This is a genomic window from Paraneptunicella aestuarii (genome assembly GCF_019900845.1).
Classification (GTDB): Bacteria; Pseudomonadota; Gammaproteobacteria; order Enterobacterales; family Alteromonadaceae; genus Paraneptunicella; species Paraneptunicella aestuarii.
Window position 1 is genome coordinate 519,042 of the sequence record NZ_CP074570.1, and the last position, 115,343, is coordinate 634,384.

General features: G+C 43.4%; 92 protein-coding genes (2 of these 92 cut by a window edge). 42 read left to right on the forward strand and 50 right to left on the reverse strand.

Going from position 1 to position 115,343, the window contains the following annotated elements:
- The 6 genes from KIH87_RS02195 to KIH87_RS02220 form a co-directional block, all read right to left on the reverse strand.
- Positions 1 to 811, reverse strand: partial view of a serine hydrolase domain-containing protein gene (locus KIH87_RS02195; protein WP_232359908.1) — the 5' portion only. It extends 305 nt beyond the left edge of the window; only the first 811 of its 1,116 coding nucleotides appear in the window; it begins with the start codon at positions 809 to 811; its stop codon lies beyond the left edge, outside the window.
- 193 nt (positions 812 to 1,004) lie between these two features.
- The gene (locus tag KIH87_RS02200; protein WP_232359909.1) at positions 1,005 to 2,075 is read right to left on the reverse strand and encodes an NAD(P)/FAD-dependent oxidoreductase; all 1,071 of its coding nucleotides are present in this window, start codon (positions 2,073 to 2,075) and stop codon (positions 1,005 to 1,007) included.
- A 2-nt stretch (positions 2,076 to 2,077) separates the two neighbouring features.
- Positions 2,078 to 3,892: a LodA/GoxA family CTQ-dependent oxidase gene (locus tag KIH87_RS02205; RefSeq protein ID WP_232359910.1), complete on the reverse strand. Its 1,815-nt coding sequence runs from the start codon at positions 3,890 to 3,892 to the stop codon at positions 2,078 to 2,080.
- Between the two features lie 3 nt (positions 3,893 to 3,895).
- Positions 3,896 to 5,149, reverse strand: a complete 1,254-nt coding sequence (locus KIH87_RS02210; RefSeq protein WP_232359911.1) for a ferritin-like protein — start codon at positions 5,147 to 5,149, stop codon at positions 3,896 to 3,898.
- 551 nt (positions 5,150 to 5,700) lie between these two features.
- Entirely contained in the window at positions 5,701 to 5,919 is a 219-nt protein-coding gene (locus KIH87_RS02215) for a hypothetical protein (RefSeq protein WP_232359912.1), read from the reverse strand.
- 13 nt (positions 5,920 to 5,932) lie between these two features.
- On the reverse strand, positions 5,933 to 6,118 hold the full coding sequence (locus tag KIH87_RS02220) for a hypothetical protein (RefSeq protein WP_232359913.1): 186 nt from the start codon (positions 6,116 to 6,118) through the stop codon (positions 5,933 to 5,935).
- Positions 6,119 to 6,439: 321 nt separating this feature from the next.
- Here KIH87_RS02220 and KIH87_RS02225 point away from each other — a divergent pair, with 321 nt between their 5' ends.
- Complete coding sequence (locus KIH87_RS02225) at positions 6,440 to 8,275, forward strand: hypothetical protein (RefSeq protein ID WP_232359914.1); 1,836 nt, start codon at positions 6,440 to 6,442, stop codon at positions 8,273 to 8,275.
- Positions 8,276 to 8,320: 45 nt separating this feature from the next.
- Here KIH87_RS02225 and KIH87_RS02230 read toward each other — a convergent pair whose 3' ends face one another.
- Complete coding sequence (locus KIH87_RS02230) at positions 8,321 to 10,237, reverse strand: methyl-accepting chemotaxis protein (protein WP_232359915.1); 1,917 nt, start codon at positions 10,235 to 10,237, stop codon at positions 8,321 to 8,323.
- Between the two features lie 433 nt (positions 10,238 to 10,670).
- On the opposite strand from KIH87_RS02230, the gene KIH87_RS02235 reads away from it, so the two are divergent.
- Positions 10,671 to 11,525, forward strand: coding sequence for an FkbM family methyltransferase (locus KIH87_RS02235; protein ID WP_232359916.1), 855 nt, complete (start codon positions 10,671 to 10,673; stop codon positions 11,523 to 11,525).
- 33 nt (positions 11,526 to 11,558) lie between these two features.
- Here the strand turns inward: KIH87_RS02235 and trmL are convergent, their stop codons facing one another.
- On the reverse strand, positions 11,559 to 12,023 hold the full coding sequence (trmL, locus tag KIH87_RS02240) for a tRNA (uridine(34)/cytosine(34)/5-carboxymethylaminomethyluridine(34)-2'-O)-methyltransferase TrmL (protein WP_232359917.1): 465 nt from the start codon (positions 12,021 to 12,023) through the stop codon (positions 11,559 to 11,561).
- Positions 12,024 to 12,177: 154 nt separating this feature from the next.
- Here trmL and KIH87_RS02245 point away from each other — a divergent pair, with 154 nt between their 5' ends.
- Positions 12,178 to 12,615, forward strand: coding sequence for a hypothetical protein (locus tag KIH87_RS02245; protein WP_232359918.1), 438 nt, complete (start codon positions 12,178 to 12,180; stop codon positions 12,613 to 12,615).
- Positions 12,616 to 12,639: 24 nt separating this feature from the next.
- Here the strand turns inward: KIH87_RS02245 and KIH87_RS02250 are convergent, their stop codons facing one another.
- The 3 genes from KIH87_RS02250 to KIH87_RS02260 form a co-directional block, all read right to left on the reverse strand.
- Complete coding sequence (locus tag KIH87_RS02250; RefSeq protein ID WP_232359919.1) at positions 12,640 to 13,614, reverse strand: alpha/beta fold hydrolase; 975 nt, start codon at positions 13,612 to 13,614, stop codon at positions 12,640 to 12,642.
- A 157-nt stretch (positions 13,615 to 13,771) separates the two neighbouring features.
- On the reverse strand, positions 13,772 to 14,821 hold the full coding sequence (locus KIH87_RS02255) for a S66 family peptidase (protein WP_232359920.1): 1,050 nt from the start codon (positions 14,819 to 14,821) through the stop codon (positions 13,772 to 13,774).
- A gap of 3 nt (positions 14,822 to 14,824) precedes the next feature.
- Entirely contained in the window at positions 14,825 to 15,361 is a 537-nt protein-coding gene (locus tag KIH87_RS02260) for a hypothetical protein (protein ID WP_232359921.1), read from the reverse strand.
- Positions 15,362 to 15,530: 169 nt separating this feature from the next.
- Between KIH87_RS02260 and ubiD the strand changes: the two genes are divergently transcribed.
- Together ubiD and fre are read left to right on the forward strand one after the other, a co-directional pair.
- Complete coding sequence (gene ubiD, locus KIH87_RS02265) at positions 15,531 to 16,997, forward strand: 4-hydroxy-3-polyprenylbenzoate decarboxylase (RefSeq protein ID WP_232359922.1); 1,467 nt, start codon at positions 15,531 to 15,533, stop codon at positions 16,995 to 16,997.
- Positions 16,998 to 17,057: 60 nt separating this feature from the next.
- Positions 17,058 to 17,759: an NAD(P)H-flavin reductase gene (fre, locus tag KIH87_RS02270; protein WP_232359923.1), complete on the forward strand. Its 702-nt coding sequence runs from the start codon at positions 17,058 to 17,060 to the stop codon at positions 17,757 to 17,759.
- Positions 17,760 to 17,819: 60 nt separating this feature from the next.
- Here the strand turns inward: fre and KIH87_RS02275 are convergent, their stop codons facing one another.
- On the reverse strand, positions 17,820 to 18,623 hold the full coding sequence (locus tag KIH87_RS02275) for an aminoglycoside 6-adenylyltransferase (RefSeq protein WP_232359924.1): 804 nt from the start codon (positions 18,621 to 18,623) through the stop codon (positions 17,820 to 17,822).
- A gap of 333 nt (positions 18,624 to 18,956) precedes the next feature.
- Between KIH87_RS02275 and KIH87_RS02280 the strand changes: the two genes are divergently transcribed.
- Together KIH87_RS02280 and KIH87_RS02285 are read left to right on the forward strand one after the other, a co-directional pair.
- Complete coding sequence (locus tag KIH87_RS02280; RefSeq protein ID WP_232359925.1) at positions 18,957 to 20,858, forward strand: methyl-accepting chemotaxis protein; 1,902 nt, start codon at positions 18,957 to 18,959, stop codon at positions 20,856 to 20,858.
- Positions 20,859 to 21,050: 192 nt separating this feature from the next.
- Complete coding sequence (locus KIH87_RS02285; RefSeq protein ID WP_232359926.1) at positions 21,051 to 21,515, forward strand: hypothetical protein; 465 nt, start codon at positions 21,051 to 21,053, stop codon at positions 21,513 to 21,515.
- A gap of 140 nt (positions 21,516 to 21,655) precedes the next feature.
- Here the strand turns inward: KIH87_RS02285 and KIH87_RS02290 are convergent, their stop codons facing one another.
- Complete coding sequence (locus tag KIH87_RS02290) at positions 21,656 to 22,567, reverse strand: fatty acid desaturase family protein (protein ID WP_232359927.1); 912 nt, start codon at positions 22,565 to 22,567, stop codon at positions 21,656 to 21,658.
- Positions 22,568 to 23,031: 464 nt separating this feature from the next.
- Between KIH87_RS02290 and KIH87_RS02295 the strand changes: the two genes are divergently transcribed.
- Both KIH87_RS02295 and KIH87_RS02300 read left to right on the forward strand, forming a co-directional pair.
- Positions 23,032 to 25,476 (forward strand): TonB-dependent receptor, encoded by a 2,445-nt coding sequence (locus KIH87_RS02295; protein ID WP_232359928.1) that lies wholly within the window; start codon positions 23,032 to 23,034, stop codon positions 25,474 to 25,476.
- Positions 25,477 to 25,650: 174 nt separating this feature from the next.
- A complete protein-coding gene (locus KIH87_RS02300) occupies positions 25,651 to 27,168 on the forward strand; it encodes a YifB family Mg chelatase-like AAA ATPase (protein ID WP_232359929.1) in 1,518 nt (505 codons plus the stop codon).
- Between the two features lie 29 nt (positions 27,169 to 27,197).
- On the opposite strand, the gene ilvY is transcribed toward KIH87_RS02300, so the two are convergent.
- Positions 27,198 to 28,079 carry an HTH-type transcriptional activator IlvY gene (ilvY, locus tag KIH87_RS02305; protein ID WP_232359930.1) on the reverse strand — a complete coding sequence of 294 codons (882 nt, stop codon included), beginning with the start codon at positions 28,077 to 28,079 and terminating at the stop codon, positions 27,198 to 27,200.
- A gap of 281 nt (positions 28,080 to 28,360) precedes the next feature.
- Between ilvY and ilvC the strand changes: the two genes are divergently transcribed.
- Positions 28,361 to 29,857, forward strand: coding sequence for a ketol-acid reductoisomerase (ilvC, locus tag KIH87_RS02310; RefSeq protein WP_232359931.1), 1,497 nt, complete (start codon positions 28,361 to 28,363; stop codon positions 29,855 to 29,857).
- A 93-nt stretch (positions 29,858 to 29,950) separates the two neighbouring features.
- On the opposite strand, the gene KIH87_RS02315 is transcribed toward ilvC, so the two are convergent.
- A complete protein-coding gene (locus tag KIH87_RS02315) occupies positions 29,951 to 30,829 on the reverse strand; it encodes an ROK family protein (protein ID WP_232359932.1) in 879 nt (292 codons plus the stop codon).
- A 211-nt stretch (positions 30,830 to 31,040) separates the two neighbouring features.
- The gene (locus tag KIH87_RS02320) at positions 31,041 to 32,093 is read right to left on the reverse strand and encodes a LacI family DNA-binding transcriptional regulator (protein WP_232359933.1); all 1,053 of its coding nucleotides are present in this window, start codon (positions 32,091 to 32,093) and stop codon (positions 31,041 to 31,043) included.
- Positions 32,094 to 32,467: 374 nt separating this feature from the next.
- Between KIH87_RS02320 and KIH87_RS02325 the strand changes: the two genes are divergently transcribed.
- The gene (locus KIH87_RS02325) at positions 32,468 to 33,751 is read left to right on the forward strand and encodes an Nramp family divalent metal transporter (protein WP_232359934.1); all 1,284 of its coding nucleotides are present in this window, start codon (positions 32,468 to 32,470) and stop codon (positions 33,749 to 33,751) included.
- 150 nt (positions 33,752 to 33,901) lie between these two features.
- Entirely contained in the window at positions 33,902 to 35,989 is a 2,088-nt protein-coding gene (locus KIH87_RS02330) for a TonB-dependent receptor (protein WP_232359935.1), read from the forward strand.
- 57 nt (positions 35,990 to 36,046) lie between these two features.
- On the opposite strand, the gene KIH87_RS02335 is transcribed toward KIH87_RS02330, so the two are convergent.
- Positions 36,047 to 37,141, reverse strand: coding sequence for a ParB/Srx family N-terminal domain-containing protein (locus tag KIH87_RS02335; RefSeq protein WP_232359936.1), 1,095 nt, complete (start codon positions 37,139 to 37,141; stop codon positions 36,047 to 36,049).
- Between the two features lie 666 nt (positions 37,142 to 37,807).
- Between KIH87_RS02335 and KIH87_RS02340 the strand changes: the two genes are divergently transcribed.
- Positions 37,808 to 38,047 carry a hypothetical protein gene (locus KIH87_RS02340; RefSeq protein WP_232359937.1) on the forward strand — a complete coding sequence of 80 codons (240 nt, stop codon included), beginning with the start codon at positions 37,808 to 37,810 and terminating at the stop codon, positions 38,045 to 38,047.
- A 108-nt stretch (positions 38,048 to 38,155) separates the two neighbouring features.
- On the forward strand, positions 38,156 to 38,500 hold the full coding sequence (locus KIH87_RS02345; protein ID WP_232359938.1) for an MGMT family protein: 345 nt from the start codon (positions 38,156 to 38,158) through the stop codon (positions 38,498 to 38,500).
- 27 nt (positions 38,501 to 38,527) lie between these two features.
- Here the strand turns inward: KIH87_RS02345 and KIH87_RS02350 are convergent, their stop codons facing one another.
- The 3 genes from KIH87_RS02350 to KIH87_RS02360 form a co-directional block, all read right to left on the reverse strand.
- Positions 38,528 to 38,707 (reverse strand): hypothetical protein, encoded by a 180-nt coding sequence (locus KIH87_RS02350; protein ID WP_232359939.1) that lies wholly within the window; start codon positions 38,705 to 38,707, stop codon positions 38,528 to 38,530.
- A 498-nt stretch (positions 38,708 to 39,205) separates the two neighbouring features.
- Positions 39,206 to 39,655 carry an SRPBCC family protein gene (locus tag KIH87_RS02355; RefSeq protein WP_232359940.1) on the reverse strand — a complete coding sequence of 150 codons (450 nt, stop codon included), beginning with the start codon at positions 39,653 to 39,655 and terminating at the stop codon, positions 39,206 to 39,208.
- A 335-nt stretch (positions 39,656 to 39,990) separates the two neighbouring features.
- Positions 39,991 to 40,761 (reverse strand): M48 family metallopeptidase, encoded by a 771-nt coding sequence (locus KIH87_RS02360; protein WP_232359941.1) that lies wholly within the window; start codon positions 40,759 to 40,761, stop codon positions 39,991 to 39,993.
- Positions 40,762 to 40,951: 190 nt separating this feature from the next.
- Here KIH87_RS02360 and KIH87_RS02365 point away from each other — a divergent pair, with 190 nt between their 5' ends.
- Both KIH87_RS02365 and KIH87_RS02370 read left to right on the forward strand, forming a co-directional pair.
- Positions 40,952 to 41,290, forward strand: a complete 339-nt coding sequence (locus KIH87_RS02365) for a PadR family transcriptional regulator (protein WP_232359942.1) — start codon at positions 40,952 to 40,954, stop codon at positions 41,288 to 41,290.
- A gap of 19 nt (positions 41,291 to 41,309) precedes the next feature.
- Entirely contained in the window at positions 41,310 to 41,999 is a 690-nt protein-coding gene (locus KIH87_RS02370; RefSeq protein WP_232359943.1) for a hypothetical protein, read from the forward strand.
- A 122-nt stretch (positions 42,000 to 42,121) separates the two neighbouring features.
- On the opposite strand, the gene KIH87_RS02375 is transcribed toward KIH87_RS02370, so the two are convergent.
- Positions 42,122 to 42,262: a hypothetical protein gene (locus KIH87_RS02375; protein ID WP_232359944.1), complete on the reverse strand. Its 141-nt coding sequence runs from the start codon at positions 42,260 to 42,262 to the stop codon at positions 42,122 to 42,124.
- On the reverse strand, positions 42,249 to 43,838 hold the full coding sequence (locus KIH87_RS02380; RefSeq protein WP_232359945.1) for a hypothetical protein: 1,590 nt from the start codon (positions 43,836 to 43,838) through the stop codon (positions 42,249 to 42,251). Before KIH87_RS02380 ends, KIH87_RS02375 begins: the two co-directional genes overlap by 14 nt.
- A 389-nt stretch (positions 43,839 to 44,227) precedes the next feature.
- Between KIH87_RS02380 and KIH87_RS02385 the strand changes: the two genes are divergently transcribed.
- Positions 44,228 to 47,713: a DEAD/DEAH box helicase gene (locus KIH87_RS02385; protein ID WP_232359946.1), complete on the forward strand. Its 3,486-nt coding sequence runs from the start codon at positions 44,228 to 44,230 to the stop codon at positions 47,711 to 47,713.
- A gap of 590 nt (positions 47,714 to 48,303) precedes the next feature.
- Here the strand turns inward: KIH87_RS02385 and KIH87_RS02390 are convergent.
- The 4 genes from KIH87_RS02390 to KIH87_RS02405 all read right to left on the reverse strand — a co-directional run bounded on the left by KIH87_RS02390 (position 48,304) and on the right by KIH87_RS02405 (position 52,286).
- On the reverse strand, positions 48,304 to 48,885 hold the full coding sequence (locus KIH87_RS02390; RefSeq protein WP_232359947.1) for a hypothetical protein: 582 nt from the start codon (positions 48,883 to 48,885) through the stop codon (positions 48,304 to 48,306).
- A gap of 347 nt (positions 48,886 to 49,232) precedes the next feature.
- Complete coding sequence (locus KIH87_RS02395) at positions 49,233 to 50,567, reverse strand: HipA domain-containing protein (RefSeq protein WP_232359948.1); 1,335 nt, start codon at positions 50,565 to 50,567, stop codon at positions 49,233 to 49,235.
- A 3-nt stretch (positions 50,568 to 50,570) separates the two neighbouring features.
- Positions 50,571 to 50,858 carry a helix-turn-helix domain-containing protein gene (locus tag KIH87_RS02400; RefSeq protein WP_232359949.1) on the reverse strand — a complete coding sequence of 96 codons (288 nt, stop codon included), beginning with the start codon at positions 50,856 to 50,858 and terminating at the stop codon, positions 50,571 to 50,573.
- A 564-nt stretch (positions 50,859 to 51,422) separates the two neighbouring features.
- Positions 51,423 to 52,286, reverse strand: a complete 864-nt coding sequence (locus tag KIH87_RS02405; protein ID WP_232359950.1) for a YicC/YloC family endoribonuclease — start codon at positions 52,284 to 52,286, stop codon at positions 51,423 to 51,425.
- 177 nt (positions 52,287 to 52,463) lie between these two features.
- On the opposite strand from KIH87_RS02405, the gene KIH87_RS02410 reads away from it, so the two are divergent.
- The 6 genes from KIH87_RS02410 to KIH87_RS02435 all read left to right on the forward strand — a co-directional run bounded on the left by KIH87_RS02410 (position 52,464) and on the right by KIH87_RS02435 (position 57,753).
- Positions 52,464 to 54,413 carry an alpha/beta hydrolase family protein gene (locus KIH87_RS02410; protein WP_232359951.1) on the forward strand — a complete coding sequence of 650 codons (1,950 nt, stop codon included), beginning with the start codon at positions 52,464 to 52,466 and terminating at the stop codon, positions 54,411 to 54,413.
- 448 nt (positions 54,414 to 54,861) lie between these two features.
- On the forward strand, positions 54,862 to 55,575 hold the full coding sequence (rph, locus tag KIH87_RS02415) for a ribonuclease PH (protein WP_232359952.1): 714 nt from the start codon (positions 54,862 to 54,864) through the stop codon (positions 55,573 to 55,575).
- Between the two features lie 29 nt (positions 55,576 to 55,604).
- Positions 55,605 to 56,246, forward strand: a complete 642-nt coding sequence (gene pyrE / locus KIH87_RS02420) for an orotate phosphoribosyltransferase (RefSeq protein ID WP_232359953.1) — start codon at positions 55,605 to 55,607, stop codon at positions 56,244 to 56,246.
- A complete protein-coding gene (gene tusA / locus KIH87_RS02425) occupies positions 56,236 to 56,496 on the forward strand; it encodes a sulfurtransferase TusA (protein WP_232359954.1) in 261 nt (86 codons plus the stop codon). The genes pyrE and tusA overlap by 11 nt, the downstream gene beginning before the upstream one ends.
- A 25-nt stretch (positions 56,497 to 56,521) precedes the next feature.
- A complete protein-coding gene (locus tag KIH87_RS02430; protein ID WP_232359955.1) occupies positions 56,522 to 57,121 on the forward strand; it encodes a 2-hydroxychromene-2-carboxylate isomerase in 600 nt (199 codons plus the stop codon).
- Positions 57,122 to 57,279: 158 nt separating this feature from the next.
- The gene (locus KIH87_RS02435; protein WP_232359956.1) at positions 57,280 to 57,753 is read left to right on the forward strand and encodes a hypothetical protein; all 474 of its coding nucleotides are present in this window, start codon (positions 57,280 to 57,282) and stop codon (positions 57,751 to 57,753) included.
- A gap of 28 nt (positions 57,754 to 57,781) precedes the next feature.
- On the opposite strand, the gene KIH87_RS02440 is transcribed toward KIH87_RS02435, so the two are convergent.
- The 4 genes from KIH87_RS02440 to KIH87_RS02455 all read right to left on the reverse strand — a co-directional run bounded on the left by KIH87_RS02440 (position 57,782) and on the right by KIH87_RS02455 (position 62,160).
- Positions 57,782 to 59,038 (reverse strand): mechanosensitive ion channel family protein, encoded by a 1,257-nt coding sequence (locus tag KIH87_RS02440; RefSeq protein WP_232359957.1) that lies wholly within the window; start codon positions 59,036 to 59,038, stop codon positions 57,782 to 57,784.
- A 12-nt stretch (positions 59,039 to 59,050) separates the two neighbouring features.
- Positions 59,051 to 59,938: an acyltransferase gene (locus tag KIH87_RS02445; RefSeq protein WP_232359958.1), complete on the reverse strand. Its 888-nt coding sequence runs from the start codon at positions 59,936 to 59,938 to the stop codon at positions 59,051 to 59,053.
- Positions 59,939 to 59,952: 14 nt separating this feature from the next.
- Entirely contained in the window at positions 59,953 to 60,843 is an 891-nt protein-coding gene (locus KIH87_RS02450) for an acyltransferase (protein WP_232359959.1), read from the reverse strand.
- A gap of 99 nt (positions 60,844 to 60,942) precedes the next feature.
- Complete coding sequence (locus tag KIH87_RS02455; RefSeq protein WP_232359960.1) at positions 60,943 to 62,160, reverse strand: Nramp family divalent metal transporter; 1,218 nt, start codon at positions 62,158 to 62,160, stop codon at positions 60,943 to 60,945.
- Between the two features lie 210 nt (positions 62,161 to 62,370).
- Between KIH87_RS02455 and KIH87_RS02460 the strand changes: the two genes are divergently transcribed.
- From KIH87_RS02460 to KIH87_RS02470, 3 genes are all read left to right on the forward strand, one after another.
- Positions 62,371 to 62,976: a tRNA-(ms[2]io[6]A)-hydroxylase gene (locus KIH87_RS02460; protein WP_232361412.1), complete on the forward strand. Its 606-nt coding sequence runs from the start codon at positions 62,371 to 62,373 to the stop codon at positions 62,974 to 62,976.
- Positions 62,977 to 62,997: 21 nt separating this feature from the next.
- Complete coding sequence (locus KIH87_RS02465; RefSeq protein WP_232359961.1) at positions 62,998 to 64,215, forward strand: hypothetical protein; 1,218 nt, start codon at positions 62,998 to 63,000, stop codon at positions 64,213 to 64,215.
- Positions 64,216 to 64,652: 437 nt separating this feature from the next.
- Entirely contained in the window at positions 64,653 to 67,061 is a 2,409-nt protein-coding gene (locus KIH87_RS02470) for a TonB-dependent receptor plug domain-containing protein (protein ID WP_232359962.1), read from the forward strand.
- A gap of 266 nt (positions 67,062 to 67,327) precedes the next feature.
- Here KIH87_RS02470 and KIH87_RS02475 read toward each other — a convergent pair whose 3' ends face one another.
- The gene (locus tag KIH87_RS02475) at positions 67,328 to 67,855 is read right to left on the reverse strand and encodes a DUF1697 domain-containing protein (protein WP_232359963.1); all 528 of its coding nucleotides are present in this window, start codon (positions 67,853 to 67,855) and stop codon (positions 67,328 to 67,330) included.
- Positions 67,856 to 68,234: 379 nt separating this feature from the next.
- Between KIH87_RS02475 and KIH87_RS02480 the strand changes: the two genes are divergently transcribed.
- From KIH87_RS02480 to KIH87_RS02500, 5 genes are all read left to right on the forward strand, one after another.
- On the forward strand, positions 68,235 to 72,317 hold the full coding sequence (locus KIH87_RS02480) for a TOMM system kinase/cyclase fusion protein (RefSeq protein ID WP_232359964.1): 4,083 nt from the start codon (positions 68,235 to 68,237) through the stop codon (positions 72,315 to 72,317).
- Positions 72,318 to 72,326: 9 nt separating this feature from the next.
- Entirely contained in the window at positions 72,327 to 73,793 is a 1,467-nt protein-coding gene (locus KIH87_RS02485; protein ID WP_232359965.1) for a hypothetical protein, read from the forward strand.
- 16 nt (positions 73,794 to 73,809) lie between these two features.
- The gene (locus KIH87_RS02490) at positions 73,810 to 74,391 is read left to right on the forward strand and encodes a heme-binding beta-barrel domain-containing protein (protein WP_232359966.1); all 582 of its coding nucleotides are present in this window, start codon (positions 73,810 to 73,812) and stop codon (positions 74,389 to 74,391) included.
- Between the two features lie 192 nt (positions 74,392 to 74,583).
- A complete protein-coding gene (locus KIH87_RS02495) occupies positions 74,584 to 75,636 on the forward strand; it encodes a hypothetical protein (protein ID WP_232359967.1) in 1,053 nt (350 codons plus the stop codon).
- Positions 75,637 to 75,854: 218 nt separating this feature from the next.
- A complete protein-coding gene (locus KIH87_RS02500; RefSeq protein WP_232359968.1) occupies positions 75,855 to 76,829 on the forward strand; it encodes an FHA domain-containing protein in 975 nt (324 codons plus the stop codon).
- Positions 76,830 to 76,894: 65 nt separating this feature from the next.
- Here the strand turns inward: KIH87_RS02500 and KIH87_RS02505 are convergent, their stop codons facing one another.
- The 5 genes from KIH87_RS02505 to KIH87_RS02525 all read right to left on the reverse strand — a co-directional run bounded on the left by KIH87_RS02505 (position 76,895) and on the right by KIH87_RS02525 (position 81,460).
- Complete coding sequence (locus KIH87_RS02505) at positions 76,895 to 77,650, reverse strand: class I SAM-dependent methyltransferase (RefSeq protein WP_232359969.1); 756 nt, start codon at positions 77,648 to 77,650, stop codon at positions 76,895 to 76,897.
- A 17-nt stretch (positions 77,651 to 77,667) separates the two neighbouring features.
- Entirely contained in the window at positions 77,668 to 78,522 is an 855-nt protein-coding gene (locus KIH87_RS02510; RefSeq protein WP_232359970.1) for a class I SAM-dependent methyltransferase, read from the reverse strand.
- A 26-nt stretch (positions 78,523 to 78,548) separates the two neighbouring features.
- A complete protein-coding gene (locus KIH87_RS02515; protein ID WP_232359971.1) occupies positions 78,549 to 79,826 on the reverse strand; it encodes a metal-dependent hydrolase family protein in 1,278 nt (425 codons plus the stop codon).
- Positions 79,827 to 80,029: 203 nt separating this feature from the next.
- Complete coding sequence (locus KIH87_RS02520) at positions 80,030 to 80,584, reverse strand: DUF1285 domain-containing protein (RefSeq protein WP_232359972.1); 555 nt, start codon at positions 80,582 to 80,584, stop codon at positions 80,030 to 80,032.
- 30 nt (positions 80,585 to 80,614) lie between these two features.
- The gene (locus KIH87_RS02525; RefSeq protein WP_232359973.1) at positions 80,615 to 81,460 is read right to left on the reverse strand and encodes a DUF3014 domain-containing protein; all 846 of its coding nucleotides are present in this window, start codon (positions 81,458 to 81,460) and stop codon (positions 80,615 to 80,617) included.
- A 254-nt stretch (positions 81,461 to 81,714) separates the two neighbouring features.
- On the opposite strand from KIH87_RS02525, the gene KIH87_RS02530 reads away from it, so the two are divergent.
- Entirely contained in the window at positions 81,715 to 82,932 is a 1,218-nt protein-coding gene (locus tag KIH87_RS02530; RefSeq protein ID WP_232359974.1) for a sterol desaturase family protein, read from the forward strand.
- Between the two features lie 157 nt (positions 82,933 to 83,089).
- On the opposite strand, the gene KIH87_RS02535 is transcribed toward KIH87_RS02530, so the two are convergent.
- The 3 genes from KIH87_RS02535 to KIH87_RS02545 all read right to left on the reverse strand — a co-directional run bounded on the left by KIH87_RS02535 (position 83,090) and on the right by KIH87_RS02545 (position 89,423).
- A complete protein-coding gene (locus KIH87_RS02535) occupies positions 83,090 to 86,026 on the reverse strand; it encodes a TonB-dependent receptor domain-containing protein (RefSeq protein ID WP_232359975.1) in 2,937 nt (978 codons plus the stop codon).
- Positions 86,027 to 86,333: 307 nt separating this feature from the next.
- A complete protein-coding gene (locus tag KIH87_RS02540; protein WP_408635783.1) occupies positions 86,334 to 86,924 on the reverse strand; it encodes a DUF6702 family protein in 591 nt (196 codons plus the stop codon).
- A 57-nt stretch (positions 86,925 to 86,981) separates the two neighbouring features.
- Entirely contained in the window at positions 86,982 to 89,423 is a 2,442-nt protein-coding gene (locus KIH87_RS02545; RefSeq protein WP_232359976.1) for a M1 family metallopeptidase, read from the reverse strand.
- A 473-nt stretch (positions 89,424 to 89,896) separates the two neighbouring features.
- On the opposite strand from KIH87_RS02545, the gene KIH87_RS02550 reads away from it, so the two are divergent.
- The 5 genes from KIH87_RS02550 to KIH87_RS02570 are packed head-to-tail and all read left to right on the forward strand — an operon-like array spanning position 89,897 to position 95,526.
- Positions 89,897 to 90,142, forward strand: coding sequence for an acyl carrier protein (locus tag KIH87_RS02550; protein WP_232359977.1), 246 nt, complete (start codon positions 89,897 to 89,899; stop codon positions 90,140 to 90,142).
- Entirely contained in the window at positions 90,139 to 90,990 is an 852-nt protein-coding gene (locus KIH87_RS02555) for a lysophospholipid acyltransferase family protein (RefSeq protein ID WP_232359978.1), read from the forward strand. Before KIH87_RS02550 ends, KIH87_RS02555 begins: the two co-directional genes overlap by 4 nt.
- Positions 90,990 to 92,732 carry a lipid A export permease/ATP-binding protein MsbA gene (gene msbA, locus KIH87_RS02560; protein ID WP_232359979.1) on the forward strand — a complete coding sequence of 581 codons (1,743 nt, stop codon included), beginning with the start codon at positions 90,990 to 90,992 and terminating at the stop codon, positions 92,730 to 92,732. The genes KIH87_RS02555 and msbA overlap by 1 nt, the downstream gene beginning before the upstream one ends.
- Before the next feature lie 6 nt (positions 92,733 to 92,738).
- Positions 92,739 to 94,301 carry an acyl-CoA ligase (AMP-forming), exosortase A system-associated gene (locus KIH87_RS02565; RefSeq protein WP_232359980.1) on the forward strand — a complete coding sequence of 521 codons (1,563 nt, stop codon included), beginning with the start codon at positions 92,739 to 92,741 and terminating at the stop codon, positions 94,299 to 94,301.
- Positions 94,288 to 95,526: a pyridoxal-dependent decarboxylase, exosortase A system-associated gene (locus KIH87_RS02570; protein ID WP_232359981.1), complete on the forward strand. Its 1,239-nt coding sequence runs from the start codon at positions 94,288 to 94,290 to the stop codon at positions 95,524 to 95,526. Before KIH87_RS02565 ends, KIH87_RS02570 begins: the two co-directional genes overlap by 14 nt.
- On the opposite strand, the gene KIH87_RS02575 is transcribed toward KIH87_RS02570, so the two are convergent.
- From KIH87_RS02575 to KIH87_RS02585, 3 genes are all read right to left on the reverse strand, one after another.
- On the reverse strand, positions 95,523 to 96,539 hold the full coding sequence (locus tag KIH87_RS02575) for a GGDEF domain-containing protein (protein ID WP_232359982.1): 1,017 nt from the start codon (positions 96,537 to 96,539) through the stop codon (positions 95,523 to 95,525). The genes KIH87_RS02570 and KIH87_RS02575 overlap by 4 nt on opposite strands.
- Positions 96,540 to 96,667: 128 nt before the next feature.
- Positions 96,668 to 98,080 carry a siroheme synthase CysG gene (gene cysG / locus KIH87_RS02580; protein WP_232359983.1) on the reverse strand — a complete coding sequence of 471 codons (1,413 nt, stop codon included), beginning with the start codon at positions 98,078 to 98,080 and terminating at the stop codon, positions 96,668 to 96,670.
- Between the two features lie 227 nt (positions 98,081 to 98,307).
- Positions 98,308 to 100,086 (reverse strand): DEAD/DEAH box helicase, encoded by a 1,779-nt coding sequence (locus KIH87_RS02585; RefSeq protein WP_232359984.1) that lies wholly within the window; start codon positions 100,084 to 100,086, stop codon positions 98,308 to 98,310.
- A gap of 562 nt (positions 100,087 to 100,648) precedes the next feature.
- Between KIH87_RS02585 and KIH87_RS02590 the strand changes: the two genes are divergently transcribed.
- Positions 100,649 to 101,440 carry an ion transporter gene (locus tag KIH87_RS02590; protein WP_232359985.1) on the forward strand — a complete coding sequence of 264 codons (792 nt, stop codon included), beginning with the start codon at positions 100,649 to 100,651 and terminating at the stop codon, positions 101,438 to 101,440.
- Between the two features lie 123 nt (positions 101,441 to 101,563).
- Here KIH87_RS02590 and KIH87_RS02595 read toward each other — a convergent pair whose 3' ends face one another.
- Positions 101,564 to 104,206 (reverse strand): DUF5666 domain-containing protein, encoded by a 2,643-nt coding sequence (locus tag KIH87_RS02595; RefSeq protein WP_232359986.1) that lies wholly within the window; start codon positions 104,204 to 104,206, stop codon positions 101,564 to 101,566.
- A 410-nt stretch (positions 104,207 to 104,616) separates the two neighbouring features.
- Entirely contained in the window at positions 104,617 to 106,707 is a 2,091-nt protein-coding gene (gene fusA, locus KIH87_RS02600; protein WP_232359987.1) for an elongation factor G, read from the reverse strand.
- 311 nt (positions 106,708 to 107,018) lie between these two features.
- Between fusA and KIH87_RS02605 the strand changes: the two genes are divergently transcribed.
- Both KIH87_RS02605 and KIH87_RS02610 read left to right on the forward strand, forming a co-directional pair.
- On the forward strand, positions 107,019 to 107,264 hold the full coding sequence (locus KIH87_RS02605; RefSeq protein WP_232359988.1) for a type II toxin-antitoxin system CcdA family antitoxin: 246 nt from the start codon (positions 107,019 to 107,021) through the stop codon (positions 107,262 to 107,264).
- Positions 107,264 to 107,581, forward strand: coding sequence for a CcdB family protein (locus KIH87_RS02610; RefSeq protein WP_232359989.1), 318 nt, complete (start codon positions 107,264 to 107,266; stop codon positions 107,579 to 107,581). Before KIH87_RS02605 ends, KIH87_RS02610 begins: the two co-directional genes overlap by 1 nt.
- Positions 107,582 to 107,632: 51 nt before the next feature.
- On the opposite strand, the gene KIH87_RS02615 is transcribed toward KIH87_RS02610, so the two are convergent.
- The gene (locus KIH87_RS02615) at positions 107,633 to 108,559 is read right to left on the reverse strand and encodes a hypothetical protein (protein ID WP_232359990.1); all 927 of its coding nucleotides are present in this window, start codon (positions 108,557 to 108,559) and stop codon (positions 107,633 to 107,635) included.
- A gap of 113 nt (positions 108,560 to 108,672) precedes the next feature.
- Positions 108,673 to 109,860, reverse strand: coding sequence for an MFS transporter (locus KIH87_RS02620; protein ID WP_232359991.1), 1,188 nt, complete (start codon positions 109,858 to 109,860; stop codon positions 108,673 to 108,675).
- 379 nt (positions 109,861 to 110,239) lie between these two features.
- On the opposite strand from KIH87_RS02620, the gene trhP reads away from it, so the two are divergent.
- Positions 110,240 to 111,643: a prephenate-dependent tRNA uridine(34) hydroxylase TrhP gene (gene trhP, locus KIH87_RS02625; RefSeq protein WP_232359992.1), complete on the forward strand. Its 1,404-nt coding sequence runs from the start codon at positions 110,240 to 110,242 to the stop codon at positions 111,641 to 111,643.
- A gap of 22 nt (positions 111,644 to 111,665) precedes the next feature.
- Here trhP and KIH87_RS02630 read toward each other — a convergent pair whose 3' ends face one another.
- Both KIH87_RS02630 and KIH87_RS02635 read right to left on the reverse strand, forming a co-directional pair.
- Entirely contained in the window at positions 111,666 to 112,523 is an 858-nt protein-coding gene (locus KIH87_RS02630; RefSeq protein ID WP_232359993.1) for a nucleotidyl transferase AbiEii/AbiGii toxin family protein, read from the reverse strand.
- Positions 112,504 to 113,526, reverse strand: coding sequence for a type IV toxin-antitoxin system AbiEi family antitoxin (locus KIH87_RS02635; RefSeq protein WP_232359994.1), 1,023 nt, complete (start codon positions 113,524 to 113,526; stop codon positions 112,504 to 112,506). Before KIH87_RS02635 ends, KIH87_RS02630 begins: the two co-directional genes overlap by 20 nt.
- A gap of 263 nt (positions 113,527 to 113,789) precedes the next feature.
- Here KIH87_RS02635 and KIH87_RS02640 point away from each other — a divergent pair, with 263 nt between their 5' ends.
- On the forward strand, positions 113,790 to 114,035 hold the full coding sequence (locus KIH87_RS02640) for a YfhL family 4Fe-4S dicluster ferredoxin (RefSeq protein ID WP_232359995.1): 246 nt from the start codon (positions 113,790 to 113,792) through the stop codon (positions 114,033 to 114,035).
- Positions 114,036 to 114,209: 174 nt separating this feature from the next.
- Here the strand turns inward: KIH87_RS02640 and KIH87_RS02645 are convergent, their stop codons facing one another.
- Positions 114,210 to 115,031, reverse strand: a complete 822-nt coding sequence (locus KIH87_RS02645) for a mechanosensitive ion channel family protein (RefSeq protein ID WP_232359996.1) — start codon at positions 115,029 to 115,031, stop codon at positions 114,210 to 114,212.
- Between the two features lie 240 nt (positions 115,032 to 115,271).
- Positions 115,272 to 115,343 carry the end of a peroxidase family protein gene (locus KIH87_RS02650; protein WP_232359997.1) on the reverse strand. Its footprint extends 1,668 nt past the window's final position, so the window shows 72 of its 1,740 coding nt (coding positions 1,669–1,740); the start codon falls outside the window, past its right edge — the gene reads right to left on this strand; the stop codon is at positions 115,272 to 115,274.

A 115,343-nucleotide genomic window follows, 5' to 3' on the forward strand; every position in this document is an offset into this window, starting at 1 on the left:
GTTGTTGCCAAATTAGCAGGTCTTGCAGTGTGCCGCCGAGAGCGCCTGCTGCATGGGCGATTCTGTATTCTGCGTAGTATTGGTGCTCTGAGGTAAAGGGAGAAAAGTCTTCTTCATATGAGCGCGCTATGTTGAGCGGATGAAAGGTATCACCCAGGTAGAGCGTATTCTTTAGTTTTAACGGTGCAATGATATTTTCTCGGTAAAAGTCACCAATGCTTTGATTGGAAACTTGTTCAATGATGCGCCCCAAAAATAAGTATCCGGTATTGTTGTATTGGTACTTTTCGTTGGGCTCTGCGTTTTTAGGAAGGCTGTCTACCAGAGCGGAGAATGTTTTCAGGGTTGTGTGGTTAATAAATCCTTTGTCTTCAATATTGTAGATATCACCTATTCCGGAGGTATGGCATAACAAAGTACGAATCGTGATGTCGTTGTTTTCAAAGGTTTTCAGAGGGAAGTGCTTATTTACCGGATCATCAAGACTGATAGCGCCTTTAGTTGCCAGTAATAAAATGCCTGTACTGGTGAATTGCTTGGTGTTGGAACCCAAGGCAATGATGGTATTGGGTGTGAAGGGCGTTTTTGCATCGAGGTTAGAATAGCCATAGCCTTGATTAAATATTTCACCATCTTCTGTTCTGATGGCGATTTGCAATCCTGTAAAGGTTTTGTTTTTAATGTACTCTTCAGCGAGAGTGTTGAGGCCATTTTTTAATCCTTCTATCTCATTGGATAAGGCGTTTTTTGAGGACATAAAAGCGAGAAGTAAAACAGTGAGTCGGAATATGCTGCCGAACAATTTTGTCATGCTTGTGCTGTTCTGGTCGTAAGATCCGGTAAACCTTTTCATTGAGCTTGTTTCCATGTGCAAAAAACGGTTGGTGATCCATTCTAAACTATTACGACAACAGGTGCAGGGCGTTTAACTATTTGGCTAAAAAGCCTTATGCATTCATTGCTGTTTTATTCTGTTTGGTCAGCTATGCTCGGGAGCCATAACATTATCCAAAGGCTTGGCTATAAAAAGATTCTCTGGTTTTAGTGTACTTTTCATAGCTGCTTTGAAGTCTTGTCTGATAGTTGTCGAAGTTTTGTGGCATTGCGGAGTTTACGGTTTCCATTGCATGGTAAATCGCTTTTGCTGCTTCGATACCGTCGCTTAAGGCGGAAATGATGCCGGATGAAGATAAGGGATCCATGCTAAGTGCGGCGTCTCCCACAGCGAGCCAATGGTGTCCGGCAAATTGGGTTAAACGTTGTGTATTGGCAGCAAATGCATGGATTCGTTCTATCCGCTCAGGTTCAATAATCGAGGGCAGCAAGTCGGTTTGCGCCTGATACTGTGCCAGCCAGTTTTGCGGTGTTCTGAGGCGTTGTAATTTGGCGACGTTTTTATCGACCTGATAGCTCAATATGCATGTGTCTTGTGGCAGTGTTGCTGCGTACCACCAGCCATTCTCTGAGGTGGATACCATGGAATGATTGGGCGTTTTAAAAGTGCTTAAGGCGGAGCCTGGTAGGTGAACCGCCAGTGCCAAAAGCTTGTCTAAATGCATTTTTTCAACTTCAAAGAAAGGCGCAAGGGCTGCGGCGCGTCCGGTAGCATCAACGGCAAAATTGGCTTGTAGTTTTAGCGCATTGCCTTTTTCGTCGGTGGCGTGCAAGTGCCATTGGCTGCCTGACCAGGTTAGCGAGTGAATGTGTTGGATGTAGTGTAATTGCGCTCCGGCCTGAACGGCACTTTGTTTTAGGAACTGGTTGAATTCAAAGCGGTTGATATGCCATCCGTTGCCCATGCCATAGCGAAGATAATCGTTGAATTGGGGGGCTTGAGCCCCCCAACGGGCTAGTGTACCAAGGCAGGTACGCAATGACAGTTGTTCAAAGCTGTCAAATAAGCCCAGTTGCTTTAATAAGGTTCGCGCACTGGGCGCGAGAGTTTCGCCAATATGAAATGGCTGCTGTTGTTCTTTTTGAAGCAAGTAAACAGGTTGTACACCTTGTTTAAGTAATGCCAGTGCAGTCGCTACTCCGGCAGGTCCTGCACCCGCAATGATACAACCCTGATTCAAACTTATGCCTCGCCAATAGGGTATTGCGGCACGGGATAAGTACGTGCTACCTGAACAAAACAGCTTTGCCCCTGGATGTCTTTTTCAATGATAAAGCCCATTTGACTCCAGAACTTCACCATGTCGAGATCATCGGCAAATGAAATATAATTATTGCCATTTTGATCATAGGCGCTGCCAATCCAGGGCACTTGTTCAAGTTTGGCTTCAGGATTCAGGTCGCCTTTACGTTGAATCGGGTTCACTGCCTCTCGATAAACGAACTCGGGGCGCTGAGCTGGCCACCACCATACATACCTGTCACCAATAGGTTGAACGGAACATTCGTTAAAATCGGCTTGCCATGGCACAGCCATATAACGAGTGACGTCGCCGGGCTCCATTCCCTTTTCTGGCTGGTAACCCAAACTGAGTGGTGGGGTTATTTCTGCCAGTGGGCGGGCGTGTATGCGAAACGGGCCACTATAAATTTCAACTAAACGCGATACCCAGGTCATTTCAATTCCGGGTGAGAACGCACCGCCAACGCAGTTTTCCAGTACGCCGCGTGTCATGGCATCGCCTTGTGTCACGGTTGGGTATACCCCTATCGGATGAAAGTCGCCTTCCACCCATTTTTGTAGCATGTAGTATTGCGTGTCGGTAAGGCGTAAGTATTTGGATTGTGCTTGATCCAGAGGTTTTATCGCATCATCACCCGCCAGAAACGGCATCATGGTCGCGCCGCTTTTGCCGTTAATCATGGTGTTTTCATCGCCCGGGCCTCTGAGTACATCGACAAAGAACTGGCGATAGCCGCGCAAGTTTTCTCTGTTGTCTCCTGATGTATCACCAAGACGCGAAAGATCGAAGTTGTGCGCTTTGGGAGGTATAGCTGCAACCCAGGGATAGCGTAATCCTCTGCGCAGAATTGGTAAAATATCGGTTTCCCAATATGGAGTGTAGCTCCCTTCGCCTTGTTGCCAGTATCCGTCTTTAAAAATGGTTGGCTCGGCATTCATGTGGCGCACAGTCACATCGTAAATGGTGTCGTACAGCGAGACCAGGTTGGCGATTTGTGGCGCATAAGACGGCGGGCCAACAATGATCCAGGCATTGCCATCGACTTGCTGGCTTGAACCATCATCGAATATGAGTTTTGCGAATATGGGGCCGTCGGAAGTGTCGTCCCACCAGTTGTCATTATTGGCATAGTTGCCAATACTGGGGGTTGGCTCGGAGGAGCCGGAATGACCATGTCCGCCTAGCACTAACAAGTTACCATTACTGTCGGTTCTTAGCTCACCCAGAGTGTCGATGTTAAACGGGTCGAGTCCTTGTGGAGGAAATGTACCGGGGTAGGATTCAGGAATGGTGTCGCGACTAAAAGAAAACCTATTTTCGCCGCCCTGATTACTACCCTGGATGGTGCGTGAACCGGCATCAATAATGTATTGCTTCTGTCTTTCAGTTGGGTCGGTAACCTTGGCATTACGCAAAGGATGATTAGGTGGATACCCTTGCTCCCCGCTATTTGTGGAAAAGGTATACCAACTGGATTTTTTGTTCGCCAGGTGTACGACCCATTCTATTGCGGCAACCACTTTATTGTCATAGGTACTGCCAATGGTGATTTCCTGATCACCATCCAGTAATTTAAAACGTGCAGCTTGACGTTTTAAGCGACCCATACTGTCTCGAAAGCCATGTTCGTCAATGGGCTTGTTGTCTAAATCGGTTGGCAGTGCGCCCTCTTGTTCAGGGCAAATATAAAATTCCTCTGGCGCGTCACCTACACGTGCAACGCCAATGGCGGGATAAATATTAAGCGCTGTCATGGGCTATATCTCCAATGCTAAAGATTGCGCACAATTTTGTATGCGCTCAAGTTGCGAAGGTAATGCAAGTAAACTTTCACCAAGTGAGTATTTACCTTGGGTTTGACTGATAATATTCGTCAATTGCTTGTTAAAATTCGCCAAGGTGGAATTGGGGCGATATTCCCACGTAGGTAAAGCATTGGGGCCGACGTTTTGATTACCTTCCTTCCAAATGGGAACTTGCATGATGGCGCGTGCTAATGCGGGCAACATTTCGTGCATAATGGGTAATGTAAGCTGGAAGTATACTTGCTCGGCTTGATCACCTTTTTCAAAGGATTTCTCAAGGGAACTTAACATCACGGAATAGATGGTGTTAAAAGCCTTGACCATTTCAACGGCAAGAGGGTTGGTATAATTGTCCAAAGAAGCAACGGCAACCGTTGGTCGTACTTCTGGGAAGCTGACTGGATTATCCACTACTTTTTTGAATTTGAAGTAGTGAGACAACTCCAGTGGTGTTCCTAATATCGGGCCATAGGTGCCATCAACTCGCTCACCGTAATGATTGTATGCGCCAAAAGGTTGTTGTGCGACAAGGGGATGTCCGGGATCACTGGCGCCTTCGCCTTGTTCTACAATGGTTTCTATCGCATGTTGTGCGGTGGCGTTGTTGTCAACATAAGTGGGGCGTCCGCCTTGCTTGCCAATGTAGAAGTTTAACCTTTGTTCGCCGCATTCATTCAGTTGGCTAAATGCCTGATCGCCAAGTCCTTCAAAAGCTTGACTGACTGCCTTGTAAAATTGACCAATTGAGCTGTAATTTTCGCCTTCAGCAGGCGCTTGCACCGGAGCTGGATACTCAATTGCCATGAACACTTCTTTGAACAGATTCAATGACGCTGAACGAACAGATAAATACGGTGTGGTTTGAGTATTGGCTGAGGGTAAATAGGTTGGATAGGCAGGTGCATATTCTTCTGTGAATCGCGGTTTGCCACCCGCTGCAATCAGCATGTTGACGGCCTGATTAACATGGAACATCTCTTCTATCATGACCGATTTCAGGTTTTGATAGGCATTGCTACTCGTATCCTGTATGGAATAAAGCGCCGTTCCATAAATTGGAATGGTGGAAAACTCCAGTTTAATCGCTGTTTCTAGCAAGGCTTGTAATTCAGGTAAGGTAGTAACGTTTCGGTGAATGAACTTTCTAAAGTCGAGCTGTGGTGCTTGACGAGAAAAAGCGGCTTCCCTTAGGCTTGTGATGGACATATTCTTTCCCCAGCACGCAAAGTAAACCTTTGCAGTAAGTTGGATGTGTTATTAGCCTGATATGCCCAAGAGCCTACAAACGACAACCTGGTAGCACTCTGCTTATATACTGATTGACTGGCATACATCACCGGGCTAATGGTGTTTGGGTTGAATGAATCTTATGTTGAAGGCTGCTCAACACTACAAATAAAGGCAATAAAGACTACAATAAAGTTATAAGGTATTACAATCTACCTTCATGTGGTAGGATGAGTTGGTAAAATTATTTATTATTTACCTTTTCTTTGTGGTCATAACTTATTGTTATTATTGCTTATTTTTTAGCGTTGCCATCAACTAAAGCATAATAAATAGCAGAGTAAGTGAGCTCGTGGGCAGTTGCCTTGGACTAAGACCTTTAATGGCTTTGCGCCATCCTTGGCGCATTCAATAAGAATTTGAAAATTAAGAGTTCCTGCCGGATTTCGGCATTCTTATCATTAAGTGTGCTTCCGTTTGATGTGACCTAGTGAAGAGTTGATGAATTGCCTTTATGGCTTTTCAGTTCATCACCATTTTAATTCCTTTTTATTCCCTTTGCTTTTGTGCCCTCTTGATGTGTGAGCGAAAGGGCAACCTTTTTCATGTGGTTCACCAATCGCCAAATCAGCATGACAATGAGGGCAAACATCCCTGCTGGATTCTCGTCCTGAACCGTTACATGCCGGGCATGGTTCTGAGCGGTTTTTCATACCTGAGCCACCACAATAAGGGCAGTTGTTTTTCATCTGTTTGTTCTCTTTAGTCTTTCTTGTGTTTTCCTTGACCCATTCTTCCGTCGACGTAGTCATGCCAGTCTTCCTGGGTCATATCTTTTGAATCTTGCTCGGGGGCTGTTTTGCTTTTTTCTTTGTCTTTCACGCTTGTTTTGCAGGGAGCGTGTCTATAAATACCCTCTTCTCTATGACAATGGTTCGCGTCAGTCATGTTGCAATGTCTCCTGAACTTTAGACTTAAATATTATGGTTGAAAATTCCAGACATACTTGGTTTTTTGGGGAGATTTATTAACCATGCAACTGCGCATTGTTCACCTATTTCCAATTGGGTTTCTGATTTGGATTAATCTGGGGATGTGAGTCGGATATTACAAGAAAATGCCATTGTTTTTCCATCTGATATTTCTTACATCCTTCAAATTTCCTTTCCATTCAAATGCTGCATTTCGCCGCATGTTTCGCCGAGTTTCGACGAGCGTTAAATCAGTATCTTCAATAACCCAGCAATTTAGAAATTATCAGGAATTATTGTGAATAGATTTAGAGGTCTTAAACGGGTTCGGATTGTTAAAACTACAAAGAGTCAACCGCCTGTACAACGTTTTGATATTCAGAAAAGTTCTCACCGTGAAGTTATCCGTAACAATAAAGACTTTATGTTCATACTTGAACCGTTCACGGCTGGACAAGTTTTTAAGTACACGCAGATTCCCCTGTTGTATGAGAAGGGGGAGCTTTTACCGCAAGATGAGCAAATCTACAATCAGATAGAAATTAGTGCGGGGCGCTTCAATAACTTGCTTTCCGAGAGTGCTTCTTTGCAGGAATTTATTGAAAAATTGCTTAAAGTTGAAGATGCCAAAGTGTTTGCCAAGAAAATTGAAGAAATTGATTCTGAATTCAGAAAGGCTGGCGAGCAACTATGTGAAGGATTGGAAAATGAGACGGTTAGTGAATTTACATTCTTGAGCAGCATTGAGAATTACATTAATTCTTACTCCAACAATGTTGTGAATCTGGTTGTCTCCACACTAGCCAAGGGAGCACAACATGAACTTCTTGAATTAAAGGTGCTCACCGGTGAATTGGCGCTCCGTGATATCAACCCATTTGAGAGGTTGTCGTTTTGCGGTGGTGGTGGTTCTGGCATGGTAACGTCTGAAGCGTTTCAAATATTAATCAGTAGCGGTGTACTGACAAGAACACTGGCTACCCGAGGTGCTAGTGTTGGTGCCATGCAGGCTTTGGCTACGGCCTTTAACTGTAATGACAGTGTTGGATATATTAAATTAGCTGACACAACCACCATGACCAATAAGATCAATAACAACAGCACTGCTAACGCGAGTGTCTATGAACAATATTGTTCTACTGATTACTCTACTTATCATCAAAGCTCTAACATTCTGGGAGCGATATGGAAGCATGTTCCTTATCTTCCTGCCCAGTTGCACGGCTTTGAGATGTTGGCTCATATCGACTATACCCTGTCAGAGCTTATTCAAGGTCGAAGAGTGACTTTAATGCACAAGCTGAGTGAACTTGAAAGCGGCGATGTGAATACTGCAGAGAAAGAATTCGTTCGTAAACTGATTGAGAAGGTAGAGAGTACAACTAGCTTTTCTGCCCCGGTTATCTTTACATTCAAAGATTTGTCTTACTTTCATAAGGCAATGCCGGAAATGTTTGCCGAGTGCGAAATGACGCTCTGTTATATGGATAGCACAGGGAAAATGAGCGAATTCATGTTGAACGCTAAAAATAGCCCGGATCTTCCTCTAAGTGTCGGGGCGAGGGCGTCTGCGGGCTTTCCTAAAATGTTTAGAGCCTTGTTCATCAACAAAATTTACCTGGAAGGCGTTGACGTTCCTGGTGATGTTCAATATGTCGAGACTCTTGATGGTGGTGCGTTAAACAATGAGCCTTATTGGGATTGCGGGCTTAACCAGCTTATGTTTATGTTTGCCAAGCAGGTGGAGTCTCATGAAAGTATTGCGGAAGCGCTGAGAAAGGACGAAGCGTATAGTCGTTTATATGCAAGCAGCCATTCTTCGGGTCTTTTAAGGCCAGGCGATGAAATACCGCTAACGCCTTTGCAGATGAAAGAAGTGTCTACTGCGGTGATCAATTTGCTGATTAATACGCCGTTAGATCCTTTAGCATCCGTGGGGTTAGGCAATCGATATCGACGTGAAATCAACCAAACCATAGTTATCCCTCATGAGCGATTTGGTGTTCTGGCGGGGTTGATTGGTTATTTCACACCTACGGATCAGGAGCTGGAAATTACTGAGCCCTATGTTGCTTACCAGATTATTCGTCAGGTGAATCAGTCGCTGAAAACCATGAAGGAAAATACAGAGTAACGTAGCACTACGAAAAAAGTATAAGGCCTGCATGGCAGGCCGTTATCAAATTTTGAAGAAGCTAATACGCTCTTGTAAGCGAGTCGCCAATTTTGCTAATTCGTGGCTGGCTTCTTCTACATGAGCTGCATTTTCGTTATTTATTTCAGCAGATTGACGAATATGCAGCAGATTGTTGCTGATCTCGTGTGCAACTGATATTTGCTGTTCTGATGAGTGAGCGACTTCTGAATTGAGCGCTGCAATTCGTTGCACTGAGCTTAAGATTGTATTGAGAGCTTGTTGAGATTGGCTGGCGTTGGTAACACAGCTTTCAGCTGTCTTTTGACTTTCGTCCATCATCAGTACAGCTTGATCCGTACTTTTTGTTGCTCTATCTACAATCAGTTGTATTTCTTGTGTCGATTTCTGTGTTCGTCCTGCGAGGGATCTGACTTCATCAGCTACAACAGCAAATCCTCGACCATGCTGACCTGCTCTAGCGGCTTCAATTGCTGCGTTAAGCGCAAGCAGGTTGATTTGCTCGGCAATACCTTGAATAACATCCAGAACAGCTCCAATTTCTGAACTGACCACCGAAACTACTTCAATGGCCTTTCCTGTGCTTTGCACCTGATTGGCTAGAGTTGTGATTTGTTCGATGGTATTTTCAACCACTTTAGAGCCTTCTTCTGCTTGTATACGTGCATTTGAGGCTGCCTCTGCAGCATTTTCTGTACTACTTGCGACTTCAGAGACATTAGTGCTCATTTTTTCCATGGCTGTGGCAACTTGCTCCGTTTCCCTGGTTTGTTGTTTTACTTGTTGGCTGCTGTTTAGAGCAATTGAAGAAAGGTCTTCAGATGAGGAAGATAGCTGTGTTGATGCCTTAACTATGTCTGAAATAGTGGTTTGTAATCTGTCCAACACTTTATTGAAGCTTTTTGCAATGTCGCCAATTTCGTCCTTTCTGGTTTCATTGAGTCTTATGGAAAGGTCACCATTACCTAATGCTTCAAGCTTTTCCATCATATAGTTAAGCGGAGTGATGACCAGTTTTTGTGACATAAAGTACAGTAATGCGATAAGCAATGTGGCACAGAGCAGGATAAATGCCATCATCTGTGTCAGCTGTTGAAAAATAATGTCTGATACATCCTCTTGTGGGTAAGCGCTGATGATGGAGAAACTCCAGGGAGTGAATTGAGTTCTATAGACTTCCCATCCTTCAAAATTATTGTTTATCAAAGATAAAATTGTTTCATTGTTAACATGGCTGGAATGAGCAACGAGGTTGTTGTTTTTGTCTAATAGAGCAGTAAAACCATTGTTGAGAATGTGTACTGGTGCGAGTGCATTTTTCAATTCCACAAGATCAGCTTCAAATCCTACATACCATATTCCGATAACCTGACCATTGGTATCTATGATCGGCTCGTATCCTGTCAGATAGGGTTTGCCAAGGATATTGACTTCACCATAAAAAGCTTGTCCTTTGGATATGGAACTATAGGCTTTACCTTCCGGGTTTAAACGAGTACCAATAGCGCGTTTTCCATCTCTTTTAATATTGGTCGAGACTCGAATGTAGTCGTTACCGTTTTTCACGAATAACGTTGCTGTTCCACCACTTAGATTTGCATTTTCATCAACCAACTGATAGTTCTCTGTTATTGGCATGTTCCCTAAATAAAGGGATGGAAGTGTTTTGTCTCCAAGAATTGTGGTTCCTTGAATGTGTGGGGAACCAATGTTGCTTCCCGCTCGCTTCAAGAGTTCCATCGCGAGCTTTACTTGCCCTAAAATCAACGAGTCAGTGCTTCTTAATAAGCGTTCTGTATTTTCATTAACAGCCTGAGCAGATTGTTTTGCTTCAGCGTGTTCACTTTGTGCGGTGTTGATGCCTAAAAACAATGCAGATATTAAACTTAACGTTATGATGGCGATACATACTGCCAGTGTGAATTTTTTAGAAATGGACATGTAACATTCGCTCTAAGTTTTTAATACTTAAAAGTAATCAGTTCGTTATAACTCAAATGCTAAAGTCTTACTGCTCTTGAGCAATTCTTACTTATGGATGATGAAGGGGAGGTTTGCCTAAAACCACAAGATGCCTTCCTGATGCAGCACAATATAAAAATGCTTTCAATAGGTCAATAATTTAAGCTTTTCTTTATTTGTGGTTGATGTTTTTTGTTGGCTAATTTAATGGGGTTCACGTAAAGATGAGTTGCTTGGATTGCAATGAAAATGGTGTAAAACAGCAGTGAGCAAAAAGAAGGGGGAGCGAAAGAAGAAAATAATAGAGATTTTAAAATACATGCCGATACTATACCAATGTGTATGGATTTAACTTGCAGGAAAGTTTAACTCGTTGAACCATAGTCAAACTTCCGTCAAGAGGACGTAGAAAATGAGTTTTTATAGCAGTAACAAAGAACAATTTTTTGTTATTTATGATGCCTTTTACCCCTACTTTATTAACGATAAATATGTGCTTATTGACGGTGGAGCCGCAGGCGATTTATCGCAACCATTTAAGGTCGCTGAAGATATTATTACTGGTGTTCGCTTTGAACCGCGAGGCGATGAGCATATTAATACTTCCCCAGATGATATCTATATTGAAGGTGGTTTGTGGAGTGAAGATGGCATTCAAACACTACACGTAGCTAAAGTACCTTTTGCTTCTTCTATTTGTCCTCCTAATATGCCTCTTCTTGAACAGTTTGAAGACAAATATGGCGTTGATGCCAGGGAAACCTTGCGTAAAGTTGAAGTTCCTTGCCGCAGTATTGATTCTTGCGTGTCGAAAGGAGAAATCCCGCTGCCTAATTTTATTAAACTGGATGTGCATTCTGCGGAATTGCCGGCTTTGGAAGGAGCGGTAAATAGCCTGGATAACTGTGTTGGTTTATTGGTGGAATCATGGCATAGCGAAATTCATCTGGGCCAGGGGTTACATCATTCAATTGAGCGTTTTGCTGTGGAACATGGTTTTGAAGTGTTCGATAACACTGGCCTGGTTAGATGGCGACACAAGTACAACGGTGAAATCGAGCCTTCTGATAGACCGCAATATATTGGTTCTGAAATGCTGTTTATTAAAAAGGATGTGCCTGAAGAATTGCTGTTGAAAAAGGCGTTTACTTTGGCTTTATTTAAATTTGGCAATGCGGCAAAAACGGTGCTGGATACATTGGGTACAAGTGAATCCAAAGCCATCATTGACGCTATTACTAAGCAACAACTTCTTAATCGCGCTTAAAGTATGAAGCCGGTTTGGGTTTGAGGGGCGTTTTTACACTGCCCCTTCAAACCCCAATTGACGCCATGATTCGTATACGAACACTGCAACCGAGTTAGACAGGTTCATGCTGCGACTGTCGGGAAGCATCGGTATACGTAAGCGCTGGGCTTCGGGCATACTTTCAATAATATCGTTAGGTAAGCCTCGTGTTTCCGGGCCGAATAATAAGGCATCACCCGGTTGGAACTGGGTGTCGGTAAAATAGGCTTTGCCTTTTGTAGTGCAGGCAAAAATACGTTTGTTTGGGTTCTGCTCAATATAGTCTTGCAAAGACGCATGGCGTTGAACCTGTGCCATTTCGTGGTAATCCAATCCTGCACGTCGTACTTTCTTTTCATCCAAATCAAATCCCAGAGGCTCAATTAAATGTAATGAGTACCCTGTATTGGCACATAAACGAATGATATTGCCGGTATTGGGGGGGATTTCGGGTTGATACAGGATGATATCGAGCATGGATAAAGCCTTGTTTCTTCTGTCAGTAAACGATTGAGGATAGTTAATGTGGGCGCAAGTATACGCTATTTTTATGTATTGGTTGACCTGTCTATAGCTTTAGGGTTTAGCATATTGCCTGTTCATTTTGTATTTGTTGTTGAGAGGGGGGCATATGAGCGCTCAAAACCTGGGATCTGAGTCGATATGGAAATATAAATCGAGCTTGTCTGATGCTGAATTTCAGCAGCAGTTTGAGGATAAAACCCTTAATCCCGATGAATTCGATCATAAAGGTCACTTGCGTATCGCATGGTTATATTTAAGCCAACAGCCTTTATTGCAAGCCACTAACAGTGTGTGTTCTGGCATTAAAGCTTATGCGGAAAGCCTGGGGGCGAAAGACAAGTTTCATTATACGCTGACAGTAGCCACGGTTCGCTTGATCTCTGAACGCATGGATTCTGGAAACTATCGCCATTTTTACGAGTTGCTGAAAAACAACACTGATTTAATTACAGCGCTGAAGCAACTCATCGCGAAGCAATATAGCGAGGAGTTGCTGAATTCGGAACGAGCCAGAAACGAGTATGTTGAGCCAGATCGGATCTAGCTCAATGCCCTTTATTCATGCCTTTTATTCTTCTGCGAAAAAGCTTAGGGCTTTTTGCAATGCAGGATTGCGGTACTCATCTTTTTCCATCAGTAGTTCGTGTCGCGCTTTGTTGATGATCTCAAAACGACATTGAGGAATGCGGTCGCAAACTGGCTTATGGGATTTATTGTCGATGATGGAATCCGCCCCGGCTTGGAGTACCAAGGTTGGGGTTTTGATTTTGTCGGCATTTTCCAGAATATAGTTCATGGCAAACAATGCCTTGCTTAACCAGTGCATTGTTACCCCACCTAATCGAGTTTCTGGGTAATCTTCAAAAACCTGATTATGGATGTCATATCTAGCCTGGCTTTGCGTGATGGGGTTGCCGTCGAAGCCCTGATATTTGTAGTTGCCTTGCCCAATGAAATACCAGGGAGAGGATGACACGATACTATTCAAGCCTAAGCCTGCGCTTATGATGACTTTTGCTACAGGAAGTGGTATTGGCGCTTTGATGCCAAACATCGGGGAACCTAATGTGGCTTTGGCAAAATCATCGGGGTGCGTAATCAGATACAGTGCCCCAATTGCGCTTCCCATGGAATGGCATAAGAGCATGGGCTTATGCGCTGAATTTGGCGCAACGATTTCATCGTAAAACGTTTTAAAATCGGTGACGTAGTCTTGAAAATCATCGACATATCCCTTGTTGGGATTATTGTTCATTCTGCCAGATTGTCCTTGTCCTCTGTGGTCGGCGGTAAATACCGAATAGCCATTTTGATACAAATCGTAAATCAGCTCTTTGTATTTAACGGCTGCCTCGGTTCTGCCACCAGACAAAACGATACTGCCTTTGGCTTCTGGGTGAACGACATAAGCGGCAAAAATGCTCACTCCTTTTACGCCATCAAAGTGCATTTTGGTGACATGTTCATCCCAAAAAGGCTCAATGATATTGGGGAATTTTGTCGCTAATTCAGATTCTTGTGTCAGCTTTATTGTATTGTTCATTGCTGATCCTGATGTTGGGTACGTCAGTGTTATGAGCAGAAAAAGTGCGCCAATCATTGGAGCAAACTTGTGCTTATGAGATAAAGCCTTGCACATGAGTTTCTGCGTTTGTTTTCAAACTATTATTTCAGGTTATTGTGCTGAGGAATAGTGCAAACTACAACAACCATTGTGTGACAGTGGCATCGCCATTTAAGAACTCTACCTCTGCAAGAGCGCCGTTTATCAGAGTTAAATTGGGCGGCTGATGGCCAATATCCACGTCATATAAAATGGGATAGTCTACCTCACCAATGCCCGCCAGTAGTGCTTCTTTATAGCTTAATTCAATGTCTGGATCGGGGGGCGTATAACTACGTCCGAACATTATGCCTTTCAGGTTTTTAAACACATTCCTAAAACGCATGCTCAATAGTCTTCGTTGTAAGACAAACTGTGTCGCTTCTGCGTTTTCCAAATAGAGAATGATCCCTGTATCGGTATAGCGTTGTTTCAATGCTTCCAGATCCAGATAAGGGGTATCGAATAGATGAACCAGCGTATCCAGACATCCACCAATCAGGCGCCCGGAAAATTGGATTGTTTGTTGCTGAGAGTCTGCATTCTCACCATTCAATATTTTCCACCGGGTTTGCTCTGTCAGATTGAAATTTGCTCTAGGGTGTTGATGAAAATCCAGAAACTGCTTTTGGTATTTTTCGGAAGAGTGCTGACAAAACTGCATACCCGTTGGAGTAGCTAGACAGTTAAGGGTTTGGCTGGTTAGTGGGTCGGGTTGAGACGCAATTTGCTCCATGAAATTTGTTGTATGCGCTGTTGCCCAACCCGCCTTACTGGTAATGGCACAACTGATGGTGCTGACATCTGAATAGCCGAATATCCATTTGGGCTTTGCGCGGCGGATTTGATCAAAATCCAATAATGGCAGTATCTCCATCGCTAGTTCACCACCCCAGGGCGGTGCTATGGCGTCAATATCGTCATCCAATAAAAATGACATTAACTCTTTAGCTCTCGCTTCCTTACTGGCACTAACGCCCTTATTGTTTTGGCGTAGGTATTGTCCTTCCAGAATCTGGAACCCTTTTTCTTTGAAACTGTTGATCACCAAATCAAGGCGTTGATGCATAGAGGGGTCAACGCCAGACGAAAAGGCGGTGAGTGCGATTTTACTTCCTGTGGTTAATGGTGCTGGATACTGAATCATTGACTATTTTTCTACTTTCTCTTTTGTATACATGCCATCAAATAACATTTGCCAGTTTATGCCTTGGTCATGGCTGACTTGCCAACGTTGTTGAACTGTGCCGTCGGGGTGTGGTGTCCAAATGATTCGGTGCATAACAGTACGCCCTGACTGATCCAGTCCTTCGCCCCACATTGCCATTTCTTTAATCGCATTTTCACCTTCACCGCGAGTCACTATGCCCCCGTCTAATTGTAATAGTAGCCCAGTGTTGTCCATCCAGGTTTGATGCCATTTCCCAGTTGTTTGATCATAGATATTCAAGCTATTACCTTCATAACCATTCACACTCACATAGTGTTCGTGGATCACGCAGTCATTGAGTGTTTTGGTGATGTGGTTTGTGCCAGCGGGATGACCATTGGCTTGAGTGACTTGCCATTTTCCCAACCAGAAATCAAAGTCGCGATAGGCGCTGTCTTCACAGGCTGAGGCTGTGCTCGAAGCAAAAGTGAATCCCAGCAATAAAAGGTGAATGAGTGGTTTGCTAATGTATTTCATCAGTGACATTTCCTGTTATTTTTTGCTTGAGCAAAGGTTGGCTGTTTTAACTCTTCTCTTAATTCATCTCTGAATTAGAAAAGGCTTTTCCTGCTCGAAACCGATAACCCCTATGATCGAGAAGTCATGCAGCTTATAATCACAGCATTACAGATTATTACTCATTACGATGAAATACAAAGACCTACGGGATTTTATTGCCCAGTTGGAGCAGAAAGGCCAACTGAAGAGAATTACTCATCCTGTCTCAACCGAATTGGAAATGACTGAAATTGCCGATCGTACTCTTAGAGCGGGGGGGCCGGCACTGTTGTTTGAAAACCCGGTTGGGCATGACATTCCAGTATTAGCCAACCTGTTTGGGACGCCTGAACGAGTGGCTATGGGCATGGGGCAGGAATCTGTCGATTCCTTGCGAGAAGTAGGCAAGTTATTGGCTTACTTGAAAGAGCCTGAGCCACCTAAAGGCTTGAAAGATTTCTGGGAAAAAATCCCTGTATTTAAACAGGTGTTGAATATGCCTGTGAAAGAGATCAGCAAGCCGGTTTGTCAGGAAATCGTTCTTTCCGGTGACGATGTTGATTTGACTAAACTGCCCATTCAAAAATGTTGGCCAGGCGACGTCGCCCCTTTGATTACCTGGGGCTTAACGGTGACAAGAGGCCCTCATAAGAAGCGTCAGAATTTGGGTATCTACCGTCAACAACTTATTGCTAAAAACAAGGTGATTATGCGTTGGTTGTCGCATCGTGGTGGGGCTTTGGACTTTAAGGAATGGTGTCAGGAAAATCCCGGTAAACCTTTCCCTGTATCAGTTGCTTTAGGGGCTGACCCGGCAACTATCTTAGGTGCAGTAACGCCAGTGCCAGATACTCTGTCTGAGTATGCCTTTGCAGGCTTGTTGCGTGGCGATAAAACGGAAGTGGCAAATTGTATAAGTAACGATTTGCAAGTACCTGCCAGTGCGGAAATTGTGCTGGAAGGCTACATCGACCCGGAAGAAACGGCACCTGAAGGCCCTTACGGCGATCACACTGGCTATTACAATGAAGTGGACACTTTTCCTGTGTTTACGGTTACTCACATTACGCAGCGCAAAAATCCCATTTATCATTCTACTTACACGGGGCGTCCACCGGATGAACCCGCTATTTTGGGCGTGGCGCTGAATGAAGTGTTCGTGCCTATTTTGCAGCGTCAGTTCCCAGAGATTGTTGATTTCTATTTGCCGCCAGAGGGTTGCTCTTATCGCATGGCGATTGTCACCATGAAAAAACAATATCCCGGTCATGCCAAGCGTGTCATGATGGGCGTTTGGTCTTTTTTGCGTCAGTTTATGTACACCAAGTTTGTTGTGGTCTGTGATGATGATGTGAATGCAAGAGATTGGAATGATGTGATCTGGGCCATGACGACCCGTATGGATCCTGCTCGAGATACCTTGTTGGTAGAGAATACGCCGATTGATTATCTTGATTTTGCCTCACCCGTTTCTGGGCTAGGGTCTAAAATGGGAATGGACGCTACCAATAAATTACCCGGAGAAACCGATCGTGAATGGGGTGTTCCCATCGTGATGGACGAAGCGATAAAAGAGAAGATTGATGCCATATGGGACGAACTGGATATTCTTTAGTTTTACCCGTGGTGAGAGAGAGTTTTTTAAAATTTGTTAATTGATTAAGTTGGAATTTGAATGGCTGATATTTTGTGTCGTGTTGAAAAGATGGAAGCGCTGACTCCAGCAGTTATTTCGGTAACGTTGGTGCCAGAAGCGAAAGTAGATTTTCAACCAGGGCAGTATTTGCAGGTTGTAATGGCAGAACAAGATAAACGGCCGTTTTCCATTGCTAATGCACCGCGTGAAGATAATAAATTAGAGCTACAGATAGGGGCAACGCCAGATAACCCTTATGCCTACGAGGTTGTCGAGCGTATGAAGTCTGGCAGTATTACCGTTAGCATTCCACATGGTGAAGCTTATTATCGTGATGGCTCCGGTCATCCAGTATTGCTTATTGCTGGTGGAACCGGATATTCCTACGCTCGCTCAATTTTGCATTATGCTTTGCACCATACTGCTGGTTTGGCGCAGCCTTTAACCTTGTATTGGGGAACCCGTACGCTTGCTGATATGTACGAGTACAAAGAGTTACTGGAGCTGGCAAAAGTGAATGAACACTTTGTTTTTGTACCTGTAATAGAAGAAGCTCCAGACAATTGGCATGGCGCACAAGGTTGGGTTCATCATGCTGTAATGGATGACTTTGCTAACCTGGCAGATTATCAAATTTACGTAGCTGGCCGATTTGAAATGGCGGGTGCTATTCGAGAAGACTTCAAGAATAAAGGCATTAAAACAGAAAACCTGTTTGGTGATGCTTACGCTTTTATCTAAAAGAACTGGCCTGGATTGAAATAGGGGAGTTATTCCCCTATTTCTTATCTCAAATTCAAGTTAACTGCATTCCTTATTCAAATACTCTATCGCAGCTTGTTGCGCCTTTTCTCTTATCGTTATTACTGAGCCGGATTGACTGCGCAATTGCAGGTAAAGCTGGGTTATCTGATGTAACGCTACAGTGAGTGATTCGGCATTTAACTGCGCCACTGTTTTTTCCAATTGATGGCTAAACTCAGGTAGCACCGCTTCGATTTTTCTCACTCCTTTTGCTTCCAATCCATGTTGAATCATGGCTAAAGGCCCCAAAACGTTTTGGCGTAGGTATGAGATAAATTCCAAGGCTTCAAATAATTCCCCCCTGGCAATTTTACTGGCTCCATAATGTAGCCAAATCCAGAACCTGTCTTCTATCCATTGTAAATCTGGTGCTGGATAATGGCCCTCTCCCTGAGTAATGATTTGAGTGAGGCGTTGTTCTTTCTCCCAAAGAACAGTGGGTTCATCGACTCGTTGTGCTGCGTCGGGTAATGCGACAAACTTCAAATCGACATGAAGCAAATCTTCCAGTTGAAACAGGCAGATAAGTAGCCTGGGTTCCCCAACATGTTCGCCAGTAAAAGAGGAAAGCAGGTTTCCCATTTTGCTTGCAATATCATGTCGCTCATTCATAACCGCAGAAACATGTTCAGGCTCAATGGCGAGCACAATGTCGAGATCACTGTATTTGTCTAGCTGGTTTTCGCTGAACGAGCCAGAAGCGGCAATACCGACGAAGCGATTGTCGGCCTGGATCACAGGTAACAGATTGGCAATAAATGCTTGATGAATTGGTTGGGCTGATGAAGGCAACTCGATCATGAGTTTACGCTCCTTTTCTCTAAGGATTAAGATTATGTCCGTTCGGCTATTCCCTTCCACTTAACTCTGACTGTTCTTCAGATAGTCTCTTAATCGTAAAGCAGCATTTTAGAATCACATAAGAGGCTTGCTATGTAAATAGTCCATGCCAACTGCCTACATAAAGTCGGTAAGCTAGTGCGTAGGTTTTTCGGTGGATGAGTTTTTAATCTCTTCTATACTTTTGATTAGATGGGAGTATTTGGTCAGGGAAATCAGTGTCAGGAATAAGCGAGATATGGCTTGTTCATTGTGCTTTAAAATCGTGTAGTGGGAGTCAGTTCAGTGGGTAATATGAAATTAAGCACCCTTCTTTATGTATCTATCATTAGTCTTCTTGTGGCTTCTATTATTGTGGTTGCAATGATCAATATTCGAACGATGAACCAATTGGTATTGCAATCGGAGTTAGGGGTCATGGAAGGGTTAAAGAAAAGTGCGTTGATGGAGCTATCGGCGGAAGGGAGATTAGCGACAGCATTATCGGCTTTGGTTGCTCGTCAGCCTGGCACAATCAAAGCACTAAAGGAAGATCGTAGAGAATTATTGGCGCAAGAATATTTGCCCGTTTTCAGCGTTCTGGAAGAAGATTTTGGTGTTAGGCAGTTTCAGTTTCACACGCCACCAGCTACTTCGTTTTTCAGAGTTCATAAACCCGAGAAATACGGTGATGATTTGTCTGAGTTTAGGCAAACGGTTGTTGACGTAAACCGGGACAGTCGAAGTGCAAAAGGACTGGAAGTGGGGGTGGCAAGCTTGGGTATGAGGGGCGTTTATCCTATTACTGACGGGGGAAGCCACCTTGGCAGCGTGGAATTTGGTATGTCGTTCGGGCAGTCTTTTTTTGATGCATTTAAATCACGATATGGCGTTGATATTAGTTTAACGTTAGTCCGTGACGGCAAATATGAATTATTTGCCAGTACCATGAATGGTGATGGGATTGTTGCACAAGATGATTTAAAGCTGATTTTTCAACAGCAAAAATCCGAGTTATTGCACTACCAATTTGGCAAAGATGAATTTGCGGTAATGACTGAGATTGTGAAGAACTTTTCAGGCGAGCCGATTGGGGTCTTGGCGATTGCAAGAAACCGTGCTGCAGAGTTGCAGACCTTAAGTGCTAACCGCTGGAATATGATAATAGTGGCTGGCATTGTCTTGATGGTGAGCGTTATTGCTGTCAGATTTATTTGCTCCCGAATATTGGTCACCATTAAAAATACGGCTTTTATGATGGAAGAAATTGCTACCGGAAATGGAGACTTAACCAAGCGATTGCCGACTGAAGGGCCTGAAGAAATTGCCAATCTGGCACGTGCATTTAATAAGTTCGTGGTGACCATTCAAGGGATAGTTAACGACATTAAATCAAGTTCTGGAACCATGACCGAGGTCGTAAGGGGGGTGAGTGATATTGCCAGTAAAACCGATCTTGGAGTACGGCAGCAATTAAAATCCATGGATCAAATCGCTACAGCAATGCACGAAATGAGTACGGTTGCTAATGTAGTTGCTCAAGGCGCATCGGAGAATGCTCGTCACGGAGGAGATATTGTCAGTGGACTAAAAGTGAGTGAATCTTCGGTCAATCAAACAACTGATAACATTACCAGTGTTGATAATTACCTTAACGATGCAAGAGCAGTAATGCAGCGCTTGGTTAATGAAAGTAACAACATTGGTAATGTGCTCGATGTGATCAAAGGCATTGCGGAACAAACCAATTTGTTGGCTTTAAATGCGGCAATTGAAGCGGCGAGAGCCGGAGACATGGGAAGAGGTTTTGCGGTTGTTGCGGACGAAGTTCGCACTTTAGCGCAACGTTCACATGACTCAACTCAGGAAATCCAGACCATTATTGAGCAGCTTCAATCAGGCGCCAGAGAGTCCGCTGAGGTTATGGAAAATAGTGCCAATCAAGCTTCTACTTGTGTGAAAAATGCAGAAGTGGCGCTTAGCTCGTTAGAGCAGATCCGTAAAGTAGTGAACCTGATCAATGATGAAAGCACTGGTATGGCTCAGGCGGCTGAGGAGCAATATGCCGTTACTGAAGACATCAATAAAAATGTGCAGAATGTTTATGAAATAGCTCAGTCTGTTGCGGAAGATTCAGAAAGTGTTATGAATGAACAACAGAAACTGACTGAATTGGCAGAACATCTTAATGGCCTGGTTGGCAGATTTAAGAGTTAAGTTTTCACATTGCAAAGATAGTATCTTGGGTGTTTTATTATACTTTAGTCGAACTTATGGTTTCCAAGGTTGCATGGGTGAATACATGGATGTTAGCGTCTGTTTGCGCTTGCTATGGATTCCACCCATTAGGCACACCTGATAATATCATTTCTGACATTTTCTAAATGACAGATAACAATGAGGAATTTCATGAAGATATCCAGGTACTTTGTTGTAGGTACATTGATTGGTTTATGTAGTTTTCCAAGTCTGGCCTCTGATGACACCAAGCATATTCCCGGTGTTTTTGTGGGTGCAACACGCATCGACAGTGAGACTGATTTCACCTTTGGGATTGAATACGAATACAAGTTCAATCAAAACTGGGGGGCGGGTGCTGTATATGAACGTACCAATGACGCTCACCATGGTGACGGTGTTGCGGTGTGGGTTGTTTCAGCGTTTTATCATCCAGTCGCCAATGTTCGCTTGGGATTGGGAGCCGGAAAAGAGCGTGTAGGTGGCGGACACCCGCATACGAAGAGTCTTGTTCGAGTCAGTGCAAGTTACGATTTTCATGTGGGTGATTTTGGTGTTGCGCCAACAGTTGCCGTGGATTTTGTTGATAATGATGAAGCTTTGGTTTTTGGTGTCGCTTTCACCAGACCTTTCTAAAAGTGATCATTACAAGTAGAAGTTAATACATTAATCAGTACCGGTCTTATTTTGTGAGAACATTAAGATTGGTTGTTGGGGGGAAGGCAAAAAGAGCGGAGTATCGCTCTTTTTGTCTTTTTAAAAAGGGAATCTTTTGCCTATCTTGCGATAAGTTCCTGCATTAAAGGAATATAACCTTTGGTTACCGGAAATTGCTCAAAATATCCACGAGACTCAAGTATTTTATGCAGCTGTGGGAGCCTGTAGCAGGGTACTCTGGGAATTAAGTGATGTTCTACATGGTAATTCACGTTAGCTGGTGCAAATAGCAACTGTTCCCACCAGCTTGCCAGTGTTGTACGGGTATTCGCTCTGGGGTCTTTATCCAAATAGTTAGGAACCGCACCGTGTTCGGCTGCCTGGCGAACCCTGAGTACAACCATATAACTGGTAAAGAAAGCTAATACCCATAATCCATACATCCACACAAAACCTAAAGACCACAGTAACCCGGCAAATAACAGGTTTACCAAAATGCTTTTCAGCACAGTTTTGTAGTGATTAGGATCGCTGTCCATCAGGCCGGATTTATTAAATACCAATGCCAGAATAAATTTTACGGCGGTTATACCAAAGACATCTCGAGCTATTTTGCGACTAAAGCTGGCTTTTGTAACGGGATAAGCTTTGAAGTTGGGGAGATCGGGATCTCTTTCTGTACCAGCGAAGCCATGATGATGATTATGTTGTTTGGCGTAGAACTGGGTGCTCAAAAACAGAAAGTGAGCGGCAAACCAGTTGCCAATAGTGGTATTTAGCTTGGCATTGTTGAAAAGTAATTGATGCCCTGCATCATGCATAATGATGGCTAAATTAAGCTGCCTGCCACCCAGTAATATAACGGCTAATACAATCGTGAAAGGGTTTGTCCAGGTTCCGACTACGGCAAAGATCGCAGCCGTTATTAGCCAACATTTCAGAATAACCCAAGCCCCCATTAAATCATTGCGCTGAGTTAATGCTTTTACTTCTTCTGGATTAACAAATTGGGATAGAGGTGTCGCCGACATGCGCAAATTCCAACGATTAAAAATGCCACTTTAGCATAGTCTTTTGTAAGTGGTCATATCAGTGATGTCATTTCACGGTGATTTTTTGCGGTTATTTATCTTGGTTTGTTTGTACGGTATGAGAAAGAAAAATTGGCCCATCCCAACCACGTCCTTGTGGTGATGGAGATGTGAACAAGGGATGAGATGGAACCAAATTGCAACAACACGAGAGAACATGAAAACGTTAAATAAGCTGTTTGGCTCAACGTTGAAATAATCTTACTGCTGCTATTGTGAATTGGTTTGCAATTCAAACTGAACTGAACATAAACGAGTCTGCATTTCGTCGCTAGTAACATAAATTTCATCTTACGACGGTTGACGCAACCTGTTTTTGTTATAGTATAACATTTCATTTTTAAAGGTCGTTTAATTTAAACCCAATTTTTCGACATAATTAAATAATTAACTTAAGTAGCAACATGAAAACTATCAGGCACACTTATCTCTCTCTGGCAATTGGACTTGCTTTTTCCACTTCTTCTCTCGCCGCAACTATCAGCGGGAAAATTACCGACACCGATGGACGTCCGGTAAAAAATGCAGAAATCACAATTGAAGGCACTAATGTTCAGACCTTCTCTGCGGAAGACGGCAGTTACTCTTTGGATAATGTTGATCCTGAACATGTTCATCTTCATGTGTATTCAACGGGTCATATCCATGGAGATCGTGATATCGGCGAGATTCCTGAGAAACTGGTCGCGGACTTTGTATTAACCCCTACCAGCGTAGAAAACATTGTTGTTACTGCTAATTCACTACAAACATCTGTATTAGAATCGGTCACTCCCGTATCAGTGCTAAGTGCGGAACAGTTGCGTAAACAACAAGCTCCAACCTTGGGTGAAACGCTAAAATCGACTCCTGGTGTTCACAGCAATTATTTTGGCCCGGTTGCCAGTAGCCCAATTATTCGCGGTACTGATGGCCCAAGAGTCAAGATTGTGCAAAATGGTTTGGACAGTTCCGATGCTTCCCGTATTGGCCCTGATCACAATGTTGCCAGCGATACCTCGTCAGCGCAGCAAGTGGAAGTGCTTCGTGGCCCTGCGACCTTACAATATGGTAGTGGTGCCATTGGTGGAGTTGTGAATATCGTTGACCGTCGTATTCCATCTTATGTGCCAGATGCATTGGAAGGCGAAGTTGAGCTTCGCTATGAAACCTCAGGAAATGAGCGTTTTGGCAAGATGGACATAACGGGTGGCACAGGTAATGTGGCATTCCATTTTGATGCTTATGATCGCAAGACCGACGACTACAGTATTCCGGGCTACGCATTAAGTGAGCCTCACGAAGAAGATGAATCTGGCACGTTAGAAGGAAGTGCTATCGACACCAGCAACTACACCGGTGGGTTGTCTTATGTGACAGATAAGGGCTATGTCGGCTTTGCTATTCAGACATTGGATAACTTCTATGGTGTTCCGGGGCATTCTCATAATGCGCATGAAGATGAACATGCCGATGAAATGGATGCTGGTGAAGAGCACGAAGAAGAAGCGGTCAATTTGCAAGTGGATATGGATCGCTATCAGTTATCGGGTGAGTGGTTCGCGCCGATTAAAGGCATTTCTACAGTGAAGTTCCGTAGTGCTTACACCGACTATCAGCATACGGAGCTCGAAGGCGAAAATGTCGGTACGATTTTCACCAATAAAACCAAAGAAGGCCGTATTGCGATTCATCACGATGAATTTGACGGTTGGCATGGTGTAGTTGGTTTGCACTATAGCAATACCGACTTTGCAGCGATTGGGGACGAAGCTTATACGCCACCCAGTGAAACTGACAGTATTGCTTTGTACCTATTAGAAGAAAAACGCTTCGAGAAAGTGACGGTGCAGTTTGGTGGTCGTTTGGAATCTACCGATTTAAGTGCCGACCCTGTTACCGTCGATTTGTTGCTGTATGAAGCGCATGACGAGGCTGCTCACGAAGAAGGGCATAATCAAGAAGAGCACGATGAAGAACATGCAGGTGAAGCACTGAACATTCCTTCATTGTCTTTTACCAATGTATCTCTTTCTGCGGGTGCGAACTGGGAATACACGCCGGGCTATTCTATTGCCATTTCCCTTGCTCGTTCAGAGCGGGCACCTAGCCATCAGGAACTATTTTCTGCCGGTAATCACCTTTCAACCCAGACTTATGATTTAGGTGCCATGTTTGTATTGGATGGTGAGCATGTCGAACTAAATGAAGCAGGTGTTAAAGAAGAAGTAAGTACCAACATTGACATTACCTGGCGTCGTTATATTGGTGATTGGGGCATTACCGTTTCTGCTTTTTACAATCAGGTAAATGATTACATGTACCAAGCCAATACCGGATTTTATGCAACGGAAATAACGCATGATCATGGTGATGGTGAAGAGCCTGATGTTGCTGATGAGCATGAAGCTGAAACTCAGGGGTTCCCTGTTTATCGTTTTGTGCAGGAAGATGCTGATATCTATGGGTTGGAAGCGCAAGCTAACTACCGCATTAATGATGTTTGGAAATTGGACATTTATGGTGATTATATCCGTGCTCAAGTGGATTCCGACAATCTACCTCGAATTCCACCACTGAGAATCGGTGCTGAACTAGGGTTTGAAGTGCAGGATTGGTACGGTGATGTTGAAGTGGTCTGGTATGACGACCAAACTGATGTGTCTGAATTCGAAACGGCGACCGACGGTTATACCTTGGTCAATATGAGCCTTAACTACCAATATCAAGCCGCTGATTTGGATTGGATCTTCTTTGTTCGCGGCACCAACCTGACTGACGAAGAAGCGCGAGTTCATACTTCATTCCTGAAAGACCGAGCACCGTTACCAAGCCGAGGTGTGGTTATGGGTGTGAGAGCCAGTTTCTAGCTGCTCAATTAACAAGTTCATAGTGTAGGACACACAGGGAAGTGGGTTCCTTCTGCAACATTTTGACTTCCACAAACTCAATGATTTCCATTCTATGCCTTGCAATTTGTTGATGATGGCGGCACAGTGACAACTTACTAAAAGGGATTAAAAAGTAAACGCAAAGGAGTTGCTATGTCACTTGCCATCGTTCATACCCGAGCCAGCCTCGGTGTTGAAGCACCACTCATTACCGTTGAAGTTCATTTATCCAATGGCTTACCGGCTTTCAATATTGTCGGTCTGCCAGAAGCGTCTGTCAGAGAAAGTCGAGACCGGGTTCGTAGTGCCTTAATCAATTCGCACTTTGAATTTCCATCCCGGCGTATAACGGTTAATTTAGCGCCCGCCGACCTGCCAAAAGAAGGCGGACGTTTTGATCTCGCTATTGCTATTGGCATTATCACTGCGGCTGGTCAAATTGAACCAGAAGCCATTCGTGATGTTGAGTTTGTCGGTGAACTTGCGTTATCGGGAGAGCTAAGAGCTATTCCCGGTATCTTGCCTTTTGCTATCGCGGCGAAAAAAGCGGGTAAGCAAGTGTTCATGCCGGAAGGCAACGTACCTGAAGCGTCACTTCTCAAAGATCTCACGATTTATCCTGCCTCTCACTTAGCGCAAGTGTTTCGACATTTGGTAAAACAGGAAATACTCGAACCTGCCATTGTTGGACAATTCGTCGATGATAATCCGGATTTATTGCTGGATATGCAGGATATTGTTGGACAATCATGTGCGAAGCGTGCATTGGAAATTGCTGCCGCGGGTGGTCATAATATCTTGTTTTCAGGGCCTCCTGGCACGGGGAAAACCATGTTAGCCAATCGGCTTCCCGGCATATTGCCACCGATGACCGAAGAGGAAGCGTTGCAATCTGCCGCGATTGCTTCTATTTCTAACAAGGGCAAGATATCGGAGCATTGGTTGCAGCGTCCGTACCGCTCCCCTCATCATACAAGTTCTGCCGTGGCACTAGTTGGAGGAGGCAGTAATCCAAGGCCAGGAGAGATATCGTTAGCACATCAAGGCGTGTTGTTCCTTGATGAACTCACCGAATTTGACCGTAAGGTTTTAGACGTTTTACGTGAGCCAATGGAGTCGGGAGAAGTGTGTATTTCTCGAGCCGCTCGTCAGGCCGTTTTCCCTGCTCGCTTTCAACTTGTTGCCGCTATGAACCCCAGCCCTACTGGTGATGCCGATGATGGGCGAACCAGTTCAGAGGTGATCTTGCGTTATTTAAATCGACTGTCGGGCCCATTCCTTGATCGTATCGACTTACAAGTCGAAGTGCCTCGTATTCCAACCCACGCATTTTCTGATGAAATTCAGCGTCAGGGTGAAACCAGTGCAATCATCCAGCAACGAGTGATTCAGGCTCGAAATCGTCAATTGCAGCGATGCGGTAAAATTAACACTGAAATGTCGGGTTCTGATATCAAACAACATTGTAGTTTAAATCAGGCTGATCGCCAGTTTCTGGAAAGTGCTGTTACTCAACTGGGGCTTTCTATTCGTAGTTACCACCGGATTCTCAAAGTCGCTCGCACTATCGCCGACTTGCAACAAGAAGCCAATATTCAGCGTGAGCATCTCGCCGAAGCGATGAACTATCGGGCGCTGGAAAGGTTGATACGGCAGTTGAAGAACAATTAGCTTTTTTATCGAGCTGGAATTTTCCTGCTTTAGGGATATACCTCCTTGTTTCCAGGAAGCTGATGCAAAAATGCATTAATCGCGGGTTCTTCCGCGCGTTTTACCAGGCAGGTTAAGCCTAGGCGATAGGGCTCAATATCAGGGACTTCGAGCATATTGATTTTGTTACTAATAACAGAGTGTTGCAGTACGATTTTGGGAATGAAGCCAATACCGCAGCCCAATGCCACCATGCTGGCGATGGCTTCGTTACCGCCCACATTGGCGTAAATGTTGGGTTTGATATCGTGTTCCTGGAGCCAGTTTTGTACGATCCGTTTTGATGGCCCCGATTCGGGTAGCACCATTGGCGTATCTTTCCAGCTAATGTCTTTAATACTGTGAATTCCCATACTGCTTGGCGTTGCCAATACCAATGGAATGCGATCCAATTCGTAGAAGGTTAATTCCTTGGGAAAGTGAGGAGTGTGTATGGCGAAGGCTAAGTCCGACTTTTGCCCTAACACCCATTGTTCCGATTCACCGGGGTCGCCGGTAAAAAGCTTGATTTCAACTTGTGGATACTGAAATCGGAATCCGTCTAACAGGCTGGGTAAATGGCTAATGCTGGCTGTGACCGAGCAGAATATAGTGAGCTCGCCGCGAAGGGCTTCGTTGTGTTGGTCGATGTCTTGTTTTAATTCCTGCCATGCCATCAGAAATTCATCGCAGAAATCCAGTACCTGTTTACCTATGGCCGTTAGCTTTACCGAGCGGTTATTGCGAATAAACAAGTCTGCACCACATTCTTCTTCTAAACGTTGAATCGCACGACTCAATGTTGATGGGCTAACGTACATCGCATTGGCTGTACGTGAAAAATGCAGAGAATGTGCTAAGTGTTGAAACAGGCTTAAGGTGCGAATGTCCACAGAAAGTGCTCGTTTTTTCTATGTTGCATAATATGAAATAAAGTATTGCATATATATCATTTTAAACAATATAAAAAAGCGAGTATCGTTGTCAGCAAGTCAGGGCAGTGATGAAAGTCACCACGCGCTTTACTAGGTGGCTTCACTAGATGATCCGTCACTTAGTGATAATCAAATGTGTGTTTACAGCCTTGCCAACAAACAAAAACAACAAAATCGTTAATAGTGTTTTAGCAGTAAATTATTTTCGACAGACTCAGATTTAATACAGGTTTTATAGCATGGCAAACTACTTCAATACCTTGTCGTTACGCGAACAGTTGACCCAATTAGGGCAGTGCCGTTTTATGCAGCGTGAAGAATTCGCTGATGGCTGCCAGTTTTTGAAAGGCAAAAAAATCGTCATCGTTGGCTGCGGAGCACAAGGTTTAAACCAGGGCTTGAATATGCGTGATTCAGGACTGGATGTGTCATACACACTGCGTCAGGCTGCAATTGATGAGAAACGTACCTCTTTTCAGCGTGCCAGTGAAAACGGTTTTACAGTAGGGAATTACGAAGAAATGATCCCTACGGCGGATTTGGTTTACAACCTGACGCCAGACAAACAGCATTCCAGCGTTGTCGATGCCATCATGCCATTGATGAAGCAAGGCGCGACACTGAGCTACTCTCACGGTTTCAATATCGTGGAAGAAGGCAAGCAAATTCGTTCTGATATCACTGTTGTTATGTGTGCTCCCAAGTGCCCGGGAACAGAAGTGAGAGAAGAATACTTGCGTGGCTTTGGTGTTCCAACCTTGATCGCGGTTCACCCTGAAAACGATCCTAAAGGCGAAGGCTTGGCGATTGCCAAAGCACTAGCTTCAGCGACGGGCGGTGACCGAGCTGGTGTATTGCAATCTTCGTTTGTTGCAGAAGTAAAATCTGACTTGATGGGTGAACAAACCATCCTGTGTGGTATGCAGCAAACAGCAGCGATTTTGGCTTATGATAAGATGGTGGCAGAAGGCGAGGACCCCGCTTATGCCGCCGCTATCGTCCAGTATGGTTTGGAAGCAGTTACCGAGGCTTTAAAAATTGGTGGTGTGACTAACATGCTGGATCGCCTTTCCAACCCCGACAAATTGAAAGCCATCACTTTGTCTGAGGAGTTGGAATCTTTATTGCGTCCTCTGTTCGAGAAGCATTTTGATGACATTATCTCGGGCGAGTTTTCCAGAACCATGATGGAAGACTGGGCAAATGACGATAAGAACTTGCTGACCTGGCGTGAAGAAACTCAATCTACCGGGTTTGAGCGTGCGCCTGTATATGACGGCAAGATCGACGAGCAAACATTTTTCGACAAGGGTATCTTCCTGATTGCCATGATCAAAACTGGTGTTGAGGTGGCGTTTGAAGTCATGGTAGAAGGCGGGATTTTACCTGAGTCGGCTTATTATGAATCACTACATGAAACTCCGTTAATTGCAAATACGATAGCGCGTAAGCGCTTGTACGAAATGAATGTGGTGATTTCGGATACTGCAGAATATGGCAATTATTTGTTTGCTAATGAAGCAGTGCCTTTATTGCGTGAAAAGTTAATGCCTGGGCTAGACAAAATGTTGGTTGGTGTCGGTTTAGAGCAGAAGGCTAGCAAGACTAATAGCGTAGACAATCTGGCGTTAGTGGCAGCCAATGCCAAACTGCGTCAACATCCAGTCGAAGTTATTGGCGCAGAGTTACGTGGTTACATGAAAGATATGAAAACTATCGTGGAAGCTACTAAGTAGGTTTTGGTATTCAAACTTTTCCTTTCAATTGACAGTTTCTGTCGTTAGGTGCTTGCCGAGCACTTGTTAGCCCTACCTTTGGTAGGGCTTTTTTTATTCTTCTATCAAAAGAGCTAACGCACCAAACAATCCGGATCGTTGCCCTAATCCGGGTGGAACGATAATCTCATTGAAAGTGATATTCTCGGGAAGTGACATATAACCCGCCAAGCTTTGTTCTGTTTCCTGAATCACTTTTTCAAGTAATCCGGGCTTCGCCATTACGCCGCCGCCCATGACGATTTTCTCAGGACTAAAGCTCACTAATAAGTTATGGCAAAGTCGTCCCAATACTTTAGCTTCGACTTCCCAAGCCTTGTGATTGTCGGACAATTCTTCGGCTGGTATACCCCAGATTTTACCCATGGATGAACCAGCAGCTAAACCCTCAATACAACTGCCATGAAATGGACAGACACCGGAAACCCCATCAATATCACCTATTAACATATGACCAATTTCAGGGTGAATAAGTCCTTTTAAAGACTTGCCATTTATCACTACGCCGCCACCAATACCTGTTCCAACGGTAACGTAAATGCAACACGAAGCTCCTTGAGCCGCTCCCCAACGATACTCGGCTAAAGCGGCTGCGTTTACGTCGGTGTCAACGTTCACGTCACATTGTAGATTTCGCTCTAATTGTTGGACAATTGGGGTGTAAGACCAATGCGGTTTTGGAGTGGCGGTGATGTGTCCGTAATGCTTTGATTCCTTGTTTAAATCCACGGGGCCAAAGGTGGCTAATCCAAGTTGGTCGAAGTGGTATCCCTGTTCTTTTTGTGCCTGAAAAAATGCGATGGTTTCATGCAGTGTTTGATCTGGCGTTGTGGTTGGGATCCGGGTTTCGGCCAAAATATTGCGGTCTGCATCGACAATTGCGCAATTGAATTTTGTCCCACCAGCTTCGATCACGGCATATAACTTGGTCATGTCACCCTCGTACCTAGAATTCGTTTTCATAAATTTTTCACGCCCCCTTATCAAACGAATAAAACGTTTAAGTTTGATAGGTGGAGGTGATGAGTTTTAACATCCTTAATCAGGGTTGTTAGTGAACTAGCGTCCTTGCCAATTTTATTTAGTCGGGTTGGTATCTATCTAATCAGATTGGTAAGTTGAATAATACTTCTCATGGTGAGTTTTATTCAACTTTATTTCGTGTGGTTTTTCGAATTATTAGCTTGGTACTAACCGAAATATCCTTGGAATCGCCACCTAACAGTAGTTTTGCGGCTAGTTGTCCTTTATTCACATTCTGCTGGCACACCGTTGTCAGGGGCGATTCGGCACGAGAGGCTTCGGGAATATCATCGAATCCTACTACCTGTAGATCTTCGGGAATATCCAGTGACATGGATTTAGCAACGCGCAATACGCCTAGTGCCAATACGTCGCTCATGCAAATAATCGTATCGGGTGGCTCTGTACTACCCAGTATCTGCCGTGCCACTTCCTCGGCTATTTCGGGTGTATTTTCAGGGGTATGCCAAATATGATGAGCGGGTATTTCAATATTCATCTTATTGGCGGCACGCAAGTATCCCAATAAGCGTTTATATGCAACATCCTGTTTGGGGTGTTCTAAATCATCAGGGGTTAATGGTGTCGATTCTTTTGCCTTGGTCAATCTCAGTCCTACGATAGCAACTGAGCCATGACTATGTTTCAGGGCGTGTAGAGCGATCTCTTCTGCGGCTGATTCGTTGGGCACTTTCACATTGGGAAGTCCTTCGGGGTCGAAATCTACCGCTACTATTGGCTTGCCTAATTTGTGAATACGTTCGAAGCAATCTCCCGAAGGAGTGCCATAGAAGATAAATCCATCAGGCAGAGATTCGATAGTGCTTTGTTCTCTTCCAGCCAGCTCACTTGATAGCAAGAGTAACTGTTTGCTGTGCTGAACCAGTACATCAGAAACCCCTTGCAGAAATTGGCTGGCAACAGGATCTGAAAAGTTATAGGAAAGGGAATCGGCCAAAACGACAGCAATGACATCGGATTTTCCCCTACGCAATGAACGTGCAGCGAGGTTCGGCCCGTGATATCCCAGATTGTGAGATTCAGTGAGAATTTTTTCTCGTAATTTTTGTGAAAGTTGACTTGGACGGTTAAAGGCATTGGATACCGTAGCCGTTGAAACACCCAGTATGCGGGCGACATCTTTCAAATTTAATGGCTTGTTATGATTCGGCATCTTACATCGATGTAAAAAAAATGTATCAGGATGAGAACAATAGCATACTGAGGCTAGATGTTAAGCTACTTCTGGCTTTATGGGACTAATGTCTGATTATAATTTGCGCAGTTTTTAGTGTTTTTATTTTGTTCTTGGTGAATGGGTAATAAAAAAACTCAACGTGCTCGTTTCATACGCAAATTTTCATCTGGCAAGTTCAGATGAAATAATTGTTGTGAACCGCTAAAAATATGACTTTCATGGTTCTTGAAACAGCAATAAATCCGGTTTCTACACACAATATACTTTCCTGCTTTTCAGCAATGAGGTTTAATTTCTGCAAATTATTTAAAGCAATCAACTTTGCTGCTAGTACAAGTCGAGCCTAACTCATGAATTTATCTGTATACCTGCGTTCCATTGGGCCGGGCATAATATTCGCTGCCACCAGTATTGGTGTTTCTCATGTTGTGCAATCAACGCGCGCTGGAGCAGATTTCGGCTACAGCCTGATCGTGTTGGTGATTTTGGCTCATTTGGTGAAATGGCCGTTTTTTCAAATGGGGCCTCGTTACGCATCCGCGACAGGTGAAAGCCTATTGCAAGGCTATCGTAAGGTTGGAACATGGGCTTACCGATTGTTTATGCTGCTCACCGTCTCAACTATGTTCATTGTTCAAGCTGCGGTAACCATCGTAGCGGCAGGTGTGCTAGCCAATATCTTCGATACAGGATGGTCAATATTTACCTGGTCAGCGCTGGTGTTGTCTGCCTGTATAGGGTTATTGCTTTCTGGTGGTTATCGTTGGCTGGATAAGAGCTTGAAACTCATGATGGTGGTATTTGCCATTACCTGTGTTATTGCGCTTGTTGCGGTATTGGGTAAGGCGCCGGTGGCGCAAGACTGGAATAGTGTTTCTGTGGATTATTGGGCTCCTGCCAGTATCGCTTTCATGGTTGCCTTGGTTGGTTGGATGCCGACCACTATTGAAGTGTCGGTTTGGCAATCGTTTTGGGTTGTCGAGCGCAACGCGCAATCCAATGAAAAGGGCAGTAATTCGCAAGCCTTATCTGTCAAAGATAAAAGCGCTGCCAGCGTGTTTGATTTTAATCTTGGCTATTTGTTTTGCTTGCTATTTGCCATTGTATTTGTGGTGTTGGGAGCACGTTTATTGTTTGGCAGTGGTGAAACGTTAAGTGGCAGTGCGATAGGTTTTTCTGCTCAACTGATTCAGATCTTTGTCTCTGCCTTAGGGGATTGGAGCAAACCCGTTGTTAGCCTATTGATTTTTGTTGCCATGTTTTCAACCTGTATTGCGGTGGCTGATGGCTTTAGCCATGTCGTGAGTCGCGCTGTGCAGGGACATGAGTCATCTCATGTCGATTCATTGAAACAGCATCATAAGTGGTATCGTATTTGCGTGTTGTTGATGGCTGTCGGTGGATGGTTAGTGATATTTTGGTTTTCTGGCCAGCTTAAAAGTTTGATTGATTTTGCGACCACCATTTCTTTCGTTTTCGCGCCTTTCTTTGCTTATATCAATATTAAAGCCATGCATCTTCCAGTGATTCCGGAGGAAGCTAAATTGACAAAGAACTTCATGCTGTATACCTGGGCTTGTTTTGCTCTGTTACTGGCCTTTAGCTGTTTTTATGTGATGTGGCGCTTCTTTTAGTTAGTGCTCAGTTATCTGTGTTCTATTGTTGTTGTGTTCGTATTGGTGGTTTCATTACAAGCTATTGAGACCCTTTGGTGCCCGTGTTACAGTCCGCGCCGGTAAAAAATTAGCACTCTCTATTTCTTTGACTGACAGAAACTCATTACTATGGCAAGAACATCATCCTGTATTTCTACATCACCAATCTTTGTAATTGCGGCTTTTTCAACCCTGACTTTTTCGGGTTTTTCTTTGGCAGATCCTGCAACAGAGAATAAGACCCTGTTGCTTGACGATATTGAGCGAGTGGTTGTCAGTGCTCAACGACAAGATTCCTTGCTACTGGATGAAAGCAGTAATGTCAGCGTGTTGAATAATGCCGACATCAAGCTGATAGACGCAACACATATCAATGAGTCGCTTATGCGAATTCCTGGAGTATGGATAAGCCGGGGTAATGGTCAGGAACACTTAACAGCAATTCGTTCGCCTGTCTTGGCTGGAGCGGGAGCTTGTGGTGCTTTTTATATGGCTGAAGATGGCATCTCGCTGCGTGCTCCGGGCTTTTGTAACGCCAATCAATTATTTGGTGTTAACAGCGAGCAAGCGAGCCAAATCGAAGTAATTCGTGGCCCAATGAGCACCTTATATGGTGCGAATGCATTACACGGCATGGTGAACGTTATCTCACCCGATGCCACTTCGCTGCCTGAGTTGGGATTAGCGCTGGAAGCGGGGGCTCATGGCTATACTCGTGGCAAGTTCACTGTTTCAAAGCAAATGAATGAACATGCTTTTGCTGCTTATGGACATGCAACTCAAGACGATGGCTATAAGGACGATAGCGGCTACGGGCAGCAGAAATTGAATCTGGTTCACCAATTTCATAGCAATGAGTGGCAGGTGAAGAACTTGTTGTCTTTTACGAATTTGAACCAGGAAACTGCGGGATTTATTGAAGGTTTTGAGGCTTATAAAGATCCCTCTCTCAAGGAAAGTAATCCTAACCCTGAAGCGTATCGCGATAGCCAATCATTTCGTGGTTACAGTCAATGGCGCTATCAAACTCAGGACAATGAGTATTATCAAATTACACCTTATGTACGTTATCACGACATGACCTTCCTGATGCATTTTGTGCCTTGGAAACCCGTTGAAAACAACGGTCATAAAAGCGTGGGAATGCAAATGCAGTATTATCGAAAATTCAACGATATCGAGCTGATTAGTGGTCTGGATTGGGACTTTACCCAGGGCTGGTTGTCTGAAGTTCAGGAACAAGGATTCGCCCCTCATTTGCCGCAAGGCACTCATTATGACTATGAAGTCGACGCTGCAAATTGGTCTCCTTTTGTGAATGTGTCATGGCAAGTATCAAATGAATTAACCATTGATGCCGGCATTCGCTACGACGACACCGAGTACGACTACAACACGCTGGCTCCTGCGGGTTCGGCCTGTGCGCCAGCAGTGAATAATTGCCGCTTTATACGCCCTCAGGATCAAGGAGTTTCTTTTTCGGATTGGTCGGTTCGCTTGGGAAGCAATTATGCCGTAGCGCAGAATCATAGAATTTATGCGCAATATGCTCGTGGTTTTAGACCGCCTCAGGCTACTGAACTATTCCGTTTGCAAGATGGGCAGCAAATCACGCAGTTGGATTCAGAATATATGGAATCCTTTGAAATTGGGGTTCGTGGTGCGGCTGAAAACTGGTTTTACGATGTTACCTGGTTCGATATGAGCAAGAAGAATCATATTTTTCAGGATACTCAACGGCAAAATATCGATAATGGTGAAACCGATCATAAAGGTGTTGAGCTGGCCGTAAAATGGCAGTTTTTACCAGAATGGTACGCTTCTGCCAGTGCCACTTTTGCCGAGCATAAATACGCGAATGATATTCAAATCAGCTTTTCTGGCAGCATTTTGGGCAATGAAATTGATACTGCGCCAGACAAGATCGCTAATGCTGTGATTGGGTGGCGTTCTGAACAAGGGCATAGTGCTGAATTAGAATGGGTTTTGATGGGAGATTATTACGTTAACCCTGAGAATACGGCTCAATACGCGGGGCATGAATTAGTGAATTTACGTGCTGCATGGCAAGTGTCTGAACAATGGACATTATCGGCTCGCTTATTGAATCTATTTGATAAGGATTACGCGGAACGCGCAGATTTCGGTTTTGGTAATTACCGATATTTTGTAGGGGAGCCAAGAGCTTTGTATGTCTCGGTTGGTTATCAGCTGTAGTAAAACCCAACAGGATGGCGGCTTAATCTGCCATCCTTTGTATTAAAACGCTTAAAGTCAGGCTGCGGAATCCTGACTCGCTTGTTGTTCAAGGTAGCTGATCACATTCGCAATTGCCTGATTCACTTCTTCTCGATTATTCCAATCAAGTGCATTCCAATCGACGCCGACATTCATTTGTAGAATGTTGCATTCAAAGAGTTGTTTGACAATGTTCGGGTCGGAAATGTTCTTGAATTGAAACGGCTTGTCTTGTTTGAGAGCCGGAGCTTTGTCGCCACTTAAACGTTCTCTGATTAATCGATTAATCTCTTTTTTATCGAGCACATTAAACAGCTGGCGTTGATGTTTTTCTGCGTATTCGGCTTCGGCATCCAATACCACTTTCTTGGCTTTGGTGAGTGGTAAACTCAAGCCGCGCTCATATAACTCAGTCACACAAGGGTAGCGTGTTAATACGTTGTAGTTATCGTAAGCACCCATTGAAATGCCCATTAAACTGGCATTGTCGCGCACGGTCAGCTTCTTTTGCCCTAGTTGCATTCTGGCGTTCGACAATTCTTCCAATTCCAATTGTGCAGCCACAAAAGCCGTTAGTTTGCCATATTGTGGCAGGTCAACCCGGCTGGCATTTTCCTGAAATTGTTTGGTGCTTTTTAGCAATGGAGGACGGTCGTACACTTTGAATTGAGCGGCTGCGCCACTGCCAAAGGTGTAGATCATGGCGAAGAAGCGTCGATGACCCGTAAGAATCTGATACTGCCCGTTACCGAGAGGATAGATGCTTGGCGCGTGAATGAGTTCGGAAACGGCAATGTGTTTGGAGAGTTCTATAATGCTTTCGATACTGTCTGCCGCTTTTTTCCAATCTTCGGAGCCTTTTTCACAACAGTTAATAAAGCATGCTTTGCCAACAATGACCTTATTTTCTGCTTTGTACAGTTCTAGTAACTGGCGTTTGGAAAGTTTACGGCTGGTGAGCTGTTTGGCGTGTTCATCGCTAATTATAACGGAGGGTAAAAAGCGGGCGTTGTCGGGGTCTGGAACGATATGACTGAGAAAAATAGCCCGATAATCCACCCTTTCAGCTTCAACAGAGTTGTGCTGTCGCAGCGAAGTAAGTAACTGCTCCTTTAATCCAAATTTTGTCATACTGACGTCTTCTGACCTCTAATCATGCAAGTGCTCGTGAAACACTCGACTTTTGTGTACTACCAAACCACAAGTGCAAGTGGACGAGTCCAGGTTAAATGCAGAGTGCTTTCAAGCACTCTTTTGATTAACTATAGACGCGTAATATAGAGCTTACGGAATACTGACCTAAAAATGTTTCTTTTCATGTTGAATGTGTCTGCACATCAGTTTGTATAAATCAAAAATAGATCAAGTTCTCGTTAAGAAATACCGAATACTCTCGGTTGCCTTAATAATAACCAATGAAACGCGTCATATCTACATGGATTATATCCGTGTCTTAATTTTATGACTCGTTAAAACTTGTTTTTGTTCGGTTATTTTATTGAAAATGATAGGAAAATATTTCTCATTGTTATGCCCTTTTATTATCGCATTGTAATTTTTGGGGTTTAATAATGTCCCTTTTGGGTGTTTCTTGTTTTACATTTTTATGCTTAACAATCAAACAGTTGTTAGTGTTTTTAAGCAAAATGCCAAGGTGGTGTATTTTTATTGCTTTTGGTGGAATAAACGGCTTTTGGAGACCAATTTCTTGACCCTTATGAATAATCCCGTATAGTGGCTGAGTTCGAAAATTTTTACCGTTCGAGCTGAAGTCGTTTTCATGGTAGGAGATAGTTAATGAAGTTAACGCAAGAAAATCTGGAGTTGGTTAAATGGGCTTTTTTGCAAGGCTATCGTCAGGGTTATAACGATTCTGAAAACGGTGTTTACATCGACGAAGAACAACTGGCTATTCACTTTCTTGAAATGTCTGAAATGGCAGATGCTGAATCAGTTGATAGCTCATCTACTTCTCGCTCTCATTCTTCCCTTGCATCTACCGCACAGCAAAAGGTACTGGATTTAGAGTTAAGCTAATCTTATTGGTTCTATGATCGCGTTTGCTTCCTTGTTTATTAACGTTTCGCGCGTTATTTTGTTCTTCTCAGGCTCTTTGTCCCTCTTAATCTCGTCATGGATAAAGTAATGAAGCAAAATTCTCAATACGTCCGAATATGGCGTACAGCTATGCAGATCCCTAAAGGCAAGGTTGCCAGTTACGGTCAGGTCGCTGACCTGGCTGGGTTGCCGGGAAGAGCTCGCTTGGTCGGAAAGGCAATGGGCTATGTGCCTGATGATATGATCGTTCCCTGGTATCGAGTGCTACGTTCTAATGGGCAAATCGCCTTTCCCGCGGGTTCAGAATATGCCGAGCGACAAAAAGGATTGCTGCAGGAAGAAGGCGTGGCTGTATTCAATAACCGGGTTAAGCTAGCCGAATTTCAATGGCAACCTGATTTGGCTGAGTTGCTATTTAATCTGGATTACTAAGCTCTCTAAGCGTTTTCGATGGATTGGTTAATCATCGATACTCTTCACAATCATGGTCATTTGATCCACGGTGACATCTGAAGGACACACCCCTTTATTCACCAATTCCGTGCGCAATTTTTCAGGCCGGGTTCGCCATGAACGATTAAAGTTCACTTCAATATAGCGACGTAATTGTTTTTGCAGGTTTCTGGTTAGGCAAGCCATAAACACACCTCGTTTACTACTTGGTTATACCTTGGTTATCGTCTCATTCTGCTTGTTGCTAAAGCAAAAATAGGCAGCATAACTATCAATAAAACTTAACTTCATGAAACATCTATTATTTAAATTAACGAATGAGTGAGAAAATATACATAAGTCTTTAGTCCTAAGTTTAAGACCTTTAGATATACCTTATGAGTTGGATTAATAAGTGGGATGAATGCGTAAGGTGGAAATAGAGAGAGTAACAGGGCGGGATTCCACTTTGTTCAATAACTAATCAACGGATAATAATCTAAAGTTTCAGTCGTTAGTGCGTGTAGAACTTGTTCAACCGCACACTGTATTCAGCATTATTTTCCTTACTTTGATGTTACAGTAGCTCAATATTTAAACTTAATAACCTGATTAAATATGTGGGATCTCGCCCTGGAGAGAGTAATGTGAAAGGTAATTTGGGAAGAAAGGCGTGTTGCTTTCCTTCCCAGATCACTGATTAACTTAGTTTTTTGATTCAACGTAAGCTTTTAATCCAGCAGAGATAATCATTAACCAACCTTGTCCCAGGAATTGGCGAGCACCTTCAGAGACCGGGCCATAGATATGGTCGTCAATGTGTACCAGCGTGCCATTTTTATATGGATGGAAGGTGAGTTTCAGCATATCCGTTGCCGGGCCACCATATTGAGGCTTAAGGTTGCCGACGAACTCAATGAAATTGCCAGGGTAAAAACTGGTGATGGTGAACCACAAGTTTTCTGCACCAGCCGGGTTGCTTTCATACAAGCGACCGCCAGTTCTTAATTCAAGATTAATTCGGGAATTGTCTAAGGCGTTGAATTGCGGCGCCCACCAGTTTTGAATTTCTTGCGTAAATGCTTTCCACACTACGTCTGGTTTTGCGTTAATCGGCACTTGGTTTTCAATATGTAGTGCGTTCATTGTTGCCATAATGGAAGTTTCCTGTAGTCAAAATATCAATATGTGAATGGGGTGAATGCTGCGCTTGCCCTGTTCGACTGCATTGGGAAATTTCCCTTGTTTTGTTGCAGTTAGTCAGCAGTGAGTCACAGTGAGCGACATCAAAATGCGCAGCAATAAAGAGGAATGACTACCTTCAAGGCATCACTCATCTGGAATTCTTTTCATGCTTTCTGGAAATTTAATATTCGCTTAAATGACTTTAAGCGATGCTTGCTTCCAACACCCATTCAAGCGGTAACAAAATGTCACATGGATGGTAAAAAATCAACCGTGTTGAGCTCGTGGGAGAGAATTAATTTGGGCTAAAGATCCATGTCGGGAGGCGTTTGAAGCCCTATCGTGGGCTGGTTTAATAACACTTCACGTTCTTTCCAGTCGGGTAAGAAGCGAGTCATAAGGTCTTTAAAGTGTTGATTGTGATAGCGTTCATGCAAATGAACCAACTCGTGAACTAACACATACTCCAGGCAATCGGGATGCTTCTTGGCAAGTTCAAGGCTTAACCAAATGCGCTTTGCCTGAATATTACAGGTTCCCCAACGGGTGCGCATTTTCTTGATACCCCAATCATCCACTGTTTTGCCAACAATAGGTTGCCATTTTTGCAATAATGCCGGAATGGCTTTTTTGAGCTGACGGCGATAAAGGTTGTCGAGCAACTTTTCTTTATCAGAAGCGGTATATTTTGAAGGCACCATCATCAATATGGACTGATCCGACGTGGTGCGAATCGATGAGCGTTCCAATGAGTGGCTAACTTGTAGCGTATAAGCCTGACCCCAAAGAGGATGCAGCTCACCGGTCTCAAAATGCAATTTGGGTTGGATATGTTGTGCAAGTTCGTTTTTGCGTTGCAATATCCATTGGTGGTTGTTGCGCATGAATTGCTGCACTGCGCTGTCGGGCAAATAGTGTGGCGCAGATATGCGGACTAAACCATCTTGCGCATTCACTTTTAATCGTAAGGTTTTCATTGCCTTGCGATGCACTTCCACTTCCATACCAAACCATTGGTGTTTGCTCACCTGAGTTTTGGGCTTGGTGCTTTTAGCGGAAGAGAAGAATCGGTTCAACGTCGCGGCTCTGTAGTTTTGTCGAGTTATGGTAACAGATAAATCCTGTATGTCTTTTCCTTATCTTTCAATTTTAGAGCGGTTATATCTTCATTGTTATCAATATTAATACTATTTAATAGTTTTTATCTGTTGACCATCCATCAATAAAAACTATTATGTAGATATATTTGATGTTCAGGAAAGGAAAATGGCTAATAGAGAATCGTATTTGGGAGAATTTGAGCACGTTGTTTTACTGGCAATTTTAAGCCTGAAAGACAACGCATATGGCGTGACCATTCGCGAAGCACTGAAGCACAGCATTGCAAGAGAAGTTGCGATTGGGGCGATATATGCCACGACGGAACGTTTAGAAAAAAAAGGATTACTCACCTCAAGAAAAGCGGGTGCAACTCAGGAACGGGGAGGCAAGGCCAAGCGCTATTTTAGTGTGACACCGGATGGAATGAGCATGTTGCAGGAAACGCGAAAACAGCTGGAAATACTATGGCAAAACGCATCCATTAACCTTTTATCGCATATCTGAGTACAACAGGAGGCACGATATGAACAAGGAAATACAGAACCCACCTAAATTGGCTATGAAATTGTTGGAATGGCTATTACCTGAAAAGGTTAAGGAAGAAATATCTGGGGATCTAATCGAAGAATTTAACGGCTCGGATGAACCATTGAAGAGTCGAAATTTTAAATTTTGGCACCAAACTCTCGCTACTTGCTGGCGATATTCTATAAACAAGCAAGCGATTTACACTGGCCTTGGCGTTTCACTCATTTTAAGCGTTTTCTTCGTTATGCTAACAGCCATTACCTTTTTAGCATTTGGTAGTGACGAGGTTTTTGAGCATCCTTACTGGACTACTGGGGCGCTTCATCAGTTCTTTCTGGAATCGCTGTTCTGGGATTCTTTGGCTAATGGACTGATGTTCGATGCCAGTATTGGCCTGTTATTCAATATCCCTTCTTGTATTTGGACTGTTGGATGTTTTTTGGTATTGCATTGGTTTGAGCGTCGGGAAAGGTTAAATCTGCGAAATTACCTGTTTTTTGCGTTCACTGCATTAGCACTTCCTTATGGGATTGGAATGCTTTACTTCAACGTTAATCAAGTTCCACTAAGAGAAGCCGGGCCCATAATTGCCTTTATGTGGTTGCCCATTGTGTACATGATTATTCCATTGGGTTTTGCGTTGTTGAAGAGATGGAAAGTGGAGAGAATGACGCTGAACGTTTGATGTTCATCCTTTGTAAGGCCGCTAAGTTGAGGATATCTTCAAATACAAAAAGAGCAATTATAAGAAAAATAGACATAAAAAAAGCGCCTGAGGGCGCTTTTTTTGAAATTCGTAAATTCGGATTAGCCGTTTTTAGGTTTCATACCTTCTTGGGCTTTCTTTTTGGCAGAATACATTGCTGCCATGCGAGCCACTAATTTCTTTGTCTCTTCAGACATTGATAAACCTTCATTTAAACCTAAAGGGCGTTCAGTATATTTCATCAGCTATCTGATTTCCATTGTTTTTCAGTGGCTTTGTTTGGGGGCTTACATCTTCGCTTTTTTGTAAAGCAGCATTTTGTTGCAAGTCAGCTTTATCTTCTAACACCGCAATATGCATACTGATAATTCTAGCCAAAGCTAATTGTAACGGTAAGGTGAAGTCGCAAAATAGGCTGAAGTTCTTTTCATTACCGGAGAATATATCTTTCTTATTACGGTAGATGTTCACCACCCCCACCATTTTTGCTGGCTTGAGTGAATGGTTCATAAAGCGCTGTGATGAAATGGGTAAGCTGACAATAGAGCGGCCTTTTTCATCATTGGTGAAATATTCAACGGCTTGTTTGGCAAGTGGAGCCGAATAACCATTTTCGCCAAGCTCTTTTGCTCGACTTATGGTGTCGGGAATAAACTGCGGCTGGCAGCTTGCCAGTGCATCGGGTGCTCCGATCATGTTGTAATAATTGTGAGTAGTGCTTTGTTCGTCCGACCAATACACCGGAAAAATGGCGTTTTTCACCTTATCGTCGTGAAGAAACTGGCAGGCTTTAAAGCTGGCTCTATTATTGTTTTGGGCATTGGACTGAGAGTTGGTATGTGTATCTTCTTCCGAAATATCAATAATGCTGACGTCGTCAGAATCCACTAATACGCTGTAGCGTTTATCCAGAATCAGCTGATATTGAGGAGTGGCTGCAACGCCAATATTGAAGCGGTGTTCAAAGTCTTTTTCTTCTCCTAATGCCGCTAAACGTTGTGGGTTTTGCGCATGTGTAGTCAGCATCAGGTTAGCGCGATACTGCAAGTTGGAACCATTGCCCAAAGGCGCGTTGTCGTAATGTCCGGCAAGGCGCGCCAAGGCCACAAGGCAAGCGCGAATTACCGAGCGCTGGCTTTCCAGCAAGTCTTCACATTGAGCTAAGCGCTCGTCTTCAGGTTTTTGTAAATAATCGCTCCATTCACTTGCCGTGACTTCTACCGCAAAATCTTCCATCACATCGGCGTATAACGCCAAACGATGGGGAAAGGTTCGAGGTGGAGCCAAGCGAATGGTTTCGTGCAGTTCATTAATGTATTCCGCTTGCTGCTTGTCTTGTTGCTTCGCTTTGTCAGCCACATGGCTACCGTGTTTAATAAAACCAAACAGAGTCAGGGCGATAAAGCCGAGCACTAAATCAATGCCATATTTTGCCTGGCCTACAGCATTTGCCGCGGGCGAAAACCATTGCAAAAACGCAGAGGACGTTACCGAGGAATAAATACCGATTGCCAATGCAATCCAGGTGAGAAACTGCCCTGTGATGTGGTTGCCCAGCACCTTATCTTCTAACTCGATATTGCGTATTTGCGCTTTGAATTTATGGCAGAAGAACCACGAGATGAGGCTGATAAGCGTCAGCACCAAATCCAGTTTATGCTCTTGCCACAGGGCGGATAAATCGGGATATTGACCGGCCGTAAAGGTGACATCACCAAAGGCATCAGCCAACATCAGGCAAGTTAAAAAAGTGAAGCTATAAAGCCAGACAGAAATGCCGGTTTTCAGATTTGATCCCACAGACCATGATTGCTGCATTACATCATCTTCCTGAACATAGCGCTTGGGCTGTTGAGCTCTCTGTTTTGATTACTAACAGGCTGCTAATAGGCTATTAAGAGCAAGCTGGCGCTTTTAATTATTGGTATTGGCTTAAGGTGAATTAAGCGGGTCTTACAATAAGCGGGATAATTCTTACCGAATTGGCCAGGAAAGTAAAACGTTGAATGCAAGTGATGGATATTGTACATAGGTTGAACGGCTCCTGTTTCGCTATTCAATTATTTTTAGCGCGGGAGCTTCCCCTACGTCGCCAATTTTTAGGGATGTATGGTACGATTCTGTTACTTATGAAATAGCAGTCACTCATTAAGTCGTTTATATATTGGGCGGTGACAAACATTGGTTGAAATAGGGTTCAATTAAAAGTGAAGGGTATATTTAAAAAGGTGTTAAATGCTTTGCTGGGAAGGCAAAAGAAATTAACTGTACCGAATAAGGTGTATATTGCTGAAAAGAGCACATTACATAAACTCCCAATATCATCGAAAAAGATTTCCACCTTTAATTCGCAATCTGTCGGCACGTCAAGTTTTGAAAAGACCACTCCGATTTCTCGCTCTGGTTTGAATAAAGAGCACGATTTAGAGGTTATCGACAAAGAGAAACGCGATTCTGAAAAATGTCAGCGCATACTGAATTATTGGCTGGATGCAGAGTTATTCGATTTACCTGAATGCCCCATATATAACGAGAAGGATTTGTTGAGTGTTCCTGCCGATGATTTCCTGGAAATATGGAATGGTAACGCAGTTTCGAGTTATCAGCGCGGCAAGCTGGAGCTGAATAAAGATAGCCGTATGCTGGTGATGTTTCAGTGTCATCGTGCTGGATATATTGCGAAAGACTCAGAGCAACACCCTAATTCAGAAATACCCCGAACCTATTTGGTTGGTCAGGCACTGATTCCGAACTGGAATGAAGAATTAAGCTGTTTTACTTGGCGAAGGTCTGAGGAAGACCAAGACTTGACGGTCAATTTAGCGACGATGCGCACACTATATCGACGTTGTCCTCCATCCGCAGCATCAAATATGAGCTTATCTGACTGGATTGAAAGCCGAGTAGATATTATTGAAAATATAATGCATCGAGAATTGGCTTGGGAGGATGATAACACGCCATTGATAACGGAGGTGCTGTTACAACGGTTAACGACCATCAACCGGAAACTGGCAGGTGAATTTTGGCCAGAAGATAATTCTCGTGAGTTCATGTTGGGGCAATGCCAACCTATAGATAGTCGTTTTCAAAATGCCGAGAAACGCGAAGATGAGCTGAAATACAAGGGAAGGAGACTGAAAGATGGTGCGGTGACTTTCAGGTGGCGTTTCTGTTATTACCCGGATGGTCTAGAGAAAAAGCAATTGGGGCCGTTTTTTGTTAATGATCTGGAGAGTTGCATTCAGCGCATCGTTAAAGACGGAAGTCGCGGGATGTCAGAACCATTAAAACGTTATTTGTTGGGGGCGGAAAAACAATTTGAGATCCCCTCGGCATTAAATAATGCAGCGTTTTTTAAACCGCTAACAACGAAAGTTATCAGGGGACGATGGCCAGAGAATCCTGAGTATGGTTTATCTCTATTACAGACAGTTGCTGTAAATGCTGGTGTGAATTATTCGAAGCATCCACTTTTGGCTGTCAACGGTCCACCAGGAACCGGAAAAACAACCTTATTAAAAGATATTATTGCTCATCGGTTTGTCCAGAGAACCTACGATTTGATGAGCTTTATGGATGATAAAAACTGGTTGGACAACATTGATGCAGTAAGAGTCATTATGACAAATAGCATGGTTGTAGCGTCGAGCAATAATAAAGCGGTTGAAAATATATCCAAAGAACTTCCGGCTGCAGCTCAAATTCATGCAACTTACCTGCAATCAATGACCCATTTTAGTGCCGTTGCTGGTGCCGGATCATGGGGAGTATTTTGCGCGGTACTTGGAAATTCCACCAATCGCTCAGCGTTCAAAGAGCAATTTAAAAAGCTTAAGATGTACTTAAAAGGAGCTCATGATTATTTTCACTTAAATGCCTTGTGGAGAGAGCTACAAAAGTCGGATAGAAATCATTCAGGAGAGATTGTAGAAGGCTTTCTAAAGCGCTGGTTGGAAGAGAACAAACTGAATTCTTTGGCAATGGACATAACGCGTTCCCATGCCTACAAGAATAAGCATGGCAATTTTTTGGTCGCGTTTGTCGATGCTTTACAGCGAATTGCGAGTTCCGAACTTAACATTTCTCAGTTTACAGAAATCTGGAATGGCTTTGATGACGGACAGTGGAATGAGGCTCGTGACGCCTTAAAAGCTTTTAAATCACAATGGTTTGCTTCTGGCGAACATGAGAAGTACCAAGCTCAAAAGCTACAAGATGCCAAAAAACGATTTGCAACTCTCTATCACTTAATCGAAACCTTGCAACCGTCTTCGAGTGATTGGGGTATGCAAGCTCTTCATTATTTGCTGCAAGAAGAACACTATTCAATTCAGCCCGATGAGAGTGGAGATGACGCTGAACGACGTTTACAATTGAGTATGCCGTTGGGGGGCGTGAAGCTTAATCATGCGCGTAGCGAGCTGTTTGTGGCTGCGCTTGCATTGAATGAAGCATTATTGGAAGTTTCCGCAAAGCAATTTATAGCATGTTTTGATGATGTGGAACGCCTGATCGATGGGCGCTTGGAAACTAAAGAAAAAATCCCCGAGCATGCCAAGCTCTGGGCTGTCTTGTTTGCTTTCTTCCCTATTATAAGCACCTCGCTTTCATCGGTAGAAAACCAATTTAGACTGATGCAAAAACCCGGGGGATTCGGCTTGGCCATGTTTGATGAAGCTGGGCAAGCGGTGAATTACCACGTCGTTGGCTTACTGCAACGCAGTAAACAAGCCATTTTTGTTGGCGATCCTATTCAGTTAGAACCCGTGGTACAAACCCCGCAACAGATTGATTTGGCTATTGCGGAGGATTTTATGCCTATATCAACCAGTGATACGGAACATTATTGGGGAGATGATTATTTGGTAACTGTGAGTTCGGCGCAATCTGTAGCGGATCGGGCTGGAAGTTTTGTTGCTCGAATTGGTGAGCGCAAAGTGGGATTACCGCTTTTGGTTCATCGACGCTGTGTCGAACCCATGTTTTCTATTGCCAATTTGATTGCTTACGATGGAAAAATGGTTAATGCAAGCCATGCCTTTGATTGGAAGGCGATTCCGAGCGGATGGCTTCATGTTTCTGAAAATAGCAATGAAATAAATCGTCGTGGTTATTCAAATGAGAAAGAAGCGAATGCGGCAATTCAGCTTATTCAATACCTTGCTGAGTATCAGCCCGAGATGGTGAGAAAAGGCGTCTATGTAATTACACCATTCACATTAATGAGTTACGAGTTACAAAGAGTTTGGCGCAGGTGGGCCAAAGATATTAGCAACCATACATGGATGAAGCAGGTCGTTGGCTTGAAAGGACAGAATATGGATATTGAAGGCTTTGCCACACATAACATAGGAACCGTGCATACTTTTCAAGGAAAAGAGGCTTCGACAGTTATTCTATGCTTGGCTGCATCAACTGTTCGTAATAAAAGTGGTGGTATATCCTGGGTAAATAGCAGACCCAATTTGCTCAATGTTGCTGTGACGCGCGCCAAGCACCACCTATTTGTAATTGGTAATATTGATGACTGGCGTGAAGGAAAGCTATCTTCGGAATTGCAGTTCAGTGGCATGCAATGTTACGACAATTTTGACGTGCTAAAAGCCGCAACAGCAAAGCTCTACAGTGAAATGCTCTTTGAATCTGAAACGAGAGCGATGTCGCACAATAAATCTGTTTTTAAATTTTAGGCAAGTGATAGTCATCAAAGAAAAGGAATAAACATGGTAGTTTGCTTAGTTAGTCCAACTGGTTCTTCGCCGTACTTTTCAATAGAAGCTTCTTTCCGTATACCGTTAATTTTATAGCGAAATGTCCAAGAAGCGGTTTTGCTCGATGAAATTCTTAGATAGAGCTTGTCATTTACTTGAAAACGTCCCGTATCGGCTTTTTTATCAAGGATTTGACTTGTTGAGCATTCATTGTGTGGTGGCAAAGTGGTTAAACCTGGAAGTTGTCATACCATCTTTGTCACCATTTAAATTGGTCTAAGCAAATTCCTTTTGTCCGTTAACAATTTGCTAGCATCTCTTTTGGGTGTAATCTCTCACAGATTGTCGGTATATAGCAGACTTGCAACAGAATCAAAGATGAAGCTGGATGGCGTTAGTTGGAGAGGCCGTACTCAATGCTGGTAGTTATTAGCTACACCAGCTTGAATTGACTTAAAGTAAAAATCCCCGTTCTGATCCCACAAGCTATAGTTCAGTGGTTGATATCCTGCTTTTACCGCCATGACATCCATCAATAATCGAGAACGCAATCGCGTTTGAATCGTTTATTATTTTTTATTTGTATCTTGGTAAGCGGCAAATTTTGTAAACTTGTTTTCTTTGCTAAATAAATAAGTTACAACGACGCCATTTGGTTTGTTATACAAATATACGTATCGTCCATCTGGATTTTGATCGATATAATCTGGGGTACCCAAACATTCTTTAATGAACACATTAGATTGCCCCATCTCAAAGCCGCCAAGAGATTGTGGACAATCTTTTTTAGACGTCTTTTCATTCATTTTTGTAATTTCAAAGTCTGCCGCGTCCAAGCCAGATTCTTTGAATGTGATAAGAAACTGAGTTGCCTCATTTTTTTTCTTTATAATCCACATTTCACGCCAAGATCGTGACCCAACATTTCCGACGGGATGCTGAATAACAAACTTAAGAAGCTCCGAGTCATTGATACTGGCTCCTGTTATTTTTTCCAGACCTGCTGTTGCATCCGAAATGAGTTTGGTATTTGCCAGTGTCCCCTCTTTTGCCACTCCCGGTTTGATCTTTGAAACAGGTGTAAGTTCTTCGGTAGATTTGCACCCTGACAAAAGCACAAGACTCAATGATAACGCGATAATGTATTTCAAAATATTTCCTTATTTAACTGCTCTGTGTTGATAAAACATATGGCCTTAATTGCCAGTATAGCCACTGGCAAAAACATCATTCAATATTCTGGATCTAACTTGATGAATGTGGTGAAAAACATATAAATTTCAAGTAATTAAATCGAATTTTTGAAAGTTTATTCGCCTCGTGGGTAACCACCTTCTACGGTGTGATCACCTGTTTCCTCATTCACTCGACAGTCATTTTAGTACGAAAAATCAAAAAGCAAAGTGGTGTGCAACTATTCGCGTAAACACTTTGATTTGGCTCCCTTAGGGTACCTTCTATTGATAAATGTTGACAAACTAAAGCGCTTATCCCAGGTTTATACCGTTATAGAGGGTATGTCTTCCGCCTGTGCTTTTAAATATTCTGTTCTCGCGAAAATGTTGTCACGTAATGCCTCAAAATACGGGATGTCCTCGACCGTGACATACGCTTGTTCTTTCAGGTCGTTGATAAAAACACGACCAGAAAGTCGGCTCAGTACTCTATCTGCGAGTCCAACCAATAGTCTCGACAATAGCCTTTTGTCGATATTACAGGTTTCAGCAAAGTCAGCCAGTTGATAGGCGTGAATGTCCTTTGGCTCAAATTCATCGCCCATTGCCATTGCTAAGACATGCTTAAATTGTGGGAGCAGGGCGATATTCACCAAATCATAAGCAGGCGTAAATCGCGCATTTTGTTTATCGAAATACAACGAGACATTTTTGCCATGACTGTCGTAATTGCTGATCATTAGATTGAATAATTGCCACTGGATCAGCCATTGTGTGCTTTCAACGGGTGAAGACATGCGCTGACAAAATTCAAACAGTTTCTCTAAACTTGCGCCATCCCGAATGTGCTGAACATCTCGCCCATCACCAAGGTTGCGTTCGTATTTGTGATCTCTTGATAAGTTGAGGGCTTGGCAACCATCTATCACGTGACGCCTCAACACTTTGTTATTGTCACTCATATATTTGCGGTCAAATCGTTTAACGATAAGCGCCGGATGAGAGCCAAAACGTCTAAACGTTACATCGGCGGTAGGTAGCCCAATCGCTTTTGATAGCTTCATACAGAAGAATTCGTTTAATACCAGATTGGGGCAGTTTTTCTTTTCAAACTTCAGGATATGGGTGGAACACAAAGAACCGTCGCCAAACCCAATTTGCCCAGCTGCATCAATAAAGACATTGAGTTTGTCTTGCACACCCGCAACGCTGAGCCGTGGCTTGTCATCCCATGTCAGTAGGCCGAACTCTTCCTTATTATCGAGCCTTTCAATGAGTTCTCCGTCTTCAAGTGCTCTAAAGACGGGTTGTGGCCCATCTACCTGACTTTCTTGTGCCGGTTTAAAAGTCACCGCTCCAGCTAAGTCTTTGCCTATAGCACGGACTTGCGAATACACGTTTTTTTCTGAAACACCCAGGTTTTCAGCCAGCAGTTTGCGTGCTTCACCCTCAGGTAAGGCGTTATCAAGGTAGTTGTAGGCAACCTCTGGCGTATGTCGGTTGTTGAGTGGCAAATGTGGCGAAATGGCAAAACCGTTTTGCTGCCATTGTGGCGAATAGCTTAGTTTTAACAGGTTTGTAGTGCTATCCAGAGTCAATGTACCGATGACATCATCACCATAACTTACATTCAGTTGGTATGCATGGGTGTTCGCCATTGGTTAAACCCATTCCTCGTCTGATGAAGAGTTCGCTGTCGGCGTTAGCGCTTTCGATGTCAGCTTGATACCCAACCCATTCAGAACAGAGAAAACCGCAGCTAAGGTACAATTCGCATTACCGTTTTCAATACGTGACAAGGTGTTAATGCCGATCCTGCATAGCGCTGCGCAGTCGGCTAGTTTAATACCGAGTTCTGTGCGCTTGGCTTTGATCAGTTGCCCAAGTATCTCTGCGCTATCGATAAAGTCGGTACTTGGCATGTCTGAAGCAGTTACTTTCTTAGCCATGAGATTGTGATCACTTGAATATTGTTCACCATAACTGGTGATTATAGAGTGGTTATGTGAAATTTCAAATATAATCACTGATAACGGTGAATATTTCTATGGGGTTAGAGATTTACTAAATAAATAGCCGATAATGGTGATTAAATAGTTGCATCGTATGATAAATGTAGAAGTTAGCTGTTCCAATTATTTGTATCTACATTCTAATTATAGCGCTTGGCTTATGCTGCTTGTTTCAGATCCGAACGTTTTGGCATCTCAATGGCTCTGTTGATCAATTCATTCCATAGATAAAGCACCATGTAATCCCCCCGAAAAGTAGCAGCAGTTTTTAGTTCGATATTTGGGTTTAGGCATCAGGACGGAGCAGTAATGATTTGGTAATCTGATCATTAAGAGAAGGAAAAGTTCAAATCATTTGTTCAACAAAGCTGTTTTCTGTCACCGAATCTGTCACCACTTTTTTGAAACATACTAGCCTAAAAAGATACCAGCTGAAAAACAAAAACCGCTAGAAGTAGCGGTTTTGCTGGTGATAGATATTCCTTGAAACTGGCAGAAACATCATTCAATATTCTGGATCTGCTCTCTCATCTGCTCGATTAACACCTTCAATTCTACCGCTGATTGTGTGATGTCGGCGTTGATGGATTTTGAACCGAGTGTGTTAGATTCGCGGTTGAATTCTTGCATCATGAAGTCGAGGCGTCTGCCGCAAGCGCCGCCTTTAGTGATGATGTTGCGAGTTTCTTTTACGTGTGCTTTTAAACGATCCAGTTCTTCTGCCACGTCGATCTTTTGCGCCAGCATGACCATTTCCTGTTCTAAACGGCCTTCATCCAGTTCAACTTTGGCTTCTTCAAAGCGAGTGAGCAGTTTTTCTCGTTGCCATTGCAGGATTTGAGGCATGTGTTCTTGTACTTTGGCACTTTCTACTTCGATTCCGTCCAAGCGTTGTTCGATCAGCTTTTTCAGCTCTTCGCCTTCGGTGGCGCGTGCGGCAATGAAATCATCAAGGGTTTCGTCTAGACCTGCTAATAATGCTGCTTGAATGGCGTCCATATCGGCTTCTTCGGAGGCGACAACTCCAGGCCAACGTAAGATATCTAAAGGATTTACACCCGTTGATTGACCATGTGACTGAACCCAGTCCGCTGCTTGTAAAACCTGTTTTGCCAGTGCTTCGTTTAGTGTGATTTTGCTTGCTTCGGCACCTTCGCTACTGAAACGTAGAGCGCATTCTACTTTCCCGCGTTGTAGTTTTTTACGGAAACGTTCTCTTAAAACAGGTTCCAAGCCTCTGAATTGCTCGGGCAAACGGAAGTAGGTTTCGAGAAATCGTTGGTTAACTGAACGAATTTCCCATACGGCTGTTCCCCAGGAGCTCTTGAGCTCTTTGCGGGCAAACGCTGTCATACTGTAGATCATGTGGCATTTCCTTGGTGATTTGCGAGTATTCTATACCGATAACTCCTCATAGTTAAATGAAGAGCTTGGCTTCCTTGCTTAAATATTGTCTTCTGCCATAATAGCGACCATTGTGATGCATTCATTTCGGGTGAGTCCGAAGTGGTGTTGGAACTTTTTGTAACTAAGGAATAAGGAATGATTAACTTCGCAAAGAGGCTTTTTCTAGTCTCGTTCTTTTTCTTCTCATTTTCAGCATTGGCACAATTAAGCCCTGCTGATTTTGCTCGTGCTCCTGAATATCACGACGTTAAGCTTTCTCCTGACGGTAAACACATCGCTGTTGTCTTGACTCAGGAAGGCAAACGTAAATTAGCCGTATTTGAAAGTGAGTCTTTTAAGATGGTTGGCGCTACGGCTTTTTCTGATACTGGTGAGGTGGGTGATATTCACTGGGTTAACAATGAACGTATTGTTATCGAAATTCTTCAAAAGCGAGGGTGGCGAGAGCAATTGGAGAACAATGGCGAATTATATGCCGTTGATTATGACGGAGGACGCGGCGAGCTAATTTATGGTTACCGCGCCGGTGGAATGAGCACTGGAACCAATATTAAGCAACGTAAAGGCATTAAAGGTTGGGCTCAAATTATCGATTACCTGCCTGACGATGAAGAGAATATTTTGATTTCTTCTACCAAGTGGTCTGAAAGTGAAACCAAATTAGCGACGGTTCATAAGCTGAATGTTTATAACGGCAGGCTAAGTTCTACTATTGCTGGTTCTACTATCTCTGACCCGGTTTTCTTGGCTGACCAGCAAGGAAATCTTCGTCTTGTCTATGGGAAAAATGAAAAGTATCAGCGTGTTGCACAAAAATTCGATGCTGAGAATGATAAGTGGATTGAGATCCCTCAAAGTGAGTTTGGAAATGATTTTCAACCTTTAGGTTTTAGTAAATCTGGTAAGTGGTTATATGTGTTTGACAATCTGAATAACGATAAAACTGGATTGCACAAAATTTCCATGACAACAGGTGAACGAAAAGAGCTTTATACTGATCCTGATGTCAGTATTACCCAAGCGGTATTTAATGGTGAAGGAAACGTCGTCTATGGATTACGCGTTGATCCTGATTATCCGACTTACATTATTTTTAGCAGCGCCACGGAAGAAGCGAAAACTTTTAAACACCTGATTCAGAAATTTCCCGGCAATAGCGTTACCATTACTAGCCAAAGTAAGGATGGTGTATGGAGCGTTGTTTTTCTGGGCGCGGATGCCAATCCCGGTACTTACTATCTGTATAACAAACAGAACGACAGCTTTAAAAAGCTGTTCGACCAAATCAAGCTGGACACCAGTCAATTGTCTTCGGCTGAGCCGGTTAAGTTCCAGTCGCGTGATGGTGTAACCATTAATGGCTATTTAAACCGTCCTGTTGGAGCCAAGCCAGAAGATAAACTGCCACTGGTGACCCTGGTTCATGGTGGTCCTCAAAGCCGAGATTATTGGGCGTTTGATCGTGAAGTGCAAATGCTGGCCAATCAGGGATATGCCGTATTACGTATCAATTTTAGAGGATCGAGTGGATATGGAAATAAATTCTGGTCGGCAGGGCACAAGCATTGGGGCGATACCATCATGCATGATGTGATTGACGGGACTAAATGGGCGCTTGCCAATAAAAACCTGGATGCCGGAAAAGTGTGTGTAATGGGGACGAGCTTTGGTGGTTATGCGGCTGTGCAAAGCGCAACAATGGAACCTGATTTGTTCAAGTGTGTGGTGGCAACCGCCGGGGTATACGATCTGGAGTACATGAACAAGGAATCTATTGTTTTAGATACTTCATGGGGTGAAAGCTTTCTGAAAATGGCTTTAGGTGAAGATATCGAAAAAATGCGTGCATTTTCACCCGTTAATAACGTGAATAAGCTAAAAGCTGCTATTTTGATTGCTCACGGTGGTAAAGATGAAATTGTACCTATTGAGCATGCAGAGAAGCTTGCAGATAAACTGAAAGAGCTAAACAAACCTTACAAATGGTTTACTAAAGACTTGGAAGGGCATGGTTTCTTTAAAGAAGAAAACCGTGCTGAATACTACGAAGAAGTCGCCAGGTTTATGAAGCCTTATTTGCAATAAATATCGCAATAAACAACGCCAGGGCGCCGAGTGCGCCCTTTCTTACTTTTCATTGTTTGCTACACCAATACCAAGCTAAGAAAGCTTTGGGATATAACATCAGGGAGAGATTATGTACCGTCAAATTTTATCTCGCACAATATCCACTTTAATTATTCTCATTTTATTTTCTCTCGCGATGTCTGCGAGCGCTAATCTGGCTCCTTAGGTATTTGCTAAAACGGGCGATTATGCGGATCCCAAACGGTCAACCAAGTGGAAACACAAGCAAGCCTTACAAGTGGTTTATCAAGGGAAAAGAGGGGCATGGATTCTTTAATGAACAAAATCGTGAAGAATACTATGAAGAAGTCGCAAGGTTTCTGGGAGAATCCTTGAAATAACGATTATAATAAGCCCGTTTTTCACATATCACATTCAAACTGAATTTATGACTCGGGAGATCACGATGCGACCAAGCGGTAGAACAGCAGGGCAAATTAGACCAATTACTATTACTCGTAACTTTACCTGCCATGCTGAAGGCTCGGTGTTAGTTGAGTTTGGGAATACAAAAGTGCTGTGTAATGCGACGGTTGAAGAAGGTGTTCCCCGTTTTATGAAAGGTGAAGGTCGTGGTTGGGTCACTGCCGAATACAGCATGTTACCGCGTGCAACTCATACTCGCTCACAACGTGAAGCCGCTCGTGGCAAACAAGGTGGTCGTACGTTGGAAATTCAACGCTTAATCGCTCGTTCTTTGCGTGCAGCCGTTGATTTAAAACTGCTGGGCGAAAACACTATTACTATCGATTGCGATGTGATTCAGGCCGATGGTGGTACACGAACTGCTTCTATTACTGGTGCCTGTGTTGCTTTGGCCGACGCGCTGACATGGATGCGCAGTAAGGGAATTCTTAAAAATAATCCGATGAAGTGTTTGATTGGTGCGGTTTCTGTTGGGGTATACAAAGGTGTACCTGTGGTGGATTTGGAATATGAAGAGGACTCCGCTGCTGAAACAGACATGAATGTGGTTATGACAGATACAGGCAAACTGATCGAAGTGCAGGGCACAGCCGAAGAAGAGCCATTCAGTTTTGAAGAAATGTACGAAATGATGGATTTGGCCAAACAAGGCTTACGTGAAATTTTTGATATGCAAAAAGCTGCATTGAACTAAGCTAAAAGTTGTTTGAGAGGTTGAGCCAGATGCAGCAATATAAACAAGACTTTCTTGAATTCGCCTTACAGCGTGAAGTGCTGAAATTCGGTGAATTCACATTGAAATCAGGGCGTACCAGCCCTTACTTTTTTAATGCCGGATTATTTAATACGGGCAATGATTTAGCTCGTTTGGGGCAATTCTATGCAGCGGCATTAGTGGATTCTGGTATTGAGTTTGACGTTTTATTTGGCCCTGCCTATAAAGGTATTCCTATTGCCACAACGACCGCTGTTGCATTGGCCGATAAGCATAATATCGATAAACCCTATTGCTTTAACCGCAAAGAAAAGAAAGACCATGGTGAAGGTGGTAGTTTGGTTGGTAGCCCGCTGCAAGGTCGCATTATGCTGGTGGATGATGTGATCACTGCCGGTACGGCGATTCGTGAATCAATGCAGTTAATTCAAGCGCATAATGCGTCTTTGGCTGGTGTATTGATTGCCCTTGATCGTCAGGAAAAAGGCCAGGGTGAGCTGTCTGCTATTCAAGAAGTAGAGCGTGATTTTAATACTCAGGTTGTGGCAATCGTAACGCTCGCTGACGTGATCCAGTTTATTCAGGAACGTGAAGAGTTTAAGGCTCACTTGCCAAATATTGTTGCGTACCGGGAACAATATGGCATCTGAGTACGCGACCGGAGAATTTGCCAGCGCACAGCATGAATTGGATGCCTTGGGGTTACGTTGTCCTGAGCCTGTTATGATGGTGCGCTTGCAGATTAGAAAGATGCAAGAGGGTGAAACTCTGCTGGTGGTGGCTGATGATCCAGCGACGACCAGAGATATTCCCAGTTTTTGTCGATTTATGGATCATCAACTCATTGCGAGTGATACCGAAACGAATCCCTTTAGATATCTGATCAAAAAGGGGTTATAACTTTAGCAGCCATCGGGAGAACAGTATGTCTCGTCCTTCTCTGGAATTCTGGTACGAATTCGCTAGTCCTTATTCTTATTTATCTGCTTTGCGCATTGGCGAACTCGCTGATAAACATGGATTCGATATTAAGTGGAAGCCCTTTCTGCTAGGAGCCATTTTCAAGTCTCAAGGCATGGCCGATACACCCGCCAAGCTATTTCCTGCCAAGGGAAACTACATGTGGATGGATGTTGCACGTACGGCGAAAAAATACGGTTGGCGTTTTCAAAAACCAACTGTGTTTCCTGCTTTTGCGTTACAGGCAGCTAGAATTGCCATTCTGAGTGAAGGGCAAGAGTGGGAAAAAAGCTTTTGTGAGCAGGTGTTCCAGGCTTACTTTGAGAAAGATCTCGATATTGGTCAGGATAATGTAATTCAGGATATTTTGACTTCGTTGGGGCTCGACGCTCAAGACGTTTGGCAGCAAGCTAACTCAGACGACAACAAAAACAAGCTTAAAGCTCAAACTCAGTCAGCAATTGACTTGGGGTTGTTTGGTGCTCCTACTTTTATGGTAGGGGAAGAGATGTTTTGGGGTGATGATCGTCTTGAACAAGCGATAGAGTATCTTCTCGGTCAGTAATTTATTTAACCTCAGCACTTTTTCATCAGGGACTTAGGGGAAAGTGCTGGTTTGCCATTCGCTTCGCTTTGTTGCACTTTACTGGTGAGAATGTTAGCGTAATGAGCCTGTGAACAATGAGTGTTCACCAATGGAATATTTTTGATAAGGAAATCATTATGAAACAACAAGTATCTTCTCTTTTTTCCATTCTCAAACTGAGCTCACCACGAGCAAACAGCTTATCTATTTTCAATCGTCTTTCTTCTTTAGGTATTCCGTTTCTTCGTCATACTAATGGTGCTTCAGCAATATGGCGAAAATGTTTTTTGTCGGTGGTGGTGTGTTTGTTGTTAATTCAGGTGGGTATCACTCTGGAAACGCCTGGTGTGGCATTACCTGCTTGTGATAATGCTCAGGTGCATGATGTGGCCTTTAAGCTATTGCAGCAAGATATGCATTCTCGAGGAGTGAATACCAATGGCCTGAAATTGCAGTCGTTTCGCCAGATGAATGTTCATCGTTTAAGCGTAACGTGCCAGTTTACTGTGCAACTGGCAGGTCAGGAAGCGACAATGTATGCGACTATTGAGGGTATACAACGGGATGCAACATTTGAATTATCCATCTTTCCTGCTGCACAAATTCAATAGCGGTAAATATCGAAGATTGAGTCAGATTTTAGTCCCCGGATTTCAGGGGCAAATCACTGAACATCTGGTAAATACGCAAGTCAAATACAGGTAACATTGTGATGAAATGCTCCATGAGTTGCGCTTGTATTTTTTCATAGTTCACCCAAGCCTTATCAAGGCTAAAGCAGTACATTTCTATGGGCAAACCATGCTCCGTGGGAGGTAACTGGCGAACCATTAAGGTCATGTTCTTATTGATAAGCGGATGACGTGATAAATAGGCTTCCATATAGGCGCGAAATGCTTCCAGATTGGTAATCTGTTGAGCATTAAGCGGATCATAATTCTCAGCCTGAATGCCTTTGTTGAAGTCAGTAATTTCCTGCTCTCGTGAGTGTAGAAAATCCTTAAGCAGGTGAATTTGTGCCAGTCTGGACAGCATATCTGAATCGCAAGCCTTAATGGTTTGAATATCCATATTAAAGCCGCGTTTAATGCGACGACCGCCGGATTCCTGCATACCTCGCCAGTTTTTCACCGACTCTGTCATTAATGCATAGGTTGGGATAGTGGATATGGTGTTATCCCAGTTCTGAACTTTTACTGTGGTTAAGCCAATTTCCAGAACATTACCATCGGCGGAGTATTTCGGCATTTCAATCCAGTCACCGGTATTGACGGTGCGATTGGCAATAATATTGATGCCAGCGACAAAGCCGAGAATAGTGTCTTTGAAGACTAATAATAAAACCGCGGTTAAAGCGCCAAGTCCAGATAATAACAGCGCGGGAGACTTGTCCATGATTTGCGCTACCACCAACAGAACGGCGATGACTGTCACTGCTAATTTGGCTACCTGAATAAAACCTTCAATAGGCACTCGTTTGGCGTAGTCCGAACCATTGTAGCCGTCCTGAATGGTATTGATGAGCGCGTTAATCGCGCCTGTTATCGTTAAAATCAGGTAGATGTTGGCGGTTGTCTCCAACATAAATTGCAGGCTGCTATCTTCTTTGAACAGATAGTGGCTGGAAACGTTGATAAAAATAGCGGGAATAGCATGGTTAAGGCGCAGGAAGAAACCATGTTCAATCAGGGAGTCATCCCATTTGTTTTTGGTTTTAAGAATAAGGTTTCTGAGCTTGCCATCCAGTAGCAGGGTACTGAGATGGAAAGTCAACATGGCGGCAATCAATAAGCAAAATAGTGCAGTTATTTGATAGATTTCTTCATAGTAGGCTTCGGCAATTTGCCAGTCTTTCAACCATAAAACCAGATATTCACTAAGGTAGTTATCTTGCATAAAACCTCTTTGTTATTTGCCCCGTTTCTCCAGAATTTCTGCAATATATTGGTCTTTTTGCTCCCAGTTTTGGTTCAGTGTTTCCTGAAAGCGTTGCCTAAATTCCGGGTCATTGAAGTAATCACCGATTAACCCTTTATCAACGGGAACCAGTTTTACATGCATAATGATGTGTTTCAGTTTCCCTTTAAGCATATCCAGCATGACATGTCCTGTGTTTTCGGGATACTGCAAAGTGACTTCAATCGTATAACTAAATAGCTCTCCCATGCTTGCTATGGCAAAGGATATGCCGCCAGCTCTGGGTGGCAGAAGATGCTGATAGGGACTATTTCTCAGGATCTTTTTCCCTTCGGTGAATCGAGTCCCTTCTACAAAGTTAATGACGGTTGTCGGTGTGTCTTTGTAGCGTTCACAATACTTGCGTGTCGTTTCAATATCTTTGCCCTTGAGCTCGGGTTTCTTGGCGATCTGGGCTTTGGAGTAACGGCGCATAAATGGCATCTCTAATGCCCAGGCTGCTTGCCCAACAAAGGGAGTCCAGAACAGTTCTTGTTTAAGGAAGAATTTCGGGGCGGGGATATGCTTGTGAGCCCAATTCAAAATAAGAATGATGTCCAGATAACTAATATGATTGGATGTCAGTAAATACCAATGATGCTTATCTGGATTGCCTTCCAGCTTGTAATCCCAGGTTGGTCGGTTAAATAGCTTAATGAAAAATACACTGGTGACACCGTACCCACCCTCACAAAAAGCAGCAAAATGATTGAGTGCTCGACGAATTGGGGTAAAAGGAAGCAACAGCTTAAAGGGCACTAAACTGATAATCAGCCCAGCCCAAAAGATGAGAGTGAAAAGTTGTGCCAGAAAATGTAATGGAAAAATGATAAAAACCATGAGGAGTTACGATACTAATGTACATCCGCTAATGAGTTAATAGTATTGTCTTTTTGCTGCCAAACTTCGTTTAACCAACGCTGAAATACGACTCTTTCATCTTTATTATTAAAATAATCCTGACCAATAACGCCTGATTCGCGTAATTCATTGAGTGGCATTACCTTCACTTTAACCTGAATACGTTTCACGCTGCCGCTAACGAATTCCCAGAAGGTGGGTGTGCCATCGGGATAAAAGATGGTGACATCAACCAGCTTGTGCAAATTGCTCTGCATGGCTTCCAGTACAAAAGCAATGCCGCCAGCTTTGGGCTTGAGCAAGTGCTTGAATGGTGATTTTTGGCGTTGATGCTTGGCTTCGGTAAATCGAGTGCCTTCAACAAAGTTCATCACGCTGACAGGCTTAAAGCGAAACTTCTCACAGGCTTTACGCGTTGTTTCCAGATCTTTGCCTTTCAAATGCGGGTTCTTTGCCAGGAAGGATTTTTTATAGCGCTGCATAAATGGGAAGTCGAGCGCCCACCAAGCTAAACCAAGAACCGGAACCCAAATGAGTTCTTTCTTGAGAAAGAATTTCAAGAATGGGATCTTGCGATTTAATACGCGCTGCAATACCAGAATATCTACCCATGAACGGTGATTGGCGATCACCAGATACCAATCTTTGGGAGTGAGAGATTCCAGTCCTTCTACTTCCCATTTTGTATTGCTTGTTAGCGCTTGATTCCAGCTATTCACTGTTACCCAAGAGGTGGCACAGCTGTCCAGAAGATAGGAAAGTAATTTTTGCCAGGGAGGGATCGGCAATAATTTCATCAGTGAAAAAATAAAAATGGGAACAAACCAGATTAGGGTGTTAATGACATATCCCAAAAAGGATATCGAGCCAATGATATTTCTCATGTATTTATAATGATCAGAGGTTAATTAGGTTCAACGATGAAAGAGTCGCGGATTATATACAGTTTTCACCATAACCTCTACGCGAAACCCATCGTTTACTTAAAAGATACTGACTAATTTGTAAATACCCAGTGCGGAAACCAAAACCACGATTGCGCCACCAAAGGTGTTGCTGATAGGGCCATTGGTATAGTCCCCCAGAATGTCTCGTCTATTCATTACCCAAAGCAAAAATCCTGCAATGATAGGAAGCAGCAAGCCATTGCTGGCTTGAGCAAACAAAATGGCATTTAATGGCTTGATGCCAGTAAAACAAACAGCTGCGCCAATGGCGAGCACTAAAAACCAGACAATTCTGAAAGCGATGGCTTTGGGCGATACCGACCAGCCAAAAACACCGCAGATGGTATAGGCCGCGGCCAATGGAGCCGTAACTGCACTGGTTACGCCAGCACTGAGTAAACCTGCTGCAAAGAACAATTTGGCATGTTCACCAAGTAAAGGTTCAAGTTGCAAAGCCAGATTTTCCGAGGTTGCAGTAACTCCATGAGCGAAAAAGCTGGCTGCGGAAGTGCATACAATTGCCAGTGTAATAAGCCCGCCAAGCCCAATGGCGATACCGCTGTCGGTGCGAGCACTGGTCATGTCGTTGTTAAACACATACATGGTCTGGTTGTTTTCGGTACGGTTGGCGATGTTGTGCTTGGCAAGACTTGCATGCAGGAAAAGGTTATAGGGCACAATTGTCGTGCCAATCAGAGCAATGGTTGTAAGCAAGCCACCTTCGGGAATAGAGGGCGATAGTACACCTTCAAAGATGGCACTGAAATCGGGATTGGATATCCACATGGTAACAATAAATACGGCACTCATAATGAATACCAACAGGGTTAACACCATGCGGATAACGGCATAGATCCCGGTTGCTAACAAGGCCGCTGAAAATGCGGCAATAACCAGAACCCATTGGGTGATTTCACCGCCCAGAATGCTCTGTAAACCAAGCGCCGCGCCTGTGAAGTTACCAGCCTGATACGCTGTATTTCCAACACCAATAGCACAAATGACCAGTAGCAGAGCCAAGCTGCGCAAGACGATATTATCAATGCTCAGTCTCATGGCTTCAGCTAGACCTTTTTGGGTCACAATGCCTAATCGAGCGGCCATTTCCTGCAAAATCATAGTCGCAATGACTGAGAAGCAGACCACCCAAACCAGAGTGTAACCGAATTGGGCTCCTGCCATTGTTGCTGTGGTGACTGTACCGGGGCCAATGAAAGCGGCCGTTATAAGAAATCCAGGACCAAGTTTGCGCATCAGGTTATTGTTATTATTCAGCCTGTTTTCGCCACCCTAGCACAGATTTTAGTCCCTTGTTAAGTCCAGATTACACCGAAAGGTATGCTTTCTTATAAATCGTTTAATCCTGATTTTATTAAGGTTAATTATTGAATTGTCATCACACTCACTCCCAGAGGAAATGAAGGTTTGAACATGCGTTGGCTGCTGGTAGCTTCCATGGGTATAATGCGCGGCATTCACTCAGCAATTAAAGACATTGTTTTGGAATTACGATTTAAAACACCTGCACAATGGACAGAGGCGGTTATGGATGATTTCGATACATTCCTGATCGACCATGCGGCAGCAGAGAAAAAAGCCTCGGGCATGGCGATGTCCATGTTGTCTCATTACCCGGACAAAGAGCGTTTGGTAAAAGCCATGATTGACCTGTCAATTGAGGAAATGACACATTTTAGAAAAGTAGTGAAGTTGCTATATCAACGTGGGCTAACGCCGGGAGCCGATACCAAAGACCCTTATGTAAACGAGTTTCGTAAGTCCTTTCGTAAGGGGAGCGATGTCTACCTGCTGGATCGGTTATTGGTCGGTGGCATCGTCGAAGCACGAGGTTGTGAACGTTTTGGTTTGGTCGCGGAAGCGCTGCCGGTTGGAAAAATGAAAGACTTCTATCAGGAAATTACCCAATCAGAAGCCAAGCATCATACGTTGTTTGTGGATTTGGCGGGCGACTATTTTGCTGAGGATGTGATTCAGGCTCGGTTGTCAGAGCTGCTTGATATTGAGGCAGAAATTGTTGCTGCTTTGCCTATTAGCGCTGCGCTTCACTAGTTTTACCCGGCTGAATCTGGTTTGTCTGAACGCGCTGTTACTCAATATCTGACTCAATATGCCGAAGTGGAATGTATGCTGTTACATTCTGCTCCTGCGTTTCATTATCAGGCTTCGGTTGTCATACCTGCTTATAAAGAAAGCACCACATTTTTACAGCGGTTTCTACAGCAGTATGGTGAGCAATCTGTGTTATTGATTGCCGTCGTAAACCAGCCCGATACCGATGACAACATCACCCCTCAATCCGATTTATGTGAGTTTATAGCCTCTTCTTTCGAGCTGCGTTGGCAGCATGAAAATATTGCCTTGTACCATCAATTTTCAGGAAATATTGGTATTTTGTTAGTCGACAGATTTTCCACAGAGCGACGAATTCCTGCTAAACAAGGTGTGGGCTTAGCCCGAAAGATTGGTGCCGATATCGCGAGTTATTTAATTGCACAGAAGCAGATAGATTGCCCCTGGGTTGGTTCAACCGATGCCGATGCGATTTTGCCCCAGGACTATTTTGCTCAACTTAACAGTAAACACCTGGCAGGAGCGAAAGCGGCAACATTTGCTTTTTCTCATATAGTGAATGGTGATCCGAGCATTTTTTCTGCCACACGTTTGTACGAACAATGGCTACATTACTACAAGAAGGGCTTGGCTTGGGCGGGCTCACCTTATGCCTTTTATACAATAGGTAGCTGTTTGGCCTTTGATTATCAGGGCTATTGCCAGGTGCGAGGTTTTCCTAAACGAGCGGGTGGAGAAGACTTTTATCTGCTGAATAAAATGGCCAAGTTAGCACCTGTTGTTGAGTTGGATGCCTGTATTCATTTGCAATCTCGCGTGTCGGATCGTGTTCCTTTTGGTACAGGGCCTGCGGTGCAAAAAATAATAGAACAGCAAAGCGACGAAACGCAATATCTGGTTTATAACCCGCAGGTATTCGTGCAGTTAAAGTCATTGTTGCAGTTGTTTAATACTCTATTTGAATCTTGCTCTAACGAGAGCTTGCCGGATTGGATGAATGCATTGTCGCAGGCTTCCAGAAATGCACTAATGCAATCCAGTTTTGAACAGGCCGTGTTAAAAATTAAAGGTAATTGCAAAAACCAACATCAATTCTTGCAGCAAGTGCATGGTTGGTTCGATGGGTTTCGAACATTGAAATACATCCATGCACTAGAAAATGATTTTTCCCCTGTTTGTTTGCAACAGGCCCGTGAAATCGCTCCTTTTGAGTTTTAAGACGAATTTATTAGTTAATGTAAATATTTGAGTTACAAATTACGCTTGGGTTTGTGTATAAAAACTACACAATGTGAGTAACCTGAACCCGGGATAAGAAGTACCTTCCAGCACTGCTAAATCCGTGCCTCTCAGCGTTATATTTGTGGTAAATAGAATGGCTATTCACTCACAAAAAAGCCTTGATAGGCACGGATTTATCAGCACTGTACCTATAAAAGCTATTTCATATGGTTAACATAATGATTTTATTAAATAAATCTTATGGAATTCTAGGAATGACGATATTTCTTATCCCGAGTTCAGGTTAAGTGATTTTTCAGCCATATCATCCAGTTATGTGATAGGTAAAAATATTACAGTAAAATGTTGGACTCACTGAATTACCTGTCCTTAGACTGTCCCCTCCTTCAAACACACAACTGAAGTAAACACACATGAAAACAAAAATCGCAACTATGGTTATAGCTGCGCTAGGCACAGGTTTGTCTACCGCTTATGCCCAAACTGAAGAGTCGCAACAGGCTGGAATGGAAAAGATTTCAGTTGTTGGTATGCGCACGCCGCTTCGTTCTTTAGGTGACTCTCCTGTTCCAGTGGATATGCTTTCTGCTGACGAGCTGACTCAAACAGGATTTACCGAATTGAACCAAATGGTTGCAGCGTTAATTCCGTCTTATAACTTCCCTAAACCTTCAGTAACGGATGGCACAGACCACGTTCGCCCTGCGACCTTGAGAGGCATGAGCCCGGATCAGGTGTTGGTGTTGGTGAATGGTAAGCGTCGTCATACTTCCGCGTTGGTAAACGTTAATGGTTCGATTGGTCGTGGTTCCAGTGCGGTTGATTTGAATACGATTCCACCCAATATGATTAAGCGTATTGAAGTGTTGCGTGATGGTGCGGCAGCTCAGTATGGTTCAGATGCGATTGCTGGTGTGATTAACATTGTATTGCGTGATGATGATAAAGCCGAAGCCGGCTGGAATTACGGTGCTTACAGTGAAGGCGATGGTATCTCCAGCACGATTCAAGGCAATGTGGGATTGTCTGATGATGATGGTTTTATTCACATTGCTGCGCAACACCGCAACAAGCAGGCCACTAACCGTGCCGGTTTAGACCCTCGTCAACAGTATCTGGAAATTGATGGTCAGCCTGATCCTCGCGAAGCCGATTTTGATCGTTTGAACCATCGCTTTGGTGATGCCGATGTGGAATCAACCAGTTTCTTTATTAACGCCGGTCATAACGATGGGTCAGACGGTTTGTTCTATTTCAATACCAGTTATGAAAGCCGTGACGGTGAAGCGGGTGGTTTCTATCGTCGAGCATTGGACAGCCGTAACGTCCCGGAAATTTATCCTGATGGCTTCCTGCCTCTTATTGTGTCGGACGTGACTGACTATGCTACAACTGTGGGTTACAAGTATGAGCCGGGTGAAACAACTTTCGACTTTAGTGTGACTTATGGTGGCAACGAGTTTGACTTCGGCGTTGAGAACAGTCTGAACACTTCTTTGGGCGCGCAAAGCCCAACGTCCTTTGATGCCGGTGGTTTGGAGTTTAACCAGCTTACCGTTAACTTTGATATGGCTTCCAGCATTGATGTTGGATTGATGAGCCCGTTAAGCGTGGCCTTTGGTATCGAATACCGCGATGAAACCTATAAGGTTAAAGCCGGTGAGGAAGCGTCTTACATTAATGGTGGAGTTGCTGATCAGTTTGGTGGTATTGCGTCAGTAGGTTCTCAGGTTTTCCCAGGCTTCCGCCCAGGTGATGCCAGCAAAAACTCCCGCGACAGCTATTCCCTCTATGGTCAGGTTGATCATTACGTTACGGATGACTTATTGTTATCTGCGGCATTGCGTTTTGAAGACTACAGTGACTTTGGCAGCACCACTAATGGGAAACTTGCTTTGCATTACCATGTGAATGATATGGTGTCGATTCGTTCTGCGGTAAGCACTGGATTCAGAGCGCCCTCTTTAGCGCAGGCTTATTATTCTACAACTGCGACCATTTTCATTGATAGCATTCCTAATGAAGTGAAAACCTTCCGCGTTGATGATCCTGCGGCTATCGCCTTGGGCGCAGAGCCACTTGATGCTGAAGAGTCGATGAACTACAGCGCCGGTATTGTGATCACGCCTGTGCCGCAGTTGGAAATCTCCCTGGATTACTACCGCATTGATATTGATGATCGTATTGTGTTGTCAGATAACATTCGTGGCGCAGCGGTTCAGGAAATTTTGGAGAACAACGGTTACTTTGGTATCAACGGTGGCCGCTACTTCACTAACGCAATCGACACTGAAACCTCAGGATTGGATTTCGTTGCCAGTTATTTGTGGGACATTAATAACGACTGGAATGCCAATATCACCTTTGGCTGGAATATCAACGATGTCGATATTACCCGCATTGCTGCTAATCCTTCCGAGCTAGATCCTCTAGGCCCTAATGCCAAACGTTTTGGACGTAGCGAGTTGGCTTTGATCGAAGAAGCGCAACCTAAGAGCAAAGGCAATTTAGCCATTAGCTTACAAGGCGGACAATGGGGTGGGTCTTTGGTGGTAAGACACCATGGTGAATACACAACTCGTCATTCATCGAATGAAGAGCGTGACCAGACTTTTGGTTCTGAAACTGAAGTGGACTTGGAAGCTCGCTATCAGTTGGATGAAAACTGGCAGTTTGCGTTAGGGGTTAACAACCTGTTTGATGCGACGCCTGACCGCACTATTGATGCGAACAACTTCAATGGTATTTTCCCATATAGCTCCATGTCGCCATTCGGTTACAACGGCAGCTATTATTATGGAAAAGTGAAGGTAAGTTTCTAAATACCTGTTCCAAACTATCAGTCACCTGTAGAGAATTAGGAGCAAACCCTCAGCCGCAGGGAAGCGGCTGTGGAGCCTACATGGAAGTATCCACGGCGAGTTTGCGATAAATCTCTATGGGTGACTGACAATTAAACACTGCTATTTAGTAGAGATAAAGCAGCGCCTGTATACGATTTTTACTTTGTTAGAGACTTTTATTGACGCGAAACAGTCTCTATTTTGTGTCGGTCGTATACGGGTTGCTGTGTTACTGTTTTTTGAATTTACTTATCTTGTAGTAGGACTTGAAGTAAGCCTTGAAGTTTTAACATCGTATTTAGATTTCGGCCTGTACTTTTCACACCCAAACATCTTTCAATATTCGCCACCAGTTTTGAGCGGCCTATACCACTTGGAGCATGAAGATAGAAGACCTTGTCAATGACCTGATATTCCTCATCATTGGCAATGTAGGATGCAAGCTTATCTTGATTCAATCGTGGCGTTTCAGCACAAATATAAAAATGGATGCTTTTACCGTCGTCAGACGAAAATGGACATAGACTGACTATTTTTTCAAACTCTTCACGCTTGAGTAGCATCAGCTCAGGCTCAAACCCGAAAGCATCACCAATACTTCTTTTGAGATCTTTGGGAGCTGAATTTGAGCTAAAAACGACATTGCCGCTTTGAATATAAGTGGTGACGTTTTGAAACCCTTGCTTGAGCAGCAAACTTTTCAATTCCTTCATTGGGATCAGGTTTTTACCACCGACATTGATGCCTCTGAGGAGTAAAATATAAGTGTCCATTATGTTCATTTCATCGCAGCTACTTAGGTTAATTGGAGCATTATACATATTGATTGGATGAGTGTGGTCTATGACACCAGCACCAAGGAAGCATTGGTTATTTTTGTTAAGTTAATGCTAAATACCTGTTCCAAACTATCAGTCACCTGTAGAGAATTAGGAGCAAACCCACAGCCGCAGGGAAGCGGCTGTGGAGCCTACATGGAAGTATCCACGGCGAGTTTGCGATAAATCTCTATGGGTGACTGACAATTAAACACTGCTATTTAGAAGGTTCGTTGTGTAATGTGTATGTGACTGTATAATCTACTCGTTATGGTTTATATTTTGTCCATTCGAATGCCTTTATAAATAACCATAACAGAATAGGCTTGGACTTATGGAAGCGGTAAACGCTCATGTTGATATCCTGACTTTCTTCAAATCAAATTATTACCAGCTACTTGAGAAAATAGGCGAAGGTGGATTTGGCCAAGTGTATAAAGCGATACAGCTTAGTACGCAACAGTTAGTGGCCATCAAATTTTTGTGTCTGCCTGAAAACGTTTCTGAAGAAAAAAAGTATCGTTACATAGAACGTTTTCATCGTGAAGTTGATCTGATAAGGCGTTTAAATCACCCCAATATCGTGCGGTTAATGGATAAAGGGCAGCAGGATGAGTTGCTGTATGCCGTTTATGAGTATATTGACGGACAATCCTTACGTGAGCATTTAGCTGATTCTGGCTCATTGGAGCCGTCACTTGCTGCCGAAGTAATGGCAAATGTTCTGGATGCGCTCGCCCACGCCCATGAGATGGGCGTGATTCATCGAGACATTAAACCTGCCAACATCATGCTGTATCAAGTCGGCGCTAAGATTCATGTGAAGGTGTTGGATTTTGGTATCGGAACCTTAAGGTATGAAGCTCGTCAGCTCGACTACAAAAGCATAACCCTAACCCAGGAAACGTTGGGTACACCTTCTTATAGCGCTCCGGAGCAACTGAGGGGGGAGCCGCCTGTTCCTCAAACCGATATTTACGTTTGGGGATTAGTGTTTCTTGAGTGTCTTACGGGTAAACCTGCTGTTTCAGGTAGCAGTCTAGCGGCCGTTTTTCACCAGCAACTCAGTCAGTCAAACGTTCCTCTTGGGGTGTTGGCGGGTCATGAATCTGCGGGCTTGTTACGCCGAGTTTTAAATAAAAGAGCTTCGGAACGACCTGGCGATACTCTCAGGCTTTATCAGGAGTTTAAGAGGTTAAACTTTTCGAACTTGGTTGGAGAGTTGAATTCTGGGGCTAAATCTCAGTCGGATGAGATATACGACTATGATGACTCTACTCAGATTGTTGATGCGCGATTGTCTTATACACGCCTGACCGAGCGTAGGCAGATATCGGTACTTAGTGTCATCATCAGTATTGAACAAGACGACGGGGTTAACCATGAGGAACAAGATGTTCTGGATGCGTTATTGATCGACAAAATGCAGCAGTGTATTGATATAGCGATACGCTATGGTGCTTATCATGTGGGTAATCTGGGAGACACCCTGTTATTTTACTTTGGTTATCCGCAAGTCACTGAAAACGACAGTCGCCTATGTGCTCGCACGGCTTTGGAAGTCATGAGCAATATTCGTCAGAAGAATGCATTGTTGAAGCAAAAGCAAGGGTTAATCTGTTATGCCCAAATGGGGATTCAAGTTGGTCTGATGCTAAGTTTTGCTAACAATCAGCCCCAGGGTAAAACCGCAAACGATGCCATGAAACTCAGCCGTAAGGCATTACCCAGCCAAATACTCTGCACTGAAAATGTAAAGCATTTGCTTGATGGCTATTTGCATTTTGAGTCAGGAAATTCAGAGACAGACGATACACATTCAAGTGAGCCTGCTTTTGTGTTGCGAGGGGAGCGTCAACTTGAGGCGTTCGGGTTTATTCGAGGTACTCGCAAAAACCCGATCTTTATTGGACGTGAAGCGCAACTCAAAATGCTGACATCTTTGTTATCTACGTCAAGACAGAACTCTGTGGCTCCGTTGGCACATATTTATGGTGAAGCTGGAATAGGTAAATCCAGGTTGGTTTTTGAATTACGTAACCAATGCAGGGAATTCAGGCATCTGGTTGCTCAATGTTTGCCAGAACACAAGAACAATGCTCTTTATCCAATATTAACCTTGCTCAAGTTTAAATTTTCATTAGACGCAGTTTCGGCGGAAAAAGCGTTGTTTTTACTCAAGGAAGCAACGAAGAGAACAGGACTGTCTGAAAAGCAAAAGGAATACGGGCTGGTGGTATTGTCGGCATGGTTAAATTTGCCGTTGCATGAAACCAATCCTGCTGTGAATCTCACGCCTGAGATACAGAAGCAAAGTTTGTTCGATTTGATTGCACATTTGCTATGTCAGTCCTTCGAATGGCGCCCGCTGGGAAAAGCGACAACGCAACATCTTTTTGTTTTTGAAGACATGCATTGGGCTGATCCAACCAGTCTCGATTTTATTAATCATCTGTTGCATTCAAATGTCTTTATAAAGAATGGACATTGCTGGTTGGCGACTTCACGGGAAACTATTCCTGTGCAATTGGAGACTATTTCCTTTACTCAGGTTTTAGTGCCCAAATTAGCCAAAGAAGAAACCCTGGCATTTATTCAGTTCTTGTTTGATCAACAACCTGTCGCAACTCAATTACAAGAAACATTGCTTGATCGAACCGACGGCATCCCACTATTTATCGAAGAGCTCGCCTCATTCATGCGCAATCGTAATTTGGTGCATAAGGTAAATGGTGAATTTGATTTTGTCGATGGTTCAAAGCTCGCGTTATTACCGCTTACTTTGCGAGACTCGTTACAACAAAAACTCGATCAACTTCCCTATGGAAAAGATACAGCGCAACTCGCTGCGGCGATTGGAAGAGAGTTTGATTATCAATTATTAACTGACGCTTCTGAGAAGGACGAAGCCTCGATACAAAGGGATCTTAATGCGCTGTTAAGCGCTGAACTAGTGTATCAGCAACGTAAAGTTGACGGAGATACTTATATCTTCAAACACGCATTGGTGAGGGATGCGGCTTACGATTCAATACCTGAGTTACAAAAAGCAATAGTACATGGCCAAATTGTTCAGTCTTTAAAGCGCTTATTTTCTCTTAACGACCCAGTTGAATTTGTTCCTGACAGCTTTAAAAAAACAGTCCAGGAATCAAGTGGTGTTGTCATACCATACGGTACGTTAGCTAAACATTGTTGGAAAGCTGACAACTACAAGTTAGCTGTAAACTTTTCGCTTTTCCATATCTCTAGAAACTTATTGCTAAGTCAGTATACGGTTGCGCAGGAAAGCTGTTTATACATAAAAAACATGCTGCCAAATGATGACTCTACTAAGGCATTGTTACTTAATACTGAGATCATGTTAAGTCAGACCCTGGTTGCTCAATTGGGGTATTCCAATGTCGTAGTAAAAGACTCTTATGAACAAGCGATGCGCTTATCTTCTGATTCCACTCATTACAAAATATTAACTCAAATTAGCTATGGACTATTTTCTTTTTATGCATCGCAGGGAGACTTTTCGTCTGCGCTAAGTTATGCGAAAGCGTTAAAAGAAATCTCAATACGTTATGGTGACAAGCAAGTTGAATTGATAGCTCAGATGTCTTTTGGGCTGACTTTGTTGTTAAAAGGGGAGCTTGATAAAGCTGAAGAAAACCTACATCGGGCAATTGAATTGTCTGACAAGCTTGGCACCGATTCTTTCTTGTTGGAATACGGAGGTAATTTTGGTGGGTACAGTCGAGCATGGTATGCCTTGCTTCAAATGTTAAAAGGGAATAACGCATTGGCGTTAAGTTCCAAATCGGTCGCGATTAATAAGAGCCAAAATCACAAGCAAACATTGGCTTTTGTGAAAGGTTTTCCATTTGTAGAGCAGTTTGTTTCATCATTGCAACAAGCCAGCGAACAAGCTCAACAACTCATAGAGTTATCGGTTAGTTATCAATTGCATTTCTTCAAATTATTAGGAGACTTTTACTTATTGTGGGTAAAAGGTGTTGCGGATCTGTCCTCGTGGGATGAGCAACAATCTGAACAGTTTTTGGAGCAATTTGAAGCCGCCGGACTTTATTCATTCCTTCCTCGGTATTACGCCATGTCGGCAGAAATAAGTATTAGAAGAAGTGAGGTTAAGCAAGCACTGCAAAAGATTGATAAAGCGTTGTCTATATGCAAAGTGCAAGGGCACTTTTACTACGCTGAATTATACAGACTCAAAGCTGTCGCTTTTCATTTTCAGGGAGCAAGTTTCACAAAGGTCAGACGTTGTCTGTTAGCTGCAAAAATAATTAGCGAGCAGCAAGGGGCAGTATTGTGGCGTGAAAAAGTGGCTGAAACAGGTAAACAACTCGAAATCGAATTGTTTGCAAACCAGAGACCATATACAGGCTCTAATTACAGCAAAGGATAGATAAAATCTATGTTGCCAAAAATATTTAGTTTGTTCGTATTATTAACGTTCGCTTTCTTGGGATTAATAGGGGAAGCCCTTGGAGCGAGTGAAAATTCCACTTCCTGTGTCAAACCATTTACTCATTGTCACTCTCAAGGCGCTACGGCACTTCCTGATAAATGGCGCTCTTCAGTATTGTTAGCGCCTTTCTCTCAAAATGGCTCAGACGAAGTTGTCAATAAGTTAGTAAGGGCTGATGTTATCGCTGATTACAGTGCAAATGCTCAATTGAGTCGAACTTATGAGGTAAATACTGGAAAAACAATTGAAACGCTATTTGTCACCAGTGGTAGTAACAAAAACAGAGCAGAAGTATTTCGTCTAACTGAACTTGATGACAATAAATATCAGTGTGAAAAGATTGCCGAAACTGATAAACGTTTTTCCCGATGGTTGCCACCTTCTGCGAAGTGGGTGCGAAGTAAAAGTGATAATCAGTTTTTTGGACAGTTTAATTTAAGACAGATAGGTGCAACAAATAGTCAATCTGAAGATGGCTTGTTACCTTATTTAACCGGATTGTGGTGGAAGGTGCCGATAGAATTAATAAAATCGGAGGAAGGACACAAGGATGTTGCGAATTGGATCGTTTTTAGTAAAGAGACGAGATTGCCTTTTCGTATTATGAATGCTTCAAGGAAAGTTCAGTATATGCTGCCTTTATTTGGGGAATACTCTATCAGCTATTTTTTAGATGCAAGAGCAGTGAGTGGCACCAATTTATCTTCGATTAAATCCAATTGCATGTCAGGTGAGCGTGTCTCAGGCTCGTCACTTGATTTTTCTGATGCCATTCCCGGATTAAACTTCTTACCCCAATTAGAAACATCGGATGTTTTACCCTCTTTCCAACATTCGTTTAAATCGAACGCATTAATGACACCAATCAGTGTGGATGAAATGCCTTTTCCGACATTGATTAAATATGACTATGACAATGTTCGCATGTATACCACTCTTTTTACCGATAACGGCAATCCTGGTAGTGCGGCTTTTTTGCTCAAAGATAAAGGACGCCTCTCTAATTGCCAAGGCATTGATATAGGAATACATCCCACGACATTAGGCGCTCCTCAAAGAGGGTGGATGGAGAAAGGAGGGTGTGAAATATCAAGTGTAATGACGGCTAAAGGACTGCAAAATACGCTTGTCATTGGGTGTCCTGTAAAAGGGGATTATCCCGGTGGTGTTAGAACTTTTTGGATGTGGTATAGCGCAAAAGGCACACCTTATAGCTTTATGGAAAGCGAGGCTGAACTAGGTATCGGAACAAGTTTGGCGTTGGCTGACTATTATGATTGGTCTCAAGGGAATACCAAACTAGTCGAAAGTGATGATGAAAACTTTTGTGAGAAAAAAATCCCCATCCATCAGACTAACAACATGCCTGCGGGTTGCTATGGCTGTCATGGTGGTCAACCGTCAAACTTGTAAAAAAGGAAATAGCGCAATGAGTAATATTAAACAACTAGGGCCGTTAAGTTATTTGGTTGGTACTTGGTCAGGTTTTGGGGTCGATAGAGCAAGCTCCGGTGAAGAATCGTCTTATTCGCATGAATTGATATTCGAACCCATTCCACAGTTACGTTTTTCTTCTGAAAATCAGGTGCTAAATGTACTCAGGTTCTCCAGTAAAATGTGGGGATCTGAAGACGATTCAGAATTCAATAATCTTATCCCTGTGTATGAAGAAAACGGTTACCTGAGTTGGGTAGCTAACGATAATGACCCAACTATTGGCACTATTGTTAAACAAGTCTCAAACCCCAGAGGCTTAAGCTTTATGGCGGTTTCAGATGTCGTTTCCATTGCTGAAACAAGTGTGCAGATGAAATGCGATAGAGAGCAATTACCTTATGGTGGGATTATGCAGTCACCCCAGCTATCGGAAGTTTACCCTCCTGTTGTTGGTTATATCAGCAAATGGCAAGTGGATGGAAATCAGTTGATTGTAGAGGATACAACTGTCCTTAAAACTGATACAGGAGAGCCTTTTTATCAGACTGATAACTCAAAGTTGAAAAGGTATTAACCAACGTCTTCTTGGGATAAGGTAATGTTTTAACTAATGTAATGTCGGTGTAATTTAATAATGTATTGATTTTCCTTAAATTGATGGCGGTCTCAATTAGGTCGCATTGGAAGAGTGAAATACTGATCTGATGTGTTCGAGGTTTATTCAAAAAAACCATTAATGTTATTGCTATCAAAAAGGTAAATTTATATGAATCATGCTGAAAGTTTACATTCAAGAATTTCCAAAAGAATTAGTAAAATTAAAACTGAAGAAGATATGTTGGCTGTTATCGCTGAAAATCACCAAGATATCGCCGATACCTTTCAGTTAACGCAATCTGAAGCTGAAGATATGAAATCCGTGCCATTTGGTTTAGATACGGGGTTACTTCAAGAAGCTGAGGCTGCAAGCGATCAAAAACAAATTGTAAGGGCGTTTGAAAATATTCAAAATGCGATGACGGCGGCATCAGCTTCTAATAAAGCGATGCAAGGCCCGATTCATAGAATGTTAGTCAATGATTCCCCCTTTGATCAGGCTGACCTCATTTACGCAACGTTTGTCGCAAATCAGGCTACCTCTCAATCAAATAAGGATGTTGAAGTTTTTATGGCTGATATCAACCGTACGGAAGGCCCTAAGAGCGAAATGATGAAAGAATCACGCGAGAAGAGTTCTTTTGCGGATAATATGATGAATGCTATCTATGCGGGAATTGACGCTGCAACTCCTAAGTTGATTGTAGTCGCTTCTACGGCAGCTTCCGCAGCAATGAGTGCCGTGGTCGATATGTTTAAACAAACTTGCGAAGTGGCTGTTATTAACAAAAGTAGCAAAACGTTGGTATTGTCTTTAAAGGATAAAGGACAATATGACGTTCATGGCAAGGCTATCTCTACAGCAAACCGATTAAGTAAAGCTGTAAAAACAAGACATGGGTATTTGCCCATTACAACTATACTTACTGCTTCTTCTCGAAAGGCTGCGGCTTTTGGCCCTCAGATCGCCTTTTCATTTCATGTAGAAGATAACGAAGATGAAAGGCTGACAATTGCTATTCAAGCTCCGGTTTCAGGGAATAATGTAATATCTGTTACAGACAAAAGTGCAAAATACTCAGCGGAGAATGTAGAAAAGGATGGAAACAGTAAACTTGAATGCAGTTATGAGTTTGGTAGTTTCAAGGTGGTGTCAAAGGTTAGCTCTTCAAGTGGTACTACCCCCAAAATGCTAGTGATTATTTCAGATAAGGATAGCTAGACTATATTTGCGAACAATGGCTCCTGACAATTGCAGGAGCCGTCTACTAGCAATCTCAAGTGAAATCTCAAGTGAAAACAATGTGCTTCGTTCAGTGCCACTAAAGAGAGCCTGGTTTTACCCATAAAACAACTACGCTGTAATGTCTGCGTAATGGATTTACCCCAGTTTTTTGGTAGATTTGCGGCTACGTAATATTAATCTGCTAAGAGAGCACTATGGCGCAGCTATTGGTTAACGCTTCTCAAGAAAGCATTTATTTGACTAAATACCATTTATTTGGGCGCAAGCATCAGGTAGTGAATACTTACCTGGAACATCCAAATGTGTCTCGTATTCATATGTTGATTGAATGGAAGAATGGTGCTTGGGTTTTAAAAGACAAAAGCACAAATGGGGTGTGGCTTAACGATTCAAGAGTGCAAATGGAACAGGAATATCCACTGACGGTAGGGGATACTATTGTTCTACCCGAGAGCACCGATATTGCCTTTACAGTTGTTGATCTTGACCAACCTAAAGATGTGCTTATTTCAAGTACTGAGAGCGGTGAATCTCAGGAAAATATTCCGAGAGTGATTTTTCTTGACCAATTAAACCTTCTTCCCGACGAACTTTCCCCTGAAATTGTTTTGTCTTATGACTCAGAAAACAGTACCTGGATGTGTGAAAATACTGAAAGTATGGTTGCTCACCCAATTGTTGAAGGCGATACGATACATTTTGGCAATAATATTTGGAAGTTTATTACTGGTGCAGACCAAAGTGATGTCCCTACGGCTGAATTGGAAGGTAATGAAGCGTTGGATTTGAAATATATATTTCGTATCAGCCAGGATGAAGAGTTGGCTGAACTGAAGATTAGAAATAAGGATTCTGTTATAGATTTGGATGTGCGTTCCCATCACTACCTTACCGCTCTTTTGGCGCGATATAAAAAGCAAGAACCTGAGCAAGATAATGGGCTTGATGAGTGTCTGAAAGGCTGGGTTTCGATTAAACAATTGTCTAAAGATTTGGGGCTTAATGAGAGCCATATCAATATTCAAATTCATCGAGCCAGAAAACAACTGATGGAACATTGTCAGCGTATTGGTTTAAATGTCCCAGATATCATTGAACGCAGAAGAGGCTATGTGCGTTTTGCGGCTGAGCAATTTAGCATTTTTAAGGGAGATGTGTTGGAAGCTTAGGGGGGATGACTGGTTTCCATATTGAGTATGGAAACCAGATAAAGTGCTGATAAAAGAGATGAAGCCTACTCAGGTTTTCTAAACCTGAACGTCCAGCGGTCGGTTCTGCCGGTGACTGAGCGGTCACCCACTTCTTTGTCCAGTTTATCTACTGGGCGGTAGTGCAGGTCGCTGTAATCTTCAAAAACAAACCCTGCTTTGGTGATTTCCAGAATGGCTTTTACCGGGTCGATTCTGCGTGAGTTCTCATGCTTATTCGGTTCCATATGACGCGCAGTGTGCGTGATAACCCCATAAACACCACCGGGCTTAAGCGCTTTAAATATGGCGTGATTAAGCTCCATACGCGCTTCCGGAGTAAAGCTGTGATAGTTGCGGAAGGTGAGCACCATATCCACATTATCGACACCCAATGAATCAAGCTTGGCTGATAATACGGGGGAACCTTCTTCACGCCAGATTTTAGCGTCTTTTCCGGCGACTTTGGTGTGCTGGAAGTCAGGATGAGGCAGCAAATGTTGTTCAACCTGTGTGGTGTTTAATGCCACATAAAAGTCGCCTTTTTCCTTTAGCGTGGGGGCGAGTATTTTGGTATACCAGCCTCCACCGGGGAGAAGTTCTACGACACGCATATCTTCGCGTAACCCGAAGAATTTCAGGGTTTCGACGGGTTTGCGGTTTGAGTCTCGGTACACTTCCTTGAGAGTACGTAAATTAGACTTCATGGCGTTTTCTATTTTCAACTGCGTGCTGTCAAAGTCTCCCGATAGCACTGAAAAGCTGGCAGCGCCCGCCAGCATAAGAGTTAACAACTTTTTCATGGGTTGAGTCCCGTTCTCTATTCAGGTTTAACAAACTTCAATAGGAATCGATCGCTCTCGCCAATAGAGGCGTACTTCTTCTTGCTTTCTTCTCCTTCGGCAAAGGCAGGAGCCAGGCTCCAAACTCCCCAGCCATGATCTTTGGTATCTTTCGGGTTGTTAAGGAGCTCTGATGATGCTGCCAACTTAAATCCGACCGATTCGGCAAACTTGATGGTACGCTCTTTAGACACATAGCCATTACGAGCTAATGGATCTTCCGTTGCCGGATCATCCCATTCATGATCAACAACACCCAAAGTACCGCCCGGTTTAAGTGCGTCGTACCAAGCCTTAAAAGCCAATTGAGCATAGGCGCCGCTGTCATAAAGCTCGCCTACCAGATTGTGAACGCTGCGGAATGTCAGCACCATGTCAGCAGTGCCTTTAGGTGCGATCTTCAGGTCATAGGGCAAATAGAATTGGGTGATCTCAACGTCTTTGTACAATTCGTTGTGCTTGCCCATTTTAACCAGAAATTCGCCTAATCCTTTGCGCTGAAAGCCATACTTGTCTTGAGCATTGGCATTGTATTGGGCTGCATAGAACTTGCCGTTTTGTTTCAGTGCTGGAGCCAGAATTTCGGTATACCAGCCGCCACCTGGCCAAATTTCAACGACAGTCATATCGGAACGAAAGCCAAGGAAGTCGAGCACTTCAGCTGGCTTACGGTATTGGTCTCGGGCTTTATTCTTTTCGCTACGATGCTCACCATGAATGGCGGAATCAATTGCTGCTTTGGTTGCTGCATCAAAATCAGCGTGTGCGGAAAAACTCATTAAACCGATGATACTGCTGGCAATCAGAGTTTTAATTTTCGGAGTAATTCGCATTATGTTTCCTTTTGGGAAGTTTGACATTATTGTTTGAATACTTTTCCGTCTTTCATCACGAATACGACATCCATCATGCTTTTGATGTCGCGTAGTGGATCGCCATTTACCGCGACAATATCTGCCAGTTTTCCGGCTTCGATAGTGCCTAGTTGATCGTCAATTTTAAGCAATTGAGCGCCGTGATAAGTGGCACTGCGGATGGCGTCTAGTGGATCCATACCTGCTTGCACCATCAGAACGAATTCTTCGCCATTCTCGCCATGAGGGGAGACGCCGGAATCCGTACCAAACGCGATTTTCACGCCTGCATTGTACGCTCTGGCGAAGGTGCGTTGAATTAATGGGCCAATGGAAGCTGCTTTAGGGCGGACTATGTCAGGGAAAAAACCATCAATTTCGGATTTCTTGGCTACCCAGTTTCCAGCGGTAACGGTAGGAACATAGTAAGTGCCATGTTGCTTCATTAATTCGATAGTATCGTCGCCTATATAGGTGCCATGTTCGATGGAATCAACACCTGCGCGAATTGCGCGCTCCATGCCTTCTTTACCATGAGCGTGTACGGCGACAGTCATGCCGTAGTCTCTTGCTGTTGCAACAATCGCTTCCAGCTCATCAGTCATGAATTGTGGGTTTTGACCGCTTTTAGCCAGGCTTAGTACGCCGCCTGTAGCTGTGATTTTGATTAAATCTGCGCCGTCTTTGTAGCGCTGGCGAACCGCTTTTCTTGCTTCGTCTGTGCCGCTAATCACGCCATCTCTGGGGCCAGGATCTCCCATCAGATCGAATTTGCGTCCGTTGGTTGGGTCGGCGTGACCACCTGTAGTGGCAATGGATTTTGCTGCTGTGTATATACGAGGGCCAACAATATCGCCTCGGTTAATGGCATTACGCAATGCAATGGTTTCGTTACCTCTGTCACCCAGGTTACGTACTGTGGTAAAACCAGCCATGAGTGTGCGGTTGGCGTACACCACACCTTTTAGAACATTGTCTGTGGGATTCATGGTGAACTGTTGCACATAGTTGTTTGGGTTATGTTCCGAGGTGATGTGAACATGCATATCCATGAGACCAGGCATAACGGTCGCATTTTTTAAATCAATGACCTGATCAGTGGACTCTGGTTGAGTAAAACCACTTTCTATGCCAACAATTTTATTGTCTTCGACAACAACGGTAGCGCGATAGAGGACTTCGCTGTTATTGGCCGGGATCAGCTTGCCTGCATGGATCAGGGTTTTTGAGTATGTGAGAGTGCTGGTTAGAAGGAGTGTGCATAGGGTTGCGAATTTTATCATTGGATTTCACCACATTACTTATTGGCACTATCGAATACGGAATGTTCTATTACTTAAAATGAGTAATAGCGGCTGGTGATAGTGCTTAATTCGGTGAACAAACTAGCGCAGCGAGAATAGAATTACCAGCTCTTTTGGGTAATCTTCTGTGCCAAAATGTTTTTACATCAAGACAGATTGCAGGTAAGTGACGGGTTGAAACCTTAATCCAGTAGCCCTAATGAAAATGAGTAGTTTCCGCTATTTACCATGAGGTGATGCTCGCCATTGGCAAGCTCTCTTTCTTCGCCAAGTTCGACTAACTGGTAGTAAACATTCTGATGTAAGCGTGCATAAAGATTGCTTCGCACCAATACATAAGGGAGTGGTTGATCGTTTTTGCCATCCATTCTCAGCTCAACAGGGTTCTGCTCACTGACAACAAACTCTTCACCTTGTCCGGTGGTAAAAATGATCAGATTATCTTGTTGTTTCCAGGATGTGATAACAAAAGGCACGTCTTCGACGTGTATGCCGACTTTCTCGACCGGAGTTACCAGAAAATATTTGTCATCCTCTTTTTTCAGTACGGAGGCGAATAACCTGACTAATGCCGGTCGTCCGATGGGAGTTCCCATGTAGTGCCACGAGCCATCATGCTTAATGCGTAAATCTATGTCGCCACAAAAGGGTGGATCCCACAGGTGAACAGGCGCTGCATTACCCGTTTGCGATTGCAGTTGTTTTTGTAGCTGTTTTTGCAGTGATGCGAGATCCATAGCGTTGGCTGAATGGAAAAAAGCGCTGGGTTAGTTCCCCAACGCTTCTTTGATTTCTCTGAGTTTGGCTTTGATTTGACGCATATTCTCTGGGCCTGTACGTAAAAGCTGCTTTTGAGCATCGCTGAGGCTTTCAATGCGTTCATTGCGATATTTATACATAACGCTGTCGCTATACACTTCTACGGGAACTGGAATTTCCGGCGTGTCTAACAAATGGTTGATAGCGTCCAGTAAGCGTTCATCAAACCCGCTATCAGGATTACCTACCTGCATGTAAATCTCATTCAATGCGGGCTTGTATTTCTGATATAGGCTAATCAGGCTGCTGGTTTGAATAGAATCCAATGCTTCTGCGTAAGTGCTGTAACGCTTATAGCTTGCGGCATCGATCCATTCTTTTCCTGCCTGGTGATAAATTCTGAACTGCCCTTTGGGAGGACGTAGAAAATGATGATTGTCGGTGAGCTCTTGCTCGGCAAGGTTGTTAGTAAATACAACAAAGCGACGTAATAAATCATCATCAACCAGAACTTCCGCCAAGGCGGGCATTGCGCTTAGTGCAATAACGGCTGTTTTTACAGCTGCATCACTGATATCCAGAGGTTCTGGCTCTGGAACTTCTTCGATTTCCGGTTCTGGTTCAACATAGACTGTCTCGGGTTCTTCCTCGGGTTCCGGTTCTACAACGGGTTCAGGCTCTGGTTGGCTGGGAGCACTGGTTTGTACCGGCACGGGAACGGGAGCTTCGTCTTCTGATGAAAGCCAGAAAAACACTCCTAACAGCACAACTATAGCCACTGCCCCTAAAATCATATGGGGTGTTAATGAGCGTTGTTCGTCGGCGTTATTATCTGAAGTTTCTGGGTTATTCATAGTTAAACTTATACGATCCTGTATTCGAGCATTATTAATACGTTACTGGAATGTGGTTTGTTTTGCATCAAAAAAAACCTTCTTTTCCAAGTTTCTGCTTCGCTTGATTTCGGTTAATGTAAAGCTCAACATGCCCATGGAAGTCACTTTAGAGTATTAAGATAGAGTGCTGAGACAGGGCGCTGAGATTTCATAGCTTAATCAAGCTAAACGTTTTAAACTGAAACCTTGCTGAACTTAAGGTTGTACATTTTATGAATTTGATTTTGTTCGCAATCCCTTTTTTCTTTCTACTCATTGCACTTGAGCTGGTTTGGGATTGGCATAAGAAGACCAATTATTATCGAGTAAATGATGCTATTACCAGTCTTGGTTTGGGCATTGTTAGTCGGGTCATTGCCATTGCCAAAAAGTTTATTCCTTTCACTTTGTATTATTTGATGTTTGATCATCTTTCAGTGGTGAAATTATCGGAAGAACTTTGGGTGTGGGTATTAGGCTTTGTGCTTTACGATTTTTGCTATTACTGGCTGCATCGTTTATCTCATGAAGTGAATTTCCTGTGGGCTGCCCATGTTGTTCATCATTCCAGTGAAGAATATAACCTGACCACTGCATTACGCCAGACTAGCGGCAGCATCTTTGGTTGGGTGTTCTATCTTCCCATGGCTGTTATCGGTATTCCGCCAGAGATTTTTATTTCCGTTGGTGCCATGAATCTGATTTATCAGTTTTGGGTGCATACACGCCATGTACCCAAGTTAGGATGGTATGAACTGGTTTTCGTAACGCCGTCGAATCATCGTGTACACCATGCTCAAAATCAGGTTTATATCGATCGTAACTATGGTGGTGTGTTTATTCTTTGGGATCGCATGTTCGGTACTTTTCAGGAAGAGTTGGACGATGAAGCGCCTATTTACGGTATTCGCAAAGCATTAAAAAGCTGGGATCCCATCTGGGCAAATTTCCACGTTTACTGGCAATTAGGAAAAGATGCCTGGAATACCAAGCATTGGAAAGACAAGCTGCTTATCTGGTTCAAGCCGACGGGCTGGAGACCTGATGATGTGCAAATCAGCGACCCTTTGCCTCGCACAGACCTGACTAAATTCAAGAAATTTGATATTGAATTAACAGGCTGGCAGAAGGTGTATTCCTTACTACAGCATATTGGCATTATCGGTGCGGCTTTGGTGGTGATGATTCAATTGCCGCAATTTGACACTTGGCAGACAGTTCCTGCCTTGGCTTATGTGCTTTTTGCCAGCTACAGCCTAGGATTAGTGTTAAGCAACAATAAGTTTGGTGCTGCTTTAGAAATTGCCAAGCACATTGCTTTACCTGCGCTGCTTTTGCACTTGCAAGCTGCTGATTGGATGTTGTTGGCATTTGGAGCCAATATTGCGGTGAGTCTGGTGATTTTGGCTTTGATGCTGAAAGAACAAAAAGAAGTGTTACAAGCTGGATAGGATAGACGTTGGGGAAAAACGCTGTAAGTCTGTTCAGCTAACAGTTTCCAAATAAAAAGGTCTTTGGTGTGAGCCAAAGACCTTTTTTCATGAGTCAACTTTAATGTCGTAAGCTTTCTACCAAAGATAGAAAGCTTAATTAGACAGGTATTTAAGCTTAGAAACTCACTCTGACGTTACCGTAGATACGACGACCTACTACATCATAGATTGACTCGTTTCCGTCACCACCAGAAGTGATGAATGCAGGAGGTAATCTGTCAAACAGGTTACGGATACCCAAGCCAACAACGATGTTGTCATTGAACATGTAGCTTGCTGACAGGTCATGAGTCACGATTGAACCGATGAAGGCTGGAGAAGTGTCTTCTGGTGTATCTGCACCAGGAGAAACATCAAATAATGCCTGACGGTCTGAAAAACGAGACAACCACATAACAGACAAATCTTCTAACTGGTACTCAGCAGAAAATCTGAATTGGTATTCAGGGTCACCGATTTCACCTTTCTCAACGTTGATTTCATCTGGACGATCCTGGAATTCAAAACGCTCCAGTTCCAGCAGTTTGTTACCTACCAGGTTGAAGGTCATTTCGCCAGCCAGGTCGAACATTGACAAGTCAGTCTTATAACGGGCTTGTAGTTCTACACCTTTAGTGTTGTATGCAGCAGCATTCAGGTAGCCAGAACGAACCAATTCAATATCGTTGGTGACAGGATCACGATCGATTTGAGAACAATAGTTAAGGTCTGGGCCGCCAGTTGCGTCAACACAGTTGTCAAGGATGTCTTGAGAAGCAACCTGAATAATGGCGTCTTTGATCTCAATGTCGTAATAGTCTAACGTCAATGAGAAACCTTCAAAGAACGTTGGTGTCCATACAACACCGGCAGTCAATGATTCTGATTCTTCAGGTGTCAGGTCTGGATTACCACCAGAAAGCGTGTCGATACTTACGTTATCGTTAGCCTGGAAGCCTGCTGGAATACCCAATGCCGCACAGTTTGATGCACGATCTGGGTCGTCACCGATGTTGTCTGCATCACATGGGTCGTTGATGTTAGCAAAGCCAGGCGATTGAGGGCTGAATGCTTCCGAAATGTTTGGTGCACGTACCGCTTCACTGATAGTACCGCGGATACGAACGTCTTTAATTGGTGCATACATCAAGCCCACTTTCCACGCATCAACAGTACCAGCGTGTGAGTAATCCGCAGTACGGAATGCCGCATCCATTGTTAATTCATGAGCAAAAGGCACTTCTGCCAGAATTGGCAAGCTAACTTCGATAAAGCTTTCTGTTACATCATATTCACCGTATTCGTCAGGTGTCGCAGCGCCTGTTAAGAAATCACGCTTGGTGAACTCGTCAGTAATAGTTTTTGATGTTTCTTCACGATACTCAAAACCCATCGCAAAACTAATTGCGCCACCAGGTAATGAGAAGAATGCACCAGTGTCGAATGTTAAGCTTCCACCGATCATTTCCTGAGTGATTTTATCTGAACGAGTGGTGTTCGCTGATACCCAGTCTTTTGCTGCGTCAGAGGCTTGGTTAAAACCGAATGGGTTATAAGCAACACAGTTGTCACCATTCACCGTTGCTGGGTCTGTATAGCCTTCACCTTGAGCGCTGGCAACCTGGCTACGACACGCTGCTTCACCTGTTGTTGGGTCGATGACGGAGTCTAATGCTGCAACAAGGTTACCGACAATCAAATCGTTCTGAGTGACACGGGTATTTTTTGTTTCGCCGTAAACGTAGTAGGTGTCGTAGTTAAAATCGGTTTCACCAAGAGAGAAACCACCTTTAAAACCACCTACATAGCGGAATGTCGATCTGTCGTTGGCGGCAGAACGGTTCCCCAATTCGGCGAAGAACTTGGCCATACGAATGGTCGAATGACCTTCATTCAACAATGTTTGTTTGAAATCGTTGCTCAGGAAAGCGTTGTCTTGGACATTGATGAAAACGTTACCGAAGCGGAAAGAAGGTTGGAACTGCTGTTTAATATCAGCTTGAACATACTTCACATCGCTATAGAAGGTGATGTTTTCATTGATATCGTAGTTCAGTGTTGAACCAACGGTGAAACGCTCAACACCAGGCTGGAAGTTTTCGTAGTCGTTTAATTCAAAACAGTAGTCACAGCCATCAGGGAACTGACCAAATGCAAAGCTGTTTGTGCCAGCACGTTCTGTTTGTTGTAACGGGTTCCCGGCATTGTCGAATACCCACAATGTGCCAGTATTACCTTCGAATCCATACGGGTTCAAAACGCCGTTTTCATCAATGCGCTCAGACATAACACGGGGTACACGAATACGGTCTGGAATACCGTCGTCTTCACCACCGTCTTCTGGGTTTACAATGGTTCCCCAATCATCAGACTGGCGAAGGTCATTGGCCATTGTCTCTTGCAAATATTCACGAGAAGCGAAGAAGGTAACGTTACCTTTACCATTGGACAGGTCTGCACCGCCTAAAATACTGAAAGTATTGTTACGAGCACCAACACCTTCAGTTGAAGATGCGCCCGACATACGGAATTCTAAACCTTCGAAATCTTTTTTCAGGATGACGTTGATTACACCGGATACCGCATCAGAACCATAAATAGCGGATGCACCACCCGTAATAATTTCTACACGTTCAATCAAGCTGGATGGAATGGTTGATAGGTCAACCTGAGCACTACCTTGAGCACCCGCTACGTGACGCTTACCGTTAACCAATACCAATGTTCTTGATGACTCAAGACGGCGTAAATCTGCGAAACTTTGGCCTGCAAAAGTGTTGCTGCCATTGTTGCCAATTAATGTATCAGTTGCACCGATTGCCGGTAATTCAGCAAGGATTTCCCCCAAATCTGGAGTACCGAATTGAGCAATGGCTTTGGCGTCAACAGTAAGCACTGGCGTAGGGTTGGAAAGTTCAGGACGAGCAATACGTGAACCTGTTACTTCAATGCGTTCCGATTTCTCGATTTTTTCGTTGTCTTCTTGGGCATTAGCGAAGGTTGCTGGTAGTACAACCGATCCGCCAATTAAGCTCAGTGCAATAGCACGGCTTAATTTGGTTTTTAACATCATAGTGTTTTCCCGAGTTTAGTTTTTATGCGTTATTGTTTTTTTTTAACTAACCTGGGCTCAGATTGTTATTAAATTGCGGTTTTTGTGAGCACGAATGGACATAAAACCACAAAATCTAATCTGAATGTCCAAATTAGTAACCGAGCATAGTAGCGATTGTTCTGTTCAGGTTCAATTTATTTAGTAAATATTTTGAGCTAAAAATTGATCTGGAGTGAAAAACGGTAAAGTTGAGATGATCGAAGCCTAATTAACGATAATTAAGGTAGATTGTTGGAAATTAGGCTTGTTTTAATATGCAATCAGACTAATCTTTCTTTGTTTCAATGGAGGGGGAAGGGGGATTGGATTCTGTTGCACCCAACGTTTCAAACGTCACGGTTTGGGATTGGCTATCATCTCTGAATATTAAAGATTTTACTGTCCCTTTCCCTTCAACATTGACTTGGTTAACCTGTTTCGTCCATACATCATGTAAGGCTTTGTGGCTAATTGACAGCGCAGTCACTTCTTGGGGAATAGCGGTTTCCTGATAAACCCAAAAGAACTGCCCCTCTATTTCATGACCAACAAGCTTGAGTGGCAATTCACCTTGAGGGATCGCATTAATTGAGAAATGTTCAGTGACGTATTTGGCGAAAGTCTCCTGAGTGGCTTTGTCCGAGATTATGTCTGCATTTTTTCCGAAGATATGCCTAACAGCATGTTCAGCGTCATGAAGAATGAAACGGTGCATCACTTCCAGGTTTTTGGAATGCTGATTAAATAGCACTTTAGTAATAGCGGCTTTTTGTTGGTGGGCGTAGACGTTAGTAGAGAAGAAAGTGTGCAAGCAAACCATTAAAAGCAAAAAGCAAACCTGTTGGAACTTTGCGTCTTTCATATTGGTACGGAACATGGGATTTTCTCTAAAAAGTGCTCCCAATCCTGCGTGTGCAGGATTGGGCGAAGTTCATTAGTTATCTTCTTCTTTATCTTTTTTGAGCTCAGTGGTGCTATCAAACATAATGTCACGGAACTCAAGAGCATTCTTTTTCTTGCTCTTATAAGATTCAATGCGAGAAGGTAGAATCTTACGAGGGAAGTGGTTGTTGTTAATATCGACATCTGCAGTCTGCCAACGAGGATCCACTTCGACGCTTTGTAGTTCTTTACCTTTGTCAGTAATTATCAGTTTTTCTACCGCTTTGGGCGAACGACGCCATATTTCTGCGGGTAAAGTGAGTGATTCCGAGCTGCCATCGGTGTAATTCAATTGCATGATAATTGGCATTACCAAACCGCCCAGATTACTAAACGAGAGCACATAGTAGTTTTTATCTTCTTTCACCGCTCTAGTTAGTGCTTCACGTTCCCAATCTTCCAACTTTTCCATGAATGAGTTGTACTTGTTACGCTCTTTGTTTGTAACTGTATATTCATCATGTTTGTCGTAAAAGTCAGTGACATCCTGATTGCGCTCAACCCAGGCTTTTCCTTCTTGAGCGTTTCTTTCAACTGAAATAGACATTGGCTTGTCTTTGTTTTCCTGACGACGACGCTCGAAGTCGATATCCGGATTTTCAGTATCAAGACGTAGTTTTTCCACTTTATCAATGGAGATATCTACATGGTCAGTGGTGTAAAACCAACCGCGCCAGAACCAATCCAAATCCACACCAGAGGCTTCTTCCATTGTGCGGAAAAAGTCAGAAGGTGTTGGGCGTTTGAATTTCCAGCGACGAGAGTATTCCTTGAATGCAAAGTCGAACAACTCTCTGCCCAGAATCGTTTCGCGCAAAATATTAAGTGCAGTTGCTGGCTTATGATAGGCGTTAGGGCCAAAGTTCAAAATGCTATCAGATTGAGTCATAAGCGGAACTTGAACTGATGATTTCATGTAATCAACAACATCGGATGGCTCATTACCCCAAGGAATATTGGGATCCCATTCTCTACCTGCAATGGCATCTAAAAAGCTATTTAGACCTTCATCCATCCATGACCATTGACGTTCGTCTGAATTGACCGTCATTGGGAAGTAGATGTGGCCGATTTCGTGGAAAATAACGCCTAACAGGTAACGTTTTTCTGACAGGGAATAGGTACGGCTCCCATCTTTTTGCAAATTAGTGCGAGGCCCATTAAAGGTGATCATTGGATATTCCATTCCACCAACAGGGCCATTGACTGATTGAGCAACTGGATAAGGGTAGTCAAAGGAGAAGCGAGAGTAGACTTCCATTGTGTGGATAACCGCTTCCGTAGAATACTTCTGCCATAGCTCACCCCCTTCTTTAGGGTAAAAAGACATTGCCATGACAACGGGGTTTTCTTCACTATCCTGTTTGTAGCCTTTTGCATCCCAGATAAATTTGCGTGAAGAAGCCCATGCAAAATCGCGAACATTCTTGGCACTGAACTGCCAGGTTTTCATCTTGTCGCTGCCTTTTTTCTCGTTTTCCAGTGCTTCTTCTGGAGTAACGATAAATACAGGACGTTTTGCTGTTTGCGCTTTACGCAAACGACGACGTTGTTCGTTGTCTAGCACTTTGCCGGAGTTCTGCAATGACCCTGTCGCTGAAACAATATGGTCAGAAGGAACGGTGATGGCGACATCATAGTCTCCAAATTCAAGCGTGAATTCTCCCCGTCCCAAAAAGTTTTTGTTGGTCCACGCTTCATAGTCAGTATAAGCCGCCAAACGTGGAAACCATTGAGCTAACAGGAATATGTCATTGCCGCCTTCTCTGTCATCTTTAGGAAAATGTTCAAAACCAGAACGAGCGGAAATGGCGTTTTCTTCCAGGATGTTGAAGGAAAAATCCATGGAAAAGGTAACCGACTCTCCTGATTTCAGTGGCGTTTTTAAATCGACACGCATAACCGTGTCGACAATGGTGCTCTTTAAAGCATTGCCGTGAGAATCTTTTACATTTTCTATGGTGAAGCCTAATGGTCTATCTTCCATGGCTTGCTGCTGACGTAGAAAGTCAAACGACATAGCTGCTGGTTGATCACCATGCGATGATTTGGTCGCAGGCCCTCTTGAAGCTCCGTCACCGAATGTTTTGGAACGCTCTGCTACTGAGTCGGCACGGAAGCGATTTTGATCCAGATGCAGCCATAAATATCTTAACGTGTCTGGAGAATTATTATGATAGTGAATAGTTTCGCTTGCCGTGATAGTACGAGCTTCTTCATTGAGTTTTACGTCAATTTGATAATCAACTTTTTGCTGCCAGTATTGATGTCCAGGCTCACCTGCGGCGTTACGGTATACGTTGGGAGTGGGTAGAACTTCATCCAATTGACGAAATTTGTCCTGAAAATCGCCTTTGGTCTGTTGAATCGCTGCCAAAGCTGGGGTGCTTGCGATAAGGAAGTATAAGACAAATCTGGATGCCCAATTGAGCATGTGAATCCTCCGGTTAGTCAATGTGATGACACTAGAAGTGCGCACGTAGTATTTGGAAGCACAAATTACACTAATACGTTAAAGAGGGAAAACTCTGAGGAGAGGGTTATTTAATAAATGTGTAAGAAAGCGTTAACACTGGGTAAAAACTTGAGGCAAGCGTTCCGTCAACAAATGTTCGCTGTCTATTATGGAGTTTTTTATGGAGTTTTCAGCACATATTTTTACATAAAAATACAACATGTTAACAGTCGTTGCATAAGTCATGAGCAGCCTTGCGTTTATGGTTTGTCTCATAACTTTTAGTAACTTTTGTTGATTCAGTGAGTTGCTATTCCAGCAGAACGATTTTGAAGCCTTCCTCTGTAAAGATTTAGAAAAGTACATAAAAACACATCTTTCATACAAACCTCTACATCATTGCTTTTATCTATTAAGTAGCATTCCCCAAAACGTCTGAAGGGGGATAGTTGATGTTTAAATTACAACAGTTGCAAGAAGTGCTAAGCCAGACTCTTGATATTGATACCACGCGTTATACGTCGGAAACGCCATTGTTAGGAGCCGTGCCAGAACTGGATTCTATGGCGATTGTGACGCTAGTAATGGCGATAGAACAAGAGGCTGGAATTAGCATGATGGATGATGAACTGAACGCTGAAAAATTCGCTTCAGTGGGGGACTTGTTGTACTTCATTAATCAGTGTAAGCCAGCATGACAGTGACCTCTAATCAGCCTCTAACAGCATTATGTTGGATGTCGGTGTCTATTTTCAAAAGCTTAATGGCAGTGATGCCACAATCATGGTCAAGGCGTGCAGCGATGGCACTGGGAAGGCTAATATTAAAGCACTCATCTAAAGCGCGAAATCGAGCCGTACAGAATATATTGCGTGCCTACCCAGAATTAAATAATGATGACGTTTTGGCGCTTGCTTATAAGTCTTATGCTCGTATTTGCTATGGTGCATTTCAGATATTGCGTTTGAATTCCCTGCGATTGGAAATTCATTGTGATGAGCAAGCAAAGAACATGTTGCAAAGTGAGCCGGGCGTTTGTGTGGCGACATTGCATTCAGCTTGCTATGAAGCTGTACCTCTTGCTGTTTCCCTGCTTAGCAATAAAGCATCGACGTTGTCGAAGATCCCTCCCTACCTGAATTTCGCAAAAAATATCTATATTGCGGCGGGGATCCAATGTTTTAACAAAAATAGTAATGGCTCATTTATTGAGCTGCTGAAAGCGGCAAAGCAAGGAAGGAATGTCGTGTTGCACAGTGACCATTTCGCTAACGATGTGCCAGTACGTTTTTTCGGTGAAGACACATCGGCACCAGCAGGTATCGCTATGTTATCTGCCATGGCGAAGAAGCCTGTGTTGATTGGCTATGCATGTTACGACGAGAATTTTGTCTGTCACGTGCATCTGGAGGTATTTTCAGAGCAGCACTGTTCGCAAAACACTGATGCCATGCAACAGTTAACGCAAGGTATGTATGGTCGTTTTGAACAGTTGATACGCCAGCATAAGGAAGACTGGTACTGGTCTTACAATCGGTGGCGTTAATGGTTGAATCTCAGGCTCAATGGGCTACTGCTAAACGCTTAGCTTCTTATTTCAGTTGTTATCGAGCCGGTTTAATTGCCTGCTTCTTTGCTGTTATCTGCTTTGCGGTGTTAGATGCAGGTATGGTGTATTTGGTGCAACCTCTAATTGATGACGGTCTTGCTGAGTCAAACTCACAGGTTCTGCAATACGGAGCTTTGTTGGTTATCGCAATTTTTCTGCTTCGAGGATTAGCCAGTTTTGTTGCCAGTTATTGTACTGCATGGGTGAGTAGTAAAGTGATTTTTACCCTGCGTCAGCAAAGCTTTGAGTATTTGCTGCGTTTGCCAATGAGCTTCTATGACCAGTCATCTCATGGCTCTCTAATTTCCAAATTAACTTATGACACAGAACAGATTGCTCATGCCAGTGCAGAAGCCGTTGTCACCTTGTTACGAGAGGGGCTGATCATTTTTGTATTGTTAGCCATCATGGTGAATGCCAGTTGGAAATTGTCTCTGTTGTTTTTGGCGTTGATGCCTGTTATTGCCTGGATCCTCAATTATGTCGCCAAGCATTTTCGTCGCGTAAGCAAAGACATGCAAGATGCTATGGGCGACATTACTCAGCAGGTGGAAACCAGCCTGAGTAATCATACTGTGATACGCGCTTGCGGTACTCAAGGTATTGAAGGTCAGCAATTTAAAGTGTGCAATAGCGACAATCGGCGTCAAGTGATGCGTTTGGCTCGTTTATCCGCTATTAGTAACCCTGTTATTCAAATGATAGGTGCATCAGCCATTGCAGTAGTTTTGCTATTAGCCAGTAACGAAAGCTTATTGACCTCACTAACGCCCGGCAGTTTCACTACGATTTTGGTGGCAATGGGTTCTTTGTTAAAACCACTGAAACAGATTAGTAAAGTGAACGAGCAGTTTCAGCGAGGATTAACTGCGGCAAACAGTATTTTCACACTGCTGGATGCTGAGCCTGAATTGGATCATGGGACACGGGAATTTGAAAAACCTGTAAACAAAATTCAGTGTCGGAATTTGAGTTTTCAGTACCCCAATTCAGAAACTCAGGTTTTACGAAATATTCAATTTGAGCTGTGCAAAGGTCAGACATTGGCGCTTGTGGGACGTTCTGGCAGTGGTAAATCAACGCTCGTTAATTTACTACTGGGCTTTTACCCCAGCCCAGTCCGCACAATTTACTTGAATGACCAGCCTCTGGAAGAGTATCGCCTTGCTGCGTTGCGCAGTCAGTTCGCTCTGGTCTCGCAAGATATCGCCTTGTTTAACATTAGTATTGCCGACAACATCGCTTATGGCTGTAATCGACCAGTTTCTCGCGAGCAAATAGAAGCTGCCGCAGCACAAGCTTTTGTGAGCGAATTTAGTGACCTTATGCCGCAAGGGCTCGACAGCTTCGTGGGAGAGAATGGGGCGTTACTTTCTGGAGGGCAAAAGCAGCGAATAGCTATTGCCAGAGCCATATTACGCGATGCTCCGATATGTATTTTTGATGAAGCTACTTCTGCTTTGGATAGTGACTCCGAAGCAAAAGTGCAACTGGCAATGCAGTCGCTACAGAAAGACCGCTGTTGCATCTTAATTGCCCACCGACTTACAACCGTAAAATTTGCCAATAGTATTTTAGTGCTTGATAAAGGCCGCATTGTTGAATGTGGTGACCATGACAGTCTATTGGCTCAAAAGGGACTGTATTCCTCTTTTTATTTTCAAACAGCAGAGGTTTGATTTCCAATGCAATTACTTCATGAATTACCACTTTCGAAAGTGACAAAAACGCCCAACGCATTGGCTTTGCAATGCCAATCTCAACATATTGATTATGCTGAGTTAGGACATGCGATCGAGTCTATTGGCAGCGCCCTGAAGAAACTTAATTTCTCATATGGCAGTCGCGTTGCCGTGTATTTACCCAAGGTGCCTGAAGCTGTTATTAGCTTTTTCGCAATTAGCTATGCTGGTTTGGTGTTGGTGCCAATTAACCCGATTTTGAAATCGGAGCAAGTGATGCATATTCTCAATGATTCTGGCGCTAAACTGTTAATTTCGCACGAATCTCGTATATCAAGACTTTCTGGTTTATTAGAAGGCTCTGCTGTAGAGCATATCATTTTAACTGATGTAAAAAGTGAGCAAGTGCACACTTCGCCTTATTTGTCTTTTTATTGGCAAGACTTGTTGAAAACGCCTGTCAAACCAAACCTAAAGCAGACACCAACCCCAGATGATTTGGTGGCTTTGCTTTATACTTCAGGCAGTACAGGTAAACCCAAGGGAGTAATGTTAAGTCATCGTAATATGGTTTTGGGAGCCTTGAGTGTCAGTGAATATTTGGAGAATACGCCCAGCGATAAACTGTTGTGTGTTTTACCTTTTAGTTTCGACTATGGTTTTAGCCAGCTTACCACGGCATTTGCTGTGGGGGCTTCCGTGGTGTTGTTAGAGTATTTGTTGCCTATCGACATAGTGAGGGCTATTGAGCGTTATCAAGTTACAGGGCTTGCGTTAGTACCACCAGTTTGGATGCAGTTAGCGAGTTTGAATTGGACAGAGAAACAAACTTGCTCTCTAAGGTATTTCACTAACTCAGGTGGTGCCATGCCAGAAGAGGTGTTGCACAAAATTCGTGAAAAGATTCCTCATGCTTCGCCCATTCTTATGTACGGACTAACCGAAGCATTTCGTTCGAGTTATCTGCCTGTTGAGTTTATTGATTCTCATACTCAATCCATAGGTAAGGCAATTCCTAAAGCCGAATTGCTGGTAATGGACGAATTAGGTAATGAGTGTGAAATAGGCGTGATTGGGGAACTGGTACATTGTGGTGAGCTGGTAGCACAAGGTTACTGGCAGGATGAAGAGCGTACCCATACCAAGTTTTTTCATATTGAAGGTAAGGGGCGAGCTGTGCGTTCTGGAGATCTGGTAAAACGTGACGAACAGGGTTTTTTGTATTTTGTGTCTCGTAATGACCACATGATTAAAAGTTCAGGCTATCGCATTAGCCCTACTGAAATTGAAGAGGAAGTGTTTAAACATCCTGGTGTGTTGTCGGCGATGGTTTGCTCTGCGCCTCATCCGAAGTTAGGTCAGGGTATTGTATTACATGTGTCAGGACAGGTTTCCGAACCATCTTTGAAAGCTTTTCTGATGAAAAGGCTGCCGATTTTTATGTTACCTCAGGCGATCTTTATCCATGAGAATCTACCGCTCAATGCGAACGGCAAGTTAGACCGAAATGCCTTGCTTGAAAAGTCGTGTGGGGTATTTGAGGAAGCTGATCATGTCTCAATTTGATGTTTTGCAAAGAATTAATGCTCAAAATAATCAACTGTTGATGGCTGGGAAAACTGCTGAGCAACTCATTGCTATTGCTGGTGGGGCACCATTGTTTGTTTATGATACTAAGGTGATGACTCGTCAGTTTGAGAAGCTCCAACAGGCTTTGCCTCAATCTGTTCGTATTCATTATGCGATAAAAGCCAATCCTCATATGGGCGTGTTAAACCATATGGCAAAGTTAGTGCACGGTTTCGATCTCGCTTCTCATGGTGAGCTAGTGAAAGCCTTGGCGACAGGCATGTTGCCGGAGCGTATTAGTTTTGCAGGGCCAGCTAAATCTGAGTTGGAATTAAGAGCCGCTATTACGGCGGGGGTAAAGATTAATGTGGAAAGCGAATTAGAGCTGCAACGTATTGGTGACTTAGGTGAACAGTTGAATATTCGGCCCAAGATAGCTTTTAGAGTTAACCCTGATTTTGAGCTAAAAGCGGCCGGAATGAAAATGGCGGGGGGGAGTAAACCTTTTGGGATCGACGCAGAGCAAATTCCTTATTTATTATCTTTGCTTCATTCGCAAGATTTTGATTTTCAGGGTTTTCATATATTTACTGGTTCCCAAAATCTAAGACCTGATTCCATCATTCAAAATCATCAACGCACCTTCCTTCTGGCAGAAGAATTGGCTTGCGAAGCAGAGCGTTTTAGCCTGGATGTAAAATATTTGAATATTGGTGGTGGTTTGGGAGTGCCTTATTTTCAGGGAGAGCTGGCAATTGAATTAGATGATATTGGTGCCAACTTGCAAACCTTATTAGATGGTCGAAGTTTAAGATTACAAGACACTGAAGTTGTCATGGAGCTAGGGCGTTATTTGGTGGCGGAGTCTGGTGTTTATTTATGCCAAGTGACTGATGTTAAGGGATCCAGAGGGAAAAATTTCGTGATAACAAACGGTGGTATGCATCATCATTTAGCAAATTCAGGTAACCTTGGGCAGATGATTCGGCGTAATTATCCCGTGGTAATGGCCAATCAATTGGAGTCTGGTGAAGATAATAAGATCAGGGTTGATGTGGTTGGCCCCTTATGCACGCCTTTGGATATTTTGGCTGCGAATATAGAATTACCAGACCCGAAAGTGGGCGATGTGATTGCAGTATTGCAATCGGGAGCATACGGCGCGAGTGCCAGTCCTCAAGATTTTTTGAGTCATCCTCACGCCAGAGAGCTGGTGCTTTAGTGCATAGGCATAACGCGGTTTCTACCGAGATTTTTAGCCTCATACAGATGTTTGTCTGCGGTTTCGATAAAATCAGAAATTTGCATTTTTTCATCTGCTTGAGATACACCAAAAGATGCGGTGATGCCGCCAATGGTTTGGCCTGTTCGCTTGTCTTTTAGCTGGATTTTTTCAATGGATCGGCGCATTACTTCGGCAACATGTAATGCCCTGGTAATGTTGTCTGTTGGAATGAGTATGGCAAACTCTTCGCCGCCAAAACGATAGGCTTGTGCTCCATCTCGGCAGCTTTGTTGCAGTTTTTTGGCAACGGCTTTTAGAACCTTATCGCCCATGACATGACCATGAGTATCATTGAATTTTTTGAAGTGATCGACATCCACAATAATCAAACACAATGGGGTGTGATGCATCATGGATTGCAATTCATCATCAAAGAAACGGCGATTGCATAGCCCGGTGAGGGAGTCATACAAGGCATGTTTTTGAGTTTGTTGTAGTTCGGCTCTGAGCTGTGCGATTTCTTTTTCTGCACTGGTTAGAGCGGCACTGAAATTCAATGTACTGCGGCGGATTTCCTGTGCGTCATTGACCAGGTTGCGCACCAACCCCATCACTTCTTCCACCGACCAGCCTTCCTTCTCAACTTTTTCCAAATCATCAAGGCAACCATCCATTGCGCTACGAAAAACATGGGTGTCACTTTTGGTGTCTTGGACGGTTTGAGATATTTCTAACAGCATGGCTTCAATATTTTGGCGTAATTGCCACGGGCTGACTTCCTGCTTATCTGCTACATAATTACGATACATTTCCTCCGCTCTGGCATTCGACAAGGTACTAATCTGCGCCAGAATGCCATCCATTGATTCGTTCAGGGATGGGGTTTCGTTCGCTGCATAGGTATACCAAAGAGCATAGTTGGTAGGAATCGCCGGCATCTTATGTTTGAGCATCAATGGCACGGTTTTCTTTAAAATATTGAATGATTTTTCCAAATCATTTTTAGACATGAATGAAGCCTGATTTAATTCGCCTTAGTGTTCTAATGTTAGCAAAATATCAATGCTAAGTTTTAGCTAGAATTAGGATTTTCTGACGAAAAATTTATTCAACAGTTGTCAATTTTAGAGAAATCCACCTATGGTTGGATTAACTTGTTCCGATTTAACTGGTTATAGGGGGCAAAGGATTCATGGAGTGATACCACGCTGCCCACGATAATAAGAGTGGGCGGAGCAATAGTGGATTGCTTGGCTCGTTCAACAATATTCTCCAACGTGCCAGTGAGAATTTGTTGTTCATGAGTGGTGGCAGATTGCACCAGAGCGATAGGGGTTGAAGGCGCCAAACCATGTTGAATCAGTTGTTCACAGATAATGTGTAATCCGGTTAAGCCCATATAGAACACGAGTGTTTGGTTTTTCTGTACCAATGCTGGCCAGTCCAAATCAATGGTGTCGTCTTTTAAGTGACCGGTTGCAAAGACAACAGACTGAGCATGAGCACGGTGAGTCAGCGGTATTCCCGAATAGCTGGCTGCACCTGTCGCGGCAGTAATACCTGGAATTACCTGAAAATTGATTTCGTGCTCAATAAGGGTTTCGATTTCTTCACCGCCACGACCAAAAACAAACGGGTCTCCGCCTTTTAAGCGAACCACTCGCTGGCCCGCTTTTGCTCGTTCTACAAGTAGATGATTAATGTCATCTTGTGGAAGTGTGTGCTTACTTTTCGCTTTTCCAACGTAGACTTTCTCGGCATCTCTGCGCACCATTTCCAAAATGTCGCTGGAGACCAGACGGTCATATACGACAACATCGGCTTTTTGCATAATACGCAGTGCTTTAAAGGTGAGTAATTCTGGATCCCCGGGACCCGCGCCAATTAAATAAACCGTGCCAGCCAGTGGTTGCTGAGCCGATGAATTAGCCAGCTTGCTTTCAATGGCTTTTACGGCCTCTTCATGATTGCCATTCAACGCTTGCTCTGCGATGTCACCTTCCATGACTTCTTCCCAGAAAGCGCGGCGAGAATCTAGGTCGTTAAAATGCTGCTTAACCTTATCTCTAAATTGTTCAAATAAGCGACCCAATTGAGATATGCGTTGTGGGATCAGTGTTTCCAGTTTTTGCCGTAGATATCGGAGTAGAACGGGTGCTACGCCAGCACTGCTTAAAGCGATAACAATAGGTGAGCGGTCTACGATGGCGGGTGTGATAAAACGACATAGTGGAGGATTATCGACCACATTCACCATTAAACCCGCTTTACTGGCGATTTCGTGGATGTGTTGGTTCAATTGGGAATTATTGGTTGCGACGAAAATCAGAGTTTGATCTTGAATATCTGTGTCGCGAAAACGTCGCTCAAGTAGTGAGATTTTACCCTGTTCAGCATAAGTTTTAACTGTGGGAGTGACTTCTGGTGCGACAACCGTAATCTGCGCTTCGGTTTTTAATAGCAATTCAATCTTGCGAGCTGCCACTTCCCCAGCGCCAACGACCAGACAATGCTGGTTTTGAGTATCAACAAATATAGGGAAATAACGCATGATCCTGCCACCACAAACTTGAATGTATGTTTGGTGTAATTCTGTGAGCAATCAGGAATTACCGGAAACAATTTACATTCAATTTAGCTTGAGCACTATAGCTCAGCCTGAATGAATTCTAGAAGGGGAATTATGCATTCATCGGTTATAACAAATAAATAAAATAATTTGATTTGTTATAACCAAGATGAATTAAGTAGGGAAAGCCTGATTTAAATCAGAACCTCTTAGTCGCGACTCTTCTTTTCAACCCACTCACGGATATCAAGTTTTTGACCTGCGACACGAGTTTTCTTCAATAAATCTTGTACTTCTGTAGGCATACCTTCTGGTAAATCTACCGTGCTGTACGAATCATAAATTTCAATGGCACCGATAAATTTACTGTCGATGTTGGCTTCGTTAGCGATAGCGCCAACAATGTTACCTGGTTTTGCGCCATGGCTGCGACCAACCGCAATGCGGTAGCGTTGCATGCCTTCATCCGGCGTACTGGTGCGGCGTTTTTCGCCTCTGCCACGACCTCTGTCTCCGCGGTCGCCTCTATCACCACGATCGCCTCTATCTCCGCGCTCACCTCTATCTCCGCGCTCACCTCTATCTCCGCGCTCACGGCCTCTGCCACGATCATCGCGTCCTTCGCGCTTTTCTCTTGGTGGGCGTGTAGAAATATCGGGTACATCAGACTCTTTCAGTACCAAAGGCTCGTCACCTTGTGCCAACTTGGCTAAAGCCGCAAGCAGTTTTTCTGGTGATGCTTCGGTTTCTTGTTGAATTGCTTCGATAACCGGTAGCAATGTATCTGCCTGATCCTCTTCCAACGCTGCCATAACGCGTTCTTTAAAGCGTTGTACGCGAGATTCGTTCATTTCAGTCAGGCTTGGAATCGGCATCGGCTCCATGTTTTGCTTGGTCGCTTTTTCGATAGTGCGCAATAAACGCATTTCACGATGAGAGATAAACAGGATGGCATCGCCAGATCGTCCAGCACGGCCTGTACGACCGATACGGTGTACATAAGATTCTGTGTCGTAAGGAACATCGTAGTTAATAACGTGGCTTACACGGTCAACGTCTAGTCCACGAGCCACAACGTCGGTAGCGATAAGAATATCAATACCGCCTTGTTTCAGTCTTTCAACGGTACGCTCACGGGATTTTTGCGGGATGTCACCATTTAAAGGTTCAACATCGTAACCACGGGCACTTAGCTTTTCAGCCAATTCGATGGTGGCAGTTTTTGTTCTGACGAACACGATAACGCCATCATAGTTTTCGACTTCCAAAATACGCGTTAGCGCTGATAATTTGTGATGCCCGGAAACCTGTACATAACGTTGGCGAATGCTTTTCGCTGTACTGGTTTTGGACGCAATTTTAATTGTCTTTGGATCATTCAGATAGCTGGTGGCGATCTTCTTGATAGGCGCAGGCATGGTGGCTGAAAACAGCGCTGTTTGTCTTTCTTCTGGCGCTTGAGACAAGATCCACTCAACGTCATCAATGAAACCCATACGTAACATTTCGTCGGCCTCATCAAGTACCAACATTTTCAAACTGTCGAGCTTTAATGTATTGCGCTTGATGTGGTCGATAACACGGCCTGGCGTACCTACGATAACGTGGGTTCCGCGCTTCAATTGACGAATCTGGTTATCGTAAGATTGGCCGCCGTAAATAGGCAGCACGCGTAATGCTTTGTTGAAGCTGGCATAGGCTTGAAATGCTTCGGCAACCTGAATTGCTAATTCACGTGTTGGTGCCAGAACTAATAGTTGTGGCTCTTTCAGTGAACTATCGATTTTGGCTAACATCGGCAAAGCGAAGGCGGCTGTTTTACCAGTACCTGTCTGAGCCTGTCCAATCAGGTCTCGTCCTTCAAGTAGCAAAGGGATACTTTCTGCCTGGATAGGGGAAGGTTTTTCGTAGCCTATTTTATCCAACGCGTCCAGAATTTCTTGAGGAAGGGCTAAATCTTTAAAGCTAATGGAAACGTCGGTTGTCATAGATATGTACTCACTTATATGCTGAACCGTTTCTCAATGACCACATGCTTAAGAATAGCTCAGTACTGGGGAAAATGTGGCGCATTGTAGAGTAAAACTTGTCCGCTGGCTACTTGATAATGTGCTTTTTTATGTGGCTTGAGTGGTGATTTTATATATTTGAGGGGAAATAGCGGAAAAAGCTTCTGTTTTTTTAAGTTTATGGCGTCGGAGTAAAACGATTAAGGTGTTTTTATGCACTTGTAAGCTTTGTAAAATAAGTGTTTTTATGATTAACGATAATTTTACAAATGTTGTGATATTTAACATTAAAACTCGTTAATTCCTGAAGAATTCTCATCTTTAAATGTTGGTTAACTGTGATTTCATTGGGCTAGGAGGGGTTTATCCAGGTTTTGAAGTTATATCTGAATCAGAGCTGGTGAGATTGAGGAGTGCGTTCCTGCATATATCACTACCTCTGGGCTGAATATTTGAGCAATATCTTTTCTCCGCCTTTGCTCTTTAAAACTTAAAAAATTCCCCCAAATACGCGAAAGTTTAATTTGGAGGCATTGTCGCCATGTTTAGTGGAATTCAAGAAAAGTTATTAAAACTCAGGGATAACAGGGCATTTGAAATGTTAGTGATTGCCGTCATTATCATTTCAGCACTGGAAATAGGTGCTAAAACCTATGAATTACCTGCTTTTGCCATTGATGTTACTTTGGTTCTGGACTGGTTTATCACTCTCTTTTTTCTGTTTGAAATAACAGTTCGGTTCTGGGCTGAACCCGATAAAAAACGCTTTTTTCATTCCGGTTGGAATATCTTTGATACCCTGGTTGTGTTGGTCAGTTTGATACCTATCCAGGATACCGAAATGGCACTGTTAGCTCGTTTGGTCAGGGTGTTCAGGGTGCTGCGTATGGTGTCTATTATTCCTGAGCTCAGGATCCTTATTAATTCGCTTATAAAAGCCTTGCCACAGCTGGGCTATGTGATGTTGCTTCTGTTTATTATCTTCTATATTTATGCCGCAGTAGGTAGCTTCTTATTTAGTCCTATCAATTCAGAACTTTGGGGCAATATTGCGATTTCCATGCTGACTCTTTTCAGGATAATGACATTCGAGGATTGGACTGATATTCAGTACGAGACCATGGATGTTTACCCGATGAGCTGGATGTATTACATGAGCTTTATCTTTTTTACTGCATTCGCTTTTTTAAATATGGTGATTGGTATTGTGGTCAATGTTATGGAAGAAGAGCACGCTAAAGTTCGAGCAGAAGAGAATGGAAAAGAACCGACCATGAAAGAGCTGCAAGATGAAATACGTGAGTTAAAGGCGTTGTTGCTGGAAAGGAAATAGCCTTCTCAAGCGGTTATTTCCTTTGGTCTTCGAATTGATTTTGGGGTAAAAGCTACAGGCGAGGGAGGGACGCGCCTGTAGCTTTGAGATTAATCATTTAATTTTTATTACGAGTGAGTAGAGTTAGCCGTTACCGCCGTCTTCATCATCATCATCCTCGTCATCGCCTTCTCCATCACCGTCGTCGTCGCCGTTTCCATCGTCATCTTCACTGTCTTCAAACTCAATTTCTTCGGCTTTGATAGCGTTGTCTGATGTGAAGAAGCCTTTCACTTTTACAGAGACTCCGACAGCAAGATCTTCGGCTGTGCCATTGTCGAACTCTGTGTATTCATCAAAGGTGATTTCATGGTTTGCCAAGGTAAAACTATTACTGGATTGCAGAGACTGAATTTCGCCTTCCAGTGTGGTTCTCTCTGTAGCGGAGAATTCAATTTCTTTGGCAACAAGAACATTCTCTGCGTTTAATGTGCCTTCAATTTCCACAACAACACCATTTCCTAAACGACGATGGTTACCTTTGCCATATTTCGTCTGTTGTGTCGTTGTTACTTGTTGGTCGGCGACCATGAAGTTGGTTTCGGAAATGAAATTGCTGATAGTGCCAGAAATGCTGATTTCCTCATCTTGAGAAGCAAACTCTATGCGGTGAGCGATCAGGGTGGAATCGCTATCCAGAATGCCTTTTACTTCAACAGCAACGCCTTGCGCTAATGAAGACGCATCGCCGTTAACATAGATGGTATCTTCAATGGTGGTGACTGCATGCCCGTTTACGGTGAAGTCGGTTGCGCTGTCAAAGGTATCAATCGTGCCTTCAATTTCTACGGCTTCGTTATTGTCTTCGCGTTCAAACTCAATTCGAGTTGCCAGAATATCACCAGTGTCCAGCTCTCTGCCTTTAACTTCTACAAGTGCACCATTTTGCAAGTCGGCTTCAGCGCCGTCTTTAAAGCGGGTGTATTCGTCAGTAATGACGTTTCTGCCGTTAAGTACAAAGTTGCTGTCATCATCCAACTCGCTGATCGTCCCCTGAATTTTGACTTGTCTTACCGCAGAGCCTTGTTCACTGTTACCGTTATCGTCTAATAATTCGACCTCTAACCCTAGCAGAGTGTCGTCGTCTTGACGTTGCCCTTCAACAGAAACTCGGGAGCCGCTAGTCAACAGAGCGAAGAATTCATCTGCTGTTAAATCGTCTTCCTGATACTCAAACTCGGTGAATTCGTTGGTGACAACCATCACGCCTTGAACTTGGAAATCTGGCTGAGTGATTTGCCCCACTTGGCCTTCCAATTCAACATTTCCTGAGGGTTCTTCACCTGATAATTCGGTTCTTGCCAACAGGCGAATAACCAGTGCGTTATCGTTGCTAAAGGCTTTTACTTCAACGATATCACCAATGGCTAAGTCACCCAGCGTCAGTCGGCGAACTTTGGCGTCGGAGCGATCAATGAAATTGCTGTGTTGATCCAGAGTAAAAGTGGTATCCAGTAACGTCAGGGTTTGAGCGTCGGTGTCGATGGCTTCAATAGCACCTTCTAACTGAATAACTCCTTCTTTATCCAGACGAATGGCTCTGGCTTGCAATACTTCATCAACAACAACGCCAAAGGCTTTAACTCGAAGGTTTACCGCCAGGTCTTCAGACGTTCCTGCATAAAATTCTGTGTTTTCATCCCAACTAATGGTGTTACCGGCAACGATAAAGGTGTGCTCGTCAACAATGCTGGTAATCACGCCGTCTAATGCGATTTGCTGGCCTGAAATAGGCGTATCTTCCGTGATGACGGTAACAGAATCAGCAATAAGTACGCCTTCTACCAGTTCTGAAGTGCTTTTAACATTAACAGATACACCATCTTCCAATGTGCCGACGACCGTTGCTGCGCTGTAGTCAACCGGAGTGGAGAAGATTGAGAATTGTTGAGCTTCGGTATCCAGCAGAGAGACCTCACCGTTTAACACGTAAGTATCAACAGTCTCGAACAGGTTTACGTGGGTTGCCAGAAATTCATTGTTGCCATCGCCGTCGGTATCACCTTCGTCGATGCCGCTAATGGCAACTATCATGCCCGGTAATAGGGTGTCGAAGGTGATGTTATTGAAAATGGTCAGTTCGTCGATTTCGAAGGTTTGACCCAGAACCGTAATTTGGCTGTCAGTTAGTGAAACGCTATCTACAGGGCCTTTGGCATGTACTGTGTAAGTCACACTCACCGCATCGGCCACTGTACCGTCTGCGCTTATGCGACCATTCACTGTTACCACCATGCCAACATCAAAGTCATCTTCGCTGGCTTCTTGTTGTTCATCATCGTTAAATTCGGTGTTATCCGTGGCATATCTCACACCGTTTACATAGACGCTGCCGAAGTTGGATATTACGCCCGTGCTAACTACTTCTGCTTGATAAACCAGAGCAACGGATGCGTTTTGAGCATTGCTTAAGGTAATGGTTTGCTCGGCGGGTAATACGTCGTAAACAATACCATCGGCGGAGACTTCGTTAATGCTGATGGTGTAAGTGCCGCTTTCAAGCGTTGATAATGTGGTTGTAGCCGTTAGCGTTTGGCTATAGCTATTCGGGCCTGTCACCATGACGTCTGGTGAACTGCCGTCCGGTAATCCCGACAAACTAATGGTTAGAGATGCTGAGGGGGTTGTTGAAGGCGGCGGTGTTGAGCTGCTTGAGCCTCCGCCACAGGCGGATATAAAAAATAAACAAACAGCGAGTAAGGCTGATATGCGGGTTATCGAGATCATGTCATTCTCCACTTTCCTATTCATTTTGAAGTAGGGCTTAAATTCATGCGTAGGTATAAAACGTAGTAATAAATTGACTATTGAGCAAAGTGTACCGGGAAGAATTGCAGTAATGGTTATGGGAAATAAAACCTTTGTGGGGTGTGGGATAATTATGGGAATGTTTCTTTTCTTGAGTGATGTGGCTGGTATGCCTCTATTTTAAAGGTTTTTTTACGATCGCCTGACTCTGCACTGTTTGAGGAAGGCTGGATTAGATAATAATATGGAATGAGTTTATATACCTAAAATGAATTCATAGATTAGGTGGTATTGCTGTAATACGAGCGAGAACCCTGGATTAAGTTAAGCAATAAAAAACCCGGCGCTTGTTACCAAGGCCGGGTTTTTCGTATTTTAAGAAAAGACTCTTATTTCTTTTCTGCTTTACGTGCTTTGGCTTCTGCAATTACTGCTTCAGCAACGTTTTGCGGACAAGGCATGTAGTGTGAGAATTCCATAGAGAATTGACCACGACCAGAAGTGATTGTACGCAAGTGACCGATGTAACCGAACATTTCAGAAAGTGGTACGTCAGCTTTAATACGAACACCTGTTGGGCCAGCTTCTTGATCTTTGATCATGCCGCGACGACGGTTCAAGTCACCGATTACGTCACCAACGTTGTCTTCTGGAGAGAACACGTCAACTTTCATGATTGGCTCAAGAAGTTGTGGGCCCGCTTTAGGCATGGTTTGACGGTATGCACCTTTCGCTGCAATTTCAAACGCGATAGCCGAAGAGTCAACTGCGTGGTATCCACCGTCGAACAACTCAACTTCTACGTCCAACACAGGATAGCCTGCCAAAGGACCTTCTTTCATCATTGAGGCAAAGCCTTTTTCGATGGCTGGGAAGAATTCCTTAGGAACGTTACCACCAACAACGGTAGACTTGAACTTGAAGCCGCTACCTGTTTCTCCAGGTCTGATGCGATAGTCGATCTTACCGAATTGACCAGAACCACCAGATTGTTTCTTGTGCGTGTAGCCATCTTCAACTTCACGTGTGATGGTTTCACGGTAAGCAACCTGAGGTTTACCTACGTTCAATTCAACACCATAAGTACGTTTCAGGATGTCTACTTTGATGTCCAGGTGAAGCTCACCCATACCTTTCAGGATGGTTTCGCCAGATTCCTGGTCAGTTTCAACCTGGAATGTTGGATCTTCTGATACCAGTTTACCGATAGCGATACCCATCTTCTCTGTACCACCTTTATCTTTAGGAGATACAGCGATAGAGATTACTGGCTCAGGGAAGATCATTGGCTCAAGTGTACAAGGATGGTTAGGATCACATAGAGTGTGACCGGTTTGTACGTTCTTCATGCCTACAACAGCGATGATGTCACCCGCTTGAGCTTTGCTCAATTCAGTACGATCGTTCGCGTGCATTTCCACCATACGGCCGATACGCTCAGTCTTACCAGTAGCACTGTTAAGAATAGTCATACCTTTTTCCATCTTACCTGAGTAAATACGGATAAAGGTCAATGCGCCGAAACGATCGTCCATGATTTTGAACGCCAATGCGCGTAGTGGCTCGTCAGGAGAAACGATGGCTACTTCACCAGTCGCTTCACCAGTATCTTCGTCAGTCAGAGGTTGAGGATCAACTTCTGTTGGGCTTGGCAAATAGTCAACAACAGCATCAAGAACCAACTGGATACCTTTGTTTTTAAATGCAGAACCACAGAAAGTCGGGAAGAACGCAAGGTCACGAGTACCTTTACGGATACAACGCTTGATGTCTTCCAAAGAAGGTACTTCACCTTCCATGTAGGCCATCATCAGGTCGTCGTCTTGCTCAACCGCAGTTTCGATCAGTTGCTCATGGTATTCATTTACTTTGTCAACCATGTCAGCTGGTACGTCTTGTACAGTGTAGTTTTCTGGCAAACCAGAGTCGTCCCAGATGTACGCTTTCTTCTCTAGTACATCAACAACGCCTTTGAAGTCGTCTTCGATACCGATAGGCAACGTCATTACCAAAGGATTTGCTGCTAGTACGTTTTTAACTTGTTTAACAACGCGATAGAAGTCAGCACCCATACGGTCTAACTTGTTTACGAAGATCAAACGAGCTACTTCAGAGTCGTTAGCATAACGCCAGTTGGTTTCTGATTGAGGCTCAACACCACCAGAACCACAGAATACGCCCACACCACCGTCTAATACTTTCAAAGAACGATATACTTCAACAGTGAAGTCAACGTGCCCTGGAGTATCGATGATGTTCATACGGTGATCTTTCCAGAAACAGGTCGTTGCAGCTGACTGGATTGTAATACCACGCTCAGCTTCCTGTTCCATGAAGTCCGTAGTTGATTCACCGTCGTGTACCTCACCGGTCTTATGGATTTTACCGGTCAATTTCAAAATACGTTCTGTAGTCGTTGTTTTCCCCGCATCTACGTGTGCGAAGATACCAATATTTCTATACTTGGCTAAGTCAGTCATGGCTTCACTTTTATGAGTTAAAAAAAATTGCGCGGCATTATACAAGATTTAGGGCGATTTTAAACCAATTGTATTGGTTATTTTTGCGCCTGTTGAAGTTGTCGCTTAATCGCTGTTCAGGATCGCTGACAAAGAAGTTTGTATTAGCGCAGTGTTGATGGGGCATCTTGATTTGATTGTATTGATATTTATGGCTTTTTTTGAGATTCAAGTAAGAATTCATTCTATCCCAATCGGGCTTCAATATTTGTTAATTAAGATTGATTGTTTTACAGTGGTGCGCATTATATATGCGCATCAATAGGCTGCTTATGAGAAAAGAACATCACTCTCGCTCCCCAAAAAAAGCCACTAATTTGAGTATTCGCAGTGATTTGCTGGCTGAGGCGAAGCGATTTAACATAAATTTGTCTGCGACAATGGAAGAGGCTTTGGAAAAACAAGTGGCAAAATGCTTACGAGATGAATGGTTGAAGCAAAATGCAGAGTCCTTAGACGCTTGTAATGCTCTAACTGAAAAGCATGGTTTGTTTTCAGACAGCTACAGGGTATTTTGATGGCGCAGTTCTGCTTATATCAAAATAAAGATCGAAACTCTTGTGAGGCCTACCCTTATTTTGTTGATGTGCAAAATCAATTGCTTGAAAGCCTTAACACCAGATTGGTGATCCCATTAACACCGATAGACTTGTTAAGTGAAAAAGCGCCTGGTCATTTGTGTCCTGTCATCCATATTCGTGAGGGAGACTTTGTCATGTTGACGCAGCAAATGACCAGTGTTCCTAGAAGTATCTTGACCGAGCCGGTCAATGATTTGAGCGCCTTTCGCGAAGAAATTATTGGCGCTATTGATTTCTTAATTACGGGAATTTGAATACTGGAATTAAAATCTTCAGCGGCACTAAGTTTATTTGATTCTCAAGTATTACGAGTCTTTTATGGAACTAAATTCCACTTCTACAGAGTAGGAGTAGCTTTGACTGTTATCTTCTTTGTACTCTCCATTTGACGCTATAGATATTAGGGCGTTTTTGGCCTTAATTGTTGCCGATATATCCCCCCTGAATTGGCTGGCTTTGTTGATATTAATTGTAGCCCTTTTACATCGGCCGACTTCTCTACCATAAACTACTGCCTTCCAGGATGGTTCGTAATCAAGCCAGTTGTAATCTTCAGAGCAAAACGTTCTTTCCGCGCTGTATTTCTTACCATCAAATTCAAAAACTCGGGAATCAAGCAGTATTGAGGTTTTTCTCTTCGATAGTTCAACTGCTGTAGAAGCTGATAGTTGAATATCGCTGTTAGATGTAGCTTCTATAGATAGGTTTGATTCAGTCTGACTGGTAGAATACTTGTTAATCACAATTTTTGTTGCTCCTAAATCAACAAGTATTTTGATTAGTTCAACTTCTCTTTCTTCATGGAGTAATTCATCGTAATTATCATCAGGTATGTATAGGTTTTTCTGAGAATTTACCAAAGGATGCTTTCTATAAATTTGCCCAACTACTGGATGACCTGGTGGGAAGTTTAATCCTCTTTCATTCACTTGTGTTAAGGTCACTCCATTTTCAGATATAAAACGAGCAATTTCTTTTTCAGTTTTTTCTTGAAGTTTGCTGTCTTTATTTTTAGATAGCAGTTGCTCTATGTAAGGTGCTGCAAGCCCAGCAGCTGCTATTAACGCTATCGGTAAGCTTATAGCGGGTGATAAAGGAAATCTTATCAAACTACCTACTTGTAAGCCTGTTATGAACTTATTGAAATTCCCCAATACCGGTTGTGTTTCAGAAGACGGCGATACTACCTCCTCTTCGGGGAGCACTTCGTTAATTATATATATGGTATTCATATTTTTCTTTTAGTTAAGGTGCAATAAATAACCATTGTATATTTTGGAGAAAGAGCTTAGTAGTTATTTTTACTTAGTTTTATTTAGAGCTCGGTTTACAAAATGAATAGCATCTATGATCTCTTGATCTGCCTTCCCAACAAATAAGCAAATAGCATTCCGGCAAAGCTGATGCAGGTTAGCATCAGGAAGTAGTTATGGAAGCCTGTAATGCCGGGGCTTGCATCCAGAATTCTGCCTGCCACTGCGGCAAAGAATATGTCTGGCGTGTAGCCAATCAGGGAAATTAATCCAACGGCTGTTCCAGTGATATTCGCTTTCAGTTTCGATTCTTCCAGCAAGGTAAAATAGATGCCTCGTAGCGCATACATAGCGGCAAAAGTGACTAGCAGATTACCCAGAATAATCAGTGAACCAATTTGCTCTGGTGTGACGATGCTCAAAACACAGAACACTGCCGCAGCAATAAAGAAGATGAATGAAACCAGTTTGCTTGATGATAATCGATCGGCAATGAGCCCGGCGGCGATGGCTGCCAGCGGGCGAGTGTAGCTGCCCAGAGTGGTGAATTCAGCGGCTTCAACTGCGTTCTTTTGTAACACCTGAACGGCATACAGGCCGTAGTTGTCGAGTGCTCTGTATCCGCAATAGGCGGCAACGATAATGCCTCCTTGCAGCCAAACACTGGGATTTTTAGCCACGTGAAATATGTCTTTTCCTATTCTGGCAGTGGCACCTAATGAGCTCGGTTTGACATGAGGAATAATAAACCAGACCAAAACCGCGGCGGTGAGCGTGATACAGGAATAAAACAAAATCACGGATTGAATCGCAGCTTTGCTTGCTGTTGCGTCTTTTAATTGCTCACCTAATATTGAGCTGAAAATAACCACGGCGACACTGGCTGCGATACTTGCCATTAATCCTCTACCGCCATCTAAAAAGCCAAACGCCAGTCCTTGGGAATTATGTCCACCCCAGTCGCGAGTTGCTTTTATCATTGCTGCCCAGAAAAGCAAAATAGTGGTTAAGCCAAAATAGCCATAAACAATGTAGAGCCCTGTAACGGGTGGAATTGTGTAGAGATAGAAACCGCCAAGCGCGGTACACAACAGAGACATTGCCATTAATTTTCGCGCTGAAAAGTGATCGGCAATAGCGCCTCCAGGAAAGTAAGCCAACATGGCTGTAATCCCGTAAACCGCATACACATCGCCCAATTGAGTATTGGTTAACTGAAACGCTTCAAGAAAGGTAGGGCGGAAAAAGCGAGCAATATGAAAAGGCAGAGTAAAAATCATCTCACCAGCAAAAATCAATGTGAATAAGATGAGGTAATGTTTAAGTGATTTGGATGTATCTGCTGGGGTGCTTGCTGAGGTCATTGGCCTGGAGAGCGTGGTCGCTCAATCGTTATTGTTATTATGTCGCTAATCTTTACATAATCAGTGGGTTAGGTAAACCGCATGATGTAAGGTAGATAATCCATAGAACATTCAGACTGAAAGACTCGTCCCAACTTTTTGATCCAGATCAACTTCTACCAGCATTTCCATTGCTGCTTAATTTGAGCACAACTAGAATTCCGCGTTTTTGTTTTTGGTGCGCTCTTGTTTTTGGTGCGCTTTTGTATTTGAGCTGCTGCCAACGCTGAAAAAGATTTGAAATGACGAGGAAGTAATGAACGAGAAGTGTGTGCCGAAATTTGTCCCTGAATTATTGTCGCCAGCGGGAAGTTTGCGCAATATGCGCTATGCCTTTGCTTATGGTGCCGATGCCGTTTATGCCGGACAGCCTCGTTATTCTCTGCGTGTTCGTAACAACGAGTTTAATGCTCAAAATCTAAAGATTGGCATTGATGAAGCACATGCTCTAGGCAAGAAGTTTTACGTTGTCAGTAATATCGCGCCACATAACAGCAAAGTGGATACCTACCTAAAAGACATCGAACCTGTTATTGCCATGAAACCCGATGCTCTTATCATGTCTGATCCCGGTTTGATTATGCTGGTACGCGAACGTTTTCCAGACATGTCGATTCACCTTTCTGTGCAAGCCAATGCGGTTAATTATGCCACTGTACAGTTTTGGGCCAAGCAGGGCATCGAGCGAGTGATTTTGTCGCGTGAACTTGCGCTGGAAGAAATAGAAGTGATTCGTGAAAAAGCGCCAGACACAGAACTGGAAGTGTTTGTACATGGTGCGCTTTGCATGGCTTACTCGGGTCGCTGTTTGTTATCGGGCTATATGAATAAACGCGATCCGAATCAGGGAACCTGCACCAATGCCTGTCGTTGGAGTTACGATGTAAAAGAGGGGCAGGAAACCGAATCGGGTGACATCGTTCATGCCGTGCAGAAGGTTAAACCCGAAGAAATCATTCCCACTCTCGGTGAAGGCGAACCGACAAGCCAGGTATTTATGCTGGAAGAAAAGGAAAAGCCCGGTGTCTATATGCCAGCCTTTGAAGATGAGCATGGTACTTACATCATGAATTCCAAGGATCTTCGGGCAGTACAACACGTGCCTCGACTAACCGAAATCGGCGTACATTCATTGAAAATTGAAGGCCGTACTAAATCTCATTACTACTGCGCTCGCACTGCCCAGGTATACCGTAAAGCCATTGATGATGCCGTCGCCGGGAAGCCATTTGACGCAACACTGATGACTACATTGGAAACCCTTGCGCATCGAGGGTATACCGAAGGTTTCTTACGCCGTCATAGCCACAGTGATTATCAAAATTACGAAACTGGAAATTCCATCAGCGATAAACAGCAATTCGTTGGTGAAGTGCTGGGGCGCTGCGAAGAAACGGGTATGGCGATTATCGACGTGAAGAATAAATTCTGCGTTGGGCATTCTATGGAATTAATGACCCCGGCGGGCAATATTCATTTCACGCTGGAAACCATGCTTGATAGTAAAGGGCAATCTATTGACGATGCAAAGGGCTCAGGTCATCAGGTACGCATTCCTGTTCCGGCCGATTTGGATTTGGAATACGCCTTGTTGCTGCGTAATTTAGACGAAGGAACCAACACGCGTAACCCGTTTAAAGAAGCGTCTGTTGCAGTTTAATTTCAGGTAGATACCGTTGAAGTTAATGAGCTCTTAATTGCTCAGCGATAATAGTGAGTAGCTCACTGGCAGTTTGGTACGTAATCTTAACACCTCGGTGCATATCCAATGTTAAGTTATCGAGTTTGGCTTCATTATCCAAAAGTTGTTCAGCTATAAATAGAAGGGTCTTGTTATCAGCGATGCTACGAGCGTCATTAGCAAGCTTCATTGTACAGGCTTTATGTTCGTCATAGTCTTGATTCTCCATAAAGCCCTCATCATATATAGCATTAATAATCTCAGGAATTTTTGAATAGTGCTTGGTCAGGTAGTAGATATCCATAGCGTCTTTGCCACGAATACCTGGTTCACGTTCTAACCAGGATATGAGTTTCAGAAGCAGCATTCCCGCTGGCGAAGCGACTTTAATCTCAAGCGACGGATTATCTACAATTGTTACATTCAAAGCGTTGTCGAAAGCTTCTTTAAATGCGGTTACCTTCATTGCTATATCATGCTTTGGCGGCCACGTTATAGCTTGATCATCATCCGCAATATTGCCAAATGGAATAATATCAATCTCCCATTCTTCACCATTAGGTACGGTCGTTATAAATTGATGAGCTTTTTCTTTGTGAAGAATAAAGCCGTTATCCAGTAATTTGGCTTTGAGTTGTTCAAACTGTTCCCAGCTTTGAACTTGTATTGCAAAATCAATATCTCTGGTACCGCGTTCAATATCAGCCTTGAAGCCATGATGAAGAATGATGTCTCTGGCTGTGGCGCCAATAACCAGATAAGGAATATTTAACGCTTTAGCGTGTGCGTCAATGATTTGGTAAAGCTCCACCATGCCCTTTAGAAGTTTCCCTGTGACATTAAGCGATGTAGTTTTCATAGAACCTCCTTGCTGCGTCTATGTTTCGTGGCTCAAAGCTTGCCACAAGATTGGCGTAGACTAAAAGGGGATGTGCCAATCCGTGTTGCTGATCTTCAATTTTGTCGATAGACAAAAGTGGTTCAACCAAAATGACTTTGGAAGCATTATGATGATAAAGCTCCTCATGCTTGGCTCTCCTCAGTCTGGCGGCTTTTAACACTTCATTTTTATGTTCTCGGTTTACATAAATTAGATAGTCCTTTGCATTGAGGTAGTTATCGTATTTTTCGACGGCGTATTCGCCACCCCAAAGAGCATGCAATTTTTCTAATTTCAGGCTTTTCAGTAACTCAGGATTGTCAGTAAAGTAAACATCTTTGCTGAGTTTGGCTTCTACACTGGTTGGATAGGCCGCTAGCCATTTTTCCAATAAAGCGCTCCGGTTGGCTAACTCATTCTGATGCTGACCTTTTTGAATAATGAATCCTTGGTAGATCAAGTCATCGATCACTTGCTTGACTGTACCAAGAGCCACTTCCGCTGCTTCAGCGATGGTTCTCATAGGTGCTCTTGTTAATTCGGGATAAGCCAGAAGCATGAAAACAACCTTCATGCCTTTAGGCTGAAAAGCCTTACCTAACTGTTTTACCATAGCCACTTCGTTAGGCGATTTTTCAGGTTTTTTGCCCTGAATGTCGATATAAACGGGAGGTTGGTTGATGTAGGCGTTACCCGCCACATCAAGGAATTGCACTTGTAGCTCTTTAAGATAAACGGCGAGGTTAGGGTTTATATAGTCTGCAATTAAAATGCTTTTTTGATTTAGTTGTTCAGTCAGTTTTTGAACATGATTTTTACTTAGCCATTTTTTGCACTCTATGGGGAGCGAGTGGTTAATGCCGGACAGTATTAACTCACCATCATTCAGGCTGTTTTTAATCAGTCGATAATCAACTTTTAACCCTGTTTGTTGGTTTAATTGACCAACTGCTTTTTCTATAAGCTCTTGCTGTTCTAACATTTCGTTCAATTACTTGTCATGTTCATTAATATTGAACATAAGTGAAAAACGAACGTGAAGCAAGTTTATTGTTCAATATTTGTTTGTGTTCATTAATTTTGAACGATGCTAAAAAGTGAACGACATCCAGCTTAATGCAATCTCAAAAGCGCTCGAAATAGTGATGAAACAGGAAATGGATCCTATGTACAAAAACCATTAAAATTCTGTTTTTAGGCCGTTGATTAACCAGTTGTATAGGTATTTTCAGGAAAAACAAATAGATGGCATTAAAGATTTTAGACACTTGCATCAACTGTGATATGTGTGAACCGGAATGTCCTAATAAAGCCATTTTTATGGGGGAAGAAATCTATGAGATTGATCCCAATCGCTGTACTGAGTGTGTCGGCCATTACGATAATCCTACCTGCATCAGTGTTTGTCCTATTCGCTGTATTACTGTCGATCCGAATCATCAGGAAACATTGGATCAGTTGGCAGAGAAATATGTGAGATTGACGTCTTAACGTTGCAGGGAAAAGAGATGCTGACATTCGTCAGCATGACGATGTTTCAAACAGTTTCAAACAAGTGAGGTAAGGAGAAGCTGTTTTCACGGGAACTTTCAGAAAGAGCGCTAGCATAACGCTCGTCATTCTGGTGAAGGCCAGAATCTGGTCGCTATGCTAGCTCTAATGTTCTTAGTTATCCTGCTTATGCAAATGCACATCCATTTGAGGAAATGGAATACCAACGCCAGCCTTGTCCAATTCCAGCTTAATGTTTTCCATCAAAGAAAAACGGGTTGGCCAGTAATCACCGGTGTTAACCCAGGGGCGTACCACGAAATTCACTGAAGAATCAGCCAGCTCCAGAACCGCGACGTTAGGCGCTGGATCTTTCAATACTCTTTCATCGGCATTGACAACATCGGTTAATACTTGCTTGGCCAGCTTGATGTCTGAGTCGTAACTCACACCAATAACCAAATCAATGCGACGTTTTTCTTCTCTGGAGTAATTGACGATGGATGAACCTGTAATGGAAGCATTAGGTATGATGATGACTTTGTTGTCGGGAGTATTGACGGTGGTTGAAAATATCTCGATTTTTTTCACCGAACCTGCGACACCCGCCGCTTCAATGTAATCTCCGGCCTTGAAGGGGCGAAACAAAATAATGATAACGCCAGAAGCAAAGTTAGATAACGAATCTTTTAAGGCCAAGCCAATCGCTAAACCCGCAGCACCCAAAATAGCAATAAAGGAGGTGGTTTCTACACCCAATTGCCCAAGTGCCATAAGCAGTACCGCTACCATGATCAATGAGTAAACAATGCTGGATAAGAAGGAACCTACCGCCTTATCAACGGATCTTTTTTCCAGCATGGATACGAACAAATTTGTGGCGTATTTCCCTACTTTTCTCCCGAAATATAAAATAACCAGGGCGATAAGAATGTTAAGTGCATAGGTGGTGATTAACTGAGAGTTGTTATTAAGCCAATCTTGAATTATTTCCATTATGATTTCTCAATGTGTCTGAGTGAGTGTTCTAGAGGTTAAAAGGATAATCAGATTTTACTGATGTGCTAAAAAGAATTTATATATCTCATATTATCGACCAAGCATAGTAAAATAACCAACTTTCTGATCTGTATAGATATTGTTCAACTTTTGCAGGTGTAACGGAGGAATGACTTGATAATTTAGGGGCTAATTGGAAGTGATCCGTTCCCATCCTTGGGAACCTGACTTGTAATATTAGCGCAAGAAAACGTATTCCTGAATTTCGCTACCAATATCTGTATTGCGGCGAATGATGTCAGCCAGTGT

Excerpts from the sequence above, each read along its gene's own strand:
- KIH87_RS02395 (WP_232359948.1), bottom strand. The coding sequence starts at position 50,567 with ATGGCGAACACCCATGCATACCAACTGAATGTAAGTTATGGTGATGAT.
- KIH87_RS02410 (WP_232359951.1), top strand. The coding sequence starts at position 52,464 with ATGATTAACTTCGCAAAGAGGCTTTTTCTAGTCTCGTTCTTTTTCTTC.
- KIH87_RS02480 (WP_232359964.1), top strand. The coding sequence starts at position 68,235 with ATGGAAGCGGTAAACGCTCATGTTGATATCCTGACTTTCTTCAAATCA.
- KIH87_RS02605 (WP_232359988.1), top strand. The coding sequence starts at position 107,019 with ATGAGAAAAGAACATCACTCTCGCTCCCCAAAAAAAGCCACTAATTTG.
- KIH87_RS02285 (WP_232359926.1), top strand. The coding sequence starts at position 21,051 with ATGAAGATATCCAGGTACTTTGTTGTAGGTACATTGATTGGTTTATGT.
- KIH87_RS02470 (WP_232359962.1), top strand. The coding sequence starts at position 64,653 with ATGAAAACAAAAATCGCAACTATGGTTATAGCTGCGCTAGGCACAGGT.
- pyrE (WP_232359953.1), top strand. The coding sequence starts at position 55,605 with ATGCAGCAATATAAACAAGACTTTCTTGAATTCGCCTTACAGCGTGAA.
- KIH87_RS02355 (WP_232359940.1), bottom strand. The coding sequence starts at position 39,655 with ATGGCAACAATGAACGCACTACATATTGAAAACCAAGTGCCGATTAAC.
- KIH87_RS02545 (WP_232359976.1), bottom strand. The coding sequence starts at position 89,423 with ATGCTCAATTGGGCATCCAGATTTGTCTTATACTTCCTTATCGCAAGC.
- KIH87_RS02345 (WP_232359938.1), top strand. The coding sequence starts at position 38,156 with ATGAAGCAAAATTCTCAATACGTCCGAATATGGCGTACAGCTATGCAG.
- KIH87_RS02350 (WP_232359939.1), bottom strand. The coding sequence starts at position 38,707 with ATGGCTTGCCTAACCAGAAACCTGCAAAAACAATTACGTCGCTATATT.
- KIH87_RS02510 (WP_232359970.1), bottom strand. The coding sequence starts at position 78,522 with ATGCGAATTACTCCGAAAATTAAAACTCTGATTGCCAGCAGTATCATC.
- KIH87_RS02575 (WP_232359982.1), bottom strand. The coding sequence starts at position 96,539 with ATGTCTAAAAATGATTTGGAAAAATCATTCAATATTTTAAAGAAAACC.
- KIH87_RS02280 (WP_232359925.1), top strand. The coding sequence starts at position 18,957 with ATGAAATTAAGCACCCTTCTTTATGTATCTATCATTAGTCTTCTTGTG.
- KIH87_RS02235 (WP_232359916.1), top strand. The coding sequence starts at position 10,671 with ATGAGTTTTTATAGCAGTAACAAAGAACAATTTTTTGTTATTTATGAT.
- KIH87_RS02325 (WP_232359934.1), top strand. The coding sequence starts at position 32,468 with ATGAATTTATCTGTATACCTGCGTTCCATTGGGCCGGGCATAATATTC.
- KIH87_RS02205 (WP_232359910.1), bottom strand. The coding sequence starts at position 3,892 with ATGACAGCGCTTAATATTTATCCCGCCATTGGCGTTGCACGTGTAGGT.
- KIH87_RS02585 (WP_232359984.1), bottom strand. The coding sequence starts at position 100,086 with ATGACAACCGACGTTTCCATTAGCTTTAAAGATTTAGCCCTTCCTCAA.
- KIH87_RS02380 (WP_232359945.1), bottom strand. The coding sequence starts at position 43,838 with ATGCAGCAATCATGGTCTGTGGGATCAAATCTGAAAACCGGCATTTCT.
- KIH87_RS02400 (WP_232359949.1), bottom strand. The coding sequence starts at position 50,858 with ATGGCTAAGAAAGTAACTGCTTCAGACATGCCAAGTACCGACTTTATC.
- KIH87_RS02260 (WP_232359921.1), bottom strand. The coding sequence starts at position 15,361 with ATGAAATACATTAGCAAACCACTCATTCACCTTTTATTGCTGGGATTC.
- KIH87_RS02515 (WP_232359971.1), bottom strand. The coding sequence starts at position 79,826 with ATGATAAAATTCGCAACCCTATGCACACTCCTTCTAACCAGCACTCTC.
- KIH87_RS02220 (WP_232359913.1), bottom strand. The coding sequence starts at position 6,118 with ATGACTGACGCGAACCATTGTCATAGAGAAGAGGGTATTTATAGACAC.
- rph (WP_232359952.1), top strand. The coding sequence starts at position 54,862 with ATGCGACCAAGCGGTAGAACAGCAGGGCAAATTAGACCAATTACTATT.
- KIH87_RS02555 (WP_232359978.1), top strand. The coding sequence starts at position 90,139 with ATGACAGTGACCTCTAATCAGCCTCTAACAGCATTATGTTGGATGTCG.
- KIH87_RS02335 (WP_232359936.1), bottom strand. The coding sequence starts at position 37,141 with ATGACAAAATTTGGATTAAAGGAGCAGTTACTTACTTCGCTGCGACAG.
- cysG (WP_232359983.1), bottom strand. The coding sequence starts at position 98,080 with ATGCGTTATTTCCCTATATTTGTTGATACTCAAAACCAGCATTGTCTG.
- KIH87_RS02590 (WP_232359985.1), top strand. The coding sequence starts at position 100,649 with ATGTTTAGTGGAATTCAAGAAAAGTTATTAAAACTCAGGGATAACAGG.
- KIH87_RS02245 (WP_232359918.1), top strand. The coding sequence starts at position 12,178 with ATGAGCGCTCAAAACCTGGGATCTGAGTCGATATGGAAATATAAATCG.
- trhP (WP_232359992.1), top strand. The coding sequence starts at position 110,240 with ATGAACGAGAAGTGTGTGCCGAAATTTGTCCCTGAATTATTGTCGCCA.
- KIH87_RS02440 (WP_232359957.1), bottom strand. The coding sequence starts at position 59,038 with ATGCAAGATAACTACCTTAGTGAATATCTGGTTTTATGGTTGAAAGAC.
- fusA (WP_232359987.1), bottom strand. The coding sequence starts at position 106,707 with ATGACTGACTTAGCCAAGTATAGAAATATTGGTATCTTCGCACACGTA.
- KIH87_RS02570 (WP_232359981.1), top strand. The coding sequence starts at position 94,288 with ATGTCTCAATTTGATGTTTTGCAAAGAATTAATGCTCAAAATAATCAA.
- KIH87_RS02530 (WP_232359974.1), top strand. The coding sequence starts at position 81,715 with ATGAATTTGATTTTGTTCGCAATCCCTTTTTTCTTTCTACTCATTGCA.
- KIH87_RS02615 (WP_232359990.1), bottom strand. The coding sequence starts at position 108,559 with ATGAATACCATATATATAATTAACGAAGTGCTCCCCGAAGAGGAGGTA.
- KIH87_RS02610 (WP_232359989.1), top strand. The coding sequence starts at position 107,264 with ATGGCGCAGTTCTGCTTATATCAAAATAAAGATCGAAACTCTTGTGAG.
- KIH87_RS02485 (WP_232359965.1), top strand. The coding sequence starts at position 72,327 with ATGTTGCCAAAAATATTTAGTTTGTTCGTATTATTAACGTTCGCTTTC.
- KIH87_RS02230 (WP_232359915.1), bottom strand. The coding sequence starts at position 10,237 with ATGTCCATTTCTAAAAAATTCACACTGGCAGTATGTATCGCCATCATA.
- KIH87_RS02505 (WP_232359969.1), bottom strand. The coding sequence starts at position 77,650 with ATGAAAAAGTTGTTAACTCTTATGCTGGCGGGCGCTGCCAGCTTTTCA.
- KIH87_RS02275 (WP_232359924.1), bottom strand. The coding sequence starts at position 18,623 with ATGATCGAGTTGCCTTCATCAGCCCAACCAATTCATCAAGCATTTATT.
- KIH87_RS02540 (WP_408635783.1), bottom strand. The coding sequence starts at position 86,924 with ATGTTCCGTACCAATATGAAAGACGCAAAGTTCCAACAGGTTTGCTTT.
- fre (WP_232359923.1), top strand. The coding sequence starts at position 17,058 with ATGGCTGATATTTTGTGTCGTGTTGAAAAGATGGAAGCGCTGACTCCA.
- KIH87_RS02315 (WP_232359932.1), bottom strand. The coding sequence starts at position 30,829 with ATGACCAAGTTATATGCCGTGATCGAAGCTGGTGGGACAAAATTCAAT.
- KIH87_RS02620 (WP_232359991.1), bottom strand. The coding sequence starts at position 109,860 with ATGATTTTTACTCTGCCTTTTCATATTGCTCGCTTTTTCCGCCCTACC.
- KIH87_RS02475 (WP_232359963.1), bottom strand. The coding sequence starts at position 67,855 with ATGGACACTTATATTTTACTCCTCAGAGGCATCAATGTCGGTGGTAAA.
- KIH87_RS02250 (WP_232359919.1), bottom strand. The coding sequence starts at position 13,614 with ATGAACAATACAATAAAGCTGACACAAGAATCTGAATTAGCGACAAAA.
- KIH87_RS02595 (WP_232359986.1), bottom strand. The coding sequence starts at position 104,206 with ATGATCTCGATAACCCGCATATCAGCCTTACTCGCTGTTTGTTTATTT.
- KIH87_RS02370 (WP_232359943.1), top strand. The coding sequence starts at position 41,310 with ATGAACAAGGAAATACAGAACCCACCTAAATTGGCTATGAAATTGTTG.
- msbA (WP_232359979.1), top strand. The coding sequence starts at position 90,990 with ATGGTTGAATCTCAGGCTCAATGGGCTACTGCTAAACGCTTAGCTTCT.
- ubiD (WP_232359922.1), top strand. The coding sequence starts at position 15,531 with ATGAAATACAAAGACCTACGGGATTTTATTGCCCAGTTGGAGCAGAAA.
- KIH87_RS02295 (WP_232359928.1), top strand. The coding sequence starts at position 23,032 with ATGAAAACTATCAGGCACACTTATCTCTCTCTGGCAATTGGACTTGCT.
- KIH87_RS02255 (WP_232359920.1), bottom strand. The coding sequence starts at position 14,821 with ATGATTCAGTATCCAGCACCATTAACCACAGGAAGTAAAATCGCACTC.
- KIH87_RS02290 (WP_232359927.1), bottom strand. The coding sequence starts at position 22,567 with ATGTCGGCGACACCTCTATCCCAATTTGTTAATCCAGAAGAAGTAAAA.
- ilvC (WP_232359931.1), top strand. The coding sequence starts at position 28,361 with ATGGCAAACTACTTCAATACCTTGTCGTTACGCGAACAGTTGACCCAA.
- KIH87_RS02535 (WP_232359975.1), bottom strand. The coding sequence starts at position 86,026 with ATGATGTTAAAAACCAAATTAAGCCGTGCTATTGCACTGAGCTTAATT.
- KIH87_RS02320 (WP_232359933.1), bottom strand. The coding sequence starts at position 32,093 with ATGCCGAATCATAACAAGCCATTAAATTTGAAAGATGTCGCCCGCATA.
- KIH87_RS02550 (WP_232359977.1), top strand. The coding sequence starts at position 89,897 with ATGTTTAAATTACAACAGTTGCAAGAAGTGCTAAGCCAGACTCTTGAT.
- KIH87_RS02495 (WP_232359967.1), top strand. The coding sequence starts at position 74,584 with ATGAATCATGCTGAAAGTTTACATTCAAGAATTTCCAAAAGAATTAGT.
- KIH87_RS02210 (WP_232359911.1), bottom strand. The coding sequence starts at position 5,149 with ATGTCCATCACAAGCCTAAGGGAAGCCGCTTTTTCTCGTCAAGCACCA.
- KIH87_RS02405 (WP_232359950.1), bottom strand. The coding sequence starts at position 52,286 with ATGATCTACAGTATGACAGCGTTTGCCCGCAAAGAGCTCAAGAGCTCC.
- KIH87_RS02300 (WP_232359929.1), top strand. The coding sequence starts at position 25,651 with ATGTCACTTGCCATCGTTCATACCCGAGCCAGCCTCGGTGTTGAAGCA.
- KIH87_RS02375 (WP_232359944.1), bottom strand. The coding sequence starts at position 42,262 with ATGAAATATACTGAACGCCCTTTAGGTTTAAATGAAGGTTTATCAATG.
- tusA (WP_232359954.1), top strand. The coding sequence starts at position 56,236 with ATGGCATCTGAGTACGCGACCGGAGAATTTGCCAGCGCACAGCATGAA.
- KIH87_RS02450 (WP_232359959.1), bottom strand. The coding sequence starts at position 60,843 with ATGAGAAATATCATTGGCTCGATATCCTTTTTGGGATATGTCATTAAC.
- KIH87_RS02630 (WP_232359993.1), bottom strand. The coding sequence starts at position 112,523 with ATGAAAACTACATCGCTTAATGTCACAGGGAAACTTCTAAAGGGCATG.
- KIH87_RS02490 (WP_232359966.1), top strand. The coding sequence starts at position 73,810 with ATGAGTAATATTAAACAACTAGGGCCGTTAAGTTATTTGGTTGGTACT.
- KIH87_RS02525 (WP_232359973.1), bottom strand. The coding sequence starts at position 81,460 with ATGAATAACCCAGAAACTTCAGATAATAACGCCGACGAACAACGCTCA.
- KIH87_RS02430 (WP_232359955.1), top strand. The coding sequence starts at position 56,522 with ATGTCTCGTCCTTCTCTGGAATTCTGGTACGAATTCGCTAGTCCTTAT.
- KIH87_RS02215 (WP_232359912.1), bottom strand. The coding sequence starts at position 5,919 with ATGAAAAACAACTGCCCTTATTGTGGTGGCTCAGGTATGAAAAACCGC.
- KIH87_RS02635 (WP_232359994.1), bottom strand. The coding sequence starts at position 113,526 with ATGTTAGAACAGCAAGAGCTTATAGAAAAAGCAGTTGGTCAATTAAAC.
- KIH87_RS02365 (WP_232359942.1), top strand. The coding sequence starts at position 40,952 with ATGGCTAATAGAGAATCGTATTTGGGAGAATTTGAGCACGTTGTTTTA.
- KIH87_RS02645 (WP_232359996.1), bottom strand. The coding sequence starts at position 115,031 with ATGGAAATAATTCAAGATTGGCTTAATAACAACTCTCAGTTAATCACC.
- KIH87_RS02435 (WP_232359956.1), top strand. The coding sequence starts at position 57,280 with ATGAAACAACAAGTATCTTCTCTTTTTTCCATTCTCAAACTGAGCTCA.
- KIH87_RS02455 (WP_232359960.1), bottom strand. The coding sequence starts at position 62,160 with ATGCGCAAACTTGGTCCTGGATTTCTTATAACGGCCGCTTTCATTGGC.
- KIH87_RS02520 (WP_232359972.1), bottom strand. The coding sequence starts at position 80,584 with ATGGATCTCGCATCACTGCAAAAACAGCTACAAAAACAACTGCAATCG.
- KIH87_RS02500 (WP_232359968.1), top strand. The coding sequence starts at position 75,855 with ATGGCGCAGCTATTGGTTAACGCTTCTCAAGAAAGCATTTATTTGACT.
- trmL (WP_232359917.1), bottom strand. The coding sequence starts at position 12,023 with ATGCTCGATATCATCCTGTATCAACCCGAAATCCCCCCCAATACCGGC.
- KIH87_RS02445 (WP_232359958.1), bottom strand. The coding sequence starts at position 59,938 with ATGGTTTTTATCATTTTTCCATTACATTTTCTGGCACAACTTTTCACT.
- KIH87_RS02330 (WP_232359935.1), top strand. The coding sequence starts at position 33,902 with ATGGCAAGAACATCATCCTGTATTTCTACATCACCAATCTTTGTAATT.
- KIH87_RS02340 (WP_232359937.1), top strand. The coding sequence starts at position 37,808 with ATGAAGTTAACGCAAGAAAATCTGGAGTTGGTTAAATGGGCTTTTTTG.
- KIH87_RS02565 (WP_232359980.1), top strand. The coding sequence starts at position 92,739 with ATGCAATTACTTCATGAATTACCACTTTCGAAAGTGACAAAAACGCCC.
- KIH87_RS02640 (WP_232359995.1), top strand. The coding sequence starts at position 113,790 with ATGGCATTAAAGATTTTAGACACTTGCATCAACTGTGATATGTGTGAA.
- KIH87_RS02460 (WP_232361412.1), top strand. The coding sequence starts at position 62,371 with ATGCGCGGCATTCACTCAGCAATTAAAGACATTGTTTTGGAATTACGA.